This window comes from Psychrobacter sanguinis (genome assembly GCF_020736705.1).
GTDB classification, from domain to species: domain Bacteria; phylum Pseudomonadota; class Gammaproteobacteria; order Pseudomonadales; family Moraxellaceae; genus Psychrobacter; species Psychrobacter sanguinis.
Genome location: NZ_CP085990.1, coordinates 1614799 through 1730141, shown reverse-complemented (window position 1 = coordinate 1730141; position 115343 = coordinate 1614799). Strand labels below are relative to the sequence as shown.

108 protein-coding genes, 1 tRNA gene and 7 pseudogenes (2 of these 116 only partly in view) are annotated in these 115343 nt (G+C 41.2%); 69 read left to right on the top strand and 47 right to left on the bottom strand.

The features are described 5' to 3' along the window. Both rlmN and ndk read right to left on the bottom strand, forming a co-directional pair. Positions 1-126: the 5' end (the start) of a 23S rRNA (adenine(2503)-C(2))-methyltransferase RlmN gene (gene rlmN, locus LK453_RS07400; RefSeq protein WP_144295785.1), read on the bottom strand. The gene continues 1071 nt to the left of window position 1, outside the view; the window shows 126 of its 1197 coding nt (coding positions 1-126); its start codon is at positions 124-126; its stop codon lies beyond the left edge, outside the window. Between the two features lie 554 nt (positions 127-680). After that, a complete protein-coding gene (gene ndk / locus LK453_RS07395) occupies positions 681-1112 on the bottom strand; it encodes a nucleoside-diphosphate kinase (protein ID WP_044298370.1) in 432 nt (143 codons plus the stop codon). A gap of 1000 nt (positions 1113-2112) precedes the next feature. Here ndk and LK453_RS07390 point away from each other — a divergent pair. From LK453_RS07390 to LK453_RS07370, 5 genes are all read left to right on the top strand, one after another. Then, positions 2113-3858, top strand: a complete 1746-nt coding sequence (locus tag LK453_RS07390) for an FMN-binding glutamate synthase family protein (RefSeq protein WP_007395572.1) — start codon at positions 2113-2115, stop codon at positions 3856-3858. 17 nt (positions 3859-3875) lie between these two features. Continuing rightward, entirely contained in the window at positions 3876-4820 is a 945-nt protein-coding gene (locus tag LK453_RS07385; RefSeq protein WP_201537904.1) for a phosphodiester glycosidase family protein, read from the top strand. A gap of 356 nt (positions 4821-5176) precedes the next feature. Then, positions 5177-6268, top strand: a complete 1092-nt coding sequence (gene ychF / locus LK453_RS07380) for a redox-regulated ATPase YchF (protein ID WP_201537902.1) — start codon at positions 5177-5179, stop codon at positions 6266-6268. Between the two features lie 198 nt (positions 6269-6466). After that, positions 6467-7882 (top strand): deoxyguanosinetriphosphate triphosphohydrolase, encoded by a 1416-nt coding sequence (locus LK453_RS07375; RefSeq protein WP_044298508.1) that lies wholly within the window; start codon positions 6467-6469, stop codon positions 7880-7882. 189 nt (positions 7883-8071) lie between these two features. After that, positions 8072-8785, top strand: coding sequence for a TetR family transcriptional regulator (locus LK453_RS07370; RefSeq protein WP_201537900.1), 714 nt, complete (start codon positions 8072-8074; stop codon positions 8783-8785). A gap of 210 nt (positions 8786-8995) precedes the next feature. Here LK453_RS07370 and LK453_RS07365 read toward each other — a convergent pair whose 3' ends face one another. The 3 genes from LK453_RS07365 to tsaA all read right to left on the bottom strand — a co-directional run bounded on the left by LK453_RS07365 (position 8996) and on the right by tsaA (position 11839). Beyond that, entirely contained in the window at positions 8996-9682 is a 687-nt protein-coding gene (locus LK453_RS07365; protein WP_007395577.1) for a TetR/AcrR family transcriptional regulator, read from the bottom strand. A 123-nt stretch (positions 9683-9805) separates the two neighbouring features. Beyond that, entirely contained in the window at positions 9806-10594 is a 789-nt protein-coding gene (locus LK453_RS07360; RefSeq protein ID WP_007395578.1) for a TatD family hydrolase, read from the bottom strand. Positions 10595-10915: 321 nt separating this feature from the next. Further along, on the bottom strand, positions 10916-11839 hold the full coding sequence (tsaA, locus tag LK453_RS07355) for a tRNA (N6-threonylcarbamoyladenosine(37)-N6)-methyltransferase TrmO (protein WP_007395579.1): 924 nt from the start codon (positions 11837-11839) through the stop codon (positions 10916-10918). A 468-nt stretch (positions 11840-12307) separates the two neighbouring features. On the opposite strand from tsaA, the gene LK453_RS07350 reads away from it, so the two are divergent. The 4 genes from LK453_RS07350 to LK453_RS14315 all read left to right on the top strand — a co-directional run bounded on the left by LK453_RS07350 (position 12308) and on the right by LK453_RS14315 (position 14387). Continuing rightward, positions 12308-12742: a DUF805 domain-containing protein gene (locus tag LK453_RS07350; RefSeq protein WP_007395580.1), complete on the top strand. Its 435-nt coding sequence runs from the start codon at positions 12308-12310 to the stop codon at positions 12740-12742. Positions 12743-13047: 305 nt separating this feature from the next. Then, positions 13048-13821, top strand: a complete 774-nt coding sequence (locus LK453_RS07345; protein ID WP_201541644.1) for a ferredoxin--NADP reductase — start codon at positions 13048-13050, stop codon at positions 13819-13821. A 169-nt stretch (positions 13822-13990) separates the two neighbouring features. Next, a tRNA-Leu gene (locus tag LK453_RS07340) sits at positions 13991-14077 on the top strand. A 175-nt stretch (positions 14078-14252) separates the two neighbouring features. Continuing rightward, a complete protein-coding gene (locus LK453_RS14315) occupies positions 14253-14387 on the top strand; it encodes a hypothetical protein (RefSeq protein ID WP_265088895.1) in 135 nt (44 codons plus the stop codon). A 9-nt stretch (positions 14388-14396) separates the two neighbouring features. Here the strand turns inward: LK453_RS14315 and LK453_RS07335 are convergent, their stop codons facing one another. Beyond that, complete coding sequence (locus tag LK453_RS07335; RefSeq protein ID WP_007396008.1) at positions 14397-14960, bottom strand: IS630 family transposase; 564 nt, start codon at positions 14958-14960, stop codon at positions 14397-14399. Next, positions 14923-15234 (bottom strand): IS630 transposase-related protein, encoded by a 312-nt coding sequence (locus LK453_RS07330; protein WP_201538173.1) that lies wholly within the window; start codon positions 15232-15234, stop codon positions 14923-14925. The genes LK453_RS07335 and LK453_RS07330 overlap by 38 nt, the downstream gene beginning before the upstream one ends. 28 nt (positions 15235-15262) lie before the next feature. Between LK453_RS07330 and LK453_RS07325 the strand changes: the two genes are divergently transcribed. Next, positions 15263-16411 (top strand): tyrosine-type recombinase/integrase, encoded by a 1149-nt coding sequence (locus LK453_RS07325; RefSeq protein ID WP_227953985.1) that lies wholly within the window; start codon positions 15263-15265, stop codon positions 16409-16411. A gap of 201 nt (positions 16412-16612) precedes the next feature. Here LK453_RS07325 and tnpB (LK453_RS07320) read toward each other — a convergent pair whose 3' ends face one another. From tnpB (LK453_RS07320) to LK453_RS07310, 3 genes are all read right to left on the bottom strand, one after another. Then, a complete protein-coding gene (tnpB, locus tag LK453_RS07320) occupies positions 16613-16888 on the bottom strand; it encodes an IS66 family insertion sequence element accessory protein TnpB (protein ID WP_201537898.1) in 276 nt (91 codons plus the stop codon). Further along, positions 16885-17283, bottom strand: coding sequence for a transposase (locus tag LK453_RS07315; protein ID WP_227945140.1), 399 nt, complete (start codon positions 17281-17283; stop codon positions 16885-16887). Before LK453_RS07315 ends, tnpB (LK453_RS07320) begins: the two co-directional genes overlap by 4 nt. Before the next feature lie 249 nt (positions 17284-17532). Then, positions 17533-18987, bottom strand: coding sequence for a phospholipase D-like domain-containing protein (locus tag LK453_RS07310; RefSeq protein WP_201538517.1), 1455 nt, complete (start codon positions 18985-18987; stop codon positions 17533-17535). A 121-nt stretch (positions 18988-19108) separates the two neighbouring features. On the opposite strand from LK453_RS07310, the gene exaC reads away from it, so the two are divergent. The 4 genes from exaC to LK453_RS07290 all read left to right on the top strand — a co-directional run bounded on the left by exaC (position 19109) and on the right by LK453_RS07290 (position 23520). Continuing rightward, positions 19109-20635, top strand: a complete 1527-nt coding sequence (gene exaC, locus LK453_RS07305; protein ID WP_068408106.1) for an acetaldehyde dehydrogenase ExaC — start codon at positions 19109-19111, stop codon at positions 20633-20635. Positions 20636-20773: 138 nt separating this feature from the next. After that, entirely contained in the window at positions 20774-21802 is a 1029-nt protein-coding gene (adhP, locus tag LK453_RS07300; RefSeq protein WP_201538515.1) for an alcohol dehydrogenase AdhP, read from the top strand. Between the two features lie 172 nt (positions 21803-21974). Next, the gene (locus LK453_RS07295) at positions 21975-22292 is read left to right on the top strand and encodes a DUF779 domain-containing protein (protein WP_201542246.1); all 318 of its coding nucleotides are present in this window, start codon (positions 21975-21977) and stop codon (positions 22290-22292) included. A gap of 62 nt (positions 22293-22354) precedes the next feature. Further along, a protein-coding gene (locus LK453_RS07290; RefSeq protein WP_192993974.1) for an IS3 family transposase occupies positions 22355-23520 on the top strand; the annotation gives its coding sequence in 2 pieces (ribosomal slippage) (positions 22355-22613 and positions 22613-23520; 1167 coding nt in all). On the opposite strand, the gene LK453_RS07285 is transcribed toward LK453_RS07290, so the two are convergent. From LK453_RS07285 to tnpA, 4 genes are all read right to left on the bottom strand, one after another. Beyond that, positions 23508-24317, bottom strand: a complete 810-nt coding sequence (locus LK453_RS07285; protein WP_201542244.1) for a UvrD-helicase domain-containing protein — start codon at positions 24315-24317, stop codon at positions 23508-23510. The two genes, LK453_RS07290 and LK453_RS07285, sit on opposite strands and share 13 nt — an antisense overlap. 147 nt (positions 24318-24464) lie before the next feature. Continuing rightward, on the bottom strand, positions 24465-26222 hold the full coding sequence (gene tnpC, locus LK453_RS07280; protein WP_227945148.1) for an IS66 family transposase: 1758 nt from the start codon (positions 26220-26222) through the stop codon (positions 24465-24467). Between the two features lie 42 nt (positions 26223-26264). Next, positions 26265-26609 (bottom strand): IS66 family insertion sequence element accessory protein TnpB, encoded by a 345-nt coding sequence (gene tnpB / locus LK453_RS07275; protein ID WP_227945161.1) that lies wholly within the window; start codon positions 26607-26609, stop codon positions 26265-26267. Further along, positions 26606-27001, bottom strand: coding sequence for an IS66-like element accessory protein TnpA (gene tnpA, locus LK453_RS07270; RefSeq protein WP_227945149.1), 396 nt, complete (start codon positions 26999-27001; stop codon positions 26606-26608). The genes tnpB (LK453_RS07275) and tnpA overlap by 4 nt, the downstream gene beginning before the upstream one ends. Before the next feature lie 526 nt (positions 27002-27527). Between tnpA and LK453_RS07265 the strand changes: the two genes are divergently transcribed. Continuing rightward, on the top strand, positions 27528-27971 hold the full coding sequence (locus tag LK453_RS07265; protein WP_201542365.1) for a PaaI family thioesterase: 444 nt from the start codon (positions 27528-27530) through the stop codon (positions 27969-27971). 227 nt (positions 27972-28198) lie between these two features. Here LK453_RS07265 and LK453_RS07260 read toward each other — a convergent pair whose 3' ends face one another. Together LK453_RS07260 and LK453_RS07255 are read right to left on the bottom strand one after the other, a co-directional pair. Then, positions 28199-28342: a hypothetical protein gene (locus LK453_RS07260; protein ID WP_178377961.1), complete on the bottom strand. Its 144-nt coding sequence runs from the start codon at positions 28340-28342 to the stop codon at positions 28199-28201. 99 nt (positions 28343-28441) lie between these two features. Then, on the bottom strand, positions 28442-29275 hold the full coding sequence (locus tag LK453_RS07255; protein ID WP_058023794.1) for a cation transporter: 834 nt from the start codon (positions 29273-29275) through the stop codon (positions 28442-28444). A 72-nt stretch (positions 29276-29347) separates the two neighbouring features. Between LK453_RS07255 and LK453_RS07250 the strand changes: the two are divergent. Next, positions 29348-29437 (top strand): annotated as a pseudogene (locus LK453_RS07250) (IS1 family transposase); the annotation flags it as partial. 450 nt (positions 29438-29887) lie between these two features. Here LK453_RS07250 and LK453_RS07245 read toward each other — a convergent pair. After that, on the bottom strand, positions 29888-32059 hold the full coding sequence (locus LK453_RS07245) for a cytochrome c biogenesis protein CcdA (protein ID WP_201542129.1): 2172 nt from the start codon (positions 32057-32059) through the stop codon (positions 29888-29890). A 113-nt stretch (positions 32060-32172) separates the two neighbouring features. Then, entirely contained in the window at positions 32173-33054 is an 882-nt protein-coding gene (locus LK453_RS07240) for an IS982 family transposase (protein ID WP_201542131.1), read from the bottom strand. Between the two features lie 218 nt (positions 33055-33272). Here LK453_RS07240 and LK453_RS07235 point away from each other — a divergent pair. After that, a pseudogene (locus tag LK453_RS07235) lies at positions 33273-34497 on the top strand (IS3 family transposase). 140 nt (positions 34498-34637) lie between these two features. Here the strand turns inward: LK453_RS07235 and lnt are convergent. Further along, positions 34638-36206 carry an apolipoprotein N-acyltransferase gene (lnt, locus tag LK453_RS07230; protein WP_227953984.1) on the bottom strand — a complete coding sequence of 523 codons (1569 nt, stop codon included), beginning with the start codon at positions 36204-36206 and terminating at the stop codon, positions 34638-34640. Positions 36207-36445: 239 nt separating this feature from the next. Between lnt and LK453_RS07225 the strand changes: the two genes are divergently transcribed. The 4 genes from LK453_RS07225 to LK453_RS07210 all read left to right on the top strand — a co-directional run bounded on the left by LK453_RS07225 (position 36446) and on the right by LK453_RS07210 (position 39185). Beyond that, positions 36446-37090 (top strand): DUF411 domain-containing protein, encoded by a 645-nt coding sequence (locus LK453_RS07225; protein ID WP_007394850.1) that lies wholly within the window; start codon positions 36446-36448, stop codon positions 37088-37090. 210 nt (positions 37091-37300) lie between these two features. Then, positions 37301-38008, top strand: coding sequence for a signal peptidase II (lspA, locus tag LK453_RS07220; protein ID WP_201542369.1), 708 nt, complete (start codon positions 37301-37303; stop codon positions 38006-38008). A gap of 322 nt (positions 38009-38330) precedes the next feature. Continuing rightward, positions 38331-38612 carry a DUF3817 domain-containing protein gene (locus LK453_RS07215; RefSeq protein ID WP_044298025.1) on the top strand — a complete coding sequence of 94 codons (282 nt, stop codon included), beginning with the start codon at positions 38331-38333 and terminating at the stop codon, positions 38610-38612. A gap of 375 nt (positions 38613-38987) precedes the next feature. Next, positions 38988-39185 carry a recombinase family protein gene (locus LK453_RS07210; RefSeq protein WP_455566954.1) on the top strand — a complete coding sequence of 66 codons (198 nt, stop codon included), beginning with the start codon at positions 38988-38990 and terminating at the stop codon, positions 39183-39185. A gap of 278 nt (positions 39186-39463) precedes the next feature. Here LK453_RS07210 and LK453_RS07205 read toward each other — a convergent pair whose 3' ends face one another. The 5 genes from LK453_RS07205 to LK453_RS07185 form a co-directional block, all read right to left on the bottom strand. After that, positions 39464-39715 (bottom strand): helix-turn-helix transcriptional regulator, encoded by a 252-nt coding sequence (locus LK453_RS07205; RefSeq protein ID WP_201538724.1) that lies wholly within the window; start codon positions 39713-39715, stop codon positions 39464-39466. Between the two features lie 152 nt (positions 39716-39867). Beyond that, a complete protein-coding gene (locus LK453_RS07200) occupies positions 39868-40776 on the bottom strand; it encodes a recombination directionality factor (RefSeq protein ID WP_201542237.1) in 909 nt (302 codons plus the stop codon). 101 nt (positions 40777-40877) lie between these two features. Continuing rightward, entirely contained in the window at positions 40878-41915 is a 1038-nt protein-coding gene (locus LK453_RS07195; protein ID WP_201542239.1) for a YqaJ viral recombinase family nuclease, read from the bottom strand. Positions 41916-42002: 87 nt separating this feature from the next. Further along, positions 42003-42995, bottom strand: coding sequence for a DUF932 domain-containing protein (locus tag LK453_RS07190; RefSeq protein ID WP_201542241.1), 993 nt, complete (start codon positions 42993-42995; stop codon positions 42003-42005). A gap of 503 nt (positions 42996-43498) precedes the next feature. Beyond that, a complete protein-coding gene (locus tag LK453_RS07185; RefSeq protein ID WP_201538589.1) occupies positions 43499-44431 on the bottom strand; it encodes a YagK/YfjJ domain-containing protein in 933 nt (310 codons plus the stop codon). Positions 44432-44958: 527 nt separating this feature from the next. Between LK453_RS07185 and LK453_RS07180 the strand changes: the two genes are divergently transcribed. Further along, positions 44959-45924 carry a hypothetical protein gene (locus tag LK453_RS07180; protein ID WP_201538587.1) on the top strand — a complete coding sequence of 322 codons (966 nt, stop codon included), beginning with the start codon at positions 44959-44961 and terminating at the stop codon, positions 45922-45924. 92 nt (positions 45925-46016) lie between these two features. Here the strand turns inward: LK453_RS07180 and LK453_RS07175 are convergent, their stop codons facing one another. Continuing rightward, on the bottom strand, positions 46017-47012 hold the full coding sequence (locus LK453_RS07175) for an IS4 family transposase (RefSeq protein WP_227945199.1): 996 nt from the start codon (positions 47010-47012) through the stop codon (positions 46017-46019). A 367-nt stretch (positions 47013-47379) separates the two neighbouring features. Here LK453_RS07175 and LK453_RS07170 point away from each other — a divergent pair, with 367 nt between their 5' ends. The 4 genes from LK453_RS07170 (at position 47380) to LK453_RS07155 (ending at position 50587) form a co-directional block, all read left to right on the top strand. Continuing rightward, positions 47380-47778 carry a transposase gene (locus tag LK453_RS07170; RefSeq protein ID WP_201538732.1) on the top strand — a complete coding sequence of 133 codons (399 nt, stop codon included), beginning with the start codon at positions 47380-47382 and terminating at the stop codon, positions 47776-47778. Then, a complete protein-coding gene (gene tnpB / locus LK453_RS07165) occupies positions 47775-48119 on the top strand; it encodes an IS66 family insertion sequence element accessory protein TnpB (RefSeq protein WP_115342990.1) in 345 nt (114 codons plus the stop codon). Before LK453_RS07170 ends, tnpB (LK453_RS07165) begins: the two co-directional genes overlap by 4 nt. A gap of 42 nt (positions 48120-48161) precedes the next feature. Next, complete coding sequence (tnpC, locus tag LK453_RS07160) at positions 48162-49919, top strand: IS66 family transposase (protein WP_227945137.1); 1758 nt, start codon at positions 48162-48164, stop codon at positions 49917-49919. A 248-nt stretch (positions 49920-50167) separates the two neighbouring features. Continuing rightward, the gene (locus LK453_RS07155; RefSeq protein WP_201537621.1) at positions 50168-50587 is read left to right on the top strand and encodes a PaaI family thioesterase; all 420 of its coding nucleotides are present in this window, start codon (positions 50168-50170) and stop codon (positions 50585-50587) included. A gap of 194 nt (positions 50588-50781) precedes the next feature. Here LK453_RS07155 and LK453_RS07150 read toward each other — a convergent pair whose 3' ends face one another. Beyond that, the gene (locus LK453_RS07150; RefSeq protein WP_201537619.1) at positions 50782-52041 is read right to left on the bottom strand and encodes an MgtC/SapB family protein; all 1260 of its coding nucleotides are present in this window, start codon (positions 52039-52041) and stop codon (positions 50782-50784) included. A 302-nt stretch (positions 52042-52343) separates the two neighbouring features. On the opposite strand from LK453_RS07150, the gene LK453_RS07145 reads away from it, so the two are divergent. Next, positions 52344-52745 (top strand): RidA family protein, encoded by a 402-nt coding sequence (locus LK453_RS07145; protein ID WP_044298372.1) that lies wholly within the window; start codon positions 52344-52346, stop codon positions 52743-52745. Here the strand turns inward: LK453_RS07145 and LK453_RS07140 are convergent. Beyond that, on the bottom strand, positions 52742-52879 hold the full coding sequence (locus LK453_RS07140; protein WP_007395586.1) for an IS3 family transposase: 138 nt from the start codon (positions 52877-52879) through the stop codon (positions 52742-52744). The two genes, LK453_RS07145 and LK453_RS07140, sit on opposite strands and share 4 nt — an antisense overlap. Before the next feature lie 386 nt (positions 52880-53265). On the opposite strand from LK453_RS07140, the gene LK453_RS07135 reads away from it, so the two are divergent. The 12 genes from LK453_RS07135 (at position 53266) to LK453_RS07080 (ending at position 63815) form a co-directional block, all read left to right on the top strand. Continuing rightward, positions 53266-54759 carry a cytochrome ubiquinol oxidase subunit I gene (locus LK453_RS07135; protein ID WP_007395587.1) on the top strand — a complete coding sequence of 498 codons (1494 nt, stop codon included), beginning with the start codon at positions 53266-53268 and terminating at the stop codon, positions 54757-54759. Beyond that, on the top strand, positions 54759-55775 hold the full coding sequence (cydB, locus tag LK453_RS07130) for a cytochrome d ubiquinol oxidase subunit II (RefSeq protein WP_007395588.1): 1017 nt from the start codon (positions 54759-54761) through the stop codon (positions 55773-55775). Before LK453_RS07135 ends, cydB begins: the two co-directional genes overlap by 1 nt. A gap of 14 nt (positions 55776-55789) precedes the next feature. Further along, positions 55790-55975 (top strand): hypothetical protein, encoded by a 186-nt coding sequence (locus LK453_RS07125; protein ID WP_044298373.1) that lies wholly within the window; start codon positions 55790-55792, stop codon positions 55973-55975. 352 nt (positions 55976-56327) lie between these two features. Then, positions 56328-56981: a MerR family transcriptional regulator gene (locus tag LK453_RS07120; RefSeq protein WP_007395590.1), complete on the top strand. Its 654-nt coding sequence runs from the start codon at positions 56328-56330 to the stop codon at positions 56979-56981. Between the two features lie 710 nt (positions 56982-57691). Next, complete coding sequence (locus LK453_RS07115) at positions 57692-58600, top strand: urease accessory protein UreD (RefSeq protein WP_201528116.1); 909 nt, start codon at positions 57692-57694, stop codon at positions 58598-58600. Positions 58601-58695: 95 nt separating this feature from the next. Beyond that, complete coding sequence (gene ureA, locus LK453_RS07110) at positions 58696-58998, top strand: urease subunit gamma (protein WP_007395592.1); 303 nt, start codon at positions 58696-58698, stop codon at positions 58996-58998. 28 nt (positions 58999-59026) lie between these two features. Then, positions 59027-59362 (top strand): urease subunit beta, encoded by a 336-nt coding sequence (locus LK453_RS07105; protein ID WP_007395593.1) that lies wholly within the window; start codon positions 59027-59029, stop codon positions 59360-59362. After that, a complete protein-coding gene (gene ureC, locus LK453_RS07100) occupies positions 59359-61062 on the top strand; it encodes an urease subunit alpha (protein ID WP_201537617.1) in 1704 nt (567 codons plus the stop codon). The genes LK453_RS07105 and ureC overlap by 4 nt, the downstream gene beginning before the upstream one ends. Positions 61063-61083: 21 nt before the next feature. After that, positions 61084-61659, top strand: a complete 576-nt coding sequence (gene ureE, locus LK453_RS07095) for an urease accessory protein UreE (protein ID WP_007395595.1) — start codon at positions 61084-61086, stop codon at positions 61657-61659. Next, positions 61649-62356: an urease accessory protein UreF gene (locus LK453_RS07090; RefSeq protein WP_044298374.1), complete on the top strand. Its 708-nt coding sequence runs from the start codon at positions 61649-61651 to the stop codon at positions 62354-62356. The genes ureE and LK453_RS07090 overlap by 11 nt, the downstream gene beginning before the upstream one ends. Positions 62357-62456: 100 nt before the next feature. Further along, positions 62457-63095, top strand: a complete 639-nt coding sequence (gene ureG, locus LK453_RS07085; RefSeq protein ID WP_044298375.1) for an urease accessory protein UreG — start codon at positions 62457-62459, stop codon at positions 63093-63095. Positions 63096-63224: 129 nt separating this feature from the next. Further along, positions 63225-63815: a HupE/UreJ family protein gene (locus LK453_RS07080; RefSeq protein ID WP_007395598.1), complete on the top strand. Its 591-nt coding sequence runs from the start codon at positions 63225-63227 to the stop codon at positions 63813-63815. A 91-nt stretch (positions 63816-63906) separates the two neighbouring features. Here LK453_RS07080 and LK453_RS07075 read toward each other — a convergent pair whose 3' ends face one another. Beyond that, positions 63907-66270, bottom strand: a complete 2364-nt coding sequence (locus tag LK453_RS07075; protein WP_227953983.1) for a DUF3427 domain-containing protein — start codon at positions 66268-66270, stop codon at positions 63907-63909. A gap of 38 nt (positions 66271-66308) precedes the next feature. On the opposite strand from LK453_RS07075, the gene LK453_RS07070 reads away from it, so the two are divergent. Continuing rightward, a protein-coding gene (locus LK453_RS07070) for an IS3-like element ISPpy1 family transposase (protein ID WP_227945133.1) occupies positions 66309-67474 on the top strand; the annotation gives its coding sequence in 2 pieces (ribosomal slippage) (positions 66309-66582 and positions 66582-67474; 1167 coding nt in all). Here the strand turns inward: LK453_RS07070 and LK453_RS07065 are convergent. Next, positions 67447-68025 (bottom strand): phospholipase D-like domain-containing protein, encoded by a 579-nt coding sequence (locus LK453_RS07065; protein ID WP_227674450.1) that lies wholly within the window; start codon positions 68023-68025, stop codon positions 67447-67449. The genes LK453_RS07070 and LK453_RS07065 overlap by 28 nt on opposite strands. After that, entirely contained in the window at positions 68025-68423 is a 399-nt protein-coding gene (locus LK453_RS07060; protein ID WP_007395601.1) for a (deoxy)nucleoside triphosphate pyrophosphohydrolase, read from the bottom strand. The genes LK453_RS07065 and LK453_RS07060 overlap by 1 nt, the downstream gene beginning before the upstream one ends. Before the next feature lie 331 nt (positions 68424-68754). Between LK453_RS07060 and LK453_RS07055 the strand changes: the two genes are divergently transcribed. The 4 genes from LK453_RS07055 (at position 68755) to LK453_RS07040 (ending at position 72619) form a co-directional block, all read left to right on the top strand. After that, positions 68755-69297 carry a PepSY domain-containing protein gene (locus LK453_RS07055; protein ID WP_201528126.1) on the top strand — a complete coding sequence of 181 codons (543 nt, stop codon included), beginning with the start codon at positions 68755-68757 and terminating at the stop codon, positions 69295-69297. Positions 69298-69516: 219 nt separating this feature from the next. Further along, complete coding sequence (gene dinB / locus LK453_RS07050) at positions 69517-70629, top strand: DNA polymerase IV (protein WP_007395603.1); 1113 nt, start codon at positions 69517-69519, stop codon at positions 70627-70629. 169 nt (positions 70630-70798) lie between these two features. Beyond that, positions 70799-71983: a tRNA preQ1(34) S-adenosylmethionine ribosyltransferase-isomerase QueA gene (gene queA / locus LK453_RS07045; RefSeq protein ID WP_007395604.1), complete on the top strand. Its 1185-nt coding sequence runs from the start codon at positions 70799-70801 to the stop codon at positions 71981-71983. 153 nt (positions 71984-72136) lie between these two features. Continuing rightward, entirely contained in the window at positions 72137-72619 is a 483-nt protein-coding gene (locus tag LK453_RS07040; RefSeq protein WP_007395605.1) for a GAF domain-containing protein, read from the top strand. 73 nt (positions 72620-72692) lie between these two features. Here LK453_RS07040 and LK453_RS07035 read toward each other — a convergent pair whose 3' ends face one another. Together LK453_RS07035 and tgt are read right to left on the bottom strand one after the other, a co-directional pair. Beyond that, entirely contained in the window at positions 72693-73772 is a 1080-nt protein-coding gene (locus tag LK453_RS07035) for a hypothetical protein (RefSeq protein ID WP_201537616.1), read from the bottom strand. A 327-nt stretch (positions 73773-74099) separates the two neighbouring features. After that, entirely contained in the window at positions 74100-75251 is a 1152-nt protein-coding gene (gene tgt / locus LK453_RS07030) for a tRNA guanosine(34) transglycosylase Tgt (protein ID WP_007395608.1), read from the bottom strand. Between the two features lie 418 nt (positions 75252-75669). On the opposite strand from tgt, the gene LK453_RS07025 reads away from it, so the two are divergent. From LK453_RS07025 to infA, 4 genes are all read left to right on the top strand, one after another. Further along, a complete protein-coding gene (locus tag LK453_RS07025; protein WP_007395609.1) occupies positions 75670-76245 on the top strand; it encodes a FimV/HubP family polar landmark protein in 576 nt (191 codons plus the stop codon). Between the two features lie 64 nt (positions 76246-76309). Further along, complete coding sequence (locus LK453_RS07020; RefSeq protein ID WP_201528134.1) at positions 76310-77413, top strand: asparaginase; 1104 nt, start codon at positions 76310-76312, stop codon at positions 77411-77413. Positions 77414-77498: 85 nt separating this feature from the next. Then, a complete protein-coding gene (gene truA / locus LK453_RS07015) occupies positions 77499-78443 on the top strand; it encodes a tRNA pseudouridine(38-40) synthase TruA (protein ID WP_007395611.1) in 945 nt (314 codons plus the stop codon). 165 nt (positions 78444-78608) lie between these two features. After that, positions 78609-78833, top strand: a complete 225-nt coding sequence (gene infA / locus LK453_RS07010) for a translation initiation factor IF-1 (protein WP_007395612.1) — start codon at positions 78609-78611, stop codon at positions 78831-78833. A gap of 369 nt (positions 78834-79202) precedes the next feature. Here the strand turns inward: infA and LK453_RS07005 are convergent, their stop codons facing one another. The 4 genes from LK453_RS07005 to leuC all read right to left on the bottom strand — a co-directional run bounded on the left by LK453_RS07005 (position 79203) and on the right by leuC (position 84344). Next, positions 79203-80570, bottom strand: a complete 1368-nt coding sequence (locus tag LK453_RS07005) for a L,D-transpeptidase family protein (RefSeq protein ID WP_007395613.1) — start codon at positions 80568-80570, stop codon at positions 79203-79205. Between the two features lie 400 nt (positions 80571-80970). Then, the gene (leuB, locus tag LK453_RS07000; RefSeq protein WP_007395614.1) at positions 80971-82074 is read right to left on the bottom strand and encodes a 3-isopropylmalate dehydrogenase; all 1104 of its coding nucleotides are present in this window, start codon (positions 82072-82074) and stop codon (positions 80971-80973) included. A 125-nt stretch (positions 82075-82199) separates the two neighbouring features. Beyond that, entirely contained in the window at positions 82200-82850 is a 651-nt protein-coding gene (gene leuD / locus LK453_RS06995; protein WP_007395615.1) for a 3-isopropylmalate dehydratase small subunit, read from the bottom strand. A 57-nt stretch (positions 82851-82907) separates the two neighbouring features. Then, positions 82908-84344: a 3-isopropylmalate dehydratase large subunit gene (gene leuC, locus LK453_RS06990; protein ID WP_007395616.1), complete on the bottom strand. Its 1437-nt coding sequence runs from the start codon at positions 84342-84344 to the stop codon at positions 82908-82910. A 439-nt stretch (positions 84345-84783) separates the two neighbouring features. Between leuC and LK453_RS06985 the strand changes: the two genes are divergently transcribed. From LK453_RS06985 to LK453_RS06970, 4 genes are all read left to right on the top strand, one after another. After that, on the top strand, positions 84784-85656 hold the full coding sequence (locus LK453_RS06985; protein ID WP_007395617.1) for a LysR family transcriptional regulator: 873 nt from the start codon (positions 84784-84786) through the stop codon (positions 85654-85656). A 388-nt stretch (positions 85657-86044) separates the two neighbouring features. Next, positions 86045-87541: a sodium/proline symporter PutP gene (putP, locus tag LK453_RS06980; protein ID WP_044298378.1), complete on the top strand. Its 1497-nt coding sequence runs from the start codon at positions 86045-86047 to the stop codon at positions 87539-87541. Between the two features lie 219 nt (positions 87542-87760). Beyond that, positions 87761-88078 (top strand): IS630 transposase-related protein, encoded by a 318-nt coding sequence (locus LK453_RS06975; protein ID WP_044298593.1) that lies wholly within the window; start codon positions 87761-87763, stop codon positions 88076-88078. A 13-nt stretch (positions 88079-88091) separates the two neighbouring features. After that, positions 88092-88643 carry an IS630 family transposase gene (locus LK453_RS06970; protein ID WP_227673777.1) on the top strand — a complete coding sequence of 184 codons (552 nt, stop codon included), beginning with the start codon at positions 88092-88094 and terminating at the stop codon, positions 88641-88643. Positions 88644-88842: 199 nt separating this feature from the next. Here LK453_RS06970 and LK453_RS06965 read toward each other — a convergent pair whose 3' ends face one another. Further along, positions 88843-90186, bottom strand: a complete 1344-nt coding sequence (locus LK453_RS06965) for an OmpP1/FadL family transporter (protein WP_379652710.1) — start codon at positions 90184-90186, stop codon at positions 88843-88845. A gap of 164 nt (positions 90187-90350) precedes the next feature. Between LK453_RS06965 and LK453_RS06960 the strand changes: the two genes are divergently transcribed. From LK453_RS06960 to LK453_RS06930, 7 genes and pseudogenes are all read left to right on the top strand, one after another. After that, positions 90351-91439 carry an IS4 family transposase gene (locus tag LK453_RS06960; RefSeq protein WP_201538654.1) on the top strand — a complete coding sequence of 363 codons (1089 nt, stop codon included), beginning with the start codon at positions 90351-90353 and terminating at the stop codon, positions 91437-91439. Positions 91440-91460: 21 nt separating this feature from the next. Next, a pseudogene (locus tag LK453_RS06955) lies at positions 91461-92060 on the top strand (RNA-guided endonuclease InsQ/TnpB family protein); the annotation flags it as partial. A 31-nt stretch (positions 92061-92091) separates the two neighbouring features. Then, entirely contained in the window at positions 92092-92472 is a 381-nt protein-coding gene (locus tag LK453_RS06950; protein WP_007395629.1) for a hypothetical protein, read from the top strand. 124 nt (positions 92473-92596) lie between these two features. Continuing rightward, a pseudogene (locus LK453_RS06945) lies at positions 92597-93898 on the top strand (IS4 family transposase). A 530-nt stretch (positions 93899-94428) separates the two neighbouring features. Further along, positions 94429-94713 (top strand): IS630 transposase-related protein, encoded by a 285-nt coding sequence (locus LK453_RS06940; protein ID WP_227945135.1) that lies wholly within the window; start codon positions 94429-94431, stop codon positions 94711-94713. Between the two features lie 31 nt (positions 94714-94744). Then, positions 94745-95239, top strand: a pseudogene (locus tag LK453_RS06935) (IS630 family transposase); the annotation flags it as partial. An 11-nt stretch (positions 95240-95250) separates the two neighbouring features. Further along, positions 95251-95940: pseudogene (locus LK453_RS06930) on the top strand (IS1 family transposase). Positions 95941-96146: 206 nt separating this feature from the next. On the opposite strand, the gene LK453_RS06925 reads toward LK453_RS06930, so the two are convergent. Together LK453_RS06925 and LK453_RS06920 are read right to left on the bottom strand one after the other, a co-directional pair. Next, a complete protein-coding gene (locus LK453_RS06925; RefSeq protein ID WP_441344410.1) occupies positions 96147-97097 on the bottom strand; it encodes an LpxL/LpxP family acyltransferase in 951 nt (316 codons plus the stop codon). Positions 97098-97403: 306 nt separating this feature from the next. After that, entirely contained in the window at positions 97404-99362 is a 1959-nt protein-coding gene (locus LK453_RS06920) for an ATP-binding cassette domain-containing protein (protein WP_007395623.1), read from the bottom strand. 210 nt (positions 99363-99572) lie between these two features. On the opposite strand from LK453_RS06920, the gene LK453_RS06915 reads away from it, so the two are divergent. Beyond that, complete coding sequence (locus LK453_RS06915; RefSeq protein ID WP_007395622.1) at positions 99573-99821, top strand: SlyX family protein; 249 nt, start codon at positions 99573-99575, stop codon at positions 99819-99821. A 57-nt stretch (positions 99822-99878) separates the two neighbouring features. Here LK453_RS06915 and LK453_RS06910 read toward each other — a convergent pair whose 3' ends face one another. Further along, positions 99879-100934, bottom strand: a complete 1056-nt coding sequence (locus tag LK453_RS06910; RefSeq protein WP_201529970.1) for an IS701 family transposase — start codon at positions 100932-100934, stop codon at positions 99879-99881. Positions 100935-101045: 111 nt separating this feature from the next. Next, positions 101046-102014, bottom strand: a complete 969-nt coding sequence (locus LK453_RS06905) for an IS4 family transposase (RefSeq protein WP_227954075.1) — start codon at positions 102012-102014, stop codon at positions 101046-101048. Between the two features lie 395 nt (positions 102015-102409). Here LK453_RS06905 and LK453_RS06900 point away from each other — a divergent pair, with 395 nt between their 5' ends. Further along, positions 102410-103783: an OmpP1/FadL family transporter gene (locus LK453_RS06900; RefSeq protein WP_201538624.1), complete on the top strand. Its 1374-nt coding sequence runs from the start codon at positions 102410-102412 to the stop codon at positions 103781-103783. Positions 103784-103883: 100 nt separating this feature from the next. Here the strand turns inward: LK453_RS06900 and LK453_RS06895 are convergent, their stop codons facing one another. Further along, positions 103884-104447 (bottom strand): IS630 family transposase, encoded by a 564-nt coding sequence (locus tag LK453_RS06895; RefSeq protein WP_227945136.1) that lies wholly within the window; start codon positions 104445-104447, stop codon positions 103884-103886. Next, on the bottom strand, positions 104410-104721 hold the full coding sequence (locus LK453_RS06890) for an IS630 transposase-related protein (protein ID WP_201538686.1): 312 nt from the start codon (positions 104719-104721) through the stop codon (positions 104410-104412). Before LK453_RS06890 ends, LK453_RS06895 begins: the two co-directional genes overlap by 38 nt. Positions 104722-104937: 216 nt before the next feature. Between LK453_RS06890 and LK453_RS06885 the strand changes: the two genes are divergently transcribed. Next, on the top strand, positions 104938-105162 hold the full coding sequence (locus LK453_RS06885; protein ID WP_201538688.1) for a hypothetical protein: 225 nt from the start codon (positions 104938-104940) through the stop codon (positions 105160-105162). Here the strand turns inward: LK453_RS06885 and LK453_RS06880 are convergent. Continuing rightward, complete coding sequence (locus LK453_RS06880) at positions 105126-106214, bottom strand: IS4 family transposase (protein ID WP_201538654.1); 1089 nt, start codon at positions 106212-106214, stop codon at positions 105126-105128. The two genes, LK453_RS06885 and LK453_RS06880, sit on opposite strands and share 37 nt — an antisense overlap. Positions 106215-106287: 73 nt before the next feature. Further along, positions 106288-106803 (bottom strand): annotated as a pseudogene (locus tag LK453_RS06875) (RNA-guided endonuclease InsQ/TnpB family protein); the annotation flags it as partial. A 444-nt stretch (positions 106804-107247) separates the two neighbouring features. Between LK453_RS06875 and trpS the strand changes: the two are divergent. From trpS to rluB, 7 genes are all read left to right on the top strand, one after another. Beyond that, positions 107248-108333 (top strand): tryptophan--tRNA ligase, encoded by a 1086-nt coding sequence (gene trpS / locus LK453_RS06870; protein ID WP_007395631.1) that lies wholly within the window; start codon positions 107248-107250, stop codon positions 108331-108333. A gap of 12 nt (positions 108334-108345) precedes the next feature. Further along, positions 108346-109209: a segregation and condensation protein A gene (locus LK453_RS06865; RefSeq protein WP_007395632.1), complete on the top strand. Its 864-nt coding sequence runs from the start codon at positions 108346-108348 to the stop codon at positions 109207-109209. A 99-nt stretch (positions 109210-109308) separates the two neighbouring features. Next, the gene (gene scpB, locus LK453_RS06860) at positions 109309-109998 is read left to right on the top strand and encodes an SMC-Scp complex subunit ScpB (protein WP_007395633.1); all 690 of its coding nucleotides are present in this window, start codon (positions 109309-109311) and stop codon (positions 109996-109998) included. A 29-nt stretch (positions 109999-110027) separates the two neighbouring features. After that, positions 110028-110858: a cation transporter gene (locus LK453_RS06855; RefSeq protein WP_007395634.1), complete on the top strand. Its 831-nt coding sequence runs from the start codon at positions 110028-110030 to the stop codon at positions 110856-110858. Between the two features lie 86 nt (positions 110859-110944). After that, positions 110945-111964 (top strand): alpha/beta fold hydrolase, encoded by a 1020-nt coding sequence (locus LK453_RS06850; RefSeq protein WP_227672000.1) that lies wholly within the window; start codon positions 110945-110947, stop codon positions 111962-111964. A 233-nt stretch (positions 111965-112197) separates the two neighbouring features. Beyond that, positions 112198-112893 (top strand): hypothetical protein, encoded by a 696-nt coding sequence (locus LK453_RS06845; protein ID WP_044298379.1) that lies wholly within the window; start codon positions 112198-112200, stop codon positions 112891-112893. 439 nt (positions 112894-113332) lie between these two features. After that, positions 113333-114388: a 23S rRNA pseudouridine(2605) synthase RluB gene (gene rluB / locus LK453_RS06840; protein WP_081461520.1), complete on the top strand. Its 1056-nt coding sequence runs from the start codon at positions 113333-113335 to the stop codon at positions 114386-114388. A 117-nt stretch (positions 114389-114505) separates the two neighbouring features. Here rluB and LK453_RS06835 read toward each other — a convergent pair whose 3' ends face one another. Together LK453_RS06835 and LK453_RS06830 are read right to left on the bottom strand one after the other, a co-directional pair. Further along, complete coding sequence (locus tag LK453_RS06835; RefSeq protein ID WP_007395639.1) at positions 114506-115108, bottom strand: hypothetical protein; 603 nt, start codon at positions 115106-115108, stop codon at positions 114506-114508. Positions 115109-115175: 67 nt separating this feature from the next. Next, positions 115176-115343 carry the end of a hypothetical protein gene (locus tag LK453_RS06830; RefSeq protein WP_007395640.1) on the bottom strand. Its footprint extends 432 nt past the window's final position, so 168 of the gene's 600 nt are visible here — the last part of the coding sequence; its start codon lies beyond the right edge, outside the window — the gene reads right to left on this strand; its stop codon occupies positions 115176-115178.

Genomic DNA, 115343 nt, shown 5'->3' with positions numbered 1-115343 from the left:
AGGCTTTTCACCAATCTGTTTGAAGTAGTCACCTAACTGCTCTTGACTCATACCAAGGATATTAGTCTTAGCGGGCATAGTATCGTTAGGATTGAATGTGGCTGGCGCACTGTCAGCAGGTTGCATTGGAATTTTGGTCATGATGACTTAACTAACCTAATAGGATATGTGGGTTTTTTAGATACGATCTCATTGGATCGTGAAGAGGCTTTATATATATCTGTATGTCCTAGCTAATGGCTTACAAGCTAGAGCAAATAATTAAAGCTTATAAAATATGGTATATGCCCCGTTTTTGGGAACAACAACATAATAAGGGGCTTATTATAACTTAAATTTCTACTTTACATGGTTTTTGTCTGTGTCTACATCTTACCAAGGTGCAGACCGCGTGACTGTGAAATAATTATGGAGCCTTAAGCTGATTATTAAACCTCAAAGTAACTTTTAATTAAGTAACTTTCAATTTTTAAAATAATTATTAGCTTATCAAGTAATTTAATCTAAAAGGCTTAGTCCATAAAGCCGTTTGGTACATAAAACATTGGCATATAAAACAGTAATGAAAAACGGCCAAGCCCAAGGCCTAGCCGTTTCTACTTTGTTTTTTCGAAGTTTGAAAAAACAGACTCGCTTTGTGTTATTGGCTCTGATGTTCACTTATGAACCAATAGATAAAATTAACGAGTGCGGTCTAATACTTCGTTTTCGCTGAAGAAGTAAGCGATTTCACGTTTCGCTGACTCTGCTGAATCAGAACCGTGTACTGCGTTTTCATCGATGCTAGAAGCGAAGTCTTTACGGATAGTGCCTTCCGCAGCTTCTGCTGGGTTAGTCGCACCCATGATTTCACGATGCTTAGCAATCGCGTTTTCGCCTTCTAATACTGATACCACTACTGGACCTGACGTCATGAAAGAAACTAGGTCATTGTAGAATGGACGCTCTTTATGCTCAGCGTAGAAACCGCCTGCTTTCTCATTATCAAGATGTAGCATTTTAGCGCCAACAATTTTAAGACCGGCTTCTTCAAAACGGCTGTAAATTGCGCCAATGTGATTGCCGCCTACTGCGTCTGGTTTAATGATTGATAAAGTACGTTCGATAGCCATGTTAAGCTCCTCAAAGTTAATAAAGTTATATAAAACCACTGTATTTTAATAGTTCATGAATGACAGTATGGTGAATTACACCTATTCTGACTTCAAACTGCGCTTATTATAACGACTCATCGCTTAAATGACAGAAAAAAACATAACCAATCGCAAAATAGCAACATTCTGATACCAATTATTAAGCATTGAGCCGGTGGATACCTTGGTTTGCTAAGCGGTACTACAGGATAATGACAATCATAATGATCAGAGGTCTACGCCAATATTTAGTGACTATCTGTCTCGTTAATCGCTAAGTGTTATATATCTGTTATCTCGTTGGTTATATATGAGGCTAATATTAGGTTTTAGAGTAAATATTGGCTATAATAATACGCCTTAATATTAACGATATTCTAGATAGCGTTTTTAGATAAAATAGTTTAGAAAATACAGATTAACTTTAAATGCCAGTCTTCAAGCGGTTGCTAAATTCCCTTAGTAGCCGTTTTTATTTTTGAAGCCATTGGCGCTTAGCCGTCCAAAACCCACGCTGATTTTCCAGCGTTCATGCTTTAGTTAAGGTGACCCACTCCCCCTTTGAATTTAAAAAATCTTAAGCACGCAGATAACGTCTGTTTGCATTGGGGACTATTTTTATTTGTAATCTGGTTTTATTTGTCAGTCTGTTTTATTTACAGACTAGGCAATACATTAAATAAGCTTGTAGTTGTACTCTAGTTAAATCGCTCTCTAATAGAGAATGATTAGATTAATAGTATAGTCGCACAAAAGTTTATAACCGTTAAAACATTGAGCAAAAGCTTGGCTCATCGTTTCTAAAGGGTAATCTTTGGATATTTTTAGTTTTTAGTCGCTTTTTTTTAAGTTTTTTGATTTCTTACACTTTGGTTTTTAACACATTAGCTTTAACACACGTTTTCAAAAATTTCGTATTTAACATTTTAGTCTTTAACATTTGTAGTATTTAATTGAAAAAAATGACGAAGGATATTTCATGTCAAAATCACCAACCGCTATTCCTGCTAAAGCAGAAAGTACAGAGCGTAACGAACGTCAATACCAAGTTGGGGTCGTAAAACGTTATGGTTTACTTATCACCGTAGCACTTATCACCATTATTTCGCTGTTACTGTCTATCTGGTGGCTGGCCTTAGTGGCAGGGATATTGGTATTAGTCGGTATTTACGATTTGATGCAGTCTAAGCACTCGGTGCTATATAACTATCCTATTGCTGGTCATATCCGCTACTTTCTAGAAAGCTATCGTCCTGAAATTCGCCAATACTTTATCGAAAACGATAAAGAAGAAGTACCTTTTTCACGTCAACAACGCGCCTTGGTTTATCAACGTGCTAAGAATGTAAGTGATACCAATGCTTTTGGTACGCTTGATGACCTTTATGCCAAAGATAAAGAATGGTTTTTACAGTCTCAGACCAGTCATCCTTTAGATGTTGACGATTTTCGCATCATGGTGGGTAATGAGCGCTGTCAACATCCTTACTCTATGTCTGTGTTTAATATCTCAGCGATGAGTTTTGGTAGTTTATCAGGGCGCGCCATTATGGCCCTGAACCAAGGCGCGAAGATGGGTGGTTTTGCCCATGATACTGGCGAGGGTGCCATCAGTCCTTATCACCGTAAATATGGCGGCGACTTGATTTGGCAGTTAGGGACCGGCTACTTTGGCTGTCGTGATGAGCATGGTAATTTTGACCCCGAATTGTTTGAACAAAATGCCACTGACGATCAAGTAAAAATGATTGAGATTAAACTGTCTCAAGGCGCAAAGCCAGGTAAAGGCGGGGTATTACCGGCAGAAAAAATTACCAAAGAAATTGCCTTGACCCGTAGAATCCCTATGACGGAAGACTGTATCTCGCCTTCGACTCACTCTGCTTTTAACACCCCTCGTGAGCTGGTACACTTCTGGCAAAAACTGCGTGACCTATCAGGTGGCAAACCAGTGGGTATTAAGCTATGTATTGGTCAACCTTGGCAGTTCATGGCGATTGTAAAAGCCATGATCGAAGAAGACAACTACCCTGATTTTATCGTGGTAGATGGTGCTGAAGGGGGTACAGGTGCGGCTCCTGTTGAATTTATGGACAGCTTTGGTATGCCGTTAATTGATGGGTTTTTATTTGTACACAATACCCTAGTCGGCTCTGGTATTCGTGATAAAATTAAAATCGGTGTGAGTGGTAAAATTGTCTCCGCTTTTGACATTGCTAAGATGTTAGCACTGGGTGCGGACTGGTGTAACTCCGCTCGTGGATTTATGTTCGCAGTGGGCTGTATCCAATCTCGCTCTTGTCATACCAATACTTGTCCAACCGGTGTGGCGACTCAAGATCCTTACCGTGAAAAAGCATTGGATGTGCCGAGTAAGGCAGAACGTGTGGCCAGTTTCCACAAAAACACCATAAAATCGTTGGCAAACTTTGTGGGGGCTGTCGGCCTATCACACCCGTATGACTTACACCCTTATCACGTGGCAAGACGTATGAATGATGGCTCTATTAAACTGCTTTCAAGATGCTTTTACTTTATAGATGAAGGCGCTCTACTAACCATGAGTGCACGCTCAGAAATCTATAACCAAATGTGGGTTATGGCAGATCCTGACAGCTTCAAGGCAGATAATGAAGCCTATATCGCCTATAACGAAGACTCACGGGACACCCGTAGAATGACGGATCCACAGCCAGAACATTTGCAATTCCCGTTAGAGATATAATGCTTTAAGGCCCCTATATGATTCGAAATTCACTTGGTTCTATCTCAAAAGCTGGCTCACCTGTAGCAGCGATAACCTTAGGGGCCACTTTAGTATTAACTTTAGTATCAACCTTAATATTGTCAGGCTGTAAAAATGGAGACTTTGACGCATTAATCGCTTCGGTAAAAGGCGCTACGGCAGACGAACAGTCATTTTGTCAGGTCCAAAAAGCCCCCTTTACCCATGCTTTATGTCAGGTCTCCCAAGACGCCCTACTTAAAGCAAACACGTCTTTGTCTTTGCATTTATTTTGGAAATCAGGTCAATGGCAAGCATCGCAAAAAGACAACACTGCTGCCATAATCGACCAAGACCAATCGATTAAACCATTATACAAATTTGATGCTCTATTAGCCGATTTACCAAAAAGCAGTGAGCTTAAGTTTGCCACCAATGCTGGGATGTATAACGGTGAGTTTGGTCCGATTGGTTTTACCGTTATTCAGGGCAGACAGATTTTATCGCTCAACTTAAAGGAAGGTGCGGGTAATTTTCATATGATGCCAAATGGTGTCTTGTGGTGGGACAAAGCCAATCAGGTTCACATCACCGAAAGTCATCAATTGGATGCCCTATTAAAAAGTGGCGATGCTCAACCTTGGTATGCCACCCAATCTGGTCCAATGTTGGTCATAGACGGCAAGATTCATCATAAATTCAATCCCAGCAGTACCTCAAAGAAAATTCGTAATGGCGTAGGTATTTGTGAAGATGGCAATATTAAATTCGTCACCAGCAATGAACCGGTGACTTTTTATCAGTTTGCTCATCTATTTAAAGAAGACTTACACTGTGCCAATGCGTTGTTTTTGGATGGCGGAGTAGCTTCTGCTTTATATGCGCCCGATATTGAGCACAAAGACAATAAAAATATGGGGGTTATGGTGGGCTTAATTGAAGACCATGACCCAAATAAATAACTTGTCTTAAGCGCTGATGACAACTTGGTCAGAGAGGCAAGTATTGTCAACAATAGCTTACCCCCTATCTGGCAATTTTTGCTACAATATGCGCTAATTTATTTAAGCCGCTATTTTCTTTACAGATAGGCGGCTTAACTCATAGTGTAATTAGTAGTGTCTAGTGTCATTTTTTTATTCTTCTCATACCCTCTATTTAACAGTCGCGTATTTAGCAGTCATGCTTAGACTTAAGTGTTAGTTTCATAGTCAGAGTTGGATTGATCGCCAAAACCGTTTTATTAGTATTATCCTTTTTAGTAGTGTGACCCTTTTCATTTATTTTATTTATCAAATCAGATTAAGAGAGACAGAACATGGGCTTTAATTGTGGCATCGTGGGCTTACCAAACGTTGGAAAATCAACTTTATTCAATGCCTTGACCAAAGCAGGTATTGCGGCCGAAAACTTCCCTTTTTGTACCAAAGATCCTAACGTTGGTATTGTTCCTGTGCCAGATCCACGTTTACAGAAGCTAGCCGCTATCGTAAATCCAGAGCGTGTCTTGCCGACCACTATGGAGTTTGTGGATATTGCTGGTCTAGTCGCCGGTGCATCAAAAGGTGAAGGTATGGGCAACCAGTTCCTAGCCAACATTCGTGAGACTGATGCCATTGCTCACGTGGTACGCTGCTTTGATGACGACAATGTGATCCACGTTGATGGCCGCGTAAGTCCTATCGATGACATCGAGACCATCAATACTGAATTGGCACTGGCTGACTTAGAAGCGGTTGAACGCGCTATTGTTAACTTAACCAAAAAAGCCAAAGGCAATGATAAAGATGCCCAAGCCACTTTGGACGTGTTCAAAAAAATTGAACCGTTGGTAGCGGAAGGTAAAGCTGCCCGTGGTGCAAACTTAGACGATGATGAGAAAAAACTAATCAAAAGCTATGGCCTGATTACCTTAAAGCCTACTATGTACATTGCTAACGTTAGTGAAGATGGTTTTGAGAACAACCCTTACCTAGATGCAGTACGTGAGTACGCTGCCAAAGAAGACGCTATCGTATTGCCACTGTGCAACCAAATTGAAGCAGAAATCTCGCAATTAGATGAAGCAGATAAAGCCGACTTCTTAGAAGGTATGGGCATGGAAGAGGCTGGTTTAGACCAAGTTATCCGTTTGGGTTATAAGCTACTAGACATGCAGACTTACTTCACCGCTGGCGTGAAAGAAGTACGTGCTTGGACCGTTAAAGTAGGTGTTACAGCACCTGAAGCAGCCGGTGTGATTCACACTGATTTTGAGCGCGGCTTTATTCGTGCTGAAGTCATCGCTTATGAAGACTTTATCGAATATGGTGGTGAGAAAGGCGCTGCTGCTGCCGGTAAATCACGCTTAGAGGGCAAAACTTATATCGTTCAAGATGGCGATGTAATGCACTTTAGATTCAACGTGTAATTCAACGCCGAAGCGGTCAATGACTGTAATTGACCCGCTTCGCTTGTAAAACATTCCTTCTGGAAAAGCCGATAAGTTAACTTATCGGCTTTTTCTGTTATGCTAATCGCTACTTGCCCCTCTTTGTTGATTTGGTGATTTATGGCTCAGTCTAATCTTAATTTAAACAACCACTTGAATAACTCAAGCTTAAAAGAAATGTCGGCCTATAAGCGTTGGTCCTATTTATTCACCGATCGCCGTCTTGGTAGTATTAGGAAAGACCTATCGCAAGAAAAATCTAGGACACCCTTTCACAAAGATTATGATCGACTTATTTTCTCTCAGTCTTTTCGGCAGCTTAACCAGAAAACTCAAGTCCACCCTTTGACCAATCAAATGGGCATTCATACGCGGCTTACACACTCATTGGAAGTGTCTTGTATTGGCCGCTCCTTAGGTATGATGGCAGCTGAAAAACTACAAAATACCCTAGCTGAGGGTTTGCCAAGAGGTGTCAGTGTCGGTGATGTCGGCGTTATTGTTCAAGCCGCTTGTCTTGCCCATGATATTGGCAACCCTCCTTTTGGTCATGCGGGTGAGTACGCCATTAGAGACTGGTTCAATCAGCCGGGTCAACAGCCATTTTTGAGCCATTTGACGCCTGCTCAACGTCTAGACTTACAAGGCTATGAGGGTAATGCACAAGGATTTAGATTGCTTACTCGTAATGAGCATCACCCTGATCGCGGCGGTATGCGCTTAACCTGTGCTACTTTAGGCGCGTTTATGAAATACCCTTGGCTTGCCAAACACAGTAATCAGACTGAATGCGATACTACCAATTTAAGTAACAGCTCTGCTCCTATTCGTGCCTTGGATATCAAAAAGTATGGCTGCTTTAATAATGACGCCAATCTACTGGATAAGCTTGCTGGGCAATTACGACTGCCTTACGCCCCCAATCAACAAGGCTATGCTCGCCATCCTTTGGCGTATCTGTTAGAAGCGGCAGACGACATCTGCTATGCACTGATTGACTTGGAAGATGGGATACATTTAGGCATGATCAGCTATCAAGAGGTTGAGCCATTAATGATGGGATTAATTGGGTCGCGTGGGGCGCCGCCAGAGGTTACCAACAATGCCCCCATTGTCCAAAAGTTAGCGGCTTTGCGGGGTCGTGCCATGATGCGCTTGGTAGATAAGGTGACTGAAGCCTTTGTTATCCATGCTGATGAAATGTTGGCCGGTGAAATGGAAGGTAGTTTATTTGACCACTGTGAGCCCAGTGTCAGTGAAGGGATAAATAGAGCCAAAAACCTAGCGTCTAACCAAATATTCTCTCATCCTAGTAAAGTGCGCATGGAGTTAATGGCCAACCGCTGTTTGCAAACTTTATTAGACGCTTTTATGCCCTTAGCTTTATTGCCGATTACTGAGCAACGCCCTCATTTTGAACAAAAGCATTTGCTTCAATTATTGAATCAGCATTTACATACTTTGTATCGTCAACTGGGCCGAGATGTTTACGAAAATGCGTTAAATATCTTGGATTATTTAACGGGTATGAACGACCATGAGGCTTACCGACTGGCACAGGATTTAAATGGTATTGGTGATAAAGTATGGTAAGCTTGAAATTACACGACAAGGTTGTCACGGTGTTTAACTCGTTTTTCAAATAAAAACGAGGTATGATTAAATCGCAATACATTGCTTTTTATAGTGACATCAACCTTATAACTGACATCAGTAAGCTATGCAGGTTGCAAGCACCTTGTGACCTACATTAATGTTTATTATCGACTGAGATTGTTTATCATGACCGGCACTAGCAACAGTAACCTCAATTTAAATAGCCGCGAACAAAAAAAGATGCAAACCCGTCAAGCCTTTTTTAATGCGGTCCTTGACCTATGTATGATGGGGCAATCCTTTGCTTCGATCAGCTTACGTCAAGTTACCCGTGAAGTGGGCGTGGTACCGACGGCTTTCTATCGCCATTTTGATGATATGGAATCTTTAGGCCGTTGTTTGGTCGAAGAAGAGTTGGGAGAAGCGCTGTCTACGCTACGCAGTGGTTTACAAATGGGTCGTAAACGCAGTTACGATCGTCAAATCGCTAAAAGTATCCAATTGTTTTTTGCTTCTATTGATGAGCACCCCCGCTATTGGCAGTTCTTAGTAAGTGAACGTTTTGGTGGCTCTGAATCAGTTCGTAACGCCATTGATGCTCAAATCAAGTTGTTTGCCAAGATAATGGGAAAAGACTTAGGCATCCAGCCGGCTTTTCAGCATATCAACTCAGAGGACAGACGCCTATTAGCAGAAGCAGGATTGAACCTATTTTTGACATGGATTATTGATTGGTTAGATTTGACCTACTCTGAGGCTCATGATGAAGAAGGTGACATCGAGTGTCCAGAACAGAAGAAACAGCAAATGCTCAGACAATGTACCCGTCAAGCACAAATGCTATTTTATGGCGCAGAAAATTGGCGTTCCAATGAACAGACGCTGCTGGCAGATGAGTAATTGTAACTGACATTGTCGTGACCAATCATTGTCATAACTAACTATTAGCATAACCAACTATTGTCATGACCAATTTACAGTCACGTTTAAGCCAGATAGCATTTTAAGACAAACAAAAAAGACCTCTTTAATCAATTGATTGAAGAGGTCTTTTTTACTCTAGTCTACTGATAAACTCAAATCTACTAATAAACCCCCTTAGCCATTGAGTTAAGAAGAAGTGTCTTGTGATTGAATGTGCGCCTCACTCTCAGAATCAATCTGATTTACAAGATCCACCATATCATCGTCTTCTTCATCCAGACTAGGATACTGTTTTGGTAAATCGAGCATCTGCTGAACCAGTGCCACTCTTAGCGTATCACGCCGACCTAAATAGCGCTGATAAAAGCTCGAGTTCAATAAGCTGGCACCGCCTTGCCCAATGGCCCAAATGGTAGATAAGTAATCACGGGTACTTAATCCACTATTTTGACTTTGTAAATATCCGCTGGTCAAGTCAATTAAACGCTTCATACGGGCTCGTCTGATTTCGTATAACTCACCAAACATTCTATTTAAGCCTTGGGCAGAAGCAGCCAAGCGTTCTTCAATTTGATTGAATAAAAGCGCTTTTTGTGGACTCATTAACTGCTGAAGAATCATACGTGACACGCCAGCTGAGACACTGTCATCAATTTTATTGATATTGAATAACTGCTCTTCATAACGGATGATAATCCGCAAATATAATTCATCTTTGCTAGAAAAGTGCTTATACAAAGTACCTTTAGCCAAGTCCAGTTGATCGGCTAAACTGTCTAAAGTTATGTCTCCACTTCCTGCTTCAAGTAAGAGTTGCTCAGCGGTGGCTAATATTTTTTCTTCACGGTTTTTAAATTGTTGCTGCCTACTCATGCAAACGCCCAACCTTGTATAATCTTTGATGAATAATATCTACTTTTAATAGAGACTTATTAACGACTCCAAAACTCAAGAAGTTAATGACTGATTAGTCATGCCCTATATAGCATACTCATTTTATTGAGCTTGTGCCAGTAAATCCTCGAAATTTTTTGTGGTAAGCCTTCCTACCTCTTCACTACTTATCCCAAATAGATCTCCAAGGCAGGTTGCTACATAAGGCACATAAGCCGGTTCGTTTGACTTGCCGCGCTTAGGTACGGGGGCCAAATAAGGACTGTCTGTTTCAATAAGCAAACGATCTCTAGGAACTTTTAGGGCAGCATCGCGTAAGCTTTGTGCATTTTTAAAGCTGACAATCCCTGAAAATGAGATATAAAAACCCAAATCCAACGCCTGCTTCGCCGTCTCCCAATCTTCAGTGAAACAGTGAATAATACCATGCTCTGCTTTTTCAGCCTTTAAAATATCTATCGTATCGTGCTTGGCCTCACGGGTATGCACCACGAGAGGTTTTTTCAACTGTTGGCTGGCATGGATATGACGCGCTAGACTGGCTTGTTGCTCCTGTTTGTTTTCATCGCTCCAGTAGTAATCTAAACCAGTCTCTCCAATGGCCCAAACATGATCCGCTGCCGCCATTTCTACTAGACGTTCAACTGTGGCAGACTTTAGAACTTGCAAATCTTCACAAGGGTGAATCCCAACACTCATGCCAAGATTCAGCGTTTCATCGCCAAATTTGGTGATAATATCATAAATCTCATCATATTCTGCAAAGTCGCACATGATGGCCATGGCTCGGCTTACGTTGGCCTGTTTCATGGCGTCAATAACGCCATCAAGCTTACCGTCATGAGCGGTTAAATCTAAACGGTTTAGGTGACAATGACTGTCTGTATACATAATGACTCTTTTTTTATCGAATTGAATTTTTAGCGAATTGAATTTATTGTTGGATTTAAAAAATTATGACTCTTTACGTCTCATATTTAAATAATTATCTAAACAAGGCTTACTAAACAGTGCCTACCAAATAATAGCAAAAGACTTGTTAGATGAACTGTGACTATTATCGTTATTAGTGAACTAAATTCAAGTTAGCCTCGGTAAGGACTGACAATGTTTTATTAAGACACATAAGTATTATGGCCTACTAATGCCTAGCAAGATTAGTCAGTTTTAATCAAGCTCACTCAGTTTTAATAACAACAAGTTCCTAAAACATTAATTAACGGCGGTTATTGATACGATTACTAACTTCTGTTGTTGCTGCTGCTGTTGTTGCATCATTGAGGGCAATATAGCGTCCGTATCACTACTCTGCTTGTCAGGGTTATGACCGCTTGCTTGATCAGGGCTATTTTGGGTCTGAAAGCCGATATCGTAATTTTTATAACGCATATAAAAAACCCGATCAGACTGTTGTTGGCGATAAGCAGGTCTCGGGTCTTGAGCAATCAATTGATAAATGATATCGACATCCTCAGGGGTTAATAACGTAGCTGGCTGTCCTTTTATGGGCTGATGTTGTGACGATTCCAGTTGTGATTGAGCCAATACACGGTCTAATTGTTGATGGGCCGTATCACTTATTTCAACAGACTTAAGCAGTGGCTTATCAGGTGCAAAGCCGCTGACCGCCTCAGGGATAGCATCGCTATAAGCAATATAGGGCTTAATATCGATAATAGGCGTCCCATCTACCATATCCGCCCCAGAGATATGCAGTCTAATAGACGTTTCTGCCCACTCGACTTTAATCAACTTTACCACTGACAATCCCAATTGTGACGGACGATAAGTGCTGCGTGTGGCAAATACCCCAAGCTTGGTATTACCGCCCAGTCTTGGGGGGCGTACTTTGGGCTTAAATACTGCAACCTCCTCTAACGATTGTGCCGTTTGAGGATTATCGTGATTGTCCGACTGTTGAGTTTTACTTAGGTAATTATGATGGGTATGCCAAGTAATCCAAAGATGACTAAACGCTTCGATACCTTCGAAAGCATCCGCCGTATTATAGGGAGCAAGCATCTCAATCACGCTAGGTAATTCAACCAAATTAGGCTGACGCGGAATACCAAATTTTTGCGATAAAGCGGATCGATGATAGCCAATAACAGGCACAGATAAACTGGGTTGATTCATTAAGCGTGATACACCGTATTTATTTAGAGAATTCTTTAAAAAGCTGTTAAAAGAGTTGCTTGGTGAGTTATTTATATTTTTAGAAGATTGCTTAAACAGTCATTTAGAGACGATTGAACATTTTGATACGTTAAGCATCGGATTATACGATGGACAGTGTTGAAGAGGAATTTTCCAGTTATTGCAAACATCAGTGCTTAGAAATATCGATGATTGGCGACGATACAGGTTACCAAACTCAAAGCACAGACACAGGCTTATAACACTTCTACCCTAGCGACTATTTTATAATGATTTTCACTGAAAAATTAGTCAATGGCTATTTTAGCGTTAGACTATTTTATTTTAACACTATGACAAGACAATAATTAACTTATCAAAATTGTGAACTACTTACGCCCTACTTAGCTTCAAACTCTACTTATACTGTCGAATCAATACTCAATTAAAACTCTTAAGGAGAAGCCAATGACCCAGTCTTTTAGTCCCAACGACCCCACACTTAACCGTAGCAATGAGGTGCTGTGGCAGGTAGAAGAAAACTATACTGCTTTTGATTGGTTTAAAAAAGTAATTAAAAATACGTTTAATTATAAAGGCCGTGCGCGCCGAAAAGAGTACTGGTACTACATCTTAGTAGCATCAATTATCATTTTAATTGGTTTCACACTCGATGGTATACTCGATACTCCAGATACGCTCAGTGGTTTAGCAGGTTTTATCTTATTTTTTCCTTCCCTTGCAGTAACGATTAGACGCCTACATGATATTGGAAAATCGGGTTGGTGGTATCTTATCTCTGCTATTCCATTGATAGGTAGCTTAATCTTACTATTCTGGAACTGCCAAGAGACTTCCCCTGAAACTAATCAATGGGGCGTACCGGCTAAAAGAGTGCACTAAATCGTCTCGCTTATATTTTTTTTAACAGCTGTTATTCCATTTTATAATGATGCTTTTGTGCCATTTTGCCCTTATTGCCGTTATGATAAGCAATAATTTGTTATCATATGCATCTTTTAAATTATCCCTTAGGTAAGTGATACCTTACTAAACCGACGGATACTTTATATAATAGGTGATTTTCAATCCTATTGATCAAATACTATACTAGGATTTATAGCTGCCTTATTGAATATAAGTCCAAAACCAATCTTTATAAACACGATTTATAACTCGCTTTGCCATCATTATTAATTGGGGCCTTTATGTCAAAATTTCACACTGAAACAGTGACTTATGTACACCACTGGAATGACTCTTTATTTACTATTAAGACCACACGCGATGCCGGTTTACGCTTCCGTAATGGTGAATTTGCTATGATTGGTATTATAGTGGATGGTAAGCCTTTAATGCGTGCTTACTCTATCGCTAGTCCAAACTACGAAGAGCATTTGGAATTCTTTTCTATCAAAGTGCAAGACGGCCCTCTAACCTCACGTTTACAGCATATTAAAGTAGGCGATGAGCTTATTATTAGTAAAAAACCGACGGGCACATTGGTCCTTGATGACCTATTACCGGGCAAAAATCTTTATATGCTATCAACAGGTACCGGTCTAGCGCCTTTCTTATCTTTATCTCGTGACCCTGAAGTATATGAGAAGTTTGATAAAATCATTCTTTGCCATGGCGTACGTAAAGTTGAAGATTTGGCTTACCGCGAAATGTTTGAAGAAACGCTACCTAATGATGAATTATTTGGTGAGTGGTACCGCGAAAAGTTTATCTACTATCCGACGGTTACTCGTGAGGACTTCCGCAATACCGGCCGCATTACTGACCTTATGAAGTCAGGCAAATTATATGAAGACATCGGTTTGCCACCTATCAATAAAGAAGATGACCGTGTGATGATTTGCGGTAGTATGCCTTTTAACGCTGATATCTCTGAGATTTTGGATGCCGCTGGTTTGACCGTTTCTCCACGTATGGGCGTGCCTGCTGATTATGTGGTTGAGCGTGCTTTCGTAGGTTAATTAACTGCTCAGAGAAATATAAATTAATTATTGGCGTAAATAAATAATAAAATTTCTTGACGATATTTGAGAGTTTGTTATAATACGCCACCTAGCTTGACTACCTATCTTATTAATTGCCTTTATTGTATATTGTTGGTGATTAAAGAAGATTAAGCTAACCCTACATGCCGGTGTGGTGGAATTGGTAGACACGACGGATTCAAAATCCGTTGCCTTTAAAAGCGTGTCGGTTCAAGTCCGACCACCGGTACCAATACTAAAAACCCTTATAGGCTATAGCTTATAAGGGTTTTTTCTTGTCTATAAATTATGTCATCCACACAGTATCAAAACCTGTAACAAAATAGTCTTGATACTATCTTGATACTTCAACTCACCTGGCTATTACCGTATGATAGTTCTATTAGAAGATCTGTTAAGAGGCCATTATGAAAGTTAAACTCACTAAGCGATTTGTAGACTCTGTTGAGTATGCAACAAATGGTACCGATATTTATATGGATGAAGTATTGACAGGTTTTGCATTAAGAGTAGGCAAGCAATCTAAAAAATACACTCTATAGTCATAGCCCTTAAAAACAGTCACACAGCCAAAGAAAATAGAAGAATAACGTATCGATACAATCTATTCCCCAATCTTGACGCTTTTTCTTAACCCAAGCCCAAGTTTGCTCAATAGGGTTTAAGTCAGGACTATAAGGCGGTAACCATAGAATAGTGTGTCCTGAATCTTCAATGGTTTTTTGAATATCAAGGCCCTTATGGAAAGTTGCATTATCCATAACGATCACACTATTAAGGGGAAGTTGTGGTAATAACAGTTGCTGAGCCCAGCTATGGAATACATCACTATTAACACTACAGTCGTAAAGACCTACTGCGAATAACTGATTATTGTAAATAGCACCTATAGCATTGGTTTGGTTTTTTAGTTGCCAGTTATGCTCGCCAAAGCACTTCTCACCTTTTTTGGCATAGCCGTAAGGTCTGTAATCATGTGCCTTGAAGCCACTTTCATCTAAGTAAACGACAGGACGGTTATCTTTTTCATACCAGGCTAACTGCTCAGCGAATAACTGACGTTTTTCTTCATCTGATTTAGGATGATGCAGTGTCTTTTTTTTGAGTAATACCAAGTCGCTTCAGTGCACGACTGATGCTTCTTTGGCTACAGTTAAGACGTCTTGCTCGTTCTATTTGATAAGCATCTGGATAAAGCTCAACATCTGCTTTAAGACTATCGCTATCCACCTTGTAAACAGTATAGACGTAAGCTTTACGCTCAATGTTCTTTTTCCAACGCTGAATTGTCGTTGTACTGATTTGATATTCTTCGGCAAGCTCTCGATAACTGTAACCTTCGTCAAGCTTGTCTAATATCATTTGTCTGTAGTCTTTTGAATATGCCATCTTATCAGTGTATCTTATTTATGGGGCTATGACTATACATAAGCGGATCAACGGTAAGCTTTATAGAGATGAAGTAGAAGAGACACATTTAATCACTTTGACTGAAGCTCGTGAAAAAGCCAGTACCATGATGGTTAATATCAAGAAAGGTTTACATGTTTATGATGGCTATAAAGCTGGTCAAGTTAACCAACCTGCTTCAAACGCTGACGTTCCTACATTAAGAGAGGCGTATGAGTACTTTAAAACTATGAAGCCAAATCTTGCTAGTCGTACTATCGAAACATATGATCAGCAAATACTTGGTCGGCTTAGTGATTGGCTCGAGCTGCCCCTAAACGATATTACCAAAACTATGGTTAGTGGAAAACATAAGGAAATTAGTAAGCGTAGTAAAGCGCAAGCTAATGCTACTATGAGGGCTCTTCGCTCAGTTTGGAACTATTGTCAGGATAGTTTTTTAGATGAAAATGAAGAATACATCATCAAAGATCAGCCTATACGTATTCTGAATGCAAAAAAAGACTGGAATAAAATAAAACCTAGAACTCGACATGTCGAAGAAGAATACCTCGGTACATACTTCCACACTCTAATTGAACATAGAGATGGTGGCTCTTTCAAGCAGGCCCCTTATAGTAATAATGCCCGTGACATATTATTACTGTTTATGTTTACTGGTGTTCGTTTAAATGAAGCCCAAACATTAAGATGGGAGGATGTTGATCTTGATGCAGGCCGTATTGTATTTAAGGCCACAAAAAATGGTTCTGATTATCACATGCCTACAGGTGACATCCTACAGGCTATTCTAAAAGAGCGTAAAAGACTTAGTAGTGGTGAAGAATGGGTGTTCCCAAGTGACTTGAAAAGAAGTAATGATCATGTCAAAGACTTAAGCGGTAGTTACAAGACTATCTCTCAAAAGGCTGGCTTGTATATTACACCTCATGATTTACGCCGCACATTTGGCACAGTGGCTAATAGTTTAAACGTTAACTACCCTGTACTAAAAAGACTATTAAACCATCGTGAAGCAAAGTCTAGCGATGATGTGACATTACAATACATTCAAGTATCACAGCGCCAGCTTCGAGATGCTTTAAATGAAATAGAGGCCTTATACTGCAAACGTATCAACCTGAGTCAGAAGGATGTTATTGAAAAATTACTGTAGATTAAATGGTTGAATAAACTATGCTTTCATAAAATCTCAGGTATAAAAACCAGTAAAACTAATAGTATTATTCTGTTCAGAAGAATACACTTCAAGGTTTTTATTATCTCTAGTTCTATGACTTCAGAATTCCGAAATCCCTGTATGATATAGATCTTAACTATTTCTAATGGTTTTTTAAATTGTTAGGTGGATTGATTATTATCGGGGTTTGATGCTGATGCCAGTTTGAGTGGTGGTGAGCGGCTTGGTTAAGCCATGAAATTTATTGTCATCAAGCTGACGGCTACAAAGCCATACCCCAAGCCCATCATGAATGAATACTTTTAGGCGTGTGCCTGCTTTGTTGTAAAACAGGTAGGCACAGTGAGGGCGAATGCTTTGATGCTCGGTGAGGATGTGGGCCAGTAGTTTGCCACTACCACATCGCATGTCCATGGGCGTGGTGGATAGCCAGATGTGAGTGATGGGTATCATTGCAGTCCTCGTAGTAGGTCAATCAAGCTTTGAGTGTCTATTTGGGCAATGTTGAGGTTTATCGTCCCAGATGCTCGAGCTGTGGTTTGCAGTTTGATGTTCTTTATGACGGAGGCTGAGCCTAGATGCGCACCTTCAGGCTCAAGATGAATTGGAATAAAGTGCGGGTTTGTTGGATCATCTGGTCTGCTTATAGCGCCAGGTAATGTGTCAGCTTGAGCATGTGCCCGCTGATACTGGCGTTTCCAGTTATGTAGAAGGTTTTGGTTAATGCCATGCTCTCGAGCGATACTGGCAATTGATCGACCTGAGTCTGTCGCTTCTTTTACTAAAAGCGCTTTAAACTCAGCGCTGTAAGTTCTGCGTTTGGGTGTGTTAGGGTATTGTGTTGTCATGTTAGTGTCCACGATTATTTGTTCATGGACACTATCTCGCATTTTTTAATAGAAAAAAAGATGGGATGGTCGGATGCTTACTATTTAGACTATACACAAGTGTTACAAAAAAATAGAAATTATAAAAAAACCGTTCAACTCTTGTATCAACAAGAGTTAAGCGGTTTTTTACTATTATAAATATTCTTAGGTAGCAGGCTCAAACTTGGGGTTTGGGGTTTGTTAGGTGAATTGGTTAAACTGGGGGTTTTAAGGTTTAAATTTATTTATAAATTCTGCCACTACATTGGGGCCATTTATATGTACACCTATCTCATGGTATTTATCATCTTGGTTTTCAGATGCATTAGAAGAAAGCCAGTTTAAACTAGTTATAAGTATGTCATTATCATCCCAAGCTAGTACCTTAGCATGGTGCTTCGGCTTGTGAGGTGACTGTCTAAGCTTAATGGGCTCTCTAAGACCATCCAGACTTTTCATAGTCTCGTTTATTTCCTCATGACTTATATGGTCAGATCTTTTCGAATAAAATAGAAATTTCTTAGCGGTGGAGTTCCTTAACGCATCGTAGATAGGTCTTTCAGGCGTACTATTTATAAAATCGCTTGTAATATAAATTATCTTAGTAGCTTCATTACAAGCGACATCAATATAATAGTAGTGTTGGTTTTTGAGAACCAAACTAACAGTAAACTTATCTTCTTGAAGATTTCTAACCTCTTGAGGTGAATTTCTTTTTGTAAAGCATTTATACTGATTTGCATAACTATTAATTTCTTTTTTTGTAGAACTATTTACATAGTTATTACCCATAGATATATTCGCTGCTATCCTTAAATATGACCTTACCAACTTATCATCGTAAATAGCTACAGACGCCTCAAATCTATTAAACCTTGAATACAGAAAATTGCACGAACTGACCATTACACAAGCTCCTCTTTTAGCTGAGTCAGCTATGATAAACTTTGCGTGAGATTCTGTTCTTCTGAATTGATTGTAATCGACGATGCCCATTATACCCTCACGTCTACAACTATCATTAAATTCACTTAAAAGATTTTTCACCTTATTGTCTTCCGCATGAGATTTTTCATAGTCGTCATCATCGCTATCAAGACTAGTTTTTCCCCATAAAATATATACTGCTACCTCTCTTTTTAATGCTTCTCTTATAGCCTCAAAATATTCGGAATATTGTTCATCTTCACTATTTTTTCTCTTGATACACCAAGAGCCGATAAAAGTTGAATGAATAATTAGATAATTTTGAGCAGTATTAATTAACTCTAAAAATTTAATTTCCGTCTCTTGACCTCCATATATAAAATCTACCTGATTACGGTTCAAGGTAATACTAGTTGTAGAAGGTACATTTTTTTCTATCTCTGGCATGACAACTTGGGTGCTCTCACTTTCACTTATGCTAGGTGGACGAGTAGACTCAATTATTTTTATCAGTGAGTTATTTAGATCGCTATACAAACTATCTTTAATTATCTTAGATTTATTTTCAGGTGTGTATATCATTTCTACTAATAAGTACTTTTTATCAGTTAGTTGACCAATATTTAAATCTTCTATCTTAGAAATACTCTCGTTTTGATTGCCTGCAACCTTTTCGATTGTAAACCAATACCTTAGAAAAATAAGTTGAGAGTGGGGTATCTTTATGTATAAAAGTTCAGTAGGATAGACTGACAACCTGATCAGGAAGATCCAGCAAAACCGTGCAAGTGACTTTATAGATATGACCTCAAAAGATCATATATCAAAGGCTTGAACGTTTATTTGCTTTATAAATTAATACAACAAGGAGTCGTTAATGCTACACGCCTATCCCAATACAGAAAACAGCCCCGTCCAATTCCGCGAAAAATATGACAACTTTATCAATGGTGAGTGGGTCGCACCAGCCGATGGAGAATACTTTGACAACACCAGCCCCATTGACGGTAAAGTCATCTGCCAAGTCGCCCGTTCAAAAGAAGCGGATATTGAAAAAGCCTTAGACGCTGCTCATGCTGCCAAAGACGCTTGGGGCAAAACCAGTGTCGCTGAACGTGCCAATCTACTGCTCAAAATTGCAGATAAGATGGAAGCCAATTTAGAAGCCATCGCCATTGCCGAAACGTATGAAAACGGCAAGCCTGTACGTGAAACCCTAGCAGCAGACATTCCATTAGCTGTCGATCACTTTCGCTATTTTGCCAGTGCCATTCGTGCACAAGAAGGCGGCATCAGTCAAATTGATGATGACACGGTTGCTTATCACTTCCATGAGCCACTTGGTGTCGTCGGCCAAATTATCCCATGGAACTTTCCGATCCTCATGGCAGTATGGAAGCTAGCCCCTGCGCTTGCTGCTGGTAACTGTATAGTACTCAAGCCTGCAGAGCAAACGCCTGCCTCTATCCTATTTATGCTAGAGACGATCGGGATTGCTGATATCTTACCAAAAGGTGTCCTCAACGTGGTCAACGGTTTCGGAGTTGAAGCTGGTAAGCCGCTTGCCTCCAATCCACGTATCAATAAAGTTGCCTTTACTGGTGAGACGACTACTGGTCGCCTAATCATGCAGTACGCCAGTGAAAACATCATTCCAGTTACCCTGGAGCTGGGTGGTAAGAGTCCAAATATCTTCTTTGCTGATGTCATGGACGAAGACGATGATTTCTTGGATAAAGCCGTTGAAGGTTTGGTCATGTTTGCCTTAAACCAAGGTGAGGTTTGTACCTGTCCGTCGCGTGCGCTGGTACATGAGAGTATTTATGATGAATTTATCAAACGCTGTGTCGAGCGTGTTGAAGCCATCAAAATGGGCAATCCACTAGACACTGACACCATGATTGGTGCACAAGCCAGCTCAGACCAGTTAGAAAAAATCTTATCTTATCTGGATATCGGTAAAAAAGAAGGCGCAAAAGTCTTGGTTGGCGGCGAGCAAGCCAAACACGATGGCGAGCTTGGCGACGGTTATTATGTGAAACCGACCATCTTTGAAGGCACCAATGATATGCGCGTGTTCCAAGAAGAAATCTTTGGACCAGTACTTGCCGTCACGAAATTTAAAGACGACGAAGAGGCCATGAGCATTGCCAATGATACCTTATATGGTCTTGGTGCTGGAGTCTGGACACGCAGTGTACACAAAGCCTATCGCTTCGGACGTGGCATCCAAGCAGGTCGCGTGTGGACCAACTGCTACCACATCTATCCTTCGCATTCTGCATTTGGTGGCTACAAGCAATCGGGTATCGGCCGCGAAAACCATCTAATGATGCTTGATCATTATCAGCAAACCAAAAACATGCTGGTATCGTATAGTCCAAAAGCGATGGGGTTCTTTTAAACACTATTTGCTAAAGCACCTTACAAGGAAGCGTAAGGTGCAAACTCGATGCTTACTAAGCATCTACATGTAAAATAATTGGCAGTTTAAAAGACTAAGTCGAGCATTAGTGACTGCTAGTAATAAGGAGAAAGTAACATGGCTAATAAAATGAAAGCTGCGGTTCTGCATGAGTTCAACCAACCTCTGCAGATTGAAGAAGTTGATATCCCTACCCCAGGTCCTGGTCAAATTGTAGTAAAAATGCAGGCATCAGGTGTCTGTCATACCGACCTGCACGCTGTCGAAGGCGATTGGCCAGTCAAACCAAGCCCCCCGTTTATCCCTGGTCATGAAGGTGTCGGCCTGATCACTGCTGTGGGTGAAGGTGTTAAGCATGTTAAAGAAGGCGACCGTGTCGGTGTGCCTTGGCTCTACTCTGCCTGTGGTCACTGTACGCACTGTCTAGGTGGCTGGGAAACCCTGTGCCTAAGTCAAGAGAACTCTGGTTATTCAGTGAATGGTAGCTTTGCAGAATACGTATTGGCAGATGCTGACTATGTTGGCATTATTCCTGAGAGCGTTGACTCTGTTGAGATTGCACCAGTTCTATGTGCGGGTGTGACGGTATATAAAGGTCTGAAAATGACAGACACCAAACCAGGTGATTGGGTCGTCATTTCAGGTATCGGTGGACTTGGTCACATGGCGGTACAGTACGCCATTGCCATGGGACTGAACGTTGCTGCCGTCGATATTGACGATGAAAAGCTCGATTTTGCCAAAAAACTGGGGGCAAAAGTCACCGTCAATGCCAAAAACACCGATCCTGGTGAGTATCTGCAAGAAGAGATCGGCGGTGCTCATGGTGTGCTAGTGACAGCCGTCTCCTCTAAGGCCTTTGATCAAGCGCTGACCGTGCTGCGCCGCGGTGGTACTTTGGTCTGTAATGGTCTACCAACAGGCGACTTCCCTGTTTCTATCTTTGATACGGTACTAAATGGTATTACCATTCGTGGCTCAATCGTTGGTACACGTCTAGACCTACAAGAGTCGCTAGATATGGCAGCGGAAGGTAAAGTAAAAGCGACCGTTGCCGCTGAGCCGCTTGAGAATATCAATGATATTCTTGATCGTATGCGTGATGGCAAGATTGAGGGACGTATCGTGATTGACTACGCTATGTAGACATTGCAACTGTCTCAGTGATTGGTACGTTTAGTCACAAAACATCACTTAATCACTAACGCTAGGTCGTATCGTTTTCAGCCACATGCTATGAATGATGTGAGTGAAGATGATACGACCTTTTATATTTTACCGATTAGTTTGGGTAAAATATAAAAATAAGGAGCACGTTATGAAACTTGAAGCGACAGAAGCCTGCGTTGCGTTAATTGAGCTATTAAAGTCCAAACACGGTGACCTGATGTTCCATCAATCTGGCGGCTGCTGCGATGGCAGCTCACCGATGTGTTATCCGCTGGGTGAGTTCAAAGTTGGTGGTCAAGACGTACTCGTCGGTGAGCTTGCTGGTTGTCCATTTTATATGGGTAAAGCCCAGTATAAACTCTGGCAACATACTGATTTAACTATCGATGTAGTCGATGGTCGTGGTGCGAGTTTTTCACTGGAAATACCTGAAGGCAAACGCTTTATTGTGCGCTCTGAAATATGAGCTATGCTGAAGAAACCGTACAACTAAACTTGGTAAACTAAGCACAATTATAGGAGTTTACCATGACCAAGAAATTAAGAACCTACAGTAACGAATTTAAAGCTGAAGCTGTCAAGAAGATAGCAGATAATAATGGCAATATCTCAGCTACTGCAAAGCAGTTAGGTATTGCTATGCAAACGCTATCAAACTGGCATAACAAAGCCAATCAAGGCAAGCTTGTTGGCACAGAGCAATATGATCCTGACCTTATGAGTGCTCTTCAAGAAATAAAGCAGCTCAAGCGTCAGCTCAAAGTGGCTGAAGAGGAGCGCGAGATTCTAAAAAAGGCGACCGCGTACTTCGCGAAAAACAGCCCGTAAAGTACGCTTTTATCAAAGACAATCGTCAGATATTTAGCACCACTACTATGTGCCGTGTATTAAGCGTTAAGCCCTCAAGCTACTACGATTGGCTAAGTCGTGACATCAGCGAACAGCAGGTACACCGCAATCAGTGCGAGCTACTAGTTAAAGCCGCTCACAGTGAAATGAAAGAACGTTATGGCGTAGATCGATTGCATGCTCATCTAAGCAAACAAGGCCACAACATTAGCCTGTATATGGTAAGAAGCATCAAAGAGGAACACGGCATCAAATGCCGTCGTCATAAGCGCTTTAAAGTCACTACTGACTCAAACCACAACAAGCTGGTCTATGACAATGTTTTAGATCAGAGGTTTGACGCTAAGCGTCCTAACGAAGCATGGGTCAGCGACATTACCTATATCTGGACTGCTGAGGGCTGGTTATATTTAGCTGGAGTGAAAGATTTATACACCAAAGAGCTTGTCGGCTACGCTATCAATAAGCGCATGACCGCTGATTTAGTATGCCGTGCACTCAATATGGCAATCAAGAACAAACGACCTACTCAAGGACTGATTGTTCATTCAGATAGAGGTAGCCAATATTGTAGCCATGCGTACCATAAGATTATCGAGCAGCATAAGTTTACAGGCTCAATGAGCGGCAAAGGTAATTGCTATGACAACGCACCTATAGAAAGCTTCTGGGGCGTCTTGAAGAATGAACTAGTATATCATCAAGATTATAAAACGAGGTTTGCAGCCACTAGCGATATCATTGGGTATATTGAGCTGTATTATAATCAGACTAGGATTCAAAAGGGCTTGGGCTATCGAGCGCCAAGACAGGTGTGGTTTGACTACTATCGTCAGGCTGCGTAATTAAAATCTCCCAAGTTTGGTTCTACGGATTTGACAGCATGGGTCAGTGAGCAACCCATCAGTAGTTTAAGAATTTTCTCTTGAATAGTATTTGTATCCTGATATTCATCTACCATTAAATATCGTAATTTTTGATGCAACTCATCTAGAATCTGAGGATTGTCAGTCAACAACTTAAAAGTTTCATATTGTATTGTAGAGAAATCTAAAGCATTAGCTTCTTCGAGCATCAGATGATATTTTTCTAAGCAATGACCTAATACAATAATTTCCTCATCATCTGCTGATTGAAGCTTTTGATCAGACAGACCTTCTTCAGTAACTTTGTTGATCAACGAAAGTAGCTGACTTGCTTTATTCCAATTGGATTGATTTTCTTTAATTAAAGCATTAAACCCTTCAATCTCTGCAAAAGATTTTAAATTTTTATATAACATGAACTGCTGATCGAACTGATCATATAGAGTAAAGTTGCGCTTAAGCCTTGTATAATGCTGATACTCTTCGAGTAAACGCAAGCATATTGAATGAAAAGTACCTAAATACATTTCATTTAAGTTGACAGCTATATCTAGCTCAATCAGCCTATTTGAAATCCTAGTTCGAAGTTCTCTAGCAGCTTTTTCAGTAAACGTAACTATTAAAATTGAATCCACTTGAACGTTATAATTCTGGATTAGATTAACTACCCTCTCTACTAAGGTAAAAGTCTTACCCGAACCTGGCCCGGCAATAATTAGAACTGGTCCGTTAACTGTCTCTATAGCTGTTTTCTGGAATTCATTAGCAAGGCTCATATCAAATCTACTTTAATTTTTAGATTTTATAAGTTATCTATAACTTTTATAAAGTTAAGCTTTTTGTCTTGTGTGCATTTTGGCTTTGTGATATTTGTAGTTTCTCTAATTAACTTATTAATTAAATGTAAGCATCCGACCAACCCCCTATTGCGGTGGCACCCAGCGATGAGGTAACAACTCATCCAGACCCTCTTGAGTAGGCAGGCGTCTTAGCACGTCTGTCAAATAAGCAGACACATCCAAACCATTTAAGCGAGCTGACTGAATGATTGACATAATATTCGCAGCCCGCTGCCCACTTCGCAGCGAACCGGCAAACAACCAGTTTTTACGCCCAAGTGCCCACGGACGCATCTGATTCTCCGCCCAATTATTATCAATCGGCAGCCTGCCATCATCTAGATACTGAGTCAGCGCCTGCCAACGTTTCAGGCAATAATCCATCGCCTTACTAATACTGGCATTTTTAGTGGTTAACTGCCTTTTTTCTTGTAACCATTGGTGCAGCTTATCGGCAATCGGTTTGGCTTTTTCTTGCCTGATTTGCCGAACTATTTGGGGATCTCTTGGCATTGGGGGTGTATTTTTTTCAAATCGCTCGTCAATCTCACGTTCAACAGCATACAACTGCCTAAATAACGTTAATGCCTCAATGCTCACGATACTTTGGCCAGTGATATGCAGTTCATGAAACTTACGCCGTGCATGGGCCAGACAACCGATTTCTGTCACACCTTGATGAAATAAGAACTTATACCCGCTGTAATCATCGCAAACCAGCTTACCGCGCCACTTATCTAAAAAGGCTTTAGGATGCTCATTACGACGGCTTTCAGCAAAGTCATAGACCACCGCTTTTAAGGAGCTGTGCTGTGGCGTAAGATACGCCCAGACATAGCCTTTTTTTAATGATTTACCACCTACCTTTACATGGTTCTTCATGATAGATACCGGGGTTTCATCGGCATGTAAGATAGGCTCAGACAGTAATAGTTCATGCAAGCGACTGACTAAAGGCTCAAGGGCAACGCCGCAGCGTCCTACCCAGTCTGCCATAGTAGCATCGGGGATATTTACCCCACTTCGCTGATAGATAATATTCTGCCGATATAACGGCTGATGGTCTGCATATTTGCTAATAAGGATGTGTGCAAGCAGCTCTGGGGTGGCGATGCTTTTGTTAATAATCTGCTTGGGGGTAGCCGCTTGATGAATGATGTCACACTCACGGCATACCCATTTAGGGTAGATGTGACGCTCAATATAAAACTGCTTAGGGATAATGCCAAGTTTGTCTTGTTTATCCTCCCCAATTCGCTTCATTTGACAGCCGCAGTCACAGACGGTGGTAAGTGGTTCATGAACCCAGGTTTTCACCTCAAGGTTGTCAGGAATCACTGTGTATTTGGCACGCTTTGTTTTTCTAGGCTGATCAGTGGCTGAAGCTGGCAGCTCATCTGTGTTCTCTTTGCCGGCTTTAAGCTCACCCTCATTAATGAGGGTTTCTGCCTCAGTACGATCAATCGCAGGCAGCTTGGCAAGCTCATCTTGGCTTAAGCCGCTAAGGTAGTCATCTCGGATTTGTTCAAGCTGCGCTAAGTCCTCTTGCGCGGCCTCATAGTTTAAGTGGGTTTGTCTGGCAGTGATGCCTTCGCTTTTTTGTCCATAGAGCCGGTGAATAAGCTGCTTTTGTTTTTCGATGAGTTCAAGCACTTGTTCATATAGCTTGTGGTTTTCCTCAACCACTTGGTTAAAAAGCTGCTGTAGTTGATCGTGACTTGTGTTCGTTTGAACAAGCTGTTGCTGCAGGTGCTCATTACGCTGTTCAAGCAGGTGGATTTTCACCAGAAGCTCGGCGTAAATGGGGTCTTTTGATAAGTCGGATAAGTTAGCAACAGTCATGGCGATATGTTGCCAGAGTTTTATTTGCCTGTCATCTGCTATTTATAGGATGGGGGTTAATTTATCTTTGCCCATGTTACGCCAAGGCAGTCCACTGATTAAGGCGTTAAATTGTTCACGGTTGATGCTGATACCAGTCTGAGTGGTGGTGAGCGGCTTGGTTAAGCCATGAAATTTATTGTCATCGAGCTGACGGCTACAAAGCCATACGCCAAGCCCATCATGAATGAATACTTTTAGGCGTGTGCCTGCTTTGTTGTAAAACAGGTAGGCACAGTGAGGGCGAATGCTTTGGTGCTCGGTGAGGATGTAGGCCATTAGTTTGCCACTACCACATCGCATGTCCATAGGCGTGGTGGATAGCCAGATGTGAGTGATGGGTATCATTGCAGCCCTCGTAGTAGGTCAATCAAGCTTTGAGTGTCTATTTGGCTAATGTTGAGGTTTATCGTCCCAGATGCTCGAGCTGTGATTTGCAGTTTGATGTTCTTTATGACGGATGCTGAGCGTAGATGCGCACCTTCAGGCTCAAGATGGATTGGGATAAAGTGCGGGTTTGGATCATGAGACCTGTTTATAGCACCAGGTAATGTGTCAGCTTGAGCATGTGCCCGCTGATACTGGCGTTTCCAGTTATGTAGAAGGTTTTGGTTAATGCCATGCTCTCGGGCAATGCTGGCAATTGATCGACCTGAGTCTGTCGCTTCTTTTACTAAAAGCGCTTTAAACTCAGCGCTGTAAGTTCTTCGTTTGGGTTTATTAGGGGGTTGTGTTGTCATGTTAGTGTCCACGATTATTTGTTCGTGGACACTATCTCGCATTTTTTAATAGAAAAAAAGATGGGATGGTCGGATGCTTACAATTAAATGGAGTTTTCAGTCATTTTAAATATTATTAAATAGTATAAGCAGACCGTCTGAAATAATGCAAATAGAATAAAATCATAAGGATACTATTTATTCATTAAATTGAAATTTAGAGGGAGAATAAAGTAGGTAATCCTTAGAATGATAATCTAAAAGAGTATTTAGCAGAAAATGAATAACTCAAGGTCATACAGACATAATGTCAGTATGGCCAAAGGATAGCTGAAGTCTAACAAGGTTAACTGTGTCGTAATTTCTAGATCGCGTCCCATCTGCTGTGTTAAGAATGGGGTATTTACAACTATACCTCTCATAAAACCGTCAAGCACTTTAAAACTAGTGCTCTGACCTAAAATGGCTCTATAATTTTTTATCGTAATAAGGTGGAAAGTTAGGATAGAATAGAGGTGCCAATAACAGTTAGATTAAAGGAAGCCTTATGTCAGCAACCAAGGAAGAGATAGCTGAGTTCATGAAGTCTGAGTTCCCTCAAGCAAAGTACAGGATTGAGGCAGTAAATAGCAGTGGGTCAATTTTATCCCATGATATTGGTTTAGATGATTTGAGACCTGGAGGTACTATATCGGGGCCTGTAATGATGGGAATTGCTGATGTGGCTCTTTATGTAGCTATCTTAGGTAGAATTGGCATAGTACCGTTAGCAGTCACCACAAGTTTAACTATCAACTTTTTACGTAAGCCCACTGCAAAATCACGTATTATTGCTGAGTGCAAACTGCTAAAAGTGGGAAGGAGTCTAGTCGTAGGCGAGGTTTCTTTATACTCAGATGGATCTGACGAATTAGTTGCCCATGTTGTGGGAACCTACTCAGTACCACCAACCAAGAACAAGTCTGAAAATCTGCAAAAGATATCAACTTAAGGCCCTTTGCTCAAATCCTAGTGAAATAGATCAGGCGTTCTCACTGATTTTGCTCCCTAGCGAGGACTTGAATCTTTGGCTGTGAGCTAATGGTATTAAGGTTTCAACTTGCTGAGATAGCCACAGTGTACTTCATGATGTACTTACCATAGATATTCTATCTATGATCGGTGCGCTAGTGAGGACTTGAAGAGACCATCCCAGATTCTGTGTAACTGACGTTTAGATTAAATACTTACACAAAATTTAGGAAGGTCTCCCAGATTCTTATCAAAGACTTCATCATCTATTATTCGCCAAACGGCAACTTGCTGATGGTCTTTGGTGGTGACTAGATTTAAAGTTTGTTCAATCATTGCTTGAGGTCTCATATCCTTATGATGTTTATTTGCTTCAAACCCAGTTACTTTACACTTAGCGGTTTAATTAAGCTACTTACTTGAGCTATTTGCTTCAGTTATTAGGCTTGGCTACTTACTCAACTTCAATATTCTAAAGGCGCCCTGAATAACTAAAGCAAATACGATGCTACCAATAATCAAATCAGGCGTACTAGAGTGTAACCAATTAACCAAAATCCCTGCAACAATTACCCCTAAATTGATAATCACATCGTTTGAAGTGAAAATCATACTGGCTTGCATATGGGCTTCTTCTTCTTTGCTTTTCGATTTTTGTAGTAAATAGAGGCAAATCAAGTTTGCAATTAGCGCAAGAATCGATATGACTATCATGGTAGAAAAGTCAGGTAACTGCTCATTGCCAAAGAAACGTCTTAGTACTTCTAAAAAACCAAGAATCGCTAGCGTAATTTGAAAATATCCGGCAATTCTAGCAATCCGTTTTTTCTTAATGACCGTTCCACCGACCGCAAATAAGCTAATTCCGTACACGAAGCTATCTGCTAACATATCTAAGCTGTCGGCGACCAACCCCATCGAACGAGAAATCAGTCCCGTGCTCATTTCAATAATAAAGAAAGCAAAGTTAATGACCAGCACTATCCATAGTAGCTTTCTTTGCTCAGCATCTTTTTTGTGACTAGAGTCAGCATCAATTTTAAAATTATTGTTGGGATCAGAGGGGTCAATGGTTTCGGTCGAGAGTAGGGTGTCTCCTAATTTTAGGTCATGAATAGCAGTCTCTATCCCTTCTATATTGTCATGATGAAACACAGTTAATTGACGGTTAGGAATGTCGAACTCAAGATGTTCAATATTCGAGTGGCCCTCTAATTTCATTCGGATTAGGTTTTCCTCCGAAGGGCAGTCCATCTTCGATATTTTAAAAGTTGTTTTATTCATAGCTACATTTATATCCGGGTGGTGGTTCAAAAAGTAGAAAAAAAACAGGCTGAGAAATTGATAAATAGTGAAATGCAAATGACACTATACATCAAATACCCAGCCTGTCTAAGTGACAATATAAAGAAAAATGGTTTCAAAAGCCATGCCCATACCCAGTACTGACAAAATCAATAAGGCCTGTTTCATAAATCTAATACCTACGGTTAATTCAAAATGGTCTGTTGTCCATAACAGAGCAGTCAATTAAATCTCAACAACTCAAGAATATACACATTGTGGTGACTAATAATTATGCTGCAAACCCTTATTCCATAGGCGGCCGGCATTATCAACGATTTCGCTAAAACCTTATAAATTTATTGGAAGTCAAACTGTTAGCCAAAACACAAATCGGACTTTAGCATAGGCTGTAAAGCACGTCATCACTAATAAAAATCTGATAAAAGCTCTTTTTAAGCTTATAAAATGATAAAAAATACCTATTTTATAATGTAATTTCGTGTAACATTTATAGAATATAGCTGACCAACCTGACAACAATATCTCCTGTTTGATAAGCAGAAAAAAACGTTTGTAGAAATGACGTGGAATTTATCTACATTTAAACGATTAGTTTAACGCAGTTAAGTTTTGCTCAAACTCTGCGCGCCCGATTTCACCCACTTGTTGATTGACCAATTGACCGTCTTGATAATACAGCAATGCTGGCGGACCAAACAATTTATAACGCGCTAAGATTGCTTTTGAATCAGCCGTAGTCTCCGTGATATCAAGTCTGACCAATTGCCAATCTTGCATTTGCGCAGGACGATTATGAAATAAGTTTTTATCCATAATCCGGCATTCAATACACCATTCGGCGGTGATATCGACCAGCACTTTAGGATTGGCGGCGACAATGGCATCTAACTCAGCAAGCGTAGTAACAGTTTTATCGGTTGCATTACTCATGGCTGGTTGACCAGCAGTCGTCTGCATCACCGGCGCAGCGCTCAATGACGCGAGCGGATGCAAGCTGTCGTCATTGCCCAATGCGGCGCCGACGATTAAACACGTCGCCCAAATACCAGCGATTAAGCCTAGCGCTTGGGTCAGCATCCGACCTTTGCCTAGCCAGCTCCACGCCCACATCGCCACGACCATAAACCACAGCGCCCACACTATCAGCATCACAGGCGAGATAAAGACGCGTTCAATTAATAACAATGCCACGGCAAAAAGCAACAAAGCAAAGCCCTGCTTGACCCAATTCATCCACTCGCCTGCTTTTGGCATGATTTTACCTTGGGTCGCGCCAATTAAGATAAGCGGCGCCGATAAACCAAAACCGAGCATAAATAAAGCGGCAAAGCCAAGGAGCGGACTTCCAATCGTTGATACGGCAAGCAGCGCCCCAAATAAGGGCGCCGAAACACAAGGCGATACCACGAGCGCCGATAAGAATCCCGCAATTAAACTGCCACCCGTACTACCAAGTTTGCTATCGCCTGCTTGGCTTAGACCTTGCATTTTGCTACTGATAAATCTCGGCAGACGAATGCTAAATACGCCCAACATATAAAGTGCTAATAAGACAAAAACGATGGCAAAGGCAATTAGTATAATCGGATTTTGTAGCCAACCGATAATGCCTAACGACTCACCAAACACCGCAATGACCGCGCCTAAAATACCATAAGCGATGGCAACACCAATAGCGTAGCTGGTCGTTAAAATAACACCGCGTTTTACCGTTGGATTGTCTTCACGCGCGACGATATTGGCAACAATCGGTAGCATCGGTAACACGCATGGCGTCAATGCCAAGACCAACCCTGCCAAGAACAATAACACCAATGCCAACCACGGATGCGAAGCTAAGCCAAAAGGGTCACTATTAATGGCGTTATCAACGACAACGGTATTGTTTGTTGCAGCAGCATTATTTATGACAGCGTCATTGTTCGCTGCTTCACTTGTGACATTATCGCCTACCACTTCTTCATCGGCTCCAGAGATGGTATTGATTGCACCAAGCTCTGCATCTAACGCTTCGTCATCTAACAATTCATAATCAATCACCTCGTCATCTGGCGTAGTTTGCTCTGTAGCAAGACTATTGGTAACTGTCCCATCTGTAGAGGCTTGCGCAGTTTCTACATTGCTGTTATTGCTCGCAGAAACTGTAGCAGTACTACTTGAACTATTGGCTGCCGATTGTGAAGCAGCAGCGATATTGACTGTGGTTTTTATTTTCTCCGGTGGATAGCATAGACCTGCTTTGGCACAGCCTTGCCAACCTATTGTCACGGCGGCATTATTTATCGCCTTGCCATTACTACTACTCAAAATGGTAGTAGCAACCATATTGGCTTGGTCAAATACCAATACTTGCCCAAAGGTTGGGTCATCAATGGAGACTGGCTTTTGGCTAAAGGTAAAAGGTGCAGCGCTCACGCCAGCAGGCAACGTTAGCTTAATTTGGTCTTTATAAACATAGTGCTCAGGCGTAATGTCAAAGTTAATGGCTAAGCGCGTGCCATTATTGACAGGTTTACTACTGCTACTGACCTGAAACGCTTCATCAACAGGCAAAAATTTCGGTTGGGTCGCGCTTTTATCACTGCTAAATAAATCGCCCAATCCTGCCGCTTGCGATGCCACTGGCACGGCCGTCAGCCCAGTCGCTGCTAGCCCTGTCAATAATGAACCCGCGCTGAAAGCGAACGCCAACAGATAAGATTTTTTTGACGGTTTATTTTGCGTTAATGACGGAGACTTTTCTGCGCTCTTAAGGGACATGAAGGGCTACCTATTATTTCCAATATTCGAATTGACCAATTCACTGTCTGTATGGACTTGTCTATTTACAACCCCAGTTCGGGATAAGCCACATTGTAACTCATTGATACTATTTACAATGTGGCTACCTGTCCCTGCTGAGGCATGTTTTTGATGGTGGGTTTATAGGGAAACCAGCGATAAGCAATCAAACCTGACAGCAAGTTTGTAATAAAACCCGTGACACTACGATGGCGTGAATGCTCAATCTGACACAAGTTTTTCAGCTCCCCAAACACCGTCTCAACCAAAGAGCGATGATTGAGTAGCGCCTCATCTATCGGCTTGAGTACTTGCGGTTTCATATTACGCCGAAGTTTAGTGATCAGCGTGGTATCACTATGTTTTGTGAGCCACTCGTTTAGGGCTTTACTGATATAGCCTCTATCCCCAAACACCTTGCCAAACACAGGTGTTGCCATATCCTTAACAGGCACTCTGTCATCCGTATTACCCGCAGTGACTTTAACAGATACAAGCTCGCCCTTATGATTGATAATGGCGTGCAGCTTAAAGCCATAGAACCAGCCCATGCGGCTTTTGCCTCGGGTTGCAAGTCCTTCAAAGACTTTATGACGGTAGATACGTTTGTTATGACAAACTGCTATCTTGGTTGAATCAATATAGCTGATACCTGTACAGTCGCCCATCATGCTTTGCAAGTAGCTGCACAGTGGTATGATACTGCGCGGCACAAGCTCTATAAATCGCGAGTAGCTCGGCAGATTTGGAAACGCCCGTTTCATCATGCCAAGCATGTGATGGTAGTAAAACGCCTTAAACTGTCGATAACGTAATTGATGAAACAGTATCAAGATGGTCATAATCTCTGATACACTTATCTTGCATGCTCTTAACCTTTGGTGTCCCGTTGCGATTAAATGAGCGTCAAACTCAGGTTTGAATTGCTGATAAAAGTCGTCAATATGGCAGTATAGTTCGGTTAGGTTGTCCATGTAAGAAGTCCTTTTTGCTTAAGTGGTCTTGGTAAACTTACTTTAGCAACTTCGGACTTCTTTTTTTATCTTTTTTTTGAGCCCTTATCCCGAACTGGGGTTATATTATATACAACATACTACAATATACTATTAAGGGATACAAAATCATGGTGAGCTATGCTGAAGAAACCGTAGAGATAAACTTGGTAAACTAAGCGTATTGACAGGAGTTTACCATGACCAAGAAAGTAAGAACCTACAGTGACGAATTTAAAGCTGAAGCCGTCAAGAAGATAGCGGATAACAACGGCAATATTTCAGCGACCGCAAAGCAACTTGGCATCGCCATGCAAACGCTATCCAACTGGCAGAACAAAGCTAATCAAGGCAAGCTTGTAGGAACAAAGCAGTATGACCCTGAACTTATGAGTGCGCTTGAAGAGGTAAAACGCCTAAAGCGACAGCTTAAAGTTGCCGAAGAGGAACGCGAAATACTAAATGAGGAGGGATAAAGCGAAGCACTGCTTCGCCCCGACGCAAGGGGAGAGCTATGCTCGAGTTGGCGACGGCGTACTTCGCGAGAAACAGTTAGTCAGGTACGCCTTTATCAAAGACAACCAGTTCCTCTTTCGCATCACCACTATGTGCCGAGTGTTAAGGGTTAAGCCATCAAGCTATTACGACTGGCTAAGTCGTGATCTCAGCGACCAACAGATACATCGCAACCAGTCTGAATTACTGGTTAAAGCGGCTCACAATGAAACGAAAGAACGTTATGGCGCAGATCGACTGCATGCTCATCTAAGCGAGCAAGGCCATAACATTAGCCTGTATATGGTAAGAAGCATCAAAGAGCAACACGGCATTAAATGTCGTAGTCATAAGCGCTTTAAAGTCACCACCGACTCCAATCACAACAAGCTGGTCTATCCAAACGTACTGGATCAGAAGTTTGATGCTAAGCGCCCTAACGAGTCGTGGGTCAGCGACATCACCTATATCTGGACGAATGAGGGTTGGCTGTACTTAGCAGGGGTCAAAGACTTATACACCAAAGAGCTTGTCGGTTACGCTATTAACAAGCGTATGACCGCAGATTTAGTTTGCAAAGCACTAAATATGGCCATCAAGAATAAACGTCCAAGCAAAGGGCTAATCGTTCATTCAGACAGAGGCAGTCAGTATTGCAGTCACGCCTACCACAAGACCATTAAGCAGCATCAATTTATAGGCTCAATGAGCGGCAAAGGCAACTGTTTCGATAACGCTCCGATAGAAAGCTTCTGGGGCACATTAAAGAATGAGCTGGTATATCATCAAGACTATAAAACAAGGTTCACAGCCATCAATGATATTATCAGTTATATCGAGCTGTACTACAATCAGACGAGGATTCAAAAGGGTTTGGGCTATCAATCGCCAAGACAGGTGTGGTTTGATTATTATCGTCAAGCTGCGTAATTAAAATCTCCCAAGTTTATGTATACGGATTTGACGGCAGGGGTCAATAGTTTAAAACTTTTATATTTACGTGCGTTAGGACGTTACCTAGAAAAAATAAAAAACTTACACTGATTAAATTATTATGATTAAGTTTACTATTACCCTCGTCTTCTAAGTGTGGTTAGACCTTTGCCAAAATAGCTTAGTAGTAATAACAAGGTTATTATTATCAAGATAGGATAATTTCCCATAAGCATAAAGGGCGTGTTACCAACCCGTGCCTGTATCTCACCACGTAGTACAGTACGCTCAAACTGCGGTGCGCGTTTTACAATACGACCTTTATGGTTAATGATAGCGGTAACACCAGTATTGGTCGCTCGAATAAACCAGCGCCCGTTCTCAAGCGCGCGCATTTGTACCATTTGCAAATGTTGCAATGGTCCTGCTGAAGTGCCAAACCAGGCATCGTTAGAGACGGTCAACAAAAATTCAGTATCGATGGCATTTTTACGCGTGGTATCTGGATAAGCTACCTCATAACAGATAGCCGTCCCTATATTGTGTCCACGCACCTTTAGAGGTGACTGCTGATCACTACCACGACTATAGCTCTTAATATCCTGACTACCGGCCAAACTTGGGAAAATATCGAGCACGCCTTCAAATGGAATATACTCTCCAAAAGGCACTAGACGCTGCTTCTTGTATAGGCCTTCCGCTTCTACACCTCGAGCAATCACGCTATTGTAAAATGGGGGATACTTATCCGTACTGGCATTGAATGCCGCTTTATCCTTATAAGGGATACCAGTTATCCATGTCGTATTGGTCACATTAGCCATTTCTATCATTTCACTAATAAAGCCCGCAGCCTCATCCTGAAACATAGGAATAGATGATTCAGGCCACACCACAACATCACGTCCCCACTCAGTGCGTGTTAACTTCGCATAAATCTTTAGCGTTTCTACTTGATACTTAGTCAGCCACTTTATATCTTGTGAAATATTACCTTGAATCAATGACACTGACAGATCAGGTGTGCCCTTAGGTTTTGTCCATTGCGGATTGACCAGCCATAATGATGTGCTAATGGCTAATAACAGTACAGAAACGATGGCATAACTACTGCGCCGAAGCAGTAGCTCTACTAAACTTGCAGCCAATAGTATGGCAACAAAAGAGACGGAAAAAACACCAGCAACGGGTGCTAAGGACGATAACCAATACTCTTCAGTAAATGCATAACCAACAAACAGCCACGGAAAGCCTGTGAATAACCAAGTTTTTAACCATTCTTGTAGCACCCAAAGAGCAGCAAATGAAAAGGGTTGTTTGCCTACCATACGGTTAAAGACTAGTGCTAACAATCCATGAAATAGTCCCATACCGAGACCCATCAATGCAATCATAATCAATGCGAGCCACGTTGGTGTATCGCTATAATCATGGATAGCAGTATAGAGCCAAAAGCCGCCGACGCACCATAGCCCCATACCGTAAGCTTCACCGATAATAAAAGCGCGACGACCACTCATACTTGTCACCAACAGCGCATATAAAATCGCTGGTGATACTATTGCTAGCGGCCAAAACCCATAAGGCGCTAGCGAAAATAAAAAAATAGCTCCTGCAAGCCATGCTGCTACTAGCGTAAGCGATAGCGGTAATTGATTTAAGTGAGTACTCAAACGCTTTTGTAGATTAATAGTAGACAGGCGCATCGCAAATTATCCAAAATTATGAGCCTTGAATTTTTAATCAAAATCCAAAACTTAGATAGAGCCGTTAATACTACAGGCAGTATTTTAAAATAAAAACTGCTTATGATACCAGCCTGCACTGCTCAATGGATGAATTTACGTACTCCGTTTAATGGGTTATTATGCTACATTACCAAACGATATGAAGTGTTACTTGATCTTCTATAGCTCACAATATCTACAGTACATGAGAAAGCACTATGCCCCCCTTAAAAATAAAATCCAGTCTTATATGCAATCGTTATCTGTCTAAGGGGTTGCGTAGTACGTTATTATTACTGGCTGCCTCATCACTATTTGCTTGTAGCCAACCGAGTAGTGGCGTATCTGATGCAAGCACAACATCGGCATCAACTGAAGATGTTTTGGCTGTTCCAAAGACAGCTGAACCAAACGTTATAAATAATTCTATGATGACATCAGTAAGTAAACCAGACTTACTAAAAAACGTATCAGCCACTGTCTATAAAGATGCCAATTGCGGCTGCTGTAAAGAATGGATAAGTCATGCAGAAGATAATGGTCTAAGTGCAACCGCGCAAGATGTTGCGGACTTAGCCGTATTTAAAGAGCGCTACAGCGTTCCAAATGAAATGCGTTCTTGCCATACTGTAGTCACTACGGATGGTTACGTCTTTGAAGGTCATGTACCCGCTAAATATATGGCGCAGTTTTTAGAAAATCCGCCAGTACAAGCTATGGGTCTTGCCGTACCTGGCATGCCTATTGGTAGCCCAGGTATGGAGTATCAAAATAAATTCATGCCCTATCAGGTTATGCAGCTCAATAAAGACGGGACAACCCAAGTTTATGCTGATATTGAATCGGTAGAGCAGCAATTATAGTGTGTTAGCAGTTAAGAATACTTTGATTATAGTGTTAGCGTTAAAAGTAGGGGCTGTCCTAAATAATTTTACTTATCTAGGACAGCCCCTTTCATAATACCAGAGCGGTAAGTGGAGCCGTTTATGAAAGTGGCGCGATTAATAATCGTATACCAAAAACATATACGTTTAACATTGTTCATTGTATAAACATAGATAAAGGAAACAACTATGACTGAATCTACCGACAGATTAGATAGTACTAAATTGAATAGCGTTGAATCGGCTAGTACTAATATTGCTGACAAGAAGGTACCTATAGCTGTGAGTAGTACTCATCAATCGATTGACTCTAAAACCATAAATCATACGCCTAAAGCTATGTACGTGACTTCAGGCAACTTAATAACACCTAAAGATAAGTTGGACAAAATGCCAAAAATGGTTGCCAATGGCAGTCGCGCTTTTATCTGGTATTTGTTGGCGATAATGGTATTAATACTTGATCAATGGACTAAGTGGTTGGCCCAAACCACATTAGCGTTCAATGACCCCGTACCGGTCATTGAACCATTTCTCAACTGGACACTCGCTTATAACTATGGGGCAGCATTTAGCTTTTTAGCCAACGCTGGCGGTTGGCAGAAATGGTTTTTCTCAGGCTTAGCTTTTGTAATGGCTATCTTTTTAACGGTTTATTTAATCAAAGCGCCACGTGCAGCCAAGCTATTATCTATGGGGTTGGCCTTAATGCTTGGTGGTGCGATTGGCAACTTAATCGATCGTTTAAGAATTGGTAAAGTGGTTGACTTTATCCATGTGCATTATGCTGATGTCTGGAATTATCCTATTTTCAATGTTGCAGATATAGGTGTCTGTGTCGGTGTCGCATTGATTATAATTGACATGATATTTTTAGAAAGTAAGCGTAATAAATAAGCACATTGATGCCGATTATCACAAACAAAATGAACTAGCGTCGTATTCACTCTATACGGAAAAATACTTTTTATACTTGAGTATGTTTATAAAATGTGAACTGGAAGGTAATGTATGACTGGTATAGGTACTCACTCATTTTAGGTCTTAAAACTCAATACTTAAAAGCTCTGCGTAGAGCCATTATTATAGAGACATTGAATAATCCATAAATTCTTTATTGATAATAACAAAAGGAAAATACAGTGTCACAGACTCAGCCAACTATTGAAAAAATTCACAGCCTTAGAAAAAAACAAGAGACAGCGTTAAAAAGTCTTACATAGGCTATCTAGAAGGCACCTCTTTCTTATTATTGCTCTTCATCGCCATGCCACTAAAATATATGATGGACATTCCAGAAGGTGTGAAATACATCGGTATGGCACACGGTATGTTGTTTATTACCTATATCATAATACTTATAGGCTCAGCTATCAAAATGAAAATGCCTCTTTGGGCAATACCTGCGGGCGTACTCGGCTCACTCTTACCTTTTGGCCCATTTATATTCGATCATTTACTAAAAAAGAACTTGCAGGAAAATGTAAGTAAAGAAGCCTAGAACAAGCTCTGCTATAAATGCCACAAACGTATCTTATTACTCAAGATTATTTTTCCTAACTAAATCACAAGCCGCCATCACTCATCGTGGCGACAAATGAATAACATTGAGCAGAAATTAATCACAATAAAACTTTAATTCAGACCCAGTATGAATAGTCTCACACTCCAGTTACTTTTCGAACTTATCTTACATACTATCGACAAACCCGTTTTGTTTAAAAGCTAAACAGGTTTTGTCATCCGCGATGGCTTTCCTGTTATCGTAGGGTATACCCTAGTGGAGCCACCTAAAAACGCCTTATAAAATATTAATAGACCACCTAAAATAGACTGTTACAATGGAACCACTTATAACAGACTATTTTGGGTGTTTATGTTTATTAGAGCCTACCTTCGTGCCTCAACTAAAGATCAAGACGCCAATCGCGCTAAAGATGAGCTTATTGTATTTGCTAGAGAGCATGGCCATAAAATCGCAGCATTCTATACTGAGAACGGATCAGGAGCGATGCTAGAACGTCCACAACTCATGCAGCTCATTGATGATGCCTCATTTGGTCTATATAAGTAAAGTTATTAGACACTATCGGTATAGCCTGCATTAGCAACTCGCTTATTTTTTGTTAATTTCTTAATCGCTCTCAATATTATTGTTTGCCCATTTCCCAAGTTTATAGGCTTTTGAGTTGCCTCAAGAGTCTATAATTAGGCTATTTGAAAAACATACTATTACCTAAAAAACAGGTTTTTAATCATTCCTATAATCTTGCCATATAGGAAACTATCCAGAAACTCACCTAGTCACAAAAAAAATAAACCGCCCCACTTTCAAGCAAGACGGTTTAACGCTTACACCATACGCTGATCAATCTTACTATTAATCCACTCAGCTACCTCACTAGCAACCCATGCTACCCTCACTTTGCTTAGCTGTACTTTCTTGGGGAAGGTTGGGTCATAACGATCAGAGTCTTCATTGATCATTTCATATATGCTCGAGCGACTTAAGCCTGTGTACTCTATTACATGCTTAATGTTTAGTAGCTGTGGGATATGATTACATTGCTCAACTGTTGACTTTGTGGTTCTTAGATTTTCCATGATTTGCTCCTTATAAGTGAATGAGAGCTTTTCGTCTCATATACTTATCGAGTCCTATATTTTTTTACTGCATCTCATACTGCTTTTCGCTATGACACAAAAAAAGGAGCTGAAGTTCAGCTCCTTTCTTATGCTCTGAAAAGCGACAGATGTTAATTCACGCTCGACACGCTCTGCCTTAAGCCGTTTGCAATATCAGCAAACTGAACCACATCCTGAACCTTGCTTTGGGTTTTCACTTCAAAGTCATTACTATCGCTTTCTTCTGGATAAAACTCATCAACGACACCAACAGTATCTTCATCAGCGAAGCCTAGCTCTGAATTGCCATAGCCTTGTTTAGCAGCAGCATCTAAGGCATGTTGATTAAAGCCATAGCTTTTAAGCTCATTATCCATCGCCTGTGCTTGTTCAACCGCTTGTAAGATACTAACCCCATCTTCCAATGTTAAATCTACATAGTAAATTGGCGTCCGATAGCTTTGCGTCGTGCTTTTACCACGTAGAGTTAGCTGCAGTGGCAAGCAAGACAGCTTATTGTTAGATACCGCTGAGAAGTAATTAAGCCTAGCCGCCAACGTGCGAATACTATTAAAGCCTGTGGTTCTAAATACAAAGCTACCTAACTCATCGTCTTCACTAATATTGACATACAGTCTGCCATAAGGCTTACAAGCACCACCTTTGGCTAATGGGCAAATTTCAGGGGATGGACAAGGATGCGTTTCAACACCTTGCTGAGTGCGCCTTTTACAGCTCTCCCCATCACCAACGCAAACAGGGCGACCTGTTTGACGATCAAACAAAGTGTATTCTGCTCTAAGATTTAGCTCAGGCTCATTAAACAACATACGTACTGGTATCTTGCGTAGCTTACCGTCACTTAGCTGTCTAAACTTGGCATCAAGCGGATGATTGATCCAGCCCTCCTTACCTTGTACTTGGCTAGTTATGGTGAACTGGTCATCTTTCGTAGGCAGGCGTTTGCCATTTTTCTCAATGGTGCCGCCTATACTGATACGCCCTAAAACTGGTGGGGTGATAATTAGACCTTTAATCATGATGTACTCCTTGGATTTGTTTATTGTTTATTTATGCAGTGGTTGTTAAAAATTAACGCCATAAAAAAGCCCACCTTTATGGTGGGCTTGCTCTGCGTTTATTAAGTATTGGTGTTGACTAAAAAGCGACGGCTACCTTGACGGGTTTTACTAAATTGCTTTAGCAGCTCAGGCTTAGCTTTCAGCAGTGCCTTGCTATCAAGGGTTGTGCTGTCTTTTGATCGCTTCCATGAAATGCTGCCTTTATCGAATACAGCCACTTCATTGTCTTTGATTAATGCCTGTAGTTGATGCTTGACCTGGTCATGCCGCTGCTCAAGCTCGCTCATATAGTCACGATAACTCAGTAACTCCTCAAAAAGCTTATTGGCACCTTCATTTTCACTCAAGTCAAGCTTACTGGCAGGTTCAGGTATTGGGTAAAGTAGCTTGAGTGCTTTGGCTGCTGATGCGCTGTGATCAGGATTGGGTGGTGTATCTGATTCAACGTATTGCCAAAATAAACGCTCATGCTCGATGATGCTGGCGATAAGTCGTTCATCACGCTCAACTTTGAATAGCTTTGTTTCATGGCCACATAGCAGAACACAGATATGAGCCGCCTGTTTACCTGTCACTGCCAATTGATGTTGGACTTGGCAAGCAACGTATAATGGTACGCCATCTTTCCAAAGCCTAGCGCCATGCTCTCCTACTGTCTTACATTCAAGTACTTGCACCTCCTCTGTGCCAACTACCGCATAGTCTAAGTTAGCTAACATAAAGTGCTTATCAGGGTTAGGGTGTTGTAAGACGGCATTGACTCGGCGCACCTTATTGCCTGTATTTTCACTGTAATACTTAGCAACCAAAGGCTCTAACTGATTACCCCAGTAAAGTGGGGAGTAGCCATCACTACCTTCATCCATATTTGAATCAATACGACCTGTCTTAATCATCCACAGCTCAAGCATAGATAAATATGGGTGGATACCACAGGCAACAGCGGCATCACTACTACCTATGCCCTGCTTACGAATCTTAAGCCATTCATCATGACTTAAGTTTTTAGTATTAACCAACCTTTTGGCAGTTGTGCTGGCTTTAACAGCATGGGCTTTAGTTAGCTCATTTTGATTATTTAATGCAAGTGTAGTCATTGTAGACTCCTTAATGATTGTTAAAATTAAAGGCATAAAAAACCACGCTCTAAGGCGTGGTTTAGTGTTGTTGTATGTTGAGTAAAGTTAGGCTATTAAGCATAACGCTTCTTGCTTAGCCTTATTTTTTAGGTTGGCACCTGCACCAAACCAAGCTGCGTCAAGCCTATGATCTTGCGACATGGCTCTTCGCTCATGATCCACATATTCAGTTATAGCTGATAGCAGTCCATAAGCAGTATCTTTAGCCGAGGCTAAATCTGCACCCCGACCTTGGCCGTTGAACATGCTCATTACTTGGTTCATGGCTCGTGCATTAGGCACAGCCTCTTTTTGTTGCTTGGCTGTGTTGAATAAAATGATGCCATCATCAGTATCATTAAATACACGGTTAAAGTAACTGGCAGCTTCTGCTTGGGTAACTCGTCGATTGGTTAACTGCTTCATCTCATAGTTAAACTCATCCCATTGACTCACAGACACGCCCAACTGACGTTTTACCTTCTCTCCATCAAATGCAGTACTGTGTGGCACTTTAACTACACCACCACTACCATCAGCTAGGCTAATGGCTAATGTGTTATTACATACCACTCGAATATTGGTGAACTGCGCTGTGGTCGCTAGAGTGCCATCACAAGCGGTTGCTAGTAACAGATAGCCATGACTGACATCACCGCCTCTAAGTGTCGCTGACTGGCCTGTACGGGCTAATGCCCATAGCTTGCGCCCACCTTTAAGCACTCCTGCTGTTTCAAGCTCAAAGTCTGCTTGCTCAGTTAAGTCACGATAAAACTCTAGTATCTCCTCAGGCTGAACCTCTTGATACCTTTGGCTGACCACTGATAATGCCTCTAAGGTATCACTACGATAAAGCACTTTGTTATTTTCATAAGGCATGATGATGCTTTGACCTCTGTCATTAGTTGCCATATAGCTGACATCAGATGATTCAATACGCCAATCCATACCAGCTTTTTTAGCCCACACCTCAAGTGGCTGGTTTTTAGGTAACTGATTACCTAAGCCATGCCAAGGGGTTTGACCAACATAAGCCATGCTTTCTATTAAATGTGCCATAAAATTATTTCCTTAAGTAAGTGATTGATAACTAACGTGTTAGTTAAATAGTTGATTAATTGAATCTATGAAAAACGTACGAACAATGATTACATCGGTATTGTGATGTGTTTAATAAAGGGATTGATGATTGCTCTGGTCGAACTTGCTTAATGACAGCGACTAAGGCGCTACCAACTACAACGCCAATACCAGGGTTAATGTTAAGTGACCGACATAGGCTGATACTTAACGGAATAAGTATTGCAGGGGATGCGATCCCATCTTTCAATAGGTCGCTATAGCCAGTCATCTCATATACGTCAGCTGACTGACAATGTGGACATACTTGTTTCATAAGAGCTCCTTAAGTTTAGGGCATAAAAAAGGTCTGCTATTGCAGACCTAAATGATGCTCATAAGTTTGGTTATTGGATAAGCGTTAAGTGATTAACGCTAGATCTCATGAATGTAGTATGTATTTCAAAATTCTTTAATATAGCCTTTATTAATAAAAAATATTATTAAGCCTTTGGCATAATTCCACGTCCAAAGCTACGCATATTCGGTGGCCACGCTTTTAAACGTTGTTCATACTTATCAGGTCTGGTTAAATAGAGCGCAGTATTAAGAGCATTTCTTACATCTAATTCACTATTCCTTCTAATCATACCGACACCTAGCGTCCCTTGTCTTCTGTGAAACTCCTTAATGTCTTGCGTATTGCAATTATGATACCAACCTAAATTACCAGTTATTTGAAGCCAGTACTCAGCAACTCTCTCACCTATGAACCAGTCTGCTTGCCGCTTATCACCGTTATATATCAATAGCAGATGACAATGAAGACCACCATTAATAACCCCTTGTTCAATCGCCCAAGCATAACCTCTTAAGTCCTCAAAACAGCCTTTATCATTACGAGACAAAGTATTTTGTTTTTTTGTTTTTTCTCTGTCCTTTTGAATTTGTTCTAATAACTGACTCATGTAGTCCTGAAACGTTTCTATATCTACAAGGTGTGCATAATTTGACCTTATCTTGAGATCCACTCTGACAATAAGTATACGTGCGTACTTGTTTAGAAAATGATTCATATAATTTTTAAGTGACTGGCTATTACGCTGTTCTTGAAAAGCAAACTCTGAAATGGCAGTGCCAAATTCATTCTGATAAAGTTTTAATGCTTGTAAGAAATTAAAAGTCATAGCTTCATCCCAAATGACCTCATCAGGGTAATAGCTACCACAAACCAGATAACAGCTACCTATAAACCATTTAATTGAATCAACATACTCTAAATCATCATTATAGAGTTGTGTCATTGGCTGATAGTAAAGTGTCAGTTGCTCACTTATTTGTTGAAAACTAATTCCACTTTCAGGATTCAATATATCACTCACGAGCTTGTCAACTCTAGCAACTAGTGTCTCATGACTTAAATTTGAAATGATCATTTTGCTTACCTTAGATTATGTGCTCATAACCTTAGGCATGTAGGTAAATTCTTACTACTAATAAGTAAAACTAAATGTTAGGAATAGATGCTCTGATTCTACCTAGAACTACGTTAATAGTATTAATAACCGGATTTTTATATAAAAAAAAGTCTCGGTATGACTTAACCAATATTTCTTAAAGTGTCGTATTTTGGGAGTTAAATTAGAAGGGGAGTTACGTCTCTATATTTGAAAAACTTCTAATATTGGCCTTATGCTCTCCCTCCAAACAATAGGTTTTTAGTTAATGAATAACTATACATGGACATACGCTTAGGATAAAATCTTAGATTGGTAAACAAGGAAGGACATAAACTATCTATTCTTACCTAGACTTCTATATATACAAAGGCTTCCAGATAATTTATATACTATTAAATTAACTACAAATGCTTTTTCAATAAATTATAAAAGTGGTTGTAATAGCTTAGTAATCATAGGGAAATATCACGAGTGATATTAATTTTAATGGATGAGAGTTAATAATGACAATTATATCTTCTGACCCACAATTAATAGAAAGGCAACGTAATCTTCAATACTTAAAAAAGGTTTTAGATAGGCTTACTGATAGACAGGTTTCCCATGTCATTTATTTGATAAATATGGAGAGCAACCGTCGAAGTTCTAGGGGGTTACACTTTATCGATTTAAGCGGCATACAGGATGTAAACCGCAAGGAAGGTCTTAAAGAACGACTTGTTGGTTTAGATAATCTAAAAGAATACCTGGACGATAAGATCATTCAAATGCAGGCAAATTTATTACCAGAAAGTGAGTTTGATTGGCTAAAAAAAGATCTTAGAAGGCAGGTCTCTTGTCTTAGAGCTCTTGAGTTAGGATCACATTGGCACTTTTCTAAATTAGAAATGAATAAGCAGCCTTTAGATTCAATTTATTCCTATATAGATAATTTATTCATTGTTACCGCGGAAGGTTATGTTCCGGCAACACTAGACTGTAAAGCGAATATACTTGCTAATATCAAGTCTTTTCTTAACACTAATAGAGAGAGTGAAAGCTACACTAGGTGGCTAAATATAAACGATAAGAATCAAATTGAATGGGCTCAGAACTATCTACAACGTAATGGTTATTACATTAATAATCTGAATATCGATATTAGTCACATTGAGGTAGTCAGAGATATTGTCTTATCCTCATTAGACACAATATACTTACTAATTTATCCCACTAATTATGTGTCTTGTATGGCAACTGAGAAATTGTTATTCATTGATAAAATGAAGCGTGCATGGAGTCAAAAAAAGTTTCGCGATGCTAGTAAAACCAAGAGTCAATATCACTTGCCTTTAAATCGGATGACTAAGACTAGACTTGAAAAATTAGCGGAGGTTAAAGGTCTGTCAACAACTGCCATGCTTGATGTCCTAATTAACACAGCTTATGAGAGGGATTGCTTGGGTGAAAATGGAGAAGAGTTATATTGAAACCGTTTTCAAGTCTTTAATTTAATGTACACTATCATGTACACTAAAAAAAGACTTTAAAATAAAAATCATCTCTGCACACGACAAAAAAATCATCCCCATCCGATTTTCATAGGTTTAGGGGTTAAAAAGCTAACTAATTGTCGAAATACAGTCTTATCATTGTTAAAAAATACCAAACGAAGACCTTCAATCAATAAATCCAGGCCAAGCGCAAACAAACTGGCTTGAGGTCGAGCGTTTGACTTTAACTTGCGTTTTAACGGCTTATCTTTGTCTTTATAAATACCGACATGATAAGCCCAACAAAATGCTAAGGCGTTCACTGCGACTAATTTACTGACCCGATCAAGATGGGTTAAGTGGGTATCTTCAAGATTAAAGCCACGCCCCTTTAGACAAGCAAATAAAGTCTCAATTTCCCAACGCTTAGCATAGCTTGTCATCGCATCCACTGTTTCTAGTTGATTGGTTGCGACAATCACTAAACCATAGTCTTTATCACGCTTGGCAAATACTCGAACCAAACAACCATCGACAGTCAGTATTCGCCCATGTCGATATGTTTCTTGATGGCTAACATGGCGCAATAACTCTTTAATCTGTACCAGCTTGCCATGATGATTCCTAACTTTACTGTTCTTCTTAATCCGTATGGCAAAGGGTATGTGATTATTGGTGAGCCAGTTAAACCATTTTTCGCCAACAAACTCTCTGTCTGCTACTATCATCTCAAGGTTATCTTTGCCAAATTGTTTGATAAACCGCTCAATAAGTTCACAGCGTTCAAGATGGTTTGTATTACCTCGCTTATCTAGCATTTGCCAGTATAAGGGGATGGCTATCCCTTTATATACCACTCCTAGCATAAAGATGTTGAGGTTACTTTTACCCCATTTCCAGTTGGTGCGGTCAATGGTTAAGGTGACTTTGCCTAGTCCAAATAGTCGATATATCATCAAAGCCAGTTGATCGTAGTCTATCCTCGCTTCGGCAAAAAATCGCTGTAGTCTGCGATAGTGGCTGTCGGTTTTACCACCCTTAGGAAGGTGTCTTGCTATTTTTTTTAAGACTACTGCTTTGAGCAGTAATCAGGGCTATTATCATTAGGCTCAAACAATTGATTCTTGCCTTGTTCATGCTCAGGTTTTGGGTTAAAGTTTCACTAAGTCTGTTAAAGTTTGGCATGGTCTGATTCGTCTTAAAAATTACTATTATGCCTTTGCTTTAACAGACTTTTTTGTTTTTTTGTCGTGTGCAGAGAAAAATCATATAAAACAATTATTTAATCAATGTGTATTGTTCCGACCACCGGTACCATATACGAAACCCTCACAGAGTCTGTGAGGGTTTTTTATTGCCTGTCGTTTATGTGTAAGCATCCGACCATCCCATCTTTTTTTCTATTAAAAAATGCGAGATAGTGTCCACGAACAAATAATCGTGGACACTAACATGACAACACAACCCCCTAATAAACCCAAACGCAGAACTTACAGCGGCGAGTTTAAAGCACTTTTAGTAAAAGAAGCGACAGACTCAGGTCGATCAATTGCCAGTATCGCTCGAGAGCATGGCATCAACCAAAACCTTCTACATAACTGGAAACGCCAGTATCAGCGGGCACATGCTCAAGCTGACACATTACCTGGCGCTATAAGCAGACCAGATGATCCAACAAACCCGCACTTTATTCCAATTCATCTTGAGCCTGAAGGTGCGCATCTAGGCTCAGCCTCCGTCATACAAAACATCAAACTGCAAATCACAGCTGCAAGATCTGGGGCGATAAGCCTCAACATTGCCCAAATAGACACTCAAAGCTTGATTGACCTACTACGAGGACTGCAATGATACCCATCACTCACATCTGGCTATCCACCACGCCCATGGACATGCGATGTGGTAGTGGCAAACTACTGGCCTACATCCTCACCGAGCACCAAAGCATTCGCCCTCACTGTGCCTACCTGTTTTACAACAAAGCAGGCACACGCCTAAAAGTATTCATTCATGATGGGCTTGGCGTATGGCTTTGTAGCCGTCAGCTCGATGACAATAAATTTCATGGCTTAACCAAACAGCTTGCCACCACTCAAACTGGCATCAGCATCAACCGTGAACAATTTAATGCCTTAATCAGTGGACTGCCTTGGCGTAACATGGGCAAAGATAAATTAACCCCCATCCTATAAATAGCAGATGACAGGCAAATAAAACTCTGGCAACATATCGCCATGACTGTTGCCAACTTATCCGACTTATCAAAAGACCCCATTTACGCCGAGCTTTTGGTGAAAATCCACCTGCTTGAACAGCGTAATGAGCACCTGCAGCAACAGCTTGTTCAAACGAACACAAGCCACGATCAACTACAGCAGCTTTTTAACCAAGTGGTTGAGGAAAACCACAAGCTGTATGAACAAGTGCTTGAACTCATCGAAAAACAAAAGCGGCTTATTCACCGGCTCTATGGACAAAAAAGCGAAGGCATCACTGACAGACAAACCCACTTAAACTATGAGGCGGCGCAAGAGGACTTAGCGCAGCTTGAACAAATCCGAGATGACTACCGGAGTGGCTTAAGCAAAGAGGAGCTTGCCAAGCTGCCTGCTATTGATCGTACTGAGGCAGAAACCCTCATTGATGAGGCTGAGCTTAAAGCCGCCAAAGAGAACACAGATGAGCTGCCAGCTTCAGCTACTGATCAGCCTAAAAAAACAAAGCGTGCCAAATACACAGTGATTCCTGACAACCTTGAGGTGAAAACCCAGGTTCATGAACCACTCACCACCGTTTGTGACTGCGGCTGTCAAATGAAGCGAATTGGAGAGGATAAACAAGACAAACTTGGCATTATCCCTCAGCAGTTTTATATTGAGCGTCACATCTACCCTAAATGGGTATGCCGTGAGTGTGACATCATTCATCAAGCGGCTGCCCCCAAGCAGATTATTAACAAAAGCATCGCCACCCCAGAGCTGCTTGCACACATCCTTATTAGCAAATATGCAGACCATCAGCCGCTATATCGGCAGAATATTATCTATCAGCGAAGTGGGGTAAATATCCCCGATGCTACTATGGCAGACTGGGTAGGACGCTGCGGCGTTGCCCTTGAGCCTTTAGTCAGTCGCTTGCATGAACTATTACTGTCTGAGCCTATCTTACATGCCGATGAAACCCCGGTATCTATCATGAAGAACCATGTAAAGGTAGGCAGTAAATCATTAAAAAAAGGCTATGTCTGGGCGTATCTTACGCCACAGCAAAGCTCCTTAAAGGCGGTGGTCTATGACTTTGCTGAAAGCCGTCGTAATGAGCATCCTAAAGCCTTTTTAGATAAGTGGCGCGGTAAGCTGGTTTGCGATGATTACAGCGGGTATAAGTTCTTATTTCATCAAGGTGTGACTGAAATCGGTTGTCTGGCTCATGCACGGCGTAAGTTTCATGAACTGCATATCACTGGGCAAAGCATCGTGAGCATTGAGGCATTAACGTTATTTAGGCAGTTGTATGCTATTGAACGTGAGATTGATGAGCGATTTGAAAAAAATACACCCCCAATACCAAGAGATCCCCAAGTAGTTCGGCAAATCAGGCAAGAAAAAGCCAAACCAATTGCCGATAAGCTGCACCAATGGCTACAAGAAAAAAGGCAGTTAACCACTAAAAATGCCAGTATTAGTAAGGCGATGGATTATTGCCTGAAACGTTGGCAGGCGCTGACTCAGTATCTAGATGATGGCAGGCTGCCGATTGATAATAATTGGGCGGAGAATCAGATGCGTCCGTGGGCACTTGGGCGTAAAAACTGGTTGTTTGCCGGTTCGCTGCGAAGTGGGCAGCGGGCTGCGAATATTATGTCAATCATTCAGTCAGCTCGCTTAAATGGTTTGGATGTGTCTGCTTATTTGACAGACGTGCTAAGACGCCTGCCTACTCAAGAGGATCTGGATGAGTTGTTGCCTCATCGCTGGGTGCCACCGCAATAGGGGGTTGGTCGGATGCTTACGTTTATGTCCATATTTCAACCTCTTTATCCGCAGTACTTGACCAAAAAACAAAGCCTTTTTTAGAAAATTTCAGCTTTCGTTAATAATTTTAAAGGTATGAGCAGCTAGGTTTCGAAAGCAACGTAAACAGCTCTGTAATTTCTGATCGTGTTAAGCTGCAAAGTTAGGATAAAATAGAGGTAACAATAAAATAGAGATAACCATAATAGTTAGATTAAGGAAGCCCTATGTCAGCAACCAAGGAAGAGATAGCTGAATTCATGAAGTCTGAGTTCCCTCAAGCAAAGTACAAGATTGAGGAGGTAAATAGCAATGGTTCAATTTTATCCCATGATATTGGTATAGATGAATTGAGACCCGGTGGTACTGTATCAGGACCGGTAATGATGGGAATTGCGGATGTGGCGCTTTATGTGGCCATATTAGGTAGAATTGGCATAGTACCGTTAGCAGTCACCACAAGTTTAACTATCAACTTTTTACGTAAGCCCACTGCAAATTCACGCATTATTGCTGAGTGCAAACTGCTAAAAGTGGGAAGAACTCTAATCGTAGGTGAGGTTTCTTTATACTCTGATGGATCTGATGAAATAGTTGCTCATGTTGTAGGAACTTACTCAGTGCCACCAATTAAGGACCAGTCTTAAAATCTATAAAAAATATCAAGTTAAGGCGGCAGTTCAGATTAGCTAGGACTGTCCTTTTATTTCAATATAGGGTAATCAGGCTCTACAAGCAAAAATGTTAAAAAAGCTCTGATCTAAATGCGCCTATGTCATTAGATCCTCTATTAGTATTAGCATGAAAAATGTCTATTACGCCAATAAATAAGAGCGATTTTTTAATTATTCATCATGGTATATATCAAGACAATTAAAACAGTCATGTGAATAATTTGGATTGGAACAAAAGCAAGTGCGTATTGAAAACCACCCGTAATTGCCGCGTTAATTGATTTAGAAATTGCATGTGTCGCTAAACCTAATAACAAGGCGAGCAATAAAATAGGGTTCGTTGGATTCCCTTGCATTACTACAGCAGCCATTGCTGCATGCACCTCAAACATAGAACTGACTACGGTTCCTGCAATAAGACCAGCGTCACCCAGCCATAAACCTAGACCATAAACAAGCACTTGAATAATAGTAAGTGTCACTGCAATGATACCTGCCTCTTTTAAACTAAACATCGGCGTATCAGTTAACTTCACTTCCTCTTCTGATCGAGTTTTTCTGATTAACCATATTCCAGGAATAATTAGAACTATTATGGCAATGATAGAGGGGAATAATAAAATTTTAAGCCAACTAACACTGACACCTGCAACAATAATAAGAAGTTGTACCAATGTTGCGACACAGGATATAAGCGCAGCTCCAGAATTTTCTTTTGCAGCTGCACGACCCTGACGAACTTCTACTCCAAGGCTTGCAATCGTGGCTGTACTGGATATAAATCCTGATGCCAAAGCAGATAAAAACTTAGCGTGGCGTGAGGGTAAAAGCCTCTTTGCCATATGTGCTAGTGCTTGAATGGCTAAAATCAATATCAATAATTTTAAAATAACATAAGGATTGAGTACCGAACCCCAAAGATCCCTATTAGGGGTCAAAGGAAGTGCAATTAAAAGTAAAGCAAGTAAAAAGATACCATCTTTGAATTCACGTTCAGTAAGCCATTTAACCGCTACTCCATGCATTGAATCCTTTGTCACTAGAAGGAAGGTAAGGACTACTGTAAGTGCAGCTGCATAAGGAATATGCCATAAACATAGTCCGCCTATAAAATAGGTGAGTATAAAAGCAAGTTCAGTGGTTACCCCTAGATCTTCAATCTGTTTAGGGATAGAGATGATACTTATACCCCCTATTATCAATGCCCCTATGAGTCCCATAAAAGGACCAAAAGAGAAACAAATTACCCCTAATAGACAGCAAATTGCAAAAGATCTAATACCGGCAAAGCTGTGTTGATTTTGACGTTGTTTGCTACGCTCTCTTTCTAAACCGATGAGTAGTCCATAACCTAGGGCTGCTGTAGATGCAGTAATTAAGTTTTGGACAGGTTCAATCGTAAATGTATTGTCTATTATGAAATTCATGAGCCCATCCCGAATTCTGTGCAACTGCGATTTAGATTAAAGGTTTGCTAATACGTTCACCGAACCTAATCATAAAGCGATTAATAACTGCCGTCTAGTTTCGAATGGGCATTGCCCGCTTTTTAGACGCCTGCTACGTTGCTAAGTACACTCTAAAAAATACATACGACACGTATATTACTTCACATACGCCTCGTATGTGTTAGATTAGAAGACGTAGTGTTTGTTATATGATAGCGAGTACAGTTAGAAGTGCTCTTTATCTTCAATCCTTAATCACTACAAACATATTGGAGCACTTTATGACTCAAATAAAAGCAATCATCCCAGCTGGTAGACACGCTCTTTATGAGAAGCATGGTTACTCTGCAGCCATTCAATCAAAAGATTTACTATTCGTTTCAGGCCAAGTAGGCAGTCTTCAGAATGGTAGTCCAGAAATAGACTATGAGAAACAAGTAGAGCTCGCATTTGAAAATCTAGGTAACACACTAGAGGCGGCAGGCTGTACGTTCGAAGACATCATCGATGTTACAACCTTCCATACTGACCCTGAAAATCAACTTGATTTAATGATGAAGGTAAAGAACACTATTTTTAAGGAGCCACCATATCCAGCTTGGACTGCCGTTGGTGTGAATTGGCTGGCCGGATTTGATTTTGAAATAAAGGTCATTGCACGCCTGCCAAGTGATAGCAATTAATTAGCTAGCGCCTGCATTGGTAGTCCTAACTGGCTTGCTGTGGCACTGATACTCGTATCATTATTCTCTATTTCTTTAACCGCTTCTGCTTTAAATTCTTCACTGCATCTTTCAACTTTATACAAAACCCTCACAAAGTCGATAAGGTTTTTTTATTGCCTGTCGTTTATTATCATTTCCAAACCTAGCCAACCAAAAAGCTTAAAGTGATTGATATATCACAGTATTATTTGAGCAAGGTTAGCGCTGTCATTAAGTATAATTTAGTAACGTATTGAATCTTTTTAATAGTATTAAATACTGTCTAGTTAATATATTCTATAAACCGCTAATTTTTTATTTATCATCTCCTTCTTGTCCCTTCAAACTACTGATTAAACTCAGTGACTTTCAAGAATGTCATGAGCTGCATGATAAGAGCGTTTGCCTATGTTCAATGAGAAATGTTTAGTGAGAAATTTTTCGAGCAAATACTCTCATAAATATTGGTGTCAATATTTATTGCATCACGGTGGTGATAATGTTCTCTATTCTGACTCAGTTAGATCCTATTGTTCTTGCGCGCATTCAATTCGCGTTTGTCGTTTCCTTTCACATTGTATTTCCAGCATTCAGTATTGGCCTTGCCAGTTGGCTAACAGTGCTTGAATTTCGTTGGCTAAAAACAGGCAATCCTGTTTATGCTGAAGTTTATAAACATTGGTCAAAAATATTTGCCGTTGTGTTCGGTATGGGCGTGGTATCGGGCATCGTTATGTCCTATCAGTTCGGAACCAACTGGGCAGTATTCTCCGATAAAGTCGGTAACGTACTCGGTCCGCTACTCGCTTATGAAGTACTGACTGCTTTCTTCTTAGAAGCGTCTTTCTTAGGCATTATGTTATTTGGTTGGGGACGTGTTAGCAAAAGAATGCATTTTGTCGCTACTGCTATTGTCGCGATCGGCACTCTAATCTCTGGATTTTGGATATTAGCGGCCAACAGCTTTATGCAAACCCCACAAGGGTTTTCGATAGGCGCAGATGGCTTGCTATATCCAGAAAGCTGGATGCAAATCATATTTAACCCCTCTTTCCCGTTCCGTTATGCTCATATGATGACAGCAGCATTCCTGACTACAGCATTTGTGGTGGGCGGAATAGGGGCATATTACTTACAGTCCAAAAAACATGCCAAGCACCGTCCACACGGCAAAGTTATGCTGGGTATGGCGATGCTAATGGCAGCGATAGTGGCGCCGATTCAAGCCTTTATTGGTGATGAGCATGGTCTCAATACGTTAGAACATCAGCCCGCTAAAGTGGCGGCTATGGAAGGTATTTGGGACGATGAGCGCGGTGCAGCTTTAAGACTGTTTGCCATCCCCAATCAAGAAACCCAAAGTAATGACTATGAGATTGCCATTCCTTATGTGTCTGGGCTTATTCTCACCCATTCATTAGATGAAGAGATAAAAGGGCTCAAAAACTGGGCGCCTGAAGATCAACCACACGTTATCATTGTTTTCTGGGCGTTTAGAATCATGGTGGGTATTGGATTCCTGATGATTATTGTGGGGCTATTAAGTGCCTATAATTACTTTAAGAAGCGCCATTTTGATACGGACAATAAATTATTTCACTATGCGTGGATGGCGATGACGCCGCTTGGTTTTGTGGCACTATTGGCCGGTTGGTTTGTGACTGAGACTGGTCGTCAGCCTTATACGGTTTATGGGGTACTGCGCACCGCAGACAGCGCCTCCCCTTTAATTAGTTCGCAAATTGCCACTACTTTAATTGGGTTTATTATTGTTTATACCTTCATTTTTGGATCAGCAACGATTTATATTTTGCGCCTTATTGCCAAAGGACCACAGCCGTTTGAAGAGGTCTCTGAGGATAACTTCTTCGAGCATTCAATCACTGAAGGTCAAGGTCGCAGCTTAAGTGGCGATACCAATCCAGAAGAACATACTAAAGAGTCAGAGGATCTCTCAACGCCTGCTGATGACTCTGATAAAGGGTTACGCTAATGATGAATTTTGGGGATGTACTCGACTTACCACTCATTTGGGGTGGTTTAATTGCACTGGCTGTTTTTGTTTATGTGTTGCTTGATGGCTTTGACTTAGGCTGCGGTATCTTATTCCCTTTTGCAGGATCAGATAAAAACCGCAGTCGCATCATGAACTCTATTGCTCCTTTCTGGGACGGTAATGAAACCTGGTTAGTATTGGGCGGTGGCGGACTATTTGCTGCGTTTCCAGCGGCTTACGGCATCATTATGACAGGGCTCTATTTGCCCGTTACCTTTATGCTATTCGGGCTAATATTACGCGGTGTGGCCTTTGAGTTTCGCTTTAAAGCTGAGCAGCGCCGTTATATTTGGGACGTTTGCTTTCATATTGGATCCGTAGTCGCTGCCTTCATGCAAGGGGTGATGTTAGCGGCATTGGTCCAAGGATTAGAGGTTAAAGACCGATTGTTTGCTGGTGGTCAGTTTGACTGGTTAACCCCATTCGCCTTCGTCTGCGGTATTGCCATGATTATCGGCTACGCATTATTAGGCGCAACTTGGCTGATTATTAAATCTGAGGACAAGCTACAAAATTGGGCACGCAAAGTGGCTTATCGAATGCTTATTGCGTTAATGGTTGCAATGGCAGTAGTCACAGTTTCTATGTTCTTCTTAGGCGTTGAAGCGACTACGCATTGGTTTGAGTTACCCACGCTCCTGTATCTCGCCCCTATCCCATTGATAGCCATTGCCTTGTTTTATTTTATGCGCAAAGACTTACATGGTGAACATGAATACCGTCCTTTCCTATTGACGATACTGTTATTTTTGATGGGTTATATTGGTATTTGTTCTGCGGTATTCCCTTATATCGTGCCTTACGCCATGACCATGCATGAGGCGGCCGCAGCAGATACGTCGCTGTCATTTATGTTAATTGGTGCAGCGATTATGTTGCCAATTATTTTAAGCTACACCGCTTATGGCTACTATGTGTTCAAAGGCAAAAGCTCACACGAACACCTTTATTAATAAGGTAGATGACTATGAAAAATGCAGAAACGCATCCCAAGACGCATACAGACGAAAGATATTCTGCTTCGAATACCAAACCCATTAAAGGATTGTCTAAAAAACAATCACAATGGGCGTGGTTCTTGGGACTTTATTTAGCAGGATTTCTCACCGTTTTTATCATTGCCAAATTGATTAAATGGGCGATGGGCATCTAAGTTTTAGACACAACATACGCCTAACAATCTGTATCAATCTCATACCTTATTTACTAAACCCTTGCCGATAATCTGCGAGGGTTTTTTATGGGCTGATGATTAACAAAATGAAGTTGAAGGTAATAATTTCGGTTATTTTAAAGTTATTATGATTTTTATAGTTATCAAGAATATACAGTCTTAAAGCTTAAAGGGTACTAAAACCCTTTGACTCACAGACGGTATTAGACTAACAGGTTTCAAAGTAACCAAAGACAGTATAAAAGTAATCGCTCAGTAAACCTGATTGACTCGTTATGTACTAAAGATTAGTCTAATTGAAAGTAAACTTTTGCCACTAAGGAATTTCAGTATGTCGAATGTTAACCCTGCCTCTTCAACTTCTGTCCCCAATAACAATACTTTAAATAGCAATACTGTAAATGACAGTACCGTAAATGCTAATGTAGACAGTAAATCAAGTGTCAGTGATGCAGTCGATATTCATCCTATTAATCCCAAAGCGGCTACCAAAGCCAATGAAGATATGCTGCGAAATATGGCAAAATTCACCCCTATCGATACCACAGAATCGGGTAAAAGTGTATATAGTCCAGAGGATGAAGATAAAATCTTAGCTCAATTTAATGAGTTGTTAGATCAAGGCTATAACCTAACAATGAGTAAAAAAGCATTGGCCATACATCATAATATCAATACAGGTACCATAGACAGTTGGAGACAAGATAATGCTGTCAATAGTGAAGCGTCTATAGAGACCAGCTCAAATTCAGTCGATGTCCCTTATATTAGTCCTGATAATGATATAGAGATTAGTGATGAACTATACTTCGAGGTGGTACAAAAGAAACTAAATTCGATTGATGAGGAACTCAGAAAGTTTGACCAAAAAGTGCAGGAAGCAAAAGAGCTATTAGCAAACGAAGATAAAATAAGAAAAGAAATTGAAGCCAAGAAGGAGACTTATCTCCCCCCTGCTTTCAAAGCAGCACTGGGTGATAAATAACAACTAAGTAGCGATCAATAACAACCAAATAGAGATAAATAACAACCAAATAAAATCGAACGTGTGTTGTATCTTATTAAAATCAGGATGATTCTTTGACACTGTCTTTTTTTTAAATTGCGCTGTCTTTTAAATTATTGTGCATTACTTTAATCTGCATTACTTTAAGTAGCAGCCAGTCTAAAAGCTTAGGTAAGAGATAGTGTAATACACAGTGTAAAAAGCAATTTAAAAGACAATTAATAATAATCTTTTGACAGGTTTTTTAGTTGAAAAAATTACTTGACCCATCCTAAATTAAGTATTATAAAAGCATCATTAATTATTGATATACTCACGTTGGCGCTGCTTTATAGCGCTACCTATTGTTAGACTCCAGTTATCTACGCTAATCGTTATTTATACGACATTTTTTACTTACTTATATTTATCTTCCCTCTTTATCCAAGCCGCTGCGCTTTTTTATGGCATAAAATTTGCAATACTTTATAACTAATGTTTTATAAACCATGTTTTATAAAGAATGCCATATAAATAAAGACGGGATGCCTCTCTATTCCGATAACCTCCCGTTATCTTCTGAGTGCCTTAAACTCAGTGTCTAAGTAATAATTAGTATAACCAATAGCAATCTACAACTTACGATTACTCTATATAAACTCGCACAGCGATGAAACGAGCTGTGCTCATACCAACAGGTCTTTTACGGCATGACAAGTTTATCTACCTCTCCCCAAATCCATGGGGATACCGGTGACTATGGGCATCGTTTTGATGCCGGTCGTCACTGGCCTGCCTCCTTAACGTTAGGGTTTGCAGCCTATCCAGAAGCAGACACCCTTATTACCCGTATGAATGTGGCCCGCCACTATGGTCCGCTCCGCGTACAGCGTGCCTTCTATCCTGAAGGCCGAGATGGCTGCTGCCATGTCTACCTGCTACACCCTCCTGGTGGTATTGCCAGTGGTGACTCATTAACCATTGATGTTACCGTATCCGAAAATGCGCATACTCTATTGACCACCCCTGCTGCCAATAAGCTATATCGAGCTGACAGCAATGGTGTCGCTTGGGCACAGCACACACACCTCAAAATTGAAGAGGGTGCCACACTCGAATGGTTACCCCAAGAAACATTGGCTTTTGATGGCTCGCGTGGTAAGCAAGTAGTGATTATCGACTTGGCTGAGACCGCCAAGTGCTTAGGTTGGGAGATTATTGGTCTTGGCCGTCCTGCCAGTGACCTACCTTATACCAGCGGTATAATCGAACAGCGTTTTCAGCTGACTCAAAATGGCCAACCTCTGTGGTTAGAGCGCCAAGCTATTGACCCCACTCATCCTAGATTCTTGGGTAAATGGGGACAAGGCGGTGCCACGGTTCATGCTACTCTATGGGCGGTGGGACTCAGCGATCCTACGGATACTATTGCCGAGTTACGCGATAAGATACCTGCCAGCCATAACTGGGCCGTTACCTATCGCCGTGGTGTATTGCTACTGCGTTATTTGGGCATGGAGCGAAACGAAGCATGGGATCTATTGCAACAAGCACGAGACGTCCTAAGACCAAGATTGGTTGGTGTTGAAGCGGTTACACCGCGCATCTGGCTAACCTAATCGTGCATTTGGCCAACCTTATAATTCTAAGATTCACTTATGTCACGCTTGGCATAAGACTTTAACAACAAAAGCAATAAGAAACGGAGCAACCAATGGAACTAACCCCTAGAGACAAAGACAAATTATTGCTCTTTACAGCAGGACTGCTGGCAGAGCGCCGCAAAGCCAAAGGGCTAAAATTAAATTATCCAGAAGCGATTGCCTTAATAAGCTGTGCAATTATGGAAGGTGCACGAGAAGGACGTACTGTGGCAGAAATGATGAGCGCCGGTCGTGAAGTATTGACCCGCGATGACGTCATGGAAGGTGTCCCTGAAATGATTGAAAGCATTCAGGTTGAAGCCACTTTCCCAGATGGCACAAAACTGGTCACTGTTCACAGTCCTATTATCTAATAAGAGCCTAAAGCTTAAGGAGAACATAATGATTCCTGGTGAATATCAATTAAGAAAGGATGATATTGAACTGTGTGCAGACCGCGATAGCTTCGTTATTGAGGTGGCCAATCTAGGAGACCGCCCTATTCAAGTCGGTTCACACTATCACTTTGCCGAAACCAACAGCGCTCTAAGTTTTGATCGTGAAAAAGCGTATGGTCACCGTCTGGCGATCCCTGCCGGGACTGCGATTCGTTTTGAGCCAGGTCAAAAGCGTGAGGTATCGTTATTGCCTTATGCCGGATTGCGCCGCATATTTGGCTTTAGAGGTGAGGTAATGGGCGCGTTAGACGCCAATTCAGATTCAGGAGAAACACGATGAAAATATCTCGCGATGCCTATGCCAGTATGTATGGGCCTACCACTGGGGATCGCATCCGTTTGGGCGATACCGAGCTTTGGATTGAGATTGAAAAAGACCACACCCATTATGGTGAAGAAGTGGTATTTGGGGGTGGTAAAGTCATTCGTGATGGTATGGGTCAAAGCCAGCTGTGCTCAGACTCAGTAATGGACACCGTGATTACCAACGCCATTATTATTGATTGGTGGGGCATCGTAAAAGCGGATGTGGGTATCAAAGATGGTCGTATTGCGGCCATTGGTAAAGCAGGTAACCCAGATACTCAGCCTGATGTCGATATTATTATCGGAGCGGGTACTGAGATTATTGCTGGTGAAAACCAAATCTTAACTGCTGGTGGGGTAGATACTCACGTCCACTTTATCTGTCCGCAGCAAGTTGACGAAGCATTAATGAGTGGCTTAACCACTATGATTGGTGGCGGTACAGGTCCTGCAACGGGGACAGTAGCCACCACTAATACGCCTGGGCCTTGGCATATTGGCAAAATGATGCAAGCGGTGGATGATTTGCCAGTTAACATCGGATTTTTGGGCAAAGGCAGTGCCAGTACTCCTGACGCGCTTGAAGAGCAAGTCAAAGCAGGGGTAATGAGCTTAAAAATTCATGAAGACTGGGCGGCAACCCCCGCCACCATTAGTAATGCTTTAGATGTCGCCGACCGTTACGATATTCAAGTCGCACTTCATGCCGACAGTTTAAACGAGTCAGGCTTCGTCAAAGACACTCTAGAAGCCTTTAAAGACCGTTGTATCCACTCTTACCATACTGAAGGTGCGGGTGGCGGTCATGCTCCTGATATTATCGTCGCTTGCGGTGAGCCAAACGTATTACCCTCATCGACCAACCCCACACGTCCTTATACCATCAACACTGTAGATGAGCACTTAGACATGCTGATGGAGTGTCACCACTTAGATCCCAATATCCCAGAAGATGTGGCTTTCGCTGACTCGCGCATTCGCCGTGAGACCATCGCTGCAGAAGATATCCTGCATGATATTGGTGCCATCTCAATGATTTCGTCGGACTCTCAAGCCATGGGCCGTATCGGTGAAGTGGTATGCCGTACGTGGCAAACAGCACACAAAATGCGTATCCAGCGTGGCTTGCTACCTGAAGACCAAGAGCGTGGTACCGATAACTTCCGAGTAAAACGCTATATTGCCAAATACACCATCAACCCTGCTATTACCCACGGCGTATCCCATGAAGTGGGTTCAGTAGAAATCGGAAAGTTAGCAGACTTGGTATTATGGCGCCCGGCTTTCTTTGGGGTTAAGCCCTCAATCATTATTAAAGGCGGTATGATTGCTGGCGCGGCAATGGGAGATCCTAATGCCGCTATTTCGACCCCACAGCCGGTGCATTATCGCCGTATGTTTGGTGCCTTAGGTCGTGCGGTGTCTGCTACTCGTATCACCTTCGTTAGCCAAGCGGCAATGGATACGGGGCTTGAGGAAAAATTAGGGCTAAAAAGCCGATTGGTGGCGTGTAAAAACGTTCGCAATATGCGCAAAAAAGACATGAAACTAAACGATGTCTGCCCGAACTTAACCGTAGATCCAGAAACTTATGAAGTGCGCTCAGATGGTGAGTTATTAACTTGTGAGCCTTTAGCCGAAGTGCCACTGGCTCAGCGTTATCACTTGTTTTAAATCACTAATAGGAACCACCCCATGATTCAATTAATAGAAAGACTCGATAGTAGCGATACCGCTGAGATATTTGATACGTTAACCCTGCCTTATGAGTTGCGTATTCGCGGCCGTTTAAAAGCAGAGACCGACAATGGCCACGAAGTGGGCTTATTTTTAGACCGTGGCCCTGTGTTGCGCAGTGGCGATTTATTGAAAGCATCTACCGGCGAAATTGTTCAAGTACTGGCGGCCGATGAGCCTGTGGCCACCGCTTATATCGAAAATGGCCTATCCCTAGCCAGATTGTGCTACCACTTAGGCAACCGTCATGTGTCACTCGCGATTGGCTTTGATGAAGATGGCCGTCATTGGGTACGTTTTCCACCCGACCATGTCCTAGAAGAGTTGGCAGAATTATTGGGGGCTACTCTGACCCACCATGATGCTCCCTTCGACCCTGAATCTGGCGCTTATGCTCAGGCGGGCCGTGAACATGCACACAGCCATGCTCATAGTCATGATCATAGTCATAGTCATAGTCATGGCCATTCGCACGATCACAGCCACTCTCATGAAGATAGTGGCCACCAAGATGGACATAGCCATGCTCACTAAAGAGCCGACCAGTGCAATTAGCGACTTGGCATTATTGGGATTGATGCAGCTTATCAGCCCAGCTTTGCCCATTGGGGCTTTTGCGTGGTCGCAAGGACTAGAAAGCTCATTCGAATTGGGTTGGGTCACCAATGAACAGCAGCTTGCTCATTGGCTAGAGGGCGTGCTGGCAGATGGTCTTACCCGTTGCGAACTGCCAGTCTTGGCCAGATTACAACACTGTTGGGAAACCAATGACAGTGAAGGCTTGGTCTACTGGAATAACTGGATTCATGCCAACCGAGAGACCGCAGAGCTTAGCGATGAAGACATTCGCTTGGGTCTAGCGTTGACTCGGTTACTTGGCAGCTTAGACATTGAGCCCAAGCCTGAGAATGGCGATGCTGTTATGCCGCCAGAGCCCGGCTATGTTACCGTATTTGCTTGGACCGCCCACACTCGTCATGTTCCGATACGCCAAAGTTTACTAGGTTTTGCTTGGGCATGGCTAGAAAATCAGCTGGCGGCGGCTTGTAAGGCAATGCCTTTAGGACATACCGCTGCGCAGCGCTTAAATGAACAATTACGACCCAAATTGGTATTCGCTGTTGATACTGCACTGAGCCTAAGCGATGAGCAATTAGGCCCAATTATGCCAGGCTTAGCGCTAGGCAGTGCACAGCACGAAACTCAATACTCACGACTGTTTAGAAGCTAATAGTCTATCTCCTATTTCAGCTTTGACAGTTAGATTTTTAATTTTACTTTTATAGCCTGTGTATGACGCACAGTGTCTCGATTATAAGGAAGACGACGTTATGAAACATTGTTTACGAGTTGGCGTTGGTGGCCCAGTAGGGTCTGGCAAAACAGCCTTATTGCGCCAATTATGTAGCGCCTTAAAAGACCATTACAACATTGCTGTGGTGACCAATGACATCTACACCCGTGAAGATGCCGATTTCTTATTAAAGCATGATGCTCTGCCCGCCGATCGTATCATCGGTGTTGAAACTGGAGGCTGTCCACACACCGCCATTCGTGAAGATGCTTCAATGAACTTAGCGGCTATTGATGACTTGCAGCAGCGTCATCCTGACTTAGAGCTGGTATTGGTCGAGTCTGGCGGTGATAACTTAGCTGCGACCTTCAGCCCAGAGCTGTCTGATTTAACTTTATACGTTATTGACGTGGCTGCGGGAGATAAGATTCCTCGTAAAGGCGGTCCTGGTATTACCAAGTCTGACTTATTAATCATCAACAAGATTGATATTGCAGAAGCAGTACATGCCTCGCTTGAGGTGATGGAACGTGACTCTAAAAAAATGCGTGGCGAGCGTCCGTTTATTTTCACCAATTTATATGACGGTGTGGGCGTAGAAGAAATTATCAGCTTTATCTTAGACAAAGGTATGCTGCCTGAGCGCCGTCCCGGTAAGCAGAACGCAAACGCTTAATTAGCCATATTGGACTTGCTGGTAGTCATAACAAAAGACGGTTGTCTTTATAACTAAAAAATCAAACAACCGTCAAATAATTATCTAATAACCCTCATAAAACCATCAAATAACTCAAGGAATAAACTCATGAAAAACTTGTCTAAATTCATGCTTACCGCCGGCCTAATGCTAACGGCTAGCCTTGCGCTAGCTCACCCAGGCCATGGTGATGTACTGCACACTCAAAATGCTTTTTTGAGCGGATTAATGCACCCATTTATGGGGCTTGATCACTTATTGGCTATGGCCGCTATTGGCTTTTGGAGTATGCGTCAAAATGACACTATGAAACGTGGTACGCCATTATTCGTAGTGGGTGGTATGGTATTGGGTGCAGCAATTGCTTGGGCTGGCGTTAACTTAGCCGGTATCGAGACTGGTATCGCTATGTCAGTTCTACTGGCTGGGGTATTGATTGCAACATTGGCTAAATTGCCGACAGCGATTGGTGGTACCTTGGTTGCTCTATTTATGATCGCTCATGGCTATGCGCATGGTGCTGAGATGGCAGCCGGCTCTAATATCATGACTTATATGATCGGCTTTGTGGCCGCTACGCTTGTGATTACTTTTGGTGGTCGTGCTTTAGGCGCAGCTATGCAAAAATCAGACAACCGTATCACTCGTGCTTTAGGTGGTGTGGTCGCTGTTATCGGTGGCTTTATGGCTGCCAGTTAATCTAACTGTCAGATTCAATTAGCAATAAAAATGCCGCGGGTTCTGCCTGCGGCTTTTTTGTTGCTTTATCAGTGCTTACTTTGAAGTGCTTCTATTGCTGAACTAAATAGTCATAAAGAGTATCTTCAACTGGCTTATCTAGTAAGAACCTAAAATGAACAACGGGTTGGCCTTTATCGGTGACACCTTGTTCAATTGAATCAGCTGCTATTGAAACATTGCCCAAATAATAAAAGTCAGTCCCTTCTCCATCTTCTTTTTTTACAAATAAAAGAATTCTCTTAGACTCAATAACATTTTTTATCTCAGCACTGCTAAGCTTCCTGTTCGATCTTGACTCCCAGGCGAACTCAGCGGGGTTAATAAAATGGTCGTTATAGTTTATATCGCCTTCTAATTCATCAGACTTATGATAAGTAACAAAGCAAGGTGTGACCCCGTTTTTTGTTCTATAACCATAAACCGTACTACTGATATCTTGCTCCCAGTTAAGCAATCTACAGACATCTTTTCTACTGTATTTGTTATATCTTATTAAGCCGTCAAGGTAATTTTCTTTTGAAAAACTTTCATTAAAAGCAGCAATAGAATAATCAATTGAGTCAGCAAAAAACTTATTAAAAGTGTCATTACCTAATGCACTTATTAAGTTACTTCCTAAGCTAAAGCTGCCATTTTCTAACCTAATATTATCGTATCCTTCTCGAATAAAATTAAAGTTGATATTGATCAGAAGCGATTGAAGCGTTTCCTCGTTAATGTCATAGCCATACAAGCTTTGTATTTCATTTATAAAGTCTGTTTTATTCAGATGACCTACTTCAAGTAATTGTCGCAGTAATAGACTTTCTTCAACACGCTTACCATTATTTATATTGAGTGTAAACAGCTCTAGAAGCTGTAAAAAGTCAGGGGGAACAGTACCTTTATAATTGTCCTCAACTCTATTAATAAAGTTCAAATAAGATTTCGCATATGAGGCAAATAACCAAGGGTCTCTTGACCCATACTTAATGAAATCTATCATCATCGGAATTTTGCCAGTCTTATGCTTTAAGTCTTCATAATCTTTTTTTAAGTCTGCTAACTTTTGCATATTGGCATTTTTGATGGACTCGAATATCTTTTCTCGTGCTATTTCATCGAAATTGACTGTTGAAGCACCTGGAATTAAATTACTACCACTTCTAATCAACTTTCGAATGGTATCCTTGTTGAAAGATCTGTCACCATATAAGGCGATCGGTACCAGATAGTTATTATTATAGTTGCCGATAAAATCTATAACGGTTAAATATTCTTTGCCGTCTGTCTTTCTGAGCCCCCTACCCAACTGTTGGACAAAAACAATCGCTGATTGAGTCGGTCTGAGCATAATAATTTGATTCACACTAGGAATATCAATACCTTCGTTAAAAATATCTACGGTAAAGATATAGTCAATCTTATCGCTACCTGTACTTTCCAGTCGTTTAATAGCCTCTAATCTTGCCTCTTCTGAGCTCGCTCCAGATAACGCTATAGCCTTATAACCCTTTTGGTTAAAAGCTTCAGCCAATTGTAATGAGACTTTATTATTCGAGCAAAATACTAGACCTCTGATTTCTCCAGAATCAGTCCCATAGAACTCAGACTTAGCGAGTATATGATTTACTCTTTCATTGCTAGTAAGTTTATTAAAATCTGAATACTCATCCACTACCTCATTGTTAACGGTAATGTCTGTTACACCATAATAGTGAAAGGAGGACAACATACCTTCATCAAGCGCACGATGCAGTCTAATTTCATACGCTAAGTTGTAATCAAAGAGCTCAAAGATATTGGTGCCATCTGTACGCTCAGGTGTTGCCGTCATCCCCAATAAAAACCCAGGTTTAAAGTAGTCCAATATCGTCTTGTAAGACTGCGCTCCTGCTCTATGCGTTTCATCTATCACAATATAATCAAAGTGCTCTTGATTAAATAACTGCAAGTTTTCTTGTTTCGATAAGGTTTGTACCGTTGAGAATAGATAGTCACAATTAAGTTCTTTAAATTGACCGGAGAATAACCCCATAGATATCTCAGAGCCTAGTAAACTCCTAAAGGTATTCATAGCTTCTTCTGCAATTGTTCTTCTATGTACGATAAATAAGAATTTTTTAGGCTTATATTGCTGAACATCAAAAGCGGATAAATAAGTTTTCCCAGTACCCGTTGCCGAGATGATCAAAGCTTTATTCTTACCACTTTTTCGTAAATCATTAAGGTTCTTTAGTGCTTCACTTTGCATCTGGTTCGGTGTGACAAATTTACTTAAAGCCGTTTGCGCTGCAATATTATTTTGTTTTCTAAACTGTTTTGCTTTATTCCATATTTCTGTATATTCATTAATAAAATCGGCTGTGACGTCTTTAGCATTGGCAAGCTCCTTATAATACTCCCGGAAAACTAGACCAAAAAATTGTAGCAAATAAGATAGAATAACCTTTAGAAAAAGAGGTCTATCTAATGACAAAAGTACGTAAGCGTCACAATGCTGAATTTAAAAGCAAAGTCGCCGTTGAAGCCATCAAAGAACACAAAACCCTCAACGAGTTAACCGCAGAATATGGGGTTCATGCAACCCAAATCAGCAACTGGAAAAAGCAGGCTTTGGCAGTTATCCCTACTGCATTCAATACCAAACAGCAAGCCAACGAACAAGCCCAGCAAGCTATTATCGATGAACTACATAGGCAGCTAGGGCAAGTCATCAGTGAAAGAGACTGGCTTAAAAAAAAGTCCTTACAGCTACCCTGAGCACTCGTAAACAACTGCTAGAACCTGATAACAAGGATTTTAGTGTTCGTAAGCAATGTGAATTACTCAGTATCAACCGCTCAAGTCTGTACTATCAGCCAAAGCCCATCAGCGAGCTTGATATTACCCTGATGAACCTGCTTGACCAGCAGTACACCAAGACCCCATTTTATGGGGTTAAACGCATGACAGCGTATTTGAGGCAACTAGGCTATCAAGTGGGAGAAGATCGAGTTAGGCGCTTACTACGGCAAATGGGGCTAGACGCTATTTATCAGCATCCTAACACGAGTAAGCCTAACTCTGAGCATCAAGTTTACCCGTACTTGCTTAGGCATGTACCGATTAGCCGTTGTAATCAAGTATGGAGTACTGATATCACCTATATTCGCTTAGCCAAGGGCTTCGTGTATTTGATGGCGGTGATAGATTGGTACAGTCGTTATGTTCTAGACTGGTCGCTATCTACCACGCTTGAGGCGGATTTCTGCGTTGATACGGTAAGTAGCTTACTGCACAATGGGTTACGCTGTGAGATTTTTAATACGGATCAAGGCTCTCAGTTTACCAGCCCAAGATTTACCAGACCGCTCATTGAGCAGGGTATTGCCATCAGTATGGATGGTCGCGGTAGGGCACTGGATAATATCTTTGTGGAAAGGCTTTGGCGATCAGTGAAGTATGAATGCGTGTATTTGCGACAGTTTGAGACAGTCAGTCAGGCAAGAGCAGGTTTGAAAGAGTATTTCGAGTTTTACAATCATGAGCGTTTACATCAGTCGCTCGATTACCATACTCCTGCACAGGTTTATCTGGCTAACAATAGTTCGGATAATAAATCGTTTTATCAACCCAATTCTATCTTAATTTTATGATAATTTGGTCTAGACATTGGGGAGTACCTTACCTTATCAAACTCGTTGATCACTTGCTCATAAAGTAGCCCATCCTTAGTACTTGAAACCTTTAAATTCCACTCTTTATTAGAACATAGTGCATTTGCCGTAAGATTACTGCTTCCAATAATTATATTGTTGATATTACCGTGTCTAAATAAATACCCTTTTGAATGAAAATCATTAGTAGCAATTTTTAAAACAATATTTTGAAATTTAGATAGCTTTCTTAGTGCATCAGGCTCTGTAAAGTTAAGATACTGAGACATCAAAACTTTACCTTTGATATTATTTTTCTCAAGCTCTTGTAGACTGTTAATAATGGTTGCAACACCACTATTGGTCACAAAGGCAACAGAAATAAAAAACTCATCACACTGGCCCAACTCTTTTAGCAGCGTAGAAAGAAATTTCTTTCCTTCTTTTTTATCATTGGTCAGTAAAGCAGCTTGGTAATTTTTATTGGCATTTTGTGCTTTATTAATAAAACTTTGCTGCAGACTTTGACTCAGAGAGTTTATTTCACCCATTAGGCTAACTCCGTAACAAGCTTAACAACGATAGGAATATCAGCAGCTGCCCAATCTAAGGTATTAAGCTCAGTAATATCTAGCCACTTGAAAGATATATGCTCTGACAACTCAAGCTCTCTGGTTGGTGTAGAACAGATGAAGGAATGCATTTGGATTTTAAAATCTGGGTACTCATGGTTAACTGTTAAAAATTCTTTTTCAACTAAAATGTCCATTTTTAACTCTTCATGAATTTCTCTAATCACTGTATCCGATGGCTGCTCTCCCTCTTCAATTTTTCCGCCTGGAAACTCGAACTTGTTCGAAATATATTCAAATTTGTTTACCCCTCTCTGAACACACAATATTTTTCCTTTATTGATAATAATTGCTGCTGAAACTTTGATTTCTTTCATAGCCTTCAAATCTCTCAAAATATTTAATAAAAATTTCTTAATATTGTACGTTATATACCATAAACCTCGAATAGGCGATGTTACTTATAGGTCGCTTAATACTATATTTAGGTCATTAATAAAGTTGAAATAGTAACAATACACTTACTAACGCGAATTCAGTTTCTTTTACATCTCTCCTGTATATCTTACATAACACCAAGCGAAATCAGGCTAAATATCTTTAATAATGATAGTCATATCAAGTAGTTGCTCGCGAGACCAATATTAATAAAGCGAGAAGAAACACCTTAACTTAGAACTTAAATTAATAATTAAAGAGGATTAAAATATGAAATTATTATCAGTATTAGCTACCTCTACCCTACTTACTCTTGGTGCGACAACTTCAACTTTAGCGTTTAGTGCCACACCGACACAAAACACTCAAACTCAGACTGCGCAAACTAAAGTGGCACAATCGACTATTAGCATTGATCAGGCTATCAATATCGCCAAACGCAATGCTCAAGGCGTGGTAAAAAGTGTGGAATTCGATAGCGATGATAACCAATATGAGGTAGAGCTAGTATCGGGTACTACAAATTATAAAGTCGAACTTGATGCCAGCACAGGTAAAATTGTTAAGTCAAAACAAAAGAAATTGAGTACCAGTGATACCCAAAAGTATGCCCCATTAACCAATGCTAAGGTATCGCTGACTCAAGCCCTAAAAAATGCAAATAACACCGTGAAAGGTCAAGTGACTGAGGCTGAATTTGATACTGAAAACGGGCAGCCAGTATATGAAGTTAAGATTGTGAAAGCAGGTGAGAAACATAAAGTTTATGTGGACGTTAATACCGGTAAAGTGATCAAAACCAAACTAGACTAATTATTAGCATTAAAAGGGTTAAGGTTAAACTGGCTAAAGCTAGATTAACCCGATAAATTGCTTTAGAAACAATATGTTCTCCTCATAAGCTTTTACTTGACCTCCTACTTTTAGTAGGGGGTCTTTTGTTTAGCTCCTGTTATAATCAATAGTCTAATATCGGCAGTTGTAGTTCACTGTCATTTACAGCCAATTTTAAATACAACGTTTTGCTTTTATATGACCACTTCCAACGATAGTAAAAGCCTTATAGAAGACACTCAACCACAGCGAAAAATCATCCATCTAGATATGGATGCCTTTTATGCCAGTGTCGAGCAGCGTGACTTTCCCGAGCTTCGAGGAAAGCCATTGGTCGTGGGTGGCGATCCTAGTGGCCGTGGTGTAGTAGCAGCCGCCAGCTACGAAATACGTAAATTTGGGGTGCGTTCTGCTATGTCGTGTTATGAAGCAAAAAAGCGCTGCCCAGAAGCGATATTTGTGCGCCCAAGATTTGAAGTATATCGTCAAGTCAGTCAAGAAATTCGAGCGATTATGCTGAGTCTGACCGATTTGGTCGAGCCGTTATCTTTGGATGAGGCCTATCTTGACGTTACTGGTATTAAGGAACACCACGGTTCTGCGACCTTAATGGCCAACTGGTTACGCGCTGAAATCTATGAGAAAACGCATCTGCGAGCGTCTGCTGGGGTGTCGTTTAATAAGATGCTGGCTAAAATTGCTTCAGATATTAATAAGCCGAATGGCATTGCGGTCATTACCCCTGAGCAAGCGGACGACTTCATTGCAACACTGCCTATTGAGCGTTTTCACGGTATTGGTAAAGCCACTGCCAAGCGTTTGCATGAAATGGGTATTTATACCGGCGCTGATTTAAAGGCTATGCCTGTCGATAATCTGGAACATGAATTTGGCAAGCGAGGACGCTTTTATTCAGAGATTGCCCATGGCAATGACACTCGCCCCGTGAAAGCAGAACGCAAACACAAGTCAGTGGGCAGTGAGACCACCTTTCGCGATAATATTAGAGACACCGATAGCCTACTGATACAGATATTTGAACAAAATGCCGATGCTTTTACCCAACTTGCCAAAAAAGGACGATTGGGTCATACCATCACCCTTAAAATTAAATACTCTGACTTTACGCAGATTACCCGCTCACATACTCTGCACACACCGTTTCCCACTGCAGAATCAGCTCACTATTGGCTAGAAAAACTATTGGCTGATGTACCACGTCATTTACCAATACGGTTAGTAGGCGTCACTTACTCTAATTTGACCACACCTGAAGCCATTAGCTCTCAGCCTGATTTGTTTGGCTTGTAATCCATAGCCTTTTTGATCCATAACGACAGCGGAAATCCAATGTTAGCTATATAATTTGAATCAAAACCCAACTCAAAAAACTCGCATTTCTGTTAAACTACTCGCCATTGCTGACCACCTTAACGTACGGCAAACCCTCTTCTTATTTTGAACCGATTAAAGACATCTTATGACTCAGTCCACCTCTCAAGACCAACAACACAATTCAAACGACTCGACTATCGACAATACCTCTACCGCCCCCACAGAAGGCTATCTTAGTGTTAATGACTATGATTACGACCTGCCTGATGACTATATTGCCCGCTATCCCCTAGAGCAGCGTAGCGCCTCGCGTCTTATGTACTTGCCAGCCCATGCAAACGGTCATTTTGAGGTGCAAGACAAGCAGTTTGCCCAATTGCCTGAGTTATTACAGGCAGGCGATTTAATTGTGTTCAATGACACCAAAGTGATGAAAGCCCGCCTTTTTGGACAAAAAGACACCGGCGGCAAAGTAGAAGCGTTGGTTGAGCGTTTAACCGACGACGTCCAATTCACTCAGGATGCAGACGGTCAAAGTCATGACAATGTAGCCTTGTGTCATGTGCGGGCCAGCAAAGCGCCTAAGCTTGGTCAGACTCTGTTATTGGGAGATGGCAACATTGAATGTCAGATGATTGGCCGTCATGAGAACTTGTTTATTTTAAGTTTTAAAAACCCGATTCTACCGGATTTAGAACAGTATGGTGAGTTGCCGATTCCGCCCTACTTCGAGCGTCATGCCGATGAAACCGATAATGTGCGTTACCAAACTGTGTTTCATGATCCTGCCAAACTTGCCAGCGTGGCTGCCCCGACTGCCAGTTTACACTTTGATGATAAAGTCTTGGGCGAGCTAGCAGACAAAGGTATCAACACCGCCTATGTCACTTTGCATGTGGGTGCCGGTACTTTTGCCCCTGTGAAGACCGATAACTTACTCAATCACACCATGCACAGTGAATATGCCAACTTGCCACAAGAAACGGCAGAGCTAATTAATCAAACTCATAAAAACGGTAATAAGGTCATCGCCATTGGGACTACTGTGACTCGTGTACTAGAGACGGCGTATCAAAAGACCGCAGATGAGCAAGGTAATGTGTCTGCTTGGTCCGGCGATACTGATATCTTTATCTACCCAGGCTTTAAGTTTGGGGTCATTGATACCCTATTGACTAACTTCCATCTGCCGAAGTCTACGCTGCTTATGCTGGTTTCCGCTTTTGCTGGCAAGTCTAATATTGAACAGGCTTATCAACATGCCATTAAGCAAAAGTACCGCTTCTTTAGCTATGGTGATGCAATGCTATTAGAGCGCAACGAAGCATAATCGTTAAAGCCCAAACCACGGGGCTTAGACCTGAGACTTTAAACGAAATAGTTTAAAACCAGAATGCTTAAAACCAAACCTTCTAGACTTAATTTTATAATACACTTTTTATAGCTTTATGATTGAAGCTTGAACGATAAACGAGAGAACAATATGCATGCTGTAACCCCGATTGATGCTTCTGCCAATAAATCTGAAAAATACGAGCTACTCATAAAACAAGCCGATGCCATCTTAAGTAGTGAGTCTGATTTAATTGCCAATATGGCCAATTTAACTGCTTTATTAAAAGATACTTTTGGTTGGTTTTGGATTGGCTTTTATCGTGTCGATAGTAAGGCCAATCAGCTAATTCTCGGCCCATTTCAAGGGCCATTAGCCTGTACTCGTATTGATCATGGTAGAGGGGTGTGTGGTGAAGTTTGGGCCACAGCAACTACTCAAATTGTGGCCGATGTGAATGCTCATCCCAATCATATTGCGTGCTCGTCACTATCGCAGTCAGAGATTGTGGTGCCGGTGAGGAATAAAGATGGTGAAGTTATCGCTGTGTTAGATATTGATTCAGATGAATTAGCCACGTTTGATGAGGTTGATGCCGAGTACCTTGAGCAGTTGGTCCAACTGCTTAGATAGCCAAATCAATAGCCAAATTAATAGGCGTAAAAAAGCAGAGTCATATGACTCTGCTTTTTAGTTTCAGACAATATTAAGACGCTTTAGGATGCGCAAAGTGCAGCTGACGATCACAGCCATACGATACTGCTGTCTTATCGGCTTTAATATGTCCTATATGCTGCCAACCTGAGTCCTCTGGCTTATTGGCAGTATCTGACACATAGACCTCAAAATCTCGAGTTATGCCTTTGGCCTTCTCTTCTGGTGTTAGCGCAAACTCATTGCGAAAATCAATGCCAGGCGTTATCACATAGTTTACTGGTTTAACCGGTGCAATCATCATGTATTTTGGTGAAACCACGCCTGCTTTTTCCTCATTGCCAATCGTTTTATTATTAGCGTTAATCCCCATCGCAGCAATACCATCGACAGGACGCATCGTCGCTTCTTTGTCCGCTTTTCTAAAGATAGGGCCTATCTTTAGACCCAAGCTGATCACATTAAATCGAAAACCCACTTTTGGGTTATTGGTCATAGGAGCATCATAGACACTGTCACGTTTTGCCCCAGTTAACACATCGGCCACAAAGAAATTCTCAGTGGTAACGTTGGCATTGGCTTTATCAGTCCCGAAAATCTTGCCGGCCATACCAAAGGCCTGATACTCTCCTTGCTTAGTATCAGATAATGCCACAGACAGCCGGCCAATAAACAAGGACTTTGCCTCTTTAGCAAACATTCCGGTGTAGCTTTGACCGTCACTGTTTTTGACATCTTCGGTCATTTCCCAAGTGCCTGCCATGCAGATACCATTACTATGTACCAACTTGTCTAACCGGTCGTAGTAATCGACATCTTGATTTAAGGTTTGCTCAGTGCGAGTGGCCAATTGCTCTCTAACCGCCTTGTTAAACTTACTTGCGGTCACTTGATACTTTGGTAATTGGCCAGACTGATAAACGGCTCTTTCCTGTTTTGCTTGCTGATTATCTGTATCAGTTTCAGGGTTTAAGCTGTTATTAAATACCACGTCATAGACTTGTTGATAAGAGCTGGCAGCGGCTTGCTGCGTCGTTAAGAACGGTAACGATAATGCGGTGATGATAGACAATAATCCTGCTTTAAAATTAGGATTTGTTGACATCATTGTTGGGTTTGTTAGACAGCTCATAATCATTCCCTGTAGTAATCAGCTATTGCCTTCATTCTATACCAGTTCTATCAAATCCCCTTTGTTTATTTTTATCCTTAACGCCCCTTTAGCACTCCTCAACAAACCTTAATACCCCTTAATATCTCTTAATATCGCTTAACAACCACCGATAATTATTTCTATCATAGCTTTATCCCAGTTGCCTCCTAACTTACGCTAAATCTCCTTTAAAAAAGGAATACTGTGCATCATGGACGTTTCAGCTTATAAAATTTACCCAAAAAAAGGCAGAATCAAATGATTCTGCCTTTACGGTCTTTAAATTGTTCAAACCAGTGGATTGACCTATTTCAACTCAAGTGGTGGCACATCCTGACCACGCTTGTGGTAAAAATCATCCACAAATTCGTCAAATTTGTCTTCATCAATGGCATCACGAATGCCCTGCATCAAACGCTGATAATAACGCAGGTTATGAATGGTCGCCAGCTGAGCCCCCAACATTTCTTTGCACTTATTCAAGTGATACAAATAAGCACGGCTGAAGTTCTGGCAGCAGTAGCAATCACACTCTGGATCTAATGGGCCTTGATCTTCACGATATTGACTGTTTCGAATGCGTACAATACCTTGGTTTTCTTCATTACCAGTGACAAAGTAATGACCATTACGGGCGTTACGGGTTGGCATCACGCAGTCAAACATATCGACCCCGCGACGTACTGCCTCTAAGATATCTTCTGGCTTACCCACACCCATCAAATAACGAGGTTTATCAGCGGGCATTAGTTCTGGCATATAGTCCAGAACCTCAATCATTTCTTCTTTAGGCTCTCCCACAGACAAGCCACCAATGGCATAACCATCAAAGCCAATCTCTAACAAGCCGTCCATAGACTGACGACGCAGCTCTTCGTACATACTGCCTTGTACAATCCCAAACAGGGCATTGGTATTACCCAACTTCTTATGCTCATCTACACAGCGTTGGCCCCAACGTAATGATAGCTCCAGTGACTTTTGAGCCTCACTAAAAGTAGCCGGATACGGGGTACATTCATCAAACTGCATCACGATGTCAGAGTTTAATGAGTACTGAATTTGCATCGATTTCTCTGGCGACAAGAAGACTTTCGCGCCATCAATGGGTGACTTAAAGGCAACGCCTTCCTCGGTAATTTTACGCATTGCACCCAAGCTAAAGACTTGGAAACCGCCTGAATCAGTCAAAATCGGTTTGTTCCAATTCATAAACTGATGCAGACCACCAAATTTGTCGATAACTTCATTTCCAGGACGTAACCATAAATGGAAAGTATTGCCCAAAATAATATCAGCCCCGATGTCTTCTATATCGCGAGGCAGCATGCCTTTTACAGTGCCATAAGTGCCGACAGGCATAAATGCTGGGGTTCTAATTTCACCGTGAGCCAGCTTAACGGTGCCTCGGCGCGCACGTGATTCGCCCGCTGCGGTTTTATGTAGGGTAAATTGCATAACATTAACTCAGAGTAATAGATTGAAAGGGAGGTATGGGTTAATAACGATAGAAATAAAAATTAAATCAAGCAAAATAGGTCGCTTCTTTAAATGAAAGCCCATTAATATCGACAATTATAACATTGCCATCAAATCAACGGGGGACAATTAGTGCGACAGCTATAACTAGACTACCTTTAATAGCTAGCGAAATACCTGACTACTCACTCAATTGATAAGATTGTGCTTATTTTAAAATTTGCTAGTAATCGTTTGAGGACTTTGTTATAAAAGCTAAGCGCCTTAGTGCTAGATTTATGCCGTCTTATTTATATTGCTTTTTATATCGTTTTTTATATTGCCTTCTATACTTGTTTATACACTATCGTTTATAAACTGCTGTTAACACAATCTTTTATTAGGCAAGGAATCTTTTATGAGCTTAAAAATCATTATTGCCCTTGTTCTGATTGTTTTGATAGCGGCTCTATTTTTTATTATTTTTCGCAAGGAAAACACGGCCTGTAAATCGCCTAGCCTGCCTGCGTCGAATAAACCTAATCTCAATAACAGTTCCCGTCTGACTAAACCACAGAGACACGATAACTGGGTGGGTAGTGCAAACATGGAAGAGAATCAGTCTATAGAAGACGCAGAAACGATAGAAAAAAATATTGAAACGCTCGATCCTATTAATACCCACCATCGTTCTGAACTGTCTGTACAGCCTTTACTGGATGACGATGAGCTGCAAGAAATATTAGAAATGCTAGACGAGACCGATTCTGAGACAGAAGAAGGCCTTGCTCAAACCGCACAAGACAACAGCATGCCGCCGTTTGAGTTTATTGAACCGTTGAACAGCGTCCAGTTGACGTTAGACTTAGCACAGCATTATTTAGACACGGGCAACTATGACAGTGCCAAACGCTTAGCACAAGAAGTCATTGAAGGAGACGGCAGTGATGAACAAAAGGCCTTTGCCCAGTCAATTTTAGACCGTCTGCCCTAGCGCTTAATCACTTCTACTACTTCCAAAACACCAATCAACTAACACTTATTTATAGACACCTATCATGACCTCAAGCCAAACCTTTAGCACAAATGAAAAGATACTAGACTCAGCGTCTTCAAATGCCACCTCAAATAAAGTACAACTTATCTATGCCGGCGGCACCTTTGGCAGCTACGGCAGACCACTCGCTGCCCTGCCAGCAGACACCTTCTTACCGTTATTAATGGATAAGATAACTCAAAATATTACTACCAATATAGAGGTGCTTGAAAACAGCTGTGTTAAAGACAGTAGTCAGTTATCACCGGCTGATTTCAGCCACTTTTTTCAGCTGATTTTAAACTGTTATGCCCAAGGCTATCGTCATTTTGTCCTAATTACCGGCACTGATACTTTAAGTTATTTGGGATCATTTTTGGCAGAAGCATTTGCCGGCTCTGATGTCTCATTGGCCTTAACCGCCAGCATGCGTCCCCTATTCGATGCCAATGATATTCACAATTACAGCATCGACCCTCATAGCGATGCGTGGGGTAACTTATCAGAGGCAATTGGTTTGGCTGCCCACGGAGAGTCTGGCGTAGTTGTCACTTTCGCAGGCGAGTCTTGGCCCGCTCAAACGGTACAAAAGATACACAGCCATGATCTAATGGCCTTTACCGGTCATACTCGTGCCGGCTATCCTGCCAACAGCTATGTCAAATCCTTGCCTGTGGGCCGCCGTAAAAACTGGATTGAAGACACTGAGGCAAAACTGTCAGACATCATGGCTCACTCGCAAAATGTTATCATTCCTACTGTTTACTGTGTCCCAAACAGTGGAGAATGGTTAAGCACCCAATTAACGGCGTTACTTGATTTGCCGCCTACTGGGGTAATACTAATGGGCTTTGGTGCAGGCAATATTCCTTATAGCGAACAGCTAGAAAACACCCTGGACAAGCTATATCAACACGGTCACATCGTGGTCTGCACCACCCAGTGTCCATATGGCGGGGTCAGTGAAGCTTATGCAGCAGGCAGTTGGCAGTATCAACACCATGTTTTATCCGCGGGCCGACTAACCGTACCTGCAGTCTATGCCCGTCTGCTTTGGTTACATTTAGCCTTTGATACTCCAGCCCGCCGTCGTCAACGTTGGAGTTATAGCGTGGGCAAGCACTGATAAAGTTCATTAGGACTCAGCGTAATAAGTGCTTATAATACGGCGCTTAATGCTTATTTATTCATAACAAAATTTGGCTTAGTTCATGACCCAAGATCAAGATACCGCATCGCCTGTTACTCTCAATGCCCTAACCACTGATCCGTCAACGTCAAATACTCAGGGTGTCGCACCTGCTTTTGAACCTGATTCAAAGTTAGTCGCGCAAGCTAAAGATCCTTCAGATCAATTGCAAACCTATGCGCTCGGTATAGAGTTCAATGGGTCTAATTATCGCGGTTGGCAAAGACAACAAGAGGTATTGTGCGTACAGCAAGTGCTTGAGGAGACCTTAAGTAAGATTGCCAATGAGCCAATCGAAGTGGTGGCAGCAGGACGTACCGATGCGGGGGTGCATGGCGGTAATATGTTGGCTCACTTTAAGACCAGTGCCAATCGCGGAGTTTATAATTGGCTGCGCGGTGCCAACAGTCTGTTACCCGATGACATCGCCATACGCTGGATACAGCCGATGCCAGATGATTTCCATGCCCGTTTTGGGGCCATTGCCCGTCGTTATCGTTATATTACCCTCAATCAACCACAGCGCCCTGCCGTCCTTAATCATTTAGTCACCCATATCCATGAGCCATTAGACTTAGCAAAAATGCAGCAAGCGGCAGCACACATTGTCGGACAGCATGATTTTAGTAGCTTTAGAGCAGCTGCTTGTCAGTCAAATCAGCCGGTTAGAAACATTCACCATGCCAAGCTGTTTCAGCATGGACAATTTATTGTGTTCGACATTCAAGCCGATGGTTTTTTACATCATATGGTCAGAAACCTAATGGGGACTCTATTTGCGATAGGTAAAGGAGAATTACAACCGATGGATTATCTGCGAATATTGGAAGCCAAAGACCGTACTATTGCTCCGCCAACAGCTTCTCCCGATGGCTTATATTTTATCAATGCTTATTACCCTCAGCCCTACCAAGACTTATTGCCCAATCTGCCATTGGCACCGCAATGGTTAAACCTAGCTGATTAGTAATTTTAGTAGATGAGCATGATTTTAATCGCTAGCTATCTGTTATTTAGCTAGCAAATTAAGGCTATTTTATCAAGTCATTCGCTTGTAAAATTTGCTTAATGATGCTTTTATGCGTATAATAACGTCCTACAATTCTATTTGAACGGGTTAACCCAAATAATTATGGCAAAAAAAGACGACATTATTGAATTTGAAGGCGAAGTCATTGACACCCTTCCTAACACACTTTTTAAAGTGCGCCTTGAGAATGGGCATGAAATCATCGCTCATATTTCAGGTAAAATGCGCAAACACTATATCCGTATCTTAACTGGTGATAAAGTTAAAGTTGAGATGACGCCGTATGACCTATCAAAAGGTCGTATTACTTACCGTGGTAAAACCTAATAGCCCAGTAAGCTAGGGTTTTAAGAACCACAGCTAGGTATATACTGCAAACTGTTTTATTTGAGGGGAGAGTCAAGTTTATTTGGTAATGATGAGAGAGTTTATCTTTCGTAAATCCTCACCTCATTTCCTTCTGATCGTTTTTGACCCCTTATAAATATGACAGTCATAAAAAAACCGCTACCTGTAAAAGAGTAGCGGTTTTTTTCGTTTGCTTGTTAGTAAAGATTTAGTTGTAAAAGAGTTAGCGAGGTAGAGTGGATGCTGTCACTATCTACCTCATCTATGACTATAGCAGCTCAGACATTTATATAGCTAAGCTAAGATACACTATTATCATCGTTAGTGGTTACTGCTGTCACCCCTATTCTATTTAATTTCAACCGTGGCATCATTATCAATAATATTCAGTAACGCCAACGCATCCCAGTTGGTCAAACGTATGCAGCCCGCTGAAGCTTGGCGACTGATACGCTCAGGGTCGGGTGAACCATGAATGCCATAAGAAGGTTTGGACAATCCAATCCACACTCGGCCTACCGGGTTGTTTGGACCTGGGGGGATAATGGTTTGCTTACCATCACCATCAGTATGCGTGTAGTTGGGGTCGCTGACTTTGGTTTGTACCTTATGTGTGCCCGTTGGTGAAGGAGTGGCGGTACTGCCTACCGTGGTAGGATAGCTGGCGACAAGCTTATCTTGTTTATCATACGCATATAAAGTTTGACTGTTTTTATCTGCCACTACTCGAGTTACCGTGGTCTTATTGGCTCGACCAGGGTTATATACTGTCAAGGTCTCGCCAGCCTTGAAACTTGCGTTGGGATTAAGCTGCTTTAGATAGCTTATGTCCATATGAAACTTCTCAGCCATGGCTTCCGCCACACTTTCGTAGTACATACCTTCTAACTTCGATTTGGCTTCCGCCCCTTCTGGTATCTTAGTGGTCTTAATATTGACATCAGAATCGGTTAAGGTGTAGCTAATGAGTACTGGCTTAGTTGCAAATTCGCCACTTTTTAACGCTTCCCATGTCTTTTGGTCCAACTCATTGGTAACGGGTAACCCTTTGGCTTGCTGAAAAGCTTGCATCGCTTTTTGGGTATTTTTACCCCACCAACCATCCACTGCCCCGACACCATGATAGTTCCAGTTTAATAACGCTTGCACTTTGGTACCCACCGCTTGAGTCATCTTAACGCCGGGCTGCCATTCGCTGCTATTTACCTTTTGGGCGATAGCTGACAACGGAGCGCTTGTTGGGTTAGTCGCTGTTTGACCTGAATTGTTTTGACCAGTTGCAGTTTGACCAACTGCTGTTTGGCCAGTCACTTGATTGCCTGTCGTTGCTGCTGACGAAGTGTTCTGTGAAGACGTAGTTTGTGATGGTGCGTTCTGTGCCGGTGCGCTGCTAGTAAAACTATCAGCCACATTTTCATTGGCTGTATCTTCAGTCGATTCAGCTTCTGTATTCGCCTCTTCAGTTTGCAGATTGTTCTGCTCAGCGGCTTCTGCTACTCGAACTGCCAAAGATTTATTGATGGCTTGAGCACTACTATCTACAGTATTTGGGGTTTGTGCTAGAGCCAAGCTCGTTGCCAATATGGTAGATACTGCCAAGGTTAGTTGCTTTAAAGTAAGCCCTGATTTTAAGCTACCTTTTTTAGTGCAGTTGCTGTGAGCATGGTCTTTATTAGAAAGGCTTTTGGAAATAATATTTGAAGTCTGAGTAAGCATGAATGCTCCTTATCTTTATCACTTTTTATTGTGTCTATTATTATAATTAGACTGTTGTTTTCGCTATAAAATTTGACCTTAACTATACTATTTTTTAGCAATTTGGTTAACAGAGTATTGGTTATGTTATGCAAAATTATGTATATATCATCTAAGTATAAACTGCTGTCAGTAAGATAAAATGGGCCTTTATAAACAATGCCCAGAGACAGGATGAACTATGTGCAAAATTCTTAATGTATCGACAATAGAAAGAACAACAATAACAAAATAAAAAACCCAAATCCTAAGATTTGGGTTTTTTAGAAATCATCTTTATCGATTAACTTTAAGAATACGGTTAAATATCAATTATTTTAATCATAGAGGTTTTAAAATCAATCCTAGTGTTTTGTCTTGCCTAACTCAGCTTAGCCAATACGGCCTCACCCATTTGTTTACAGCCCACTAGTGTCAAGCCTGTTTCATCAGAATCCATGATGTCACCGGTACGTAGACCATCATATAACACATCGCTTACCGCCTGCTCAATGGCAGCAGCTGACGCTTCATGCTTAAAGGTATAACGTAGCATCATTGCCACTGATAAAATAGTGGCAAGAGGATTTGCTTTGTCTTGACCTGCAATATCAGGTGCACTACCGTGACAAGGCTCGTACATGCCTTTACCATTTTCATCTAAGCTTGCTGATGGCAACATACCAATAGAGCCAGTCAACATCGCAGCTTCATCTGATAAGATGTCGCCAAACATATTACCGGTGACCATCACATCAAACTGTTTAGGATTTTTGACCAACTGCATACACGCATTATCGGCATACATATGGCTTAAGGCCACATCGTTATACTCAGACTCTTGTAGCTTAATCATGGTCTGCTTCCAAAGTTCGGTGACTTCTAACACGTTGGCTTTGTCCACTGAACAAATTTTGGCAGGGTTACCAGTAGCCTTAGCACGAACCTTGGCCAATTCAAATGCTACTTTACCAATACGCTCAATCTCTGAGGTCTTGTAAACCATAGTGTTATAGCCTTGCTGTTCCCCATTCTCTAGGGTGCGAATACCGCGAGGCTCACCAAAGTAGATCCCCCCAGTCAGTTCGCGAACGATCAGCAAATCTAATCCTGAAATAATTTCTGGCTTTAGGCTTGAAGCATTGGCCAATTGTGGATAAAGTTTCGCTACCCGTAAGTTAGCAAATAAGCCTAGCTCACTGCGAATCTTCAATAGACCACGCTCTGGACGGATACTACGCTCAATACTATCCCATTTAGGACCGCCAACGGCGCCCAATAATACTGCATCGGCTGCACGTGCTTTGGCCAAGGTCTCATCTGGCAAAGGCACACCTGCATTATCAATAGCGATACCACCAATATCAGCAGCTTCTAGCGTAATACCTAAATCAAATTTTTCATTCACCGCTTTTAATACGTCAACGGCTTGAGTCATAATTTCAGGACCAATACCATCGCCTGCAAGGGTCAATACGGTTGCCATACACTGTCTTCCTAAACTGTTATTTTAAAGTTTTTATTTGCTTTTCGAGGTTATTAGCTTTTCAAGGTGGCCATCCGTTAATAAGTAACGAATGGAGTAAGGCATGATAGCCTATCTTGCTTGATTTATGCTTTAACTTCCTGAAAAATCCAAGGCGTTTTTTGCTGCATTTTTTCTTCATAGGCTTTAATCGCATCGCTTTGCTGCAAGGTTAAACCAATATCGTCTAAGCCATTTAACAAACAATGTTTGCGAAACTCGTCTACCTCAAAAGCAAATTCTTTGCCTTCAGGCGTTATAACTACCTGACGCTCTAGGTCTGCGGTTAACTCATAGCCTTCGTTGGCAAAGCACGCTTCAAACAGCTCATCAACTTGTTCTTCAGGTAATACTATGGGCAGCATACCGTTTTTGAAGCAGTTGTTATAAAAAATATCAGCAAAGCTTGGCGCAATAACGGTGCGGAAGCCATATTCTGATAAAGCCCACGGCGCATGCTCACGGCTTGAACCACAGCCAAAATTGCTGCGTGCTAATAAGATAGTGGCACCTTGATAACGTGGCTTATTTAACACAAAGTCTGGATTGATAGGACGCTTGGTATGATCTTGGCCTGGGAAACCTTCATCCAAATAGCGCCAGTCATCAAATAGGTTAACGCCAAAACCTGTGCGTTTGATAGATTTTAAAAACTGCTTAGGGATAATTTGATCGGTATCCACATTTGAGCGATCAAGAGGGCAGACGATGCCGGTTTGGGTGTTATAAGCTTGCATTATTGGTTCCTTAACAATAGGGTATCTGGTAAAACGGGTTCTGGCTTTCAACGAATATTAAAAGCTACGCACATCCACAAAGTGACCGGCCAATGCCGCGGCAGCTGCCATCGCTGGGCTTACCAAATGGGTGCGACCGCCATTGCCTTGACGTCCCTCAAAGTTACGGTTTGAGGTCGAGGCACAGTGCTCTTGTGGTTGTAGCTTATCGGCATTCATCGCCAAGCACATTGAGCAGCCAGGCTCGCGCCATTCAAATCCTGCTTCTACAAATAGCTTATCTAAGCCCTCTTCTTCCGCTTGCTTTTTAACTTGACCCGAGCCAGCAACTACGATCGCTTCTTTAACGTTGTCTGCTACTTTACGGCCTTTGATAACTGATGCCGCTGAGCGCAAGTCCTCAATACGAGAATTGGTGCACGAGCCAATAAAGATACGATCAAGCTTAATATCGGTAATCGGTTGGCCCTGCTCGAGACCCATATATTGATAAGCGCGCTCCCATGCCTCCGCCTGTACTTCATCTTTTGCCTGAGCTAAGGTGGGCACTTTTTGAGTCACATCTACTACCATTTCTGGAGAGGTGCCCCAAGACACTTGTGGCGCAATGTCGCTGGCATCTAGTTCAACGATCGCATCAAAGTGTGCGCCTTCATCTGAATGTAAGGTATTCCAGTATTCAACCGCTTGATCCCATTGCTCACCTTTTGGTGCAAAGGGACGGCCTTTAACATATTCGATAGTGGTGTCATCCACACCGACCATACCCACACGAGCACCGGCTTCAATGGCCATATTACAGACCGTCATACGGCCTTCCATGCTCATATTTTCAAATACTTCACCGGCAAACTCGATGGCATAACCGGTACCGCCCGCTGTACCAATTTTGGCAATAATAGCCAGCACCACATCTTTGGCAGTGACCCCTTCTCCAAGCTGACCATTGACTCGAATTAGCATGTTTTTAGATTTTTTCTGAACCAAACACTGAGTGGCCAACACATGCTCAACTTCTGAGGTACCGATGCCATGGGCTAAACAGCCTAGCGCACCATGAGTCGCAGTGTGCGAGTCACCACAAACCACAGTCATACCAGGCAATACTAAGCCCTGCTCTGGACCGACCACATGAACGATACCTTGACGTACATCATTGATGGTAAATTCTGCGATATTAAATTTAGCACAGTTGTCATCTAATGTTTTTACCTGAAGACGTGATACCTCGTCTTTAATACCAACAACCCCTTCTAAACGCTCTTTGCGTACTGTCGGAACGTTATGATCTGGTGTTGCAATATTGGCTGACAAACGCCATGGCTCACGATTGGCCAAAGCCAGTCCTTCAAATGCTTGAGGGCTGGTCACTTCATGCAATAAGTGACGGTCAATATAAATCAGACTTGAACCATCATCACGTTGGCTAACCAAGTGAGCGTCCCAAAGTTTATCGTATAAAGTTTTGGCGGTATTAGACTGTGTTGCTGACATGGAGTAGTCCCTTGCTGGCTTATAATGTTTATGAGTATAAATAAAAATATTGAGAAACGTAATTGTCTATGGTTTATCTATAGTTATAGTCAGGATAAAAAATTAAAGCGTTAACCTTGTTAAACCTAATAGAGTAGTATTTATCTTTGTAAAGCAATACTTATATGTGGTTGCCTTGCCATTCATTTACTTGTCTATTACTAGAATTAAACAGGTTATTACTGGTTACTATAGATTAAATTAAAATATTTAATAAAATTGAAATATTTAATCAAGTTTAATTGCCAATATTATATATAATAATGATGACTGAACTTGCTTTGTCTATTGAGATTATAACAGCTAAGTTATATAATAATAATTGATGATTTTTATCATAAACCAAACTTTATATTATAATTGAATATTTACCATTTCTTTTGATAGTTTTAGGCTGACCATGAATACCACAAATTTGACAACATTTATCACTGTAATGCAAACAGGCAGTATTTCCGGTGCAGCTGAAAAGCTTTTTATTACTCAGCCTGCCGTTAGTAAACGGATTAAGAATCTTGAAGACGAATTTAAGGTCACCCTATTCGATACACTTGGTCGAGGTATCGTCCCCACTGCTGCCGCCAATGAACTATTACCGCATGCCAAACGTTGGCTTGATGACTATGATAATTTCAAAATAAATATTCAAAACTCCCAGCAGACTATTTCAGGTAAATTGGTTATTGGTACCAGCCATCATATTGGACTACATCATTTACCGCCTGTTCTAAAACAATTTATTCAAATGTATCCGTCAGTGCAGCTAGAAGTTCATTTTGTGGACTCAGAGGCAGCGCATAAAGCGGTATTGGATGGCGAACTGTCTCTAGCCTTTTTAACTTTGCCACCTGTATATGACAAGCGTTTGACTTACCACACCCTTTGGTCAGATCCCTTATTCTTCGTGACGGGCACTCTGTCTCCTTTAGCAAAAAAATCAAATGTAACTTTAGAGCAGTTGGCACATTATTCAGCTATCTTACCGGCAGCTAATACCTTTACCAGTCAGATTACTTTGGCTGAATTTGCCAAACAAAACTTAAAGCCATATGCCACTATGACCACCAACCCTCTTGAGTCTATTCGTATGTTGGTCTCTGTCGGTCTAGGTTGGTCAGTGCTACCTCAAACTTTAATCAATCATGAACTGGCTACCATTGATATGGCCAAAGACTTAGAGCTGCAACGCTACTTGGGTGCGGTTATTAACCCAAGCTTAACGCGTTCTGCTAGTGTCGATGCTTTAATGCAGATGTTGGCGCCTATTGAATAAGTCTCGATTGGCTATTTTGCTTGTGTTGTTACCTAAAAAATGCTTTGACTTCAATAAGAGTCAAAGCATTTTTTATTCGGCTTCTTCAGCAAGTTTTTATTAGCATTATCCCCTCAATTTAAAGTCCATTCTAAATTTCTAATAAGTTTCTAATTTTAATTGTATTCGTAATCGCTAAATTTTTACTCTATAATGCAAGCATGTTGCCAAAAGTTAACCTCTTGTAACTAATACGTTAGGCATGTAAAAACTCTGATGGTTAAGGCCTATAAAACGAAATCTTAAAACTTCTTTTAATATTCTTTTAGTTTTTGTGAAAGAACCATTATGCTACAAGTCACATAATGGTTTTTTTATGTTCAAAAATATATTACATAAGGATTATGTTATGAATGGAATTGAAACAGGAGTGCTCATATCGCTCGCTCTATATTTCTTATTAATGATTGCAATTGGTGTTTGGGCTTACTTTAAAGCCGATAACGACTCTGCAGGTTATATGTTGGGTGGTCGTAACTTGAGCCCTGGTGTAGCCGCTTTATCAGCCGGTGCCTCTGACATGTCAGGCTGGTTATTACTGGGTCTTCCCGGTTATATGTACAGCTCTGGTGTGGTCAGTATTTGGATTGCCTTAGGCTTGACCATCGGTGCCTTTGCCAACTACCTATTGGTAGCACCAAGACTACGTGTCTATACCGAAATCGCTGACAATGCGATTACTCTTCCTGACTATTTCGCCAACCGCTTTGAAGATAAGTCGCATCTACTGCGTGTTATTTCAGCCATCGTTATTATCTTATTCTTTACTGTATACACCGCAGCAAGCTTAGCCGGTGGTGGTAAATTGTTTGATAGTGCTCTAGGTATGTCTTATAGCACCGGACTTTGGGTTACTGCTGGTGTGGTTGTTATCTATACCCTATTCGGTGGCTTCCTTGCCGTATCAACCACTGACTTTGTGCAGGGCGTTATCATGCTATTGGCTATGATTATCGTGCCTTTGGTTGCCTTTACAGATCTTGGCGGTGTTGGCGCAACAACCACTGCCATTCGCAATATTGACCCAGAAATGCTAAATATCTTTAGCGGCATGACCTTCTTAGGTATCTTGTCATTATTGGCCTGGGGCTTGGGTTATTTCGGTCAGCCTCATATTATCGTGCGCTTCATGGCCATTCGCTCTGTAAAAGATGTGCCAACAGCCCGTAGAATTGGTATGAGTTGGATGATTGTAAGCTTGATCGGTGCGCTAATGACAGGTTTTGCGGGTCGTGCTTATGTCCAAAAAACAGCCATGACCTTAGATGACCCAGAAACTATTTTCCTAGTATTTACCAACTTTTTATTCCATCCCTTAGTTTCAGGCTTCTTATTAGCGGCGATTTTAGCGGCTATTATGAGTACCATTTCATCACAGCTATTAGTGGTATCAAGCTCGCTTACTCGTGATGTATACAAGTTATTCTTTGATAGAGAAGCTTCAGAAACACGTCAAGTAATGATTGGCCGTATTTCAGTAGTATTGGTGGCAGTGGTAGCTATTTTCTTAGCGTCTGATCCTGATAGCTCAGTATTAGCTCTGGTATCTAACGCTTGGGCCGGCTTCGGTGCAGCCTTTGGACCCTTGGTGGTTATTAGCCTTATGTGGAAGCGCATGAACCGTAATGGTGCCTTAGTAGGCATGATTGTCGGTGCCATAACTGTTATTCTTTGGGTATACGGCGGCTTTGAGACATCAGCCGGTGTTCCTTTAAATGACTGGTTATATGCCATCATTCCAGGCTTTATCTTAAGCTCAATCGCTATTGTTATTAGTAGTCTAGCGACACTTGAGCCAAGTCCTCATATCAAAGCGAAGTTTGAAGAGATGGAAACCAATCTTTAATAACGGCTTGTAAATAAACTCTGATAATAAAAAAAACCTCGCACGTGCGAGGTTTTTTTATGGCTATAACTACTGCTTTAAAAACTTAATTAAAATGACTTAGTCAGTAAGATAGTGGCCTTTTTGTCATCGTGATCATCATAGTATTTAAAGTTACTTGAGGTTTTCTCATAATCAAATACTATAGTAAAATCACATAAAAAGTACTACACTATAAAAATGGCATACTCACAAGATTATAGACAATTAGCATTACAGAAACTTGACGAAGGCTACTCCATTAGAGAGACAGCCGAATACTTCGAGATAAGTACACGTACACTCCAAACTTGGAAAAAATCACCTGAAAGAAAAAGACGTGTTTTCAAGCCTTTTAAAATAGACACTGAGCTTCTTTTAAAAGACATTGAAGACTATCCAGATGCCTACCAATATGAGAGGGCCCAACGTCTTAAATGTAGTACGTCGGGTATATGTACTGCTTTAAAACGCTTAGGCATCACTCAAAAAAAAGACACTAAATCATCCGAAAGCTGATAAACAGAAGCGTATTGAATTTCTCGAACAACTCAAGCAGTTTGAAGCGACAGCTAGACCAATTATTTATATAGACGAAAGTGGTTTTAAGTCTCATGATTACAGACCTTATGGCTACGCTAAAAAAGGGGAAAAGTGTTTTGGTAAGTGCAACTGGCAGTTAAAGAATAAAACAAATGCTATTGGCGCTATTCACGATAATGAGCTATTCGCGGTTGGCTTATATGATTGTAGTATTAACAGTGATATTTTCCATAGTTGGGTTGAACAGTTATTACTCGTAGAGATACCAAGTAATAGCGTTATAGTGATGGATAATGCTAGTTTTCATAAAAGACAAGAAACTAAAGAGCTTATTGGAGATGCTGGGCATACAATATTGTGGCTGCCACCTTACAGTCCTGATCTGAATCCCATCGAAAAAGCATGGGCTTGGGTCAAACAAAAACGTAAAGAATGGCAACTTGATTGTGTCGATACTTTGTTTTTTTACTTCCTTTGGATTTGTGGTGGTTTTGCTGTGAATTTACTATATATATCTTGTGTTTTTATCATCGCCAGCTAAGAATTGCAAATAACATCTGTAAAAGGTTAATAATTAATTAAAACATAGCTAAAATTGATTTGTAGTGCGATTGCCCTGCATCATCTTAATTTAGACACAAAAAACCTGTAAGTTGAATTATCAACTTACAGGTTTTGATTTCAATATACTTTTTAAGGTTGTATCAGCTGTCTAAACTGATAAAGTTACAAACTTAAAGTTATTTGTCTTGGTAAGACAGCTTAACACCTACAATGTAACCTTCGTTATCTTCGAAGTTAGAGACGATATCACCAGTAGGTAGTGAACCTTTTGCATCACCGAACCATAAGTATTTACCACCTGCAGATACTGCCCAGTTCTTAGTCACATCATATTTAGCACCCAAGCCAACACTGTAGTAGCCCTCAATAGGACCTAATGATGATGTTGGATCACCGGCACCACTATCCCAGCCGATTGATCCTGATACCGCTAAATTATCTGCTAGACGCTTACCTAAGCCCAGTTCTACAACCCATTGGTCATCACTATAGTCAACTAGAGGTACTTGGGCTGCACCACTATATACTGGTGGTGAAATCTTAAAGTCACTCCATGGTACCCAGCGAACTTTGGCCGTTGCTAATGTGGTTGGGTTGATACCCGTTTGGAAATCAAAGTTTACAGACTCCGGCGTTGTTACTTCAAATTTATTATAGCTTTCTGGATTTTGACCTTTGATTGCAAGTGCAGGGAAGTTCTCATAAGCTGCTAAAGAGTGATCAATCTCAGAACGATAAGTTAATGCCGCTTTTAGAGCAATTTCTGGCTTGCTATAAGAAAAACCTAACAGATAACCATAATCAATATCTGGGGCAACATGGGCGTTATATCCTGTAGCGCCTTGATAGGCGTTACCACGTAACTTTACATCTGCTTTTAAGCGCTGCGCTACTGGACCACCATAAATCTGAAACTGATTGTTTGCACCAAACTTCGCACCACCAATCAAAGATAGCGTGTTAGAGCGAACTTCTACATTCGTTGCTTCATCAATACTTAGAAGATTCGCAACCGCATCACGTGCACCTTCAGTTTGTGCTAAATCTGCCTTATTACCATCTAGCAGACCCTGTGCTAGCTGCTTAGTTTCCTCGGGTAAGAAAGGTGCCATCTGTTCCAGCGTCCCTTCTAATTCTTCAATCTTCCCACGAGTCGTTTCAATTAAAGCATTATATTCCTCAAGTGTAGCGTTTTCTGGCTTGCCCAGTGTCTCAAATCTATCAACTGCTTCTTCAAGACCTCCTATACCCTTCTCTAAAACGAACTTGTTAAGAGCTAAAACGCCTCCCCGTTCAGGAGTTAAATCTTCATCTTCTAGCTCTTTATCAATAGCCTCTATTTGTTTGTTAAAGTCATTAATTTTACCCTGTGTTTTTGCTATAGCACCTTCGGCAACCCCTAAAATAGCACCTACACCAACATCACCTGCTACCCCTGTAAACTCGTTATCACCTCTATATTTAGCAGCAGCTCCCCATGGCTCATCATATAATACACCAACACTGAATCTATCATTCACATCGGTTTTTACACCATAGCGGAAGAAGTCATAAGCTTCAGCAATATCACCGGTTTTATTGCCTTTGTTATCAACACCAGTAACATCAGCACTCTGTACACGACAAAAACAAAAAAGCTGACTAAGGACAAGGCATAATAGTAATTTTTCTTACGAACCACACTATGCCAAACCTTAATCAGCTCATAAATATATTATCGCAAAACCTAACCATGAACAAGGCAAGATTGACGTGTTTAGGCTTAATTACTCTAGCGATAATACAAGTACAAAGTAGTAACCTCAAACAAATAGCAAGAGGATTTGTCAAAGGTAGGACAAACAGTAATTACAGACGGCTACAACGCTTCTTTGCACAAGTTGACATAGACCAAGACCAGTTAGCCAAATTCATCTATCAACTCTTTGACTTAGACGAAGTCATCATCAGCATAGACAGAACCAACTGGAAATGGGGTAAAAAGAACATTAACATCTTTTTGCTCAGCGTTGTTCATCAAGGAATCGCTATTCCCTTATACTGGACACTACTTGATAAAAAAGGTAACAGCAATAGTAATGAGAGATGTGAGCTCATACAAACGTTCATCAACACCTTTGGCGCAGACAAAATACAGTATGTATTAGCCGATAGAGAGTTTGTTGGCAAAGAGTGGTTTCAATGGCTAAATAAAGAGCAAATAAAGTTTTGCATTCGCATCAAACACAACACCCTAGTAGCCAATCATCAGGGTAAATTGGTACAAATAAAGACATTGTTACGTCATCTATCCCCTCATGAAACGTTTATGTTAGCCAGAGCTGTTCCCGTATATGGCGTTAAAGTTCGTCTATTTGCAAAGCGTGATACTGACAACGATTATGTCATCATAGCGACCAACAATTTAGATCATACGGATGCTATGGCTCTTTATAGCAGACGCTGGGAGATTGAAACCTTGTTTTCTTGTTTTAAAGGACGAGGGTTTAATCTTGAAGATACGCATCTTACACAGTTGGATCGGGTAAGTAAGTTAGTGGCGGTTTGTGCGCTAGCATTTTGTTGGTCATATCGCATTGGGATTAAAACTGTACAGCAGCACCCTAAAAGACGAAAGCTTAAGAAACATGGTCGACCTCAGCAAAGTTTGTTTGCTATTGGTTTGGATGTTTTGATTGATGGTTTGCGTGAGTATTTCTTTGCTGGCAATCGGCGTGTGTTTGAGGTTCTAATAAGTTATTTGTCTCCTAGTCCACGACCTTTGAGACTTTGAGCATTTTTGTCGTGTACAGAGATCACCGTTAAAGACTTTCCTAAGCAAGTAAGTGGTAAGGGCAGCATTGGAATTGATTTGGGCTTAAAAGAGTCTGCTACTACCTCAATGGGTGATAAACTTACTATTAAGCAGACCCAAAAATGGGCTAAAAAGCTTGCTATCGCCCAGCGTGCTAGCAATAAAAATCGTGTCAAAGCAATCCACGCAAAAATAAAAAATACAAGGTTAGACTTAATTCATAAATTCACCACCAAGCTTGTTCAAGATAATGCTTTAATTGTGGTTGGTGATGTTAAATCACGCTCATTTACCAATAAAAAAAACAAGCTAGCTAAATCGACATACGATGCAGGATGGTTTGAGCTTAAACGACAACTGGAATATAAATGCAAGTATGCAGGTTGTCAGTTTGAGATGGTAAATGAAAGTTACACTACCCAGACCTGCTCGTACTGCCTTAAAATAAGTGACAGTAGTCCGAAAGGTAGAGCAGGCTTGCGAATAAGAGGATGGAGGTGTGCTGAGTGTGGCACATGGCATGATAGAGATATCAATGCCGCTAAGAACATCCTCGCGGTCGGGCTTGACCGTCTAGCGGTAGGAATCCCCTCGGTTTAGCGAGGGGAGGAGGTCAAAAGGATATAAGTGTATGGGTATGTTCGATTATAAAAACTACACTCAACAAGAAGCGGCTAAATTAGTAGAAGATACCAGCCGTCTTTCCGCTTTTACCAATGCATACAATTTTTTTGACTTCATACCTGGTGCGGATGCTCTTAATGTATTAGGGCAAATTAGCGGTAACCTATTTCCCACAAGTATCAATGTAAGTATTCCAGAGGGTTGGAAAGAACTGAAACCAGTAGACTTTGGCGTCAGTGATAGTATGGTCGATAAAGTAGGCTATTTTACTATTCCAAGCCTATACACTGGAACGGCTGTACCTGGTCCGCAAGCTAAGATATTTGGTCAATATAATGAAGCAGAAGAACTGGTTCGGATTAATTTTAGGTGGTGTTCTAAAAAGTAGGCTGACGCTAAAAGTCAATAGGAAGTCTATGCTAAGTTCTCTGGTTCTATATGGCTTTCAAACCTTCAAAAATTGTTCAAATTTTAATCAGCCTACTTTTTGAACCACCACCGGCTATTTTACTATGAGACTACAAGACGCTATTAATGAGACGCATAAAAGGATCACAGACACTCTAGAACAATTTAGTGAATTAATAGACCCTGAGTGGATACAGCAGGCTTTAGAGTATACCGGCAAAGCGAGCATTAGAAGACGTAAGCTACCTGCCGAACACGTTGTTTGAATAGTCATCGGCACAGCTTTATATCGTAACCGTTCAATTTGGTACATCACAGAGCAGATGCGGCTTAATATAGACTCACAGGCCTGCGTACCCAGTGCTGTGGTACAAGCAAGACAACGCCTCGGGCATGAGCCTCTAAAGCAGCTATTTCATCAACTAAGTGCTCACTACCAAACAGAATCACGAGCCCAGCAGCAAGACTTCATGGGACTTAGCGTCCACGCTGTAGATGGCGTCGTATACTCACTCCCATACACTGATGAGAACCTTCAGCAATTTAGCTCAAGCAAAGGCAGAACTAAAGAGGCGCCCTATCCCCAAATGCGTTCGGTATGTCTGATCAATACTGACACGCATGAGATCATTGACACAACCCTTGGAAATATGGGTCAAGGAGAGATCGCCTTAGCCCGTCAGCTAAATATTCAAGACAATAGCATTACGCTCTTTGATAGAGCCTATTTCTCAGCAGACCTACTGATTAGTTGGCAACAAGCCTATCCAAACAGTCACTGGCTTATGCGGGCTAAAGATAATCTGCGTTACACTGTGATTGAAACCTTCAGCGAAGGGGACTACTTAATACAAATGCCCGTCTCTCCCCAAGCTCAAAAGAAAAATCCAAACCTACCCGATACTTGGCAAGCTCGATTAATTGAGTGTCGTTATGAGGGTAAGACAAGACGATACATCACCTCTTTAATAGATGATAAACGATTTACTAAGGATAAAGTGGCACAGCTTTACTTGCAGCGTTGGGAGATTGAGAAGGCGTATCGAGAGATTAACTCTGATCTACAGCAGGGGCTGTTGCTAAGAAGTAAGCTGCCACAGCTTGTTTTACAAGAATTCTGGGCGCTCATGATTGCTTATAATCTAATAAGACGTTTGATGCGATATATGGCCCTTAGAGCTAACGTTAGCCCTCTACGAATTAGCTTTCATATGGCGTCTATTACGATTGTTGATCTGTTACGGTTTGCACCTTTACAGGCTGCAGGACTCTTCCCTAAGTTGTTAGATACACTTTTAGAGGAAGGAAAGTTGTTTGTCATTCCTGAACGCAGAAAGCGATCTTGCCCGAGGGTGGTTAAGGGTAAACCACAAAAATATCCCAAAAAAAATACCAGTCAGCCTTAACTGACTGGCATTACTCATTAAGGGCGTCTTTTTTATAGCTATTTTATCTTCTGTTTAACGTATTATTGTTTAAATAATAACTGAGGAGCTAAGTACATCATCTATCGTTGAGTTTAAAACGGTTAGATATTCGGTCGAAGATAGGCTAACAATCACATCGCTCTTTGATTGAATGGGATGAGCTCGCTAAGTCCATAGCGCTTTGGAATAAAGAAGATGAGAGTTCAATAACATCGCTATAGCCGATGTCATTATTCAGGGCAATCGCACTATAGAAAATACTCGTTTTAAATTAGATTTGCTAAATTAAAGCAAGTAAAAAGTTAGGGAATATAACTAAAATCCTTTTATATATCTTGTATTTTTATTATTGGCAGCTAACAACATCTGCAAAAGGTCAATAATTAATTAAAATGTGGCTAAAATTGATTTGTAGTGCGATTGCCCTGTATCATTATTGAAATCTATAGTCAAAGAACGAATAAAGTGGTCCACTAAAACTTAGGGCATATTCAAAAGACTACCGACAAATGATTCTTAGCAAACTTGACGAAGGCTACAGCTTTCGGGAATTAGCCGAAGAGTATCAAATTAGCCCAACCAATATACAAAACTGGAAGAAACGGCTTGAGCGCAAACAATGCAAACGAATCCCTAGTAAGATAGACAACGATGCCCTTATAGCAGATGTCAAAGCCTATCCTGATGACTATCATTATGAACGAGCAAGGCGATTTAACTGTAGCGACAGAGGCATAGGAAAAGCTCTCAAGCGTCTCGGCATTACTCAAAAAAAAGACACTAAATCACCCTAAAGCAGATGACGATCTAAGGCGTCTATTTCTTGAACAACTGTCTGAGTTTGAAGAAAGCGATAGAGCTATTATTTATTTAGACGAAAGTGGTTTTAAGTCTCATGAGAACCGACCACACGGCTATTCCTATAAAGGCAAACCGTGCTTTGGCAGTTATAACTGGCAACTAAAGAATCAAACCAATGCTATCGGTGCTATTCACAATAATCAACTATTCGCCATTGGCCTTTATGATTGTAATGTCAATGCCGACGTCTTCTATAGCTGGGTGACACAATTGCTACTGCCAAACCTCCCTAAGAACAGCGTTGTTGTTATGGACAACGCCACCTTCCATAAAAGACTTGATATTCAAGAGCTTATTAATGATGCAGGACACTGTATTTTATGGCTACCACCTTATAGCCCAGATTTAAATCCCATCGAAAAAGCCTGGGCTTGGATCAAGCGTAAACGTAAAGACTGGCGTCTGCAGTGTATCGATACTTTGTTCTTTTATTTTCTTTGGCTTTGTAACATTTTTTAAGTTCTTTCACTATATATATCAAATGCCCAGCCTGTCTAAGTAACAATATAAAGAAAAATGGTTTCAAAAGCTAAGGTAAACAAAACTATAAATGCAAAGACTGCAGGCGGCAGTTTATTGGCGACCATGCCTTAACGTACCAAGGCTGTCACTCCCAAAAAGATAGCAAAATACGACATCTTATGGTTCGAGGCAGTGGCATAAAAGACATCGCTTGCGTTGAGAGAATCAGCAAAGGCAAAGTACTAGCCACCCTAAAAAAGTGTCACTACCAAATAACCCCCAAGCAAACGCAATACGACTGTCTTGAAGTCGATGAGCTTTGGACATTCGTAGGTAAAAAGACCAACAAACAATGGCTAATTTATGCCTATCACCGTGAAACAGGTGAAATTGTTGCCTATGTGTGGGGAAAACGAGACCTTAACACTGTCAAAAAGCTTAAAGCTAAACTGCAAGCGCTAGGCGTAAGTTGTGCTAAAATCGCTAGTGATACCTGGGATAGCTTTGTTACTGGTTTTAAGGGCTTTACCCAAGTCATTGGCAAGTTTTTCACGGTCGGCATTGAAGGTAATAATTGCACTATCAGACATCGAGTAAGGCGAGCATTTAGACGAAGTTGTAACTTTTCTAAAAAACTGGAAAATCACTTTAAAGCCTTTGATTTAGCTTTCTTTTACATCAATCATGGGTATGTCTAATGTTAGCCTACTTTTTGAACCACCACCAAATAGCCCATCTACTTATTAGATGGGCTATTTTATTACTTTTATTGAGTTTTTGCCTTAACTGACTGGTATTACCCTCAATGAGGGCGGCTTTTTTATGGTTTTCACAACCCAAATCATAGTAAACAGAACTCGCTAAATAATTCAACTTAAACCAATTAATTTAAACAATCAAACTACTATTTATAATAAGTATTACGGCCTGTTTCTTGATGCTTATAGCGTCTATGAAACCACATCCACTGAGTGGGGTCGATACGAATTAGACCTTCTAATATCTCATTTATACGCGTCGCATCCGCCACTTCATTATTAGTAGGGTAGTTGTCTATGACTGGCGTGATGCTCAAGTGATAATGCGGACGTTTACCTCGAGGCAGATTGTCAGGTGTTTGTCTATAAGTATGTAATGCCATTACTGCTAGAGGATTAGACTTATCTCCCATGCGTGCCAATCGTCTCGGCGCAGTAACCGTAGCGGCAGGTACCCCAAAAAACGGGGCCATAACCCCATGTTTTAGACCATAGTCTTGATCAGGTGAGTACCAAACCACACGAGACTCTCTAATACGGCTTACTAACTTACGCATATTATGATGGTCAATTTGCTCATCAAAAATATGACGACGACCATTATAAATAAACCAATCTAATAACTTGTTGTTTTGGGGACGATAGACACAATCGACCGCAGAGAATTGAGTAAATAAACGACCGCCTAAATCTAACATCGTATAATGACCACCCAATAACAGTACCGCTTTGCCCTGTTTTTTGGCCTCTATCAGATGCTGTAATCCTGAAATAGACACAGTGCGAGTGAAGACATCAGGACGAAACCAAGCACAGAGTGTTTCAAAGACTCCGATACCTTGATTCACGAATACTTGTTTGGCCATAAGTTCACGATCTTCAGCTGCTTTTTCTGGGAATGCCAATGCTAAGTTGACCAAAGTATCCTTTCTACGGCTTTTGGATAGATGATAAAGGGCAATGCCTAACTTGCGCCCAATCCAGAACTGTATACGTAGCGGTAAATAAATCAACGGCAATACCATCGCCAAGAGTAGCCAAATCCCCCAGTATTGAGGGGCCAAAAATGCCATTTCAAAAGGTTTTTTGGGAGCCACTGAGGTTTGTTTGTGGTTCTCACTGATGGTTGGCATGCCTTCTAGAGTAGTCACAGGTTTAGGCGGTTGAGAAGTTAAGGGAGTCTCTAACGCAGTAGGTTTGGCTGTTGTTTGAGGGGTGTAATGTTGTACTGATGAATTAACATAACTCTTATTAGGTTTTTGTTGTTTAGGGTCATCAGCAGGGGGAATAGGAACATTCATAGAGTATCACCATAGTTAGAAGAGCCGGCTGTATTAAACGAACCGGCTGCAACTAAAATAACCAAAAGAATGGTTTGTGGGTAGCTATTAGCGTTGGCTGACTTAGCTGTCTAACTCGTCCCAGCGCTCTAACTTAATCATAAGCTCTTCATCTATCTCAGCAAGTCGTTCACTGGCGGCAGTCGCGGCTTCTAGGTCTGTTGTAAACCATGAGCCATCAGCCAGCTTTTGTTGAAGTTCGGCTTGTTCTTTCTCTAATTGAGAAATTTGCTTAGGTAGGGTGTCAAGCTCTCTTTGCTCATTATAGCTAAGCTTACGCTTTGGCGCTGTTGATGCTTTGTCAGCTGTAAATGAGGCCTCATCTTTACTGGACTTTCTATCAGAATTGGATTTGTTCGCTGTAGCAGACGTCTTAGAGCCAAAGCTGTTTTCACGCTTTTTCTGTATTAAATAATCTTGATAACCGCCAACATACTCTTTAACGATACCATTGCCTTCTTCGTCTTGGTCAAATACCCAAGTCGAGGTCACCACGTTGTCCATAAAGGCACGGTCATGGCTAATTAAAAGAATGGTACCGTCGAAGCTAGCAACCGCTTCTTCAAGTAGCTCAAGCGTTGCCATATCCAAATCGTTTGTGGGCTCATCAAGTACCATGATATTGGCAGGCTTAAGAAGTTGCTTGGCCAATAATACACGGTTTCTTTCACCACCAGATAATGCTTTAACCGGAGTGCGAGCGCGCTCTGGGGCAAACAAGAAGTCTTGCAAATAGCTCATGATATGGGTCTTTTTGCCACCCACTTCAATAAAGTCAGAACCTTCAGAGACGTTTTGAGCCACGCTGGCTTCTAAATCTAACTGATCTCGTAATTGATCAAAGAATGCAATTTTTAGGTTGGTACCTAAAGTGACCGTGCCTCTTTTAATAACTTGATCATCTGACTCACCTAAGATGGCTTTAATTAAGGTAGTTTTACCCGCACCATTAGGGCCAATGATACCAATCTTATCGCCACGAATAATGGTAGTGCTAAAGTTATCTACCAACACATTACCATCATACTCAAGATGTAGGTCTTTAACTTTACAGACCAGTTTGCCACTCTTATCACCACTGGTCATGGTAATGTTGACATTGCCTACTTGCTCACGGCGTTTTCTACGTTCTTCACGAAGCTGCTTCAACTCACGGACGCGGCCTTCGTTACGGGTGCGGCGTGCTTTAATACCTTGACGAATCCAAACTTCTTCTTGCGCTAATTTTTTATCGAAGTTGGCGTTATTCTTCTCTTCAGCCAGTAGTTGCTGTTCTTTTAGCTCTTGATAGCGTGCATAGCCGCCAGCACCTTGGGTCACGTCATAGCTTGACAACTTACCACGGTCTAACTCAATAATGCGGGTTGCCAGTTTGTCAACGAAAGCCCTATCGTGGGTAACGAAAAGTAGCGTTAAACCTTGCCAATCTTTTAAGAATTGCTCTAGCCATTCAATACTGGCCACATCTAAATGGTTGGTTGGCTCATCGAGTAATAAAATGTCAGGCTTAGTAACCAAAGAGCGGGCAAGAAGCACACGGCGTTTACGGCCCCCAGAGAGTGACGACAAATCATCTTCAGGATCTAAACCCATTGTGGTAATAATTTGACGGGCCTCACGCTCTAAATCCCAACCATGTGCTGCATCAATATCATGCTGCAGATTGGACATGGCTTCACAGGCATCCATATCACCGGACGCACATTCATCTGCCTTCTGGTTATAGGCGATAAGTAAATCTACTGTCTTTTTGTCGCCACCCATAACGATGTCTAGGATACGGCCACTGCTTTCAGGGACATCCTGTTCAAGCATGGCAACTTTGACACTGCTATTAATAACTACTTCGCCACTATCTGGAACGATTCTGCCATCAATAAGTTTAAATAGAGTAGATTTGCCTTCACCATTGCGGCCAATCAAACAGACGCGCTCTCCGGCTTCAATACTTAAGTCGACGCCATCAAGAACAGGCGCAACGCCAAAAGCTAAATGAATGTTTTTTAAATTAATAAGTGCCATAAATGTATCATTACCATTATTTTATAAGTTATGTTCTTAACTACTACATGTTAAAATTGAGTACAGTATATCACGCAGACAGCGAATCATAACCTGTCATCGTATTTGGCCTCCCTTTTGGCGTATTTAATTGTCATGAGTTTAAAGTCATTAGGTTTTTGTACAAGGGTAGGGCCAGTCCTCTTTTATCTATATATTTAGAAGAAATCCATGTCAAATTCAGCACAGAACCCCGGCGAGGGTGTTCATCACTTAAAGCAGCAAATAGCCGATTTACAGTCTAACGTGGCCTACTTAGAGCTCACGGTAGATAGTTTGGATCAGGTGATCACCAAACAAGATAAGCAAATTCAAGATATGCAGCGTCAATTGCAGCTAATGTATGCTCAATTAAATAGGATCAGTGACTCAGGCATAGCGCCTTTTGATGCTGCTTCAGAAGTACCACCACACTATTGATAGCCGCAGCTTAGGATTTATTCTGTCTTCATAGCGGATTTAAGTTAGTTACTGAAGTTACGCAGCCCTAAGCAAAGTCAGCTCATCGAAAGCCGCTTTTGAAGCCGCGACAAGAAGTTTAGCTTTAAGTGCGAAATGATTTAATTTAGTGGTTAACTTCAAACATTCAAGCTTAACCGTAGCACAAATAGATAAAAACACATGATTGTGCATTGCCCGTTTAGAATAGGCAGGCGACTTAGCCAAACTGGCATTTTGCTTGAGTGACTTATGAAACACTTCGATTGCCCAGCGTTTTTCATGAAGACTCATGATCTTATCAGCAGGGAGTTGTGAATCAGTACATACCAAATATAGCACACCTAAACTACCGTCTTTGTTTGTAAAGACTTGGCGTATAAAGACAACCTCATGTGGGTAGTCTTTTAAATAGCCTGTCATGGTTTTTTTATCTGGTAGTCCTATCTCATTAATTCGCTGATAACGAGACTGTTTTTTGTCTTGTAGATTCAGAGCGATTAAACGATTGGATTTAAGGGCTGCGATTACATGCTTATCTTTTTTGCGAATATGCTTTAATGTCTGTTTACTGGTAAACCATGAATCCATCAGCACATAACGGAACTTAACTTGGTTGTGGCAAGCGGTATCAACCATGTCTCTTAGCAACTGATTCTTGGTTATCGTGGCTTTGCGTTTGGTTTTTCGAGTACTGATATCACTGTAGCAAATCGGTTTGGTGACAATGTGAAAGGCTATTGGTATCGAGACACCCTCACAATGGTACAAAAAGTTCAGTAAGTTGATGCCTTTGACTGCGGTGTTTGTCGTATGGTCATAGTGCCAGCAATTTGTCTCATTTTCTTTGGTATGGGGTTTTGCTTGTATGGTGTCATCAAATATCAGTACACCGTCTTCGTTTTCTATATCACGTATGGTCGGTTTGACCTGTTGCCATAGATGCTTTGAAGTGTACTCGCTATTTGTTAAAAATCTGGTCACAGCATCATGACTGATGCTACCCTCCATCATCGCCGATAAGCCTGTGGCTGTGGTTTGACCAAAGCTACTGAGTTGATAGTCTGTGTATAAGTCAATCATGTCTTTATTCATGGTGGTAGTATAGCGTTTGTTTAGGTCTTTGCGTAACTTCAGTTAGTTAATGAAAAGTCAGAAGATCTTGTGTAGAAAATAATTATAAATACTCTGCACACGACAAAAAAATCATCCCCACCCTATTTTCATAGGTTTAGGGGGTAAAAAGCTAACTAACTGTCGAAAGACAGTCTTATCATTGTTAAAAAACACCAAGCGAAGGCCTTCAATCAACACATCCAGGCCAAGCGCAAACAAACTGGCTTGAGGTCGAGCGTTTGCCTTCAACTTGCGTTTTAACGGCTTATCTTTGTCTTTATAAATACCGACATGATAAGCCCAACAAAATGCTAAGGCGTTCACTGCAACTAATTTACTGACCCGATCAAGATGGGTTAAGTGGGTATCTTCAAGATTAAAGCCACGGCCCTTTAGACAAGCAAATAAAGTCTCAATTTCCCAACGCTTAGCATAGCTTGTCATCGCATCCACTGTTTCTAGTTGATTGGTTGCGACAATCACTAAACCGTAGTCTTTATCACGCTTGGCAAATACTCGAACCAAACAACCATCGACAGTCAGTATTCGCCCATGTCGATATGTTTCTTGATGGCTAACATGGCGAAATAACTCTTTAATCTGTACCAGCTTGCCATGATGATTCTTAACTTTACTGTTCTTCTTAATCCGTATGGCAAAGGGTATGTGATTATTGGTGAGCCAGTTAAACCATTTTTCGCCAACAAACTCTCTGTCTGCTACTATCATCTCAAGGTTATCTTTGCCAAATTGTTTGATAAACCGCTCAATAAGTTCACAGCGTTCAAGATGGTTTGTATTACCTCGCTTATCTAGCATTTGCCAGTATAAGGGGATGGCTATCCCTTTATATACCACCCCTAGCATAAAGATGTTGAGGTTACTTTTACCCCATTTCCAGTTGGTGCGGTCAATGGTTAAGGTGACTTTGCCTAGTCCAAATAGTCGATATATCATTAAAGCCAGTTGATCGTAGTCTATCCTCGCTTCGGCAAAAAATCGCTGTAGTCTGCGATAGTGGCTGTCGGTCTTGCCACCCTTAGGAAGGTGTCTTGCTATTTTTTTTAAGATTACTGCTTTGAGCAGTAATCAGGGCTATTATCATTAGGCTCAAACAATTGATTCTTGCCTTGTTCATGCTCAGGTTTTGGGTTAAAGTTTCACTAAGTCTGTTAAAGTTTGGCATGGTCTGATTCGTCTTAAAAATTACTATTATGCCTTTGCTTTAATAGACTTTTTTGTTTTTTTTGTCGTGTGCAGAGTTATAAATATATCAAAGTGTTGCAATTTATTTCTTCTTTAAGTAGTATTGCTGGTAATCAATTATTTAGTGGTTGAAATGTAACCCAACAATAATTAGTGTCTATCCCTCTGTTTTATGATTTCACATTTCGTGAAAAGCCTAATCATAAAACCTTAGTGCCCATCCTATAAATGGAATTTTGGAGAAGTTAATGCGCTCTACTTTTATTATCAAACCTCTTGTTACTGCCGTTGCTGCTTTATCTGTTGCAAGCGTTGCTTCTGCTGCTGGTCTTGACCGTTCTGGCCAAGATATCTCTGCCTTTTTACAAGACGGTACCTATGCTGAAACCGTATACACCTATATTGATGCCGATGTAACTGGTAAAGATGTACGTGGTAATAAGATCAAGGATATCGCTGAAGACTATGACTTCTTCCGCTATGGTGTAAAAACAGACATCGACGATACTTTCAGTATTGGTGTGTTATATGATGAGCCTTGGGGTGCCGCTGCTGATTACTCTGGTAACAACATCTTTGTTGCTCAAGGTGATGTGAATGCATCAGTAAATCATATTTCTGGTGGTAAATTTGAGAATGCTCTTCAGGCGCAACAGAAATATAGTGAACTTGAAGGAGCTGTTAAAGCTGAAATCGCTGCAGGTCGTAAGCCTCCTAAAGAGTTAACTGACGCTTTAACACAGGTAGGTGCGGTTTTAGGGGCTGCTGAAGTTGAAGCAAATACTGTAGGTGAAGCGACTAAAGTTGAAGTTCGTACCGAAAGCCTAACTGGTCTAGTGGGTATGAAGTTTGGTCAAAACAAAGAGTTTCAAGTTTATGGTGGTCCAGTCGCTCAGCGCTTAAAAGCTGATGTTAAACTGCGTGGTATGGGCTATGAAGCTGCGACAGGCTATAACTTAAATGTTAATCCAGATACCGATTATGGTTGGGTTGCAGGTTTGCAATACAGTAAGCCTGAAATCGCCCTGAAGGCTGCATTAACTTACCGCTCTGAAATTGATCATAACGTAGACGCTGCTGAAACAATGCCTCTACTAGAGCGTCTTCGTCAGGAATCAAGTGCTGTTAGTAAAATGAAAGTGACTACACCAGAATCAGTAAACTTTGACTTCCAAACGGGTATTAACCCAACCACGTTAGCAACCGCTAAAGTACGCTGGGTGCCATGGAGTGACTTTGCGATTACCCCACCAGTTTACAACCAATCTACTAAGCGTGTTTATCCTGAAGGTCTAAACTTAGTTGATTATGCTGATGACCAATGGCAGGTTGAGCTAGGTCTGGCTAAGCGTGTGGCTGATAACCTAGCTGTATCTGGAACAGTAGGTTGGGACAGTGGTGCGGGCAACCCAGTTACTTCACTAGGTCCAATTGAAGGTTACTATAGTGTGGGTCTAGGTGCTAAGTACGACTTTAATAAAAACTGGGCAGTCTCAGCGGGTGGTAAATACTTAATGTTCGGTGATGCCAAAGGTAAAATCCCTAACGATAACATCGTAGGTAACTTCGAAGATAACGACGGTTTTGCACTGGGTGTTAAGCTATCTTATCAAGATAAGTAAAGACTTGATTTTTTTCGAATTATAAAAAAGCAGCCTTATGGCTGCTTTTTTTGTATTGTGAGAAATCGCCAAAAGAGTGGTTGCTTTATAGTCATAGCCCTTAAAAACAGTCACACAGCCAAAGAAAATAGAAGAATAACGTATCGATACAATCTATTCCCCAATCTTGACGCTTTTTCTTAACCCAAGCCCAAGTTTGCTCAATAGGGTTTAAGTCAGGACTATAAGGCGGTAACCATAGAATAGTGTGTCCTGAATCTTCAATGGTTTTTTGAATATCAAGGCCCTTATGGAAAGTTGCATTATCCATAACGATCACACTATTAAGGGGAAGTTGTGGTAATAACAGTTGCTGAGCCCAGCTATGGAATACATCACTATTAACACTACAGTCGTAAAGACCTACTGCGAATAACTGATTATTGTAAATAGCACCTATAGCATTGGTTTGGTTTTTTAGTTGCCAGTTATGCTCGCCAAAGCACTTCTCACCTTTTTTGGCATAGCCGTAAGGTCTGTAATCATGTGCCTTGAAGCCACTTTCATCTAAGTAAACGACAGGACAGTTGTCTTTTTCATGCTGGGCTAACTGCTCAGCGAATAACTGACGTTTTTCTTCATCTGATTTAGGATGATGCAGTGTCTTTTTTTTGAATAATACCAAGTCGCTTCAGTGCACGACTGATGCTTCTTTGGCTACAGTTAAGACGTCTTGCTCGTTCTATTTGATAAGCATCTGGGTAAAGCTCAACATCTGCTTTAAGCCGATCGCTATCCACCTTGTAAACAGTATAGACGTAAACTTTACGCTCAATGTTCTTTTTCCAACGCTGAATTGTCGTTGTACTGATTTGATATTCTTCGGCAAGCTCTCGATAGCTGTAACCTTCGTCAAGCTTGTCTAATATCATTTGTCTGTAGTCTTTTGAATATGCCATCTTATCAGTGTATCTTATTTATGGGGCTATGACTATAGTATGAAATATTAACTATTATTAATACAAGTATATACGCTGTATTACACACTTGTAATATAACGACATAGATTTTAGAATATACCGTATTCCTGGCACAGGATGGCCAAATATTCAAACTCGTCATAGTTGTCTATGAGAGTAGAAATTTGGGTATTAATTTTTCATGGAGGATTCCAAATGTCACAAAAGTTCCCTATCTCTAAGCTTACGCTTGCTCTTTTAACCTTACCCTTAGCTAGTTTATCTCACGCCGCCGGCCTTGACCGCTCAGGCCAAGACACCACTGCCTTTTTTCAAGATGGTACCTATGCAGAAGCTGTGTATACCTATGTAGATGCTGATGTCTCTGTACACGACAAAAATGCTCAAAGTCTCAAAGGTCGTGGACTAGGAGACAAATAACTTATTAGAACCTCAAACACACGCCGATTGCCAGCAAAGAAATACTCACGCAAACCATCAATCAAAACATCCAAACCAATAGCAAACAAACTTTGCTGAGGTCGACCATGTTTCTTAAGCTTTCGTCTTTTAGGGTGCTGCTGTACAGTTTTAATCCCAATGCGATATGACCAACAAAATGCTAGCGCACAAACCGCCACTAACTTACTTACCCGATCCAACTGTGTAAGATGCGTATCTTCAAGATTAAACCCTCGTCCTTTAAAACAAGAAAACAAGGTTTCAATCTCCCAGCGTCTGCTATAAAGAGCCATAGCATCCGTATGATCTAAATTGTTGGTCGCTATGATGACATAATCGTTGTCAGTATCACGCTTTGCAAATAGACGAACTTTAACGCCATATACGGGAACAGCTCTGGCTAACATAAACGTTTCATGAGGGGATAGATGACGTAACAATGTCTTTATTTGTACCAATTTACCCTGATGATTGGCTACTAGGGTGTTGTGTTTGATGCGAATGCAAAACTTTATTTGCTCTTTATTTAGCCATTGAAACCACTCTTTGCCAACAAACTCTCTATCGGCTAATACATACTGTATTTTGTCTGCGCCAAAGGTGTTGATGAACGTTTGTATGAGCTCACATCTCTCATTACTATTGCTGTTACCTTTTTTATCAAGTAGTGTCCAGTATAAGGGAATAGCGATTCCTTGATGAACAACGCTGAGCAAAAAGATGTTAATGTTCTTTTTACCCCATTTCCAGTTGGTTCTGTCTATGCTGATGATGACTTCGTCTAAGTCAAAGAGTTGATAGATGAATTTGGCTAACTGGTCTTGGTCTATGTCAACTTGTGCAAAGAAGCGTTGTAGCCGTCTGTAATTACTGTTTGTCCTACCTTTGACAAATCCTCTTGCTATTTGTTTGAGGTTACTACTTTGTACTTGTATTATCGCTAGAGTAATTAAGCCTAAACACGTCAATCTTGCCTTGTTCATGGTTAGGTTTTGCGATAATATATTTATGAGCTGATTAAGGTTTGGCATAGTGTGGTTCGTAAGAAAAATTACTATTATGCCTTGTCCTTAGTCAGCTTTTTTGTTTTTGTCGTGTACAGAGAACGGTGATACACGCATACCAACGATTACGACTGTCTTGTACTATCTCTAAGGTGTTAATTTGATATAGGCTTAGGTTGTAGCTATCGAATACATCGATGATGAGCTTTTGACCTTTAGATAAGGATAGCTGTATGGTTGATTTAAGTGCCTTCTTACCTGTCTGCCTTGTTTGCAAATACTTGATAGCAGATTTCTTAAAAGGCATCCATCCCAATGATTTACGCTTGGCATCAGGTCTATTAGTACGCCAGTTAAGTTTCGCTTTTTTAAACTGCTTGCGAGATTTAGCATGAGTCTCGTTAATGGCTTGTAAGGTTTGGCTGTGTAGACCTAAATACTCACCGCTACCTTTGGTGTATTGGCTTAAATCATAAGCTGAAAAGTACTTACCTGTGCGTCTTAAATGCTCAAAGCTTAACGCATTAACATAGTTCCACGCATAGTTAACACTCCCAGCTAGTTTGTTTAGCTGGTTTGCATGTTTGTCTTTGATGCGTAGTTTGAGTGTTTTCATATATTCAGTATGGCAAGATTAATTTTAACTTACAACCCTTTAACTGCTTCTTACGACAGTGTATGTCGCCTTATATCCACACCCTGAAGTGGGTGGTTTTACGGCGACTGGTGATAAATGGCTGTAGAGTTGCCGTTGAATAGCCAAGCTTGAGGTAGGATGGATAGAATTTCTTTCACGCAATTCATCCCTAAATACGCGAATCCCAAAAATTATGTTATACATTTAATCAAATAGCAATAGTGAAATGAGCCATTTATAACAATTAATGATTGGTTTAATCATAGCTTCTTACCCATAACTTCTAAAATCATAATGACCCACTACCTTTAAAGCAGACGAATCGTCACTATAAATCTAAAAAACAGTGATTATTTGTTATACTGAGCCGATAAAATATTCTCTATACCCTTTAACACAAAAGTCCTAAAAGTCGAGTAATTTATGAGCGCATCAGAAGCCAATTCAAACTTAGTAGAAAACAATCAGCCAAAACGTACTTTGACGGGCGTAACTACCACAGGGATTCCTCATTTAGGTAATTATGTGGGCGCTATCCGTCCTGCCATTCAATCGGCGCAAAACAGCAACAATGAAGAGGACAAATCGTTTTTCTTTTTGGCGGACTATCACAGCATTATCAAATGCTCTGACCCAAAACAGGTCCATGAGTCTACTAAAGCAATTGCCGCAACTTGGCTTGCCTGCGGTTTAGATCCTGAAAAAGTGGTTTTTTACCGTCAATCTGATGTGCCAGAAATTCCAGAGCTGGCTTGGATTTTGAACTGCTCATGTTCTAAAGGTTTGATGAACCGTGCCCATGCTTACAAAGCTGCGGTTGATGCCAACTTAAGCAATGACGTAGATGCCGACCACAACGTCACTATGGGCCTTTTCGGCTATCCAGTATTAATGGCTGCCGATATCTTGATGTTCAATGCCACTCATGTGCCTGTCGGCCGTGACCAAATCCAACACGTTGAGATGGCACGTGACATTGCGGGTACTTTCAATCATAAATACAAGCCACTATTTACCCTGCCCTCAGCTGTGGTTGATGACAATGTGGCGTTACTGACCGGTCTTGATGGCCGTAAAATGAGTAAGAGTTATGGCAATACCATTCCTTTATTTGGCGACGGTAATCCACAAGTTGACCCAGAAAAACAATTGCGTAAAGCCATCATGCAGATTGTGACCAACTCACAAGCCCCTGAAGATCCAAAAAATCCAGACGACTCAGTGGTGTTTGAAATCTATAAAGCATTTGCTACGCCTGCTGAAATTGCTGATCTACGTGGCCAGTTTGAAGCAGGTATCGCTTGGGGAGATGCCAAACAGATTTTATTTGAAAAAATTAATGATGAAATCGCCCCTTTCCGCGCGCGTTATGCTGAGCTGATGGCCAATCCAAAAGAATTGGAAGAAATCTTAATGATGGGTGCAGAAAAAGCACGTCGTCATAGTCAAAAGCAATTGGATAAAACACGTCGTGCTATCGGCATCAAGCCTTTGGCTAAGTTGAAATAAGGGCAGCGGTTTTTGAATACCCCAGTGACTTCCTCAACAGACTCTTCAATCGACGCAGGCGCCAGTATAAGAATTTATACCACGCCTGTTCAAGCTTTGCCTGAGGACTTATATGTGCCGCCTCAGGCCTTTGCTATTTGGTTGGAGCAGTTTGAGGGACCTCTCGACTTCTTATTATATTTGGTCAAAAAGAATAACTTTGATATTACCGATACCGCTATATTACCGATTACTGAGCAGTATCTGGCCTATATCGATGAGCTTGATGCTGATCATTTTGAGCTGGCAGGTGACTATCTGCTAATGGCTTCTACGCTAATTGCCATCAAGACAGAGCTACTGTTGCCTTTACCTGAGAAAGTAGAAGATGAGCGAGATCCAAAAGCCGAACTCATCTCTCGTTTAGAAGACTACGCTCAAATCAAAGAAGCGGCGCGCCGTTTGGACAACTTGATCCGTTTAGAGCGTGATGTATTCTTAGCAATGGCTAGCCTGCCTGACCCTGAAGTTATGGCCGCTGAGTTACCCAGTTATCCTGCGACAATGTTGGTAGAAAGCTTATTAAAAATGCAACTGAAGCCTGACTATCAGATGCACAATATCAAAGTAGACCCGATTCCGTTGTCTGACCGTATTGCCAGTATCAGTCGCCAATTGAGTGAGCGTGGTGAAGGGGCTTTTATTGAATTGCTTGATCAAAGCCAAGGTCGACTCGGGGTGGTGGTCAGCTTCGTTGCCGTTTTAGAGTTAATGAAACGACAAATTATTGACGTCATAGACGCTGAGAATAATCAACCGCAGCCAGTCGAAGAGACAACTCCAGACCCACAACATACTTATAGTTTGTCTAATTTGAAGCTGCGCTGGGTGGCCTAGTTATTTAGTAAGCCCCGCATCTATTGTTTAGTCAGCTGCTTAGTTAGTTCCGTGTCTTTGAATATTAATCACTGTTAATTTGAAATCTAGTGAACCTCCATGCCAAAACTGCCCCATATCCTTTCTGTCGCCGATAGTCATTCTGAATCCGATAGCATAACCACAACACTGTCAGAATCAGAGTCCGTGGCTACCAATTCCACGGACGACTCACAACTGCAGAACACAACAAATTCTGACCTAAGCACTTTTAATCGCTATGACTTATTAAGTCGTAGAATCGAAGTGCTATTACACGCATCAGAATCACCTTTAACTGACAGCCAGTTGAGAAAGTATTTATCTCTATCCAAGCAAGAGTTAGAGACCGCGTTGGTAGTCCTACAACAAAGACTAACCACTGGCGTATTGACGTTAAGCGAGTCAGCGAGTGGCTATCGTTTACAGATACGCAGTGAGTATAGTAGCCTTATCCAAAAAGTGTTTCCGCAGCGCTTGGAGACTCTAAGTCAGGCATTACTTGAAACATTAAGCGTCATTGCTTATAAACAGCCAGTGACCCGTAGCGATATTGAACAAGTGCGCGGGGTGACCGTATCGAGTAATATCTTACGTCAGTTATTTGATAAAGGCTGGATTATGGAAAAAGGCTATCGGGAAACTTTAGGACGTCCTGCTCTTCTGCATACTACCCCTGAATTTTTGGATGCCTTTGGACTTGAGAGTTTAGAACAACTTCCGCCTTTGCCAGATTTGAATTTGGACAGCAATAACGCGCAGAAGGATTAAATTGTGATAGTTCGGATACAGATACCTTTATGAATAAAACAACTTTTAAAATATCGAAAATGGACTGCCCTTCGGAAGAGAACCTAATCCGAATGAAGCTAGATGGCAATTCGGATATTGAATATCTTGAATTTGACATTCCTAATCGTAAATTAACCGTGTTTCATCATGGTGATGTTGAGAATATACAGCATGCTATTCATGACCTAAATTTAGGCGACACCCTACTTTCAACCGAAACTATTGACTCCCTAGATCCCAATAATAATTTTCAAACTGATATTGACTCTAGCCATAAAAAGGATGCTGAGCAAAGAAAACTGCTGTGGATAGTGCTGGTTATTAACTTTGCCTTCTTTATTATCGAAATGAGCACTGGGCTGATTTCTCGTTCAATGGGATTGGTCGCCGACAGCTTAGATATGTTGGCAGATAGCTTCGTGTACGGAATCAGCTTGTTTGCTGTTGGTGGAACGGTTGTAAAGAAAAAACGTATTGCTAGAATTGCTGGGTATTTTCAAATCACGCTAGCGATTCTCGGCTTTTTAGAAGTACTAAGACGTTTCTTTGGACATGAGCAGTTACCTGACTTTTCTACCATGATTGGTATATCGATTCTTGCTCTGATTGCAAACTCGATCTGCCTCTATTTACTACAAAAATCGAAGAGTAAAGAAGAGGCTCATATGAAAGCCAGTATGATTTTCACTTCAAACGATGTGATTATCAATTTAGGGGTGATTGTTGCAGGTGTTCTGGTGAATTGGCTACACTCGAGTACCCCTGATTTAATTATTGGGAGCATCGTATTTGCTTTAGTTATTCAAGGCGCCTTTAGAATACTAAAGTTAAGTAAATAGCTGAAGCAAATAGCTCAAGTAAGTAGCTTAATCAAACCGCTAAGTGTAAAGTAGCTAGGTTTGAAGGAAATAAACATCATAAGGATATGAGATCTCAAACAATGATAAAACAAACTCTAAATCTAATCACCACCAAAGACCATCAACAAGTTGCCGTCTGGCATATCATCGATGATGAAGTCTTTAACCCTGTTAACAATAGCGATAATGAAGCCCTCGACAGTAATGAGTTTAATAGCAATACAGGCGCTCATAAAAAACAAAACCTATTGTTTCTGCATGGTGCCTTTTCGGACAAGACCGTCTGCTTAGGTATTGTTAGTTATTTCGCTTCATTGGGCCATCAATGCTTTGTTATGGAATGGCGCGGTCACGGCAGTAGTAGTCAACCGCAAACCAAATATCACTTAGAAGACATCGCATTTTACGACGTTAAAGCCACTTTTGATTATCTATTGAATGACCGTAAGCTTGATAATTTGCACTGTATTACTCACAGTGGCGGTGGTATTTGTTTGACCCTATTTTTGACCCGTTACCCCGAATTTAACGACAAAATAAAAAGCATCTGCATGGTGGCCTGCCAAGTCTTTGCTGGCACAACCACCCCTTCAAGCTACGCCAAATTACTATTTCTCAAAGCAGTGACCCGTCAACTAGGTTATGTAGAAGGTAAACGCTTGAAATTGGGCACTATGAATGAGAGCTACTATTTGCTCTCGCAGTGGATGGACTGGAACTTAAATCAAAACTTCAGCAGCTATTTACCGACGCCCATAAGACAGCAATTACTTAGACAAACAGGGCTACGCTTAAGTAGGAAGTCGCAAACCATAACCACCCCACAACCCCTCGATTATCGTACGCTAATGCCCAATATCACCATACCGATTTACTCAATTTGCGCGGCTGGTGATTGGGTCGCCCCACCTCGAGGTACTTTAAAGTATCTACAAGCTTTTAAAAACTCAAACAATCAATGGCGTGAGTTCTCTGTTGCCAATGGCGACTTGGAGGATTACAACCATACTCGTATTTTCTTAAGCCGCAACGCTTCTAAAGAGGTTTGGCCTACAGTGTTAGATTGGGTTGAGAAGCATAGTTAGTGCGGTCTAAGTTAGTATCGATTTAAATGGGTTTAGATAATCATATTTAAGGACATCTGCTTCACTGTATAAGAACAATAGTTTTGTAGAATATATTTAACACCTCATACCGTTGGCGCGCTATTCATTAAGCATTGTTGTTGTGATATCTGAGTAGTAAGCTTTGGATAAATAAGGAGTGCTACACCCACCAAATTAAACTTGACTATATATACCGTTCACGAGAAATCAAAATGCAAAAATCTATATTAACTACCAGCTTAAGCTTATGCCTACTTTTTTCTAGCAACGCTTCACTTGCTAGTACAGGCGATATGACCAAAATAACCTACTACGAAACGGATGGCACACTACAAAACCTTTCTTTTTGGGAGCGAAAAACGCCTAGAGGTACACAGGTTAAGTCGAACGATAACATCGGTTATTTTAACCACTCACAATCTAACCAAGACATTGATATCTTTAAGTATGATAATGAAAAGTCATACAGCTTAATAAATTTAGATACTAACAAAGTCATTAATCGTATTGATAACAAAACTTACCAAAACCTAAGCCAAGCAAAAAACATCAAATTCTATGAGTTTGGTAAGGGTATTATCGAGTCTGCTATATTTATGTCAAACAAAGGTATTTGTCGGGATTTTGACAGCAGCGATGGTATTAATGTTGACTTTGTAACTAATTATTATTCAAATATTTATCAAAACCCCAATGAATTTACAACTACCTTTGCTAACATTCAAATATTTAAAAACAGCCCTAGCCGCTTAATCAGTGAAAAAATAGAGGCTCACTCAAATAACACCGCGACTCAACAACAACTAAAGCAAGCAATATTATCCCAAAAAAGTCAGTTATTACAGGCCGATGCAGGGAAGTTGCGTAGCTTTATTCAATACTTATGTATTAGTCAGCTAAAACAATAATGAATATTTCTGCAGGGTATAACAAATAAGGACGGAACAGCTTTGTGTCCTATAGAGATTAAGTCTATTATTGAAGATATTAATGTGATTCCTAATCTTGAATCTGAAAAAAAGAAAGTTAATAGTGCAGTATTAAAAAGAATTTTTTTCGAATTTGGAGAGTGTGACTATTTAACTATTAACGAAGTCTATGTATAAAAAAAACTATTCCACCTAGGATTAGTAAGCAGTGGTTATTAGCACTATTTTCAACATATAAATCCTGCTGGAAACGGGCCAACCTAACTTTTTATAGCTAATTGTATTCTGAACGACCATAAAGTTGTAAACGCCTAGCGATAAATTAGCAAAAATAGCGTAGAATAGTGCCCGTTACTTCTAAAACCTGAATAACCTACATTGTGAAATGTAGCCACTCACCGATTCAAGGATGCATAACATGCCTCAATCAAATCACCCTATTTCGTCAAATCAACCTGATACCACTCAAGAAAGCGATGTCTATACCGATCATAATGGTGACTATCAATTCGCCTCTTCAACCACTCAAGCCAGCACTGCCGGTACCGAAAAACTTCAAAAAGCATTAGCACGTATGGGCCTAGGCTCACGTCGTCAAATGGAAGAAGTGATTAAAGCGGGCCGTGTATCGATTAACCAAAAGCCTGCTACCATTGGCGATCGTGTTGAGCAAAGCGATGAGATCCGTGTCGACGGTCGTTTAATCAAATACAAATCAGAACGTGAAAAACGTCGCCGTGTCTTGGCCTACTATAAGCCAGAAGGTGAGATTTGTTCTGCCAATGACCCTGAAGGTCGTACCACGGTATTTGAGCGTTTGCCTAAACTGACTCATGACCGTTGGATCATGGTAGGTCGTTTAGATATCAACTCTACTGGTCTATTGTTATTCACCAATGATGGCGAGTTGGCTCACCGTTTGATGCACCCCTCAAACGAGATTGTTCGTGAATATGCGGTACGTATCTTAGGTGAATTGACTCCAGAAATGATGCGCAACCTAACTGATGGCGTGATGCTAGAAGATGGTTTAGCCAAGTTTGAAGACATTAGACAAGGCGGCGGTGAAGGCGTCAACAAGTGGTATCACGTTAAGCTTAAAGAAGGTCGCAACCGTGAAGTACGTCGTCTGATCGAATCACAAGGTCTTAAAGTCAGCCGTCTATTACGTACCAGTTATGGTTCGGTCGACTTACCTAAAGAGCTACGTACTGGCCGCTTTATTGAATTAGACAGAAAAGAGATTCACCGTCTAATCGATCTAGTAGGTATCCGTCCTCGTGAAGATATGGGTGTCCATGGTAAGGCGAAGGAGAAAAAAGAGCGTTTCCAGAAGAAACCTTTGAAAGCTCGTACCATTCGCACCAGCTCTAGAAGCGGACGCGCTGGCACTACTGCTACGGGTAGAAACTCTAATCCTAGCTCTAGCAATACCCGCGGTAGAGATACAGGTAACAGAGGCTCTAAGCGTTAATTAGCGTGTAAGCCGACGTTTATCTGATACAAAAAAGCCCTTAGTTAATAACTAGGGGCTTTTTTAGTGGGCGAAAGGGCTGTGTTAATGCACGGAATAAATCTTATTATAAGCCAGCTACTGTCGTTGTTGTAGATAACGCCGCATCACTTGCATATCTTGTAAGGCATCGTTTTGGTACCTTTCAAGTAAGGCATCAAGCTTAGTTTCAATCGTAATAAGCACCTCTAATAGCACTGCTAATGCCTGTGCCTTACTCTCACTCATTTCCGTACTAGTGCTAGCTGCACTGTTAGCATGCTGACTTGATACCGCTCTATGATTGGCTTGTTGTATCAAAGCTTCCTGGCGGGCGATGCGCTGATAGCTGTTTATTAATTCAGGCAAACGGGTCTGTAGTAATTTACTCACCACAAATTCATCTTCACTCGTTGCTGGAGTTTGACCAGCATCCATAGCCTCTGTACGCAATTGCTGAAAAACATCCGCTTTACCATCAATGCGCAACAGACGCTCCATAATCACAGGCGGCAAGTCTTTTATTTGTGGCTCCGCTAAAGTGAGCTGAAGCATGGGGGGCGGCGGCAACTGTGAGGGGGGAACATATTTAAGCGTACCTGGGGTGATGCCAACAGCACGATGGAGCGCCAGCCAGCCTTTGCGGCCTACGTATCCCGCTGCGACTACTGCCACTACCCCTGCTCCGATTAACACACTCATTTACTTTAGTGTCCTCTTATTTAATAATTGCCGCTCATAGCCTACTCAAATTAGAATTTTAGACAGCCTATTTTTCAAAACGCTGTTGTAGATAACGATTGGTGGCCAACAGTTTCTGACCATCTTGATGGTAAGCGGCATCTAATAAACCATCAAACTGAGTATTTACGGTGTCAAGCACTTCTAATAGCGCTTCTTTGCCGGTCATATTAGAGTTCTTAATTTTAGTAGTATC

Bases quoted from the DNA above. Each gene is read 5' to 3' on its own strand.
- ndk (WP_044298370.1), bottom strand. From the start codon at position 1,112: ATGGCTATCGAACGTACTTTATCAATCATTAAACCAGACGCAGTAGGC.
- LK453_RS07390 (WP_007395572.1), top strand. From the start codon at position 2,113: ATGTCAAAATCACCAACCGCTATTCCTGCTAAAGCAGAAAGTACAGAG.
- LK453_RS07385 (WP_201537904.1), top strand. From the start codon at position 3,876: ATGATTCGAAATTCACTTGGTTCTATCTCAAAAGCTGGCTCACCTGTA.
- ychF (WP_201537902.1), top strand. From the start codon at position 5,177: ATGGGCTTTAATTGTGGCATCGTGGGCTTACCAAACGTTGGAAAATCA.
- LK453_RS07375 (WP_044298508.1), top strand. From the start codon at position 6,467: ATGTCGGCCTATAAGCGTTGGTCCTATTTATTCACCGATCGCCGTCTT.
- LK453_RS07370 (WP_201537900.1), top strand. From the start codon at position 8,072: ATGACCGGCACTAGCAACAGTAACCTCAATTTAAATAGCCGCGAACAA.
- LK453_RS07365 (WP_007395577.1), bottom strand. From the start codon at position 9,682: ATGAGTAGGCAGCAACAATTTAAAAACCGTGAAGAAAAAATATTAGCC.
- LK453_RS07360 (WP_007395578.1), bottom strand. From the start codon at position 10,594: ATGTATACAGACAGTCATTGTCACCTAAACCGTTTAGATTTAACCGCT.
- tsaA (WP_007395579.1), bottom strand. From the start codon at position 11,839: ATGAATCAACCCAGTTTATCTGTGCCTGTTATTGGCTATCATCGATCC.
- LK453_RS07350 (WP_007395580.1), top strand. From the start codon at position 12,308: ATGACCCAGTCTTTTAGTCCCAACGACCCCACACTTAACCGTAGCAAT.
- LK453_RS07345 (WP_201541644.1), top strand. From the start codon at position 13,048: ATGTCAAAATTTCACACTGAAACAGTGACTTATGTACACCACTGGAAT.
- LK453_RS14315 (WP_265088895.1), top strand. From the start codon at position 14,253: ATGAAAGTTAAACTCACTAAGCGATTTGTAGACTCTGTTGAGTATGCA.
- LK453_RS07330 (WP_201538173.1), bottom strand. From the start codon at position 15,234: ATGGCATATTCAAAAGACTACAGACAAATGATATTAGACAAGCTTGAC.
- LK453_RS07325 (WP_227953985.1), top strand. From the start codon at position 15,263: ATGACTATACATAAGCGGATCAACGGTAAGCTTTATAGAGATGAAGTA.
- tnpB (WP_201537898.1), bottom strand. From the start codon at position 16,888: ATGATACCCATCACTCACATCTGGCTATCCACCACGCCCATGGACATG.
- LK453_RS07315 (WP_227945140.1), bottom strand. From the start codon at position 17,283: ATGACAACACAATACCCTAACACACCCAAACGCAGAACTTACAGCGCT.
- exaC (WP_068408106.1), top strand. From the start codon at position 19,109: ATGCTACACGCCTATCCCAATACAGAAAACAGCCCCGTCCAATTCCGC.
- adhP (WP_201538515.1), top strand. From the start codon at position 20,774: ATGGCTAATAAAATGAAAGCTGCGGTTCTGCATGAGTTCAACCAACCT.
- LK453_RS07295 (WP_201542246.1), top strand. From the start codon at position 21,975: ATGAAACTTGAAGCGACAGAAGCCTGCGTTGCGTTAATTGAGCTATTA.
- LK453_RS07285 (WP_201542244.1), bottom strand. From the start codon at position 24,317: ATGAGCCTTGCTAATGAATTCCAGAAAACAGCTATAGAGACAGTTAAC.
- tnpC (WP_227945148.1), bottom strand. From the start codon at position 26,222: ATGACTGTTGCTAACTTATCCGACTTATCAAAAGACCCCATTTACGCC.
- tnpB (WP_227945161.1), bottom strand. From the start codon at position 26,609: ATGATACCCATCACTCACATCTGGCTATCCACCACGCCTATGGACATG.
- tnpA (WP_227945149.1), bottom strand. From the start codon at position 27,001: ATGACAACACAACCCCCTAATAAACCCAAACGAAGAACTTACAGCGCT.
- LK453_RS07265 (WP_201542365.1), top strand. From the start codon at position 27,528: ATGTCAGCAACCAAGGAAGAGATAGCTGAGTTCATGAAGTCTGAGTTC.
- LK453_RS07260 (WP_178377961.1), bottom strand. From the start codon at position 28,342: ATGAGACCTCAAGCAATGATTGAACAAACTTTAAATCTAGTCACCACC.
- LK453_RS07255 (WP_058023794.1), bottom strand. From the start codon at position 29,275: ATGAATAAAACAACTTTTAAAATATCGAAGATGGACTGCCCTTCGGAG.
- LK453_RS07245 (WP_201542129.1), bottom strand. From the start codon at position 32,059: ATGTCCCTTAAGAGCGCAGAAAAGTCTCCGTCATTAACGCAAAATAAA.
- LK453_RS07240 (WP_201542131.1), bottom strand. From the start codon at position 33,054: ATGGACAACCTAACCGAACTATACTGCCATATTGACGACTTTTATCAG.
- lnt (WP_227953984.1), bottom strand. From the start codon at position 36,206: ATGCGCCTGTCTACTATTAATCTACAAAAGCGTTTGAGTACTCACTTA.
- LK453_RS07225 (WP_007394850.1), top strand. From the start codon at position 36,446: ATGCCCCCCTTAAAAATAAAATCCAGTCTTATATGCAATCGTTATCTG.
- lspA (WP_201542369.1), top strand. From the start codon at position 37,301: ATGACTGAATCTACCGACAGATTAGATAGTACTAAATTGAATAGCGTT.
- LK453_RS07210 (WP_455566954.1), top strand. From the start codon at position 38,988: ATGTTTATTAGAGCCTACCTTCGTGCCTCAACTAAAGATCAAGACGCC.
- LK453_RS07205 (WP_201538724.1), bottom strand. From the start codon at position 39,715: ATGGAAAATCTAAGAACCACAAAGTCAACAGTTGAGCAATGTAATCAT.
- LK453_RS07200 (WP_201542237.1), bottom strand. From the start codon at position 40,776: ATGATTAAAGGTCTAATTATCACCCCACCAGTTTTAGGGCGTATCAGT.
- LK453_RS07195 (WP_201542239.1), bottom strand. From the start codon at position 41,915: ATGACTACACTTGCATTAAATAATCAAAATGAGCTAACTAAAGCCCAT.
- LK453_RS07190 (WP_201542241.1), bottom strand. From the start codon at position 42,995: ATGGCACATTTAATAGAAAGCATGGCTTATGTTGGTCAAACCCCTTGG.
- LK453_RS07185 (WP_201538589.1), bottom strand. From the start codon at position 44,431: ATGATCATTTCAAATTTAAGTCATGAGACACTAGTTGCTAGAGTTGAC.
- LK453_RS07180 (WP_201538587.1), top strand. From the start codon at position 44,959: ATGACAATTATATCTTCTGACCCACAATTAATAGAAAGGCAACGTAAT.
- LK453_RS07170 (WP_201538732.1), top strand. From the start codon at position 47,380: ATGACAACACAACCCCCTAATAAACCCAAACGCAGAACTTACAGCGGC.
- tnpB (WP_115342990.1), top strand. From the start codon at position 47,775: ATGATACCCATCACTCACATCTGGCTATCCACCACGCCCATGGACATG.
- tnpC (WP_227945137.1), top strand. From the start codon at position 48,162: ATGACTGTTGCCAACTTATCCGACTTATCAAAAGACCCCATTTACGCC.
- LK453_RS07155 (WP_201537621.1), top strand. From the start codon at position 50,168: ATGTCAGCAACCAAGGAAGAGATAGCTGAATTCATGAAGTCTGAGTTC.
- LK453_RS07150 (WP_201537619.1), bottom strand. From the start codon at position 52,041: ATGAATTTCATAATAGACAATACATTTACGATTGAACCTGTCCAAAAC.
- LK453_RS07145 (WP_044298372.1), top strand. From the start codon at position 52,344: ATGACTCAAATAAAAGCAATCATCCCAGCTGGTAGACACGCTCTTTAT.
- LK453_RS07135 (WP_007395587.1), top strand. From the start codon at position 53,266: ATGTTCTCTATTCTGACTCAGTTAGATCCTATTGTTCTTGCGCGCATT.
- cydB (WP_007395588.1), top strand. From the start codon at position 54,759: ATGATGAATTTTGGGGATGTACTCGACTTACCACTCATTTGGGGTGGT.
- LK453_RS07125 (WP_044298373.1), top strand. From the start codon at position 55,790: ATGAAAAATGCAGAAACGCATCCCAAGACGCATACAGACGAAAGATAT.
- LK453_RS07120 (WP_007395590.1), top strand. From the start codon at position 56,328: ATGTCGAATGTTAACCCTGCCTCTTCAACTTCTGTCCCCAATAACAAT.
- LK453_RS07115 (WP_201528116.1), top strand. From the start codon at position 57,692: ATGACAAGTTTATCTACCTCTCCCCAAATCCATGGGGATACCGGTGAC.
- ureA (WP_007395592.1), top strand. From the start codon at position 58,696: ATGGAACTAACCCCTAGAGACAAAGACAAATTATTGCTCTTTACAGCA.
- LK453_RS07105 (WP_007395593.1), top strand. From the start codon at position 59,027: ATGATTCCTGGTGAATATCAATTAAGAAAGGATGATATTGAACTGTGT.
- ureC (WP_201537617.1), top strand. From the start codon at position 59,359: ATGAAAATATCTCGCGATGCCTATGCCAGTATGTATGGGCCTACCACT.
- ureE (WP_007395595.1), top strand. From the start codon at position 61,084: ATGATTCAATTAATAGAAAGACTCGATAGTAGCGATACCGCTGAGATA.
- LK453_RS07090 (WP_044298374.1), top strand. From the start codon at position 61,649: ATGCTCACTAAAGAGCCGACCAGTGCAATTAGCGACTTGGCATTATTG.
- ureG (WP_044298375.1), top strand. From the start codon at position 62,457: ATGAAACATTGTTTACGAGTTGGCGTTGGTGGCCCAGTAGGGTCTGGC.
- LK453_RS07080 (WP_007395598.1), top strand. From the start codon at position 63,225: ATGAAAAACTTGTCTAAATTCATGCTTACCGCCGGCCTAATGCTAACG.
- LK453_RS07065 (WP_227674450.1), bottom strand. From the start codon at position 68,025: ATGGGTGAAATAAACTCTCTGAGTCAAAGTCTGCAGCAAAGTTTTATT.
- LK453_RS07060 (WP_007395601.1), bottom strand. From the start codon at position 68,423: ATGAAAGAAATCAAAGTTTCAGCAGCAATTATTATCAATAAAGGAAAA.
- LK453_RS07055 (WP_201528126.1), top strand. From the start codon at position 68,755: ATGAAATTATTATCAGTATTAGCTACCTCTACCCTACTTACTCTTGGT.
- dinB (WP_007395603.1), top strand. From the start codon at position 69,517: ATGACCACTTCCAACGATAGTAAAAGCCTTATAGAAGACACTCAACCA.
- queA (WP_007395604.1), top strand. From the start codon at position 70,799: ATGACTCAGTCCACCTCTCAAGACCAACAACACAATTCAAACGACTCG.
- LK453_RS07040 (WP_007395605.1), top strand. From the start codon at position 72,137: ATGCATGCTGTAACCCCGATTGATGCTTCTGCCAATAAATCTGAAAAA.
- LK453_RS07035 (WP_201537616.1), bottom strand. From the start codon at position 73,772: ATGAGCTGTCTAACAAACCCAACAATGATGTCAACAAATCCTAATTTT.
- tgt (WP_007395608.1), bottom strand. From the start codon at position 75,251: ATGCAATTTACCCTACATAAAACCGCAGCGGGCGAATCACGTGCGCGC.
- LK453_RS07025 (WP_007395609.1), top strand. From the start codon at position 75,670: ATGAGCTTAAAAATCATTATTGCCCTTGTTCTGATTGTTTTGATAGCG.
- LK453_RS07020 (WP_201528134.1), top strand. From the start codon at position 76,310: ATGACCTCAAGCCAAACCTTTAGCACAAATGAAAAGATACTAGACTCA.
- truA (WP_007395611.1), top strand. From the start codon at position 77,499: ATGACCCAAGATCAAGATACCGCATCGCCTGTTACTCTCAATGCCCTA.
- infA (WP_007395612.1), top strand. From the start codon at position 78,609: ATGGCAAAAAAAGACGACATTATTGAATTTGAAGGCGAAGTCATTGAC.
- LK453_RS07005 (WP_007395613.1), bottom strand. From the start codon at position 80,570: ATGCTTACTCAGACTTCAAATATTATTTCCAAAAGCCTTTCTAATAAA.
- leuB (WP_007395614.1), bottom strand. From the start codon at position 82,074: ATGGCAACCGTATTGACCCTTGCAGGCGATGGTATTGGTCCTGAAATT.
- leuD (WP_007395615.1), bottom strand. From the start codon at position 82,850: ATGCAAGCTTATAACACCCAAACCGGCATCGTCTGCCCTCTTGATCGC.
- leuC (WP_007395616.1), bottom strand. From the start codon at position 84,344: ATGTCAGCAACACAGTCTAATACCGCCAAAACTTTATACGATAAACTT.
- LK453_RS06985 (WP_007395617.1), top strand. From the start codon at position 84,784: ATGAATACCACAAATTTGACAACATTTATCACTGTAATGCAAACAGGC.
- putP (WP_044298378.1), top strand. From the start codon at position 86,045: ATGAATGGAATTGAAACAGGAGTGCTCATATCGCTCGCTCTATATTTC.
- LK453_RS06975 (WP_044298593.1), top strand. From the start codon at position 87,761: ATGGCATACTCACAAGATTATAGACAATTAGCATTACAGAAACTTGAC.
- LK453_RS06960 (WP_201538654.1), top strand. From the start codon at position 90,351: ATGCCAAACCTTAATCAGCTCATAAATATATTATCGCAAAACCTAACC.
- LK453_RS06950 (WP_007395629.1), top strand. From the start codon at position 92,092: ATGGGTATGTTCGATTATAAAAACTACACTCAACAAGAAGCGGCTAAA.
- LK453_RS06940 (WP_227945135.1), top strand. From the start codon at position 94,429: ATGATTCTTAGCAAACTTGACGAAGGCTACAGCTTTCGGGAATTAGCC.
- LK453_RS06920 (WP_007395623.1), bottom strand. From the start codon at position 99,362: ATGGCACTTATTAATTTAAAAAACATTCATTTAGCTTTTGGCGTTGCG.
- LK453_RS06915 (WP_007395622.1), top strand. From the start codon at position 99,573: ATGTCAAATTCAGCACAGAACCCCGGCGAGGGTGTTCATCACTTAAAG.
- LK453_RS06910 (WP_201529970.1), bottom strand. From the start codon at position 100,934: ATGAATAAAGACATGATTGACTTATACACAGACTATCAACTCAGTAGC.
- LK453_RS06900 (WP_201538624.1), top strand. From the start codon at position 102,410: ATGCGCTCTACTTTTATTATCAAACCTCTTGTTACTGCCGTTGCTGCT.
- LK453_RS06890 (WP_201538686.1), bottom strand. From the start codon at position 104,721: ATGGCATATTCAAAAGACTACAGACAAATGATATTAGACAAGCTTGAC.
- LK453_RS06885 (WP_201538688.1), top strand. From the start codon at position 104,938: ATGTCACAAAAGTTCCCTATCTCTAAGCTTACGCTTGCTCTTTTAACC.
- LK453_RS06880 (WP_201538654.1), bottom strand. From the start codon at position 106,214: ATGCCAAACCTTAATCAGCTCATAAATATATTATCGCAAAACCTAACC.
- trpS (WP_007395631.1), top strand. From the start codon at position 107,248: ATGAGCGCATCAGAAGCCAATTCAAACTTAGTAGAAAACAATCAGCCA.
- scpB (WP_007395633.1), top strand. From the start codon at position 109,309: ATGCCAAAACTGCCCCATATCCTTTCTGTCGCCGATAGTCATTCTGAA.
- LK453_RS06855 (WP_007395634.1), top strand. From the start codon at position 110,028: ATGAATAAAACAACTTTTAAAATATCGAAAATGGACTGCCCTTCGGAA.
- LK453_RS06850 (WP_227672000.1), top strand. From the start codon at position 110,945: ATGAGATCTCAAACAATGATAAAACAAACTCTAAATCTAATCACCACC.
- LK453_RS06845 (WP_044298379.1), top strand. From the start codon at position 112,198: ATGCAAAAATCTATATTAACTACCAGCTTAAGCTTATGCCTACTTTTT.
- rluB (WP_081461520.1), top strand. From the start codon at position 113,333: ATGCCTCAATCAAATCACCCTATTTCGTCAAATCAACCTGATACCACT.
- LK453_RS06835 (WP_007395639.1), bottom strand. From the start codon at position 115,108: ATGAGTGTGTTAATCGGAGCAGGGGTAGTGGCAGTAGTCGCAGCGGGA.